This window comes from Streptomyces sp. NPDC056128 (genome assembly GCF_042263835.1).
GTDB lineage: Bacteria > Actinomycetota > Actinomycetes > Streptomycetales > Streptomycetaceae > Streptomyces.
Window position 1 is genome coordinate 62,877 of record NZ_JBHJVQ010000012.1, and the last position, 114,084, is coordinate 176,960.

Annotated in this window: 103 protein-coding genes, 1 tRNA gene and 1 riboswitch (1 of these 105 cut by a window edge); of the genes, 36 read left to right on the forward strand and 68 right to left on the reverse strand. The window is 72.3% G+C overall.

Annotation, left to right across the window (positions count from 1 at the left end):
- Positions 1–184 precede the first annotated feature (184 nt).
- The 4 genes from ACFC1X_RS22860 to ACFC1X_RS22875 are packed head-to-tail and all read left to right on the forward strand — an operon-like array spanning position 185 to position 4,581.
- Entirely contained in the window at positions 185–1,117 is a 933-nt protein-coding gene (locus ACFC1X_RS22860; RefSeq protein ID WP_376356394.1) for a branched-chain amino acid ABC transporter permease, read from the forward strand.
- 5 nt (positions 1,118–1,122) lie between these two features.
- Positions 1,123–2,949 (forward strand): branched-chain amino acid ABC transporter permease, encoded by a 1,827-nt coding sequence (locus tag ACFC1X_RS22865; protein WP_376356396.1) that lies wholly within the window; start codon positions 1,123–1,125, stop codon positions 2,947–2,949.
- Between the two features lie 4 nt (positions 2,950–2,953).
- Positions 2,954–3,868: an ABC transporter ATP-binding protein gene (locus ACFC1X_RS22870; protein ID WP_376356397.1), complete on the forward strand. Its 915-nt coding sequence runs from the start codon at positions 2,954–2,956 to the stop codon at positions 3,866–3,868.
- Positions 3,865–4,581 (forward strand): ABC transporter ATP-binding protein, encoded by a 717-nt coding sequence (locus ACFC1X_RS22875; RefSeq protein ID WP_376356399.1) that lies wholly within the window; start codon positions 3,865–3,867, stop codon positions 4,579–4,581. Before ACFC1X_RS22870 ends, ACFC1X_RS22875 begins: the two co-directional genes overlap by 4 nt.
- Positions 4,582–4,653: 72 nt before the next feature.
- Here ACFC1X_RS22875 and ACFC1X_RS22880 read toward each other — a convergent pair whose 3' ends face one another.
- Positions 4,654–5,310, reverse strand: a complete 657-nt coding sequence (locus ACFC1X_RS22880; RefSeq protein WP_122615019.1) for an ANTAR domain-containing response regulator — start codon at positions 5,308–5,310, stop codon at positions 4,654–4,656.
- 101 nt (positions 5,311–5,411) lie between these two features.
- Between ACFC1X_RS22880 and ACFC1X_RS22885 the strand changes: the two genes are divergently transcribed.
- A tRNA-Leu gene (locus tag ACFC1X_RS22885) sits at positions 5,412–5,485 on the forward strand.
- Between the two features lie 48 nt (positions 5,486–5,533).
- On the opposite strand, the gene pyk is transcribed toward ACFC1X_RS22885, so the two are convergent.
- Positions 5,534–6,964, reverse strand: coding sequence for a pyruvate kinase (pyk, locus tag ACFC1X_RS22890; protein ID WP_376356402.1), 1,431 nt, complete (start codon positions 6,962–6,964; stop codon positions 5,534–5,536).
- Between the two features lie 237 nt (positions 6,965–7,201).
- On the opposite strand from pyk, the gene ACFC1X_RS22895 reads away from it, so the two are divergent.
- Complete coding sequence (locus tag ACFC1X_RS22895; protein WP_376356404.1) at positions 7,202–9,010, forward strand: bifunctional metallophosphatase/5'-nucleotidase; 1,809 nt, start codon at positions 7,202–7,204, stop codon at positions 9,008–9,010.
- 21 nt (positions 9,011–9,031) lie between these two features.
- Here the strand turns inward: ACFC1X_RS22895 and ACFC1X_RS22900 are convergent, their stop codons facing one another.
- The 4 genes from ACFC1X_RS22900 to ACFC1X_RS22915 all read right to left on the reverse strand — a co-directional run bounded on the left by ACFC1X_RS22900 (position 9,032) and on the right by ACFC1X_RS22915 (position 14,112).
- Positions 9,032–10,435 (reverse strand): lysine N(6)-hydroxylase/L-ornithine N(5)-oxygenase family protein, encoded by a 1,404-nt coding sequence (locus ACFC1X_RS22900; RefSeq protein ID WP_376356406.1) that lies wholly within the window; start codon positions 10,433–10,435, stop codon positions 9,032–9,034.
- Positions 10,432–11,043: a hypothetical protein gene (locus ACFC1X_RS22905; protein WP_376356408.1), complete on the reverse strand. Its 612-nt coding sequence runs from the start codon at positions 11,041–11,043 to the stop codon at positions 10,432–10,434. Before ACFC1X_RS22905 ends, ACFC1X_RS22900 begins: the two co-directional genes overlap by 4 nt.
- 142 nt (positions 11,044–11,185) lie before the next feature.
- Positions 11,186–13,684, reverse strand: a complete 2,499-nt coding sequence (gene pepN, locus ACFC1X_RS22910) for an aminopeptidase N (RefSeq protein ID WP_376356410.1) — start codon at positions 13,682–13,684, stop codon at positions 11,186–11,188.
- A 101-nt stretch (positions 13,685–13,785) separates the two neighbouring features.
- A complete protein-coding gene (locus ACFC1X_RS22915; protein ID WP_376356412.1) occupies positions 13,786–14,112 on the reverse strand; it encodes a chorismate mutase in 327 nt (108 codons plus the stop codon).
- Positions 14,113–14,234: 122 nt separating this feature from the next.
- Between ACFC1X_RS22915 and ACFC1X_RS22920 the strand changes: the two genes are divergently transcribed.
- Both ACFC1X_RS22920 and ACFC1X_RS22925 read left to right on the forward strand, forming a co-directional pair.
- A complete protein-coding gene (locus tag ACFC1X_RS22920) occupies positions 14,235–15,131 on the forward strand; it encodes a hypothetical protein (protein WP_376356414.1) in 897 nt (298 codons plus the stop codon).
- 27 nt (positions 15,132–15,158) lie between these two features.
- Positions 15,159–15,788, forward strand: a complete 630-nt coding sequence (locus ACFC1X_RS22925) for an SIMPL domain-containing protein (protein ID WP_376356416.1) — start codon at positions 15,159–15,161, stop codon at positions 15,786–15,788.
- A gap of 21 nt (positions 15,789–15,809) precedes the next feature.
- On the opposite strand, the gene ACFC1X_RS22930 is transcribed toward ACFC1X_RS22925, so the two are convergent.
- Positions 15,810–16,532 carry a VWA domain-containing protein gene (locus ACFC1X_RS22930; RefSeq protein WP_376356418.1) on the reverse strand — a complete coding sequence of 241 codons (723 nt, stop codon included), beginning with the start codon at positions 16,530–16,532 and terminating at the stop codon, positions 15,810–15,812.
- A 180-nt stretch (positions 16,533–16,712) separates the two neighbouring features.
- On the opposite strand from ACFC1X_RS22930, the gene ACFC1X_RS22935 reads away from it, so the two are divergent.
- Positions 16,713–17,624 (forward strand): chitosanase, encoded by a 912-nt coding sequence (locus ACFC1X_RS22935; RefSeq protein WP_376356420.1) that lies wholly within the window; start codon positions 16,713–16,715, stop codon positions 17,622–17,624.
- Between the two features lie 101 nt (positions 17,625–17,725).
- Here ACFC1X_RS22935 and ACFC1X_RS22940 read toward each other — a convergent pair whose 3' ends face one another.
- From ACFC1X_RS22940 to ACFC1X_RS22950, 3 genes are all read right to left on the reverse strand, one after another.
- Positions 17,726–19,189: a glutamate synthase subunit beta gene (locus ACFC1X_RS22940; RefSeq protein ID WP_376356422.1), complete on the reverse strand. Its 1,464-nt coding sequence runs from the start codon at positions 19,187–19,189 to the stop codon at positions 17,726–17,728.
- On the reverse strand, positions 19,182–23,726 hold the full coding sequence (gltB, locus tag ACFC1X_RS22945) for a glutamate synthase large subunit (protein ID WP_376356626.1): 4,545 nt from the start codon (positions 23,724–23,726) through the stop codon (positions 19,182–19,184). Before gltB ends, ACFC1X_RS22940 begins: the two co-directional genes overlap by 8 nt.
- Before the next feature lie 431 nt (positions 23,727–24,157).
- Positions 24,158–24,889 carry a VIT1/CCC1 transporter family protein gene (locus ACFC1X_RS22950; RefSeq protein ID WP_376356424.1) on the reverse strand — a complete coding sequence of 244 codons (732 nt, stop codon included), beginning with the start codon at positions 24,887–24,889 and terminating at the stop codon, positions 24,158–24,160.
- A 234-nt stretch (positions 24,890–25,123) separates the two neighbouring features.
- Between ACFC1X_RS22950 and ACFC1X_RS22955 the strand changes: the two genes are divergently transcribed.
- From ACFC1X_RS22955 to ACFC1X_RS22980, 6 genes are all read left to right on the forward strand, one after another.
- The gene (locus ACFC1X_RS22955; RefSeq protein ID WP_376356426.1) at positions 25,124–26,521 is read left to right on the forward strand and encodes an ADP-ribosylglycohydrolase family protein; all 1,398 of its coding nucleotides are present in this window, start codon (positions 25,124–25,126) and stop codon (positions 26,519–26,521) included.
- 77 nt (positions 26,522–26,598) lie between these two features.
- The gene (locus tag ACFC1X_RS22960; protein WP_376356628.1) at positions 26,599–27,777 is read left to right on the forward strand and encodes an ADP-ribosylglycohydrolase family protein; all 1,179 of its coding nucleotides are present in this window, start codon (positions 26,599–26,601) and stop codon (positions 27,775–27,777) included.
- On the forward strand, positions 27,774–28,937 hold the full coding sequence (locus ACFC1X_RS22965; protein ID WP_376356428.1) for an ADP-ribosylglycohydrolase family protein: 1,164 nt from the start codon (positions 27,774–27,776) through the stop codon (positions 28,935–28,937). Before ACFC1X_RS22960 ends, ACFC1X_RS22965 begins: the two co-directional genes overlap by 4 nt.
- Positions 28,937–30,319: an ADP-ribosylglycohydrolase family protein gene (locus ACFC1X_RS22970; protein ID WP_376356430.1), complete on the forward strand. Its 1,383-nt coding sequence runs from the start codon at positions 28,937–28,939 to the stop codon at positions 30,317–30,319. The genes ACFC1X_RS22965 and ACFC1X_RS22970 overlap by 1 nt, the downstream gene beginning before the upstream one ends.
- Positions 30,301–31,533 carry a CaiB/BaiF CoA transferase family protein gene (locus ACFC1X_RS22975; RefSeq protein ID WP_376356432.1) on the forward strand — a complete coding sequence of 411 codons (1,233 nt, stop codon included), beginning with the start codon at positions 30,301–30,303 and terminating at the stop codon, positions 31,531–31,533. Before ACFC1X_RS22970 ends, ACFC1X_RS22975 begins: the two co-directional genes overlap by 19 nt.
- Complete coding sequence (locus ACFC1X_RS22980) at positions 31,530–32,354, forward strand: HpcH/HpaI aldolase/citrate lyase family protein (protein WP_376356434.1); 825 nt, start codon at positions 31,530–31,532, stop codon at positions 32,352–32,354. The genes ACFC1X_RS22975 and ACFC1X_RS22980 overlap by 4 nt, the downstream gene beginning before the upstream one ends.
- Before the next feature lie 61 nt (positions 32,355–32,415).
- Here ACFC1X_RS22980 and lgt read toward each other — a convergent pair whose 3' ends face one another.
- The 11 genes from lgt to hisI form a co-directional block, all read right to left on the reverse strand.
- Entirely contained in the window at positions 32,416–33,420 is a 1,005-nt protein-coding gene (gene lgt, locus ACFC1X_RS22985; RefSeq protein WP_376356436.1) for a prolipoprotein diacylglyceryl transferase, read from the reverse strand.
- A gap of 110 nt (positions 33,421–33,530) precedes the next feature.
- The gene (locus ACFC1X_RS22990; RefSeq protein ID WP_376356438.1) at positions 33,531–34,304 is read right to left on the reverse strand and encodes a DsbA family protein; all 774 of its coding nucleotides are present in this window, start codon (positions 34,302–34,304) and stop codon (positions 33,531–33,533) included.
- 86 nt (positions 34,305–34,390) lie between these two features.
- Positions 34,391–35,206 (reverse strand): tryptophan synthase subunit alpha, encoded by an 816-nt coding sequence (gene trpA, locus ACFC1X_RS22995; protein WP_376356440.1) that lies wholly within the window; start codon positions 35,204–35,206, stop codon positions 34,391–34,393.
- Positions 35,203–36,489 carry a tryptophan synthase subunit beta gene (trpB, locus tag ACFC1X_RS23000; protein WP_376356442.1) on the reverse strand — a complete coding sequence of 429 codons (1,287 nt, stop codon included), beginning with the start codon at positions 36,487–36,489 and terminating at the stop codon, positions 35,203–35,205. Before trpB ends, trpA begins: the two co-directional genes overlap by 4 nt.
- Before the next feature lie 105 nt (positions 36,490–36,594).
- Entirely contained in the window at positions 36,595–36,768 is a 174-nt protein-coding gene (gene trpM, locus ACFC1X_RS23005) for a tryptophan biosynthesis modulator TrpM (RefSeq protein WP_376356444.1), read from the reverse strand.
- Between the two features lie 21 nt (positions 36,769–36,789).
- Positions 36,790–37,599 carry an indole-3-glycerol phosphate synthase TrpC gene (gene trpC, locus ACFC1X_RS23010; RefSeq protein ID WP_052841514.1) on the reverse strand — a complete coding sequence of 270 codons (810 nt, stop codon included), beginning with the start codon at positions 37,597–37,599 and terminating at the stop codon, positions 36,790–36,792.
- Positions 37,600–37,716: 117 nt separating this feature from the next.
- Positions 37,717–38,169 carry a DUF2752 domain-containing protein gene (locus tag ACFC1X_RS23015; RefSeq protein ID WP_376356446.1) on the reverse strand — a complete coding sequence of 151 codons (453 nt, stop codon included), beginning with the start codon at positions 38,167–38,169 and terminating at the stop codon, positions 37,717–37,719.
- 94 nt (positions 38,170–38,263) lie between these two features.
- Positions 38,264–38,515, reverse strand: a complete 252-nt coding sequence (locus ACFC1X_RS23020; protein WP_376356448.1) for an HGxxPAAW family protein — start codon at positions 38,513–38,515, stop codon at positions 38,264–38,266.
- A 108-nt stretch (positions 38,516–38,623) separates the two neighbouring features.
- On the reverse strand, positions 38,624–39,265 hold the full coding sequence (locus ACFC1X_RS23025; RefSeq protein ID WP_376356450.1) for a TIGR02234 family membrane protein: 642 nt from the start codon (positions 39,263–39,265) through the stop codon (positions 38,624–38,626).
- Positions 39,266–39,349: 84 nt separating this feature from the next.
- Positions 39,350–40,840, reverse strand: a complete 1,491-nt coding sequence (locus tag ACFC1X_RS23030) for an anthranilate synthase component I (RefSeq protein WP_376356630.1) — start codon at positions 40,838–40,840, stop codon at positions 39,350–39,352.
- Between the two features lie 20 nt (positions 40,841–40,860).
- On the reverse strand, positions 40,861–41,307 hold the full coding sequence (gene hisI / locus ACFC1X_RS23035; protein ID WP_376356452.1) for a phosphoribosyl-AMP cyclohydrolase: 447 nt from the start codon (positions 41,305–41,307) through the stop codon (positions 40,861–40,863).
- A gap of 81 nt (positions 41,308–41,388) precedes the next feature.
- Between hisI and ACFC1X_RS23040 the strand changes: the two genes are divergently transcribed.
- Complete coding sequence (locus tag ACFC1X_RS23040; RefSeq protein ID WP_376356454.1) at positions 41,389–42,024, forward strand: TIGR03085 family metal-binding protein; 636 nt, start codon at positions 41,389–41,391, stop codon at positions 42,022–42,024.
- Positions 42,025–42,034: 10 nt separating this feature from the next.
- Here the strand turns inward: ACFC1X_RS23040 and ACFC1X_RS23045 are convergent, their stop codons facing one another.
- The 11 genes from ACFC1X_RS23045 to hisD all read right to left on the reverse strand — a co-directional run bounded on the left by ACFC1X_RS23045 (position 42,035) and on the right by hisD (position 49,918).
- Positions 42,035–43,306, reverse strand: a complete 1,272-nt coding sequence (locus ACFC1X_RS23045) for an MFS transporter (protein WP_376356456.1) — start codon at positions 43,304–43,306, stop codon at positions 42,035–42,037.
- Positions 43,299–43,886, reverse strand: coding sequence for an ArsR/SmtB family transcription factor (locus ACFC1X_RS23050; RefSeq protein WP_376356458.1), 588 nt, complete (start codon positions 43,884–43,886; stop codon positions 43,299–43,301). Before ACFC1X_RS23050 ends, ACFC1X_RS23045 begins: the two co-directional genes overlap by 8 nt.
- Before the next feature lie 59 nt (positions 43,887–43,945).
- Entirely contained in the window at positions 43,946–44,098 is a 153-nt protein-coding gene (locus ACFC1X_RS23055) for a hypothetical protein (protein WP_376356460.1), read from the reverse strand.
- 67 nt (positions 44,099–44,165) lie between these two features.
- On the reverse strand, positions 44,166–44,921 hold the full coding sequence (gene hisF, locus ACFC1X_RS23060) for an imidazole glycerol phosphate synthase subunit HisF (protein WP_376356462.1): 756 nt from the start codon (positions 44,919–44,921) through the stop codon (positions 44,166–44,168).
- Between the two features lie 16 nt (positions 44,922–44,937).
- Entirely contained in the window at positions 44,938–45,333 is a 396-nt protein-coding gene (locus tag ACFC1X_RS23065; RefSeq protein ID WP_376356464.1) for a RidA family protein, read from the reverse strand.
- Complete coding sequence (gene priA, locus ACFC1X_RS23070) at positions 45,330–46,055, reverse strand: bifunctional 1-(5-phosphoribosyl)-5-((5-phosphoribosylamino)methylideneamino)imidazole-4-carboxamide isomerase/phosphoribosylanthranilate isomerase PriA (protein ID WP_376356632.1); 726 nt, start codon at positions 46,053–46,055, stop codon at positions 45,330–45,332. Before priA ends, ACFC1X_RS23065 begins: the two co-directional genes overlap by 4 nt.
- Before the next feature lie 35 nt (positions 46,056–46,090).
- Positions 46,091–46,741, reverse strand: a complete 651-nt coding sequence (gene hisH / locus ACFC1X_RS23075) for an imidazole glycerol phosphate synthase subunit HisH (RefSeq protein WP_125491027.1) — start codon at positions 46,739–46,741, stop codon at positions 46,091–46,093.
- A complete protein-coding gene (locus tag ACFC1X_RS23080) occupies positions 46,732–46,896 on the reverse strand; it encodes a hypothetical protein (protein WP_163015643.1) in 165 nt (54 codons plus the stop codon). The genes hisH and ACFC1X_RS23080 overlap by 10 nt, the downstream gene beginning before the upstream one ends.
- Positions 46,897–46,899: 3 nt before the next feature.
- Positions 46,900–47,493, reverse strand: a complete 594-nt coding sequence (gene hisB, locus ACFC1X_RS23085) for an imidazoleglycerol-phosphate dehydratase HisB (protein ID WP_055416452.1) — start codon at positions 47,491–47,493, stop codon at positions 46,900–46,902.
- Positions 47,490–48,596: a histidinol-phosphate transaminase gene (locus ACFC1X_RS23090; protein ID WP_376356466.1), complete on the reverse strand. Its 1,107-nt coding sequence runs from the start codon at positions 48,594–48,596 to the stop codon at positions 47,490–47,492. The genes hisB and ACFC1X_RS23090 overlap by 4 nt, the downstream gene beginning before the upstream one ends.
- The gene (gene hisD, locus ACFC1X_RS23095; RefSeq protein WP_376356468.1) at positions 48,593–49,918 is read right to left on the reverse strand and encodes a histidinol dehydrogenase; all 1,326 of its coding nucleotides are present in this window, start codon (positions 49,916–49,918) and stop codon (positions 48,593–48,595) included. The genes ACFC1X_RS23090 and hisD overlap by 4 nt, the downstream gene beginning before the upstream one ends.
- A 201-nt stretch (positions 49,919–50,119) precedes the next feature.
- On the opposite strand from hisD, the gene ACFC1X_RS23100 reads away from it, so the two are divergent.
- From ACFC1X_RS23100 to ybaK, 4 genes are all read left to right on the forward strand, one after another.
- Complete coding sequence (locus ACFC1X_RS23100; protein WP_376356470.1) at positions 50,120–51,697, forward strand: oxidoreductase; 1,578 nt, start codon at positions 50,120–50,122, stop codon at positions 51,695–51,697.
- Positions 51,698–51,998: 301 nt separating this feature from the next.
- Complete coding sequence (locus ACFC1X_RS23105) at positions 51,999–53,042, forward strand: hypothetical protein (RefSeq protein WP_376356471.1); 1,044 nt, start codon at positions 51,999–52,001, stop codon at positions 53,040–53,042.
- An 11-nt stretch (positions 53,043–53,053) separates the two neighbouring features.
- Positions 53,054–53,794 (forward strand): LON peptidase substrate-binding domain-containing protein, encoded by a 741-nt coding sequence (locus ACFC1X_RS23110; protein ID WP_376356473.1) that lies wholly within the window; start codon positions 53,054–53,056, stop codon positions 53,792–53,794.
- A 13-nt stretch (positions 53,795–53,807) separates the two neighbouring features.
- The gene (ybaK, locus tag ACFC1X_RS23115; RefSeq protein ID WP_376356475.1) at positions 53,808–54,308 is read left to right on the forward strand and encodes a Cys-tRNA(Pro) deacylase; all 501 of its coding nucleotides are present in this window, start codon (positions 53,808–53,810) and stop codon (positions 54,306–54,308) included.
- A 176-nt stretch (positions 54,309–54,484) separates the two neighbouring features.
- Here the strand turns inward: ybaK and ACFC1X_RS23120 are convergent, their stop codons facing one another.
- The 4 genes from ACFC1X_RS23120 to ACFC1X_RS23135 form a co-directional block, all read right to left on the reverse strand.
- A complete protein-coding gene (locus ACFC1X_RS23120; protein WP_376356477.1) occupies positions 54,485–55,171 on the reverse strand; it encodes an AAA family ATPase in 687 nt (228 codons plus the stop codon).
- A gap of 34 nt (positions 55,172–55,205) precedes the next feature.
- A complete protein-coding gene (locus ACFC1X_RS23125; protein WP_376356479.1) occupies positions 55,206–56,021 on the reverse strand; it encodes an ABC transporter permease in 816 nt (271 codons plus the stop codon).
- Positions 56,022–56,110: 89 nt separating this feature from the next.
- Positions 56,111–57,085: an ABC transporter ATP-binding protein gene (locus tag ACFC1X_RS23130; RefSeq protein WP_376356634.1), complete on the reverse strand. Its 975-nt coding sequence runs from the start codon at positions 57,083–57,085 to the stop codon at positions 56,111–56,113.
- 133 nt (positions 57,086–57,218) lie between these two features.
- A complete protein-coding gene (locus ACFC1X_RS23135; protein ID WP_376356481.1) occupies positions 57,219–58,430 on the reverse strand; it encodes an NYN domain-containing protein in 1,212 nt (403 codons plus the stop codon).
- A 224-nt stretch (positions 58,431–58,654) separates the two neighbouring features.
- On the opposite strand from ACFC1X_RS23135, the gene ACFC1X_RS23140 reads away from it, so the two are divergent.
- Positions 58,655–58,822: a hypothetical protein gene (locus tag ACFC1X_RS23140; protein ID WP_376356483.1), complete on the forward strand. Its 168-nt coding sequence runs from the start codon at positions 58,655–58,657 to the stop codon at positions 58,820–58,822.
- Between the two features lie 79 nt (positions 58,823–58,901).
- Here ACFC1X_RS23140 and dnaE read toward each other — a convergent pair whose 3' ends face one another.
- Positions 58,902–62,441: a DNA polymerase III subunit alpha gene (dnaE, locus tag ACFC1X_RS23145; RefSeq protein WP_376356485.1), complete on the reverse strand. Its 3,540-nt coding sequence runs from the start codon at positions 62,439–62,441 to the stop codon at positions 58,902–58,904.
- Positions 62,442–62,643: 202 nt separating this feature from the next.
- On the opposite strand from dnaE, the gene ACFC1X_RS23150 reads away from it, so the two are divergent.
- The 4 genes from ACFC1X_RS23150 to ACFC1X_RS23165 all read left to right on the forward strand — a co-directional run bounded on the left by ACFC1X_RS23150 (position 62,644) and on the right by ACFC1X_RS23165 (position 67,449).
- A complete protein-coding gene (locus ACFC1X_RS23150; protein ID WP_376356487.1) occupies positions 62,644–63,984 on the forward strand; it encodes a DUF2252 domain-containing protein in 1,341 nt (446 codons plus the stop codon).
- A 69-nt stretch (positions 63,985–64,053) separates the two neighbouring features.
- Positions 64,054–64,761: a hypothetical protein gene (locus ACFC1X_RS23155; RefSeq protein WP_376356489.1), complete on the forward strand. Its 708-nt coding sequence runs from the start codon at positions 64,054–64,056 to the stop codon at positions 64,759–64,761.
- A gap of 87 nt (positions 64,762–64,848) precedes the next feature.
- Entirely contained in the window at positions 64,849–65,649 is an 801-nt protein-coding gene (locus ACFC1X_RS23160) for a DsbA family protein (protein ID WP_376356491.1), read from the forward strand.
- 114 nt (positions 65,650–65,763) lie between these two features.
- Entirely contained in the window at positions 65,764–67,449 is a 1,686-nt protein-coding gene (locus ACFC1X_RS23165; RefSeq protein WP_376356493.1) for an alkaline phosphatase D family protein, read from the forward strand.
- Here the strand turns inward: ACFC1X_RS23165 and ACFC1X_RS23170 are convergent.
- On the reverse strand, positions 67,434–68,030 hold the full coding sequence (locus tag ACFC1X_RS23170) for a dienelactone hydrolase family protein (RefSeq protein ID WP_376356495.1): 597 nt from the start codon (positions 68,028–68,030) through the stop codon (positions 67,434–67,436). The two genes, ACFC1X_RS23165 and ACFC1X_RS23170, sit on opposite strands and share 16 nt — an antisense overlap.
- Before the next feature lie 106 nt (positions 68,031–68,136).
- Between ACFC1X_RS23170 and ACFC1X_RS23175 the strand changes: the two genes are divergently transcribed.
- Positions 68,137–69,261, forward strand: a complete 1,125-nt coding sequence (locus ACFC1X_RS23175) for a mechanosensitive ion channel family protein (protein WP_376356497.1) — start codon at positions 68,137–68,139, stop codon at positions 69,259–69,261.
- Between the two features lie 22 nt (positions 69,262–69,283).
- Here ACFC1X_RS23175 and ACFC1X_RS23180 read toward each other — a convergent pair whose 3' ends face one another.
- The 5 genes from ACFC1X_RS23180 to ACFC1X_RS23200 all read right to left on the reverse strand — a co-directional run bounded on the left by ACFC1X_RS23180 (position 69,284) and on the right by ACFC1X_RS23200 (position 73,897).
- Complete coding sequence (locus ACFC1X_RS23180; protein WP_376356499.1) at positions 69,284–70,870, reverse strand: Na+/H+ antiporter; 1,587 nt, start codon at positions 70,868–70,870, stop codon at positions 69,284–69,286.
- 90 nt (positions 70,871–70,960) lie between these two features.
- Entirely contained in the window at positions 70,961–71,446 is a 486-nt protein-coding gene (locus tag ACFC1X_RS23185; RefSeq protein ID WP_376356501.1) for a GNAT family N-acetyltransferase, read from the reverse strand.
- Positions 71,443–72,387 (reverse strand): RluA family pseudouridine synthase, encoded by a 945-nt coding sequence (locus ACFC1X_RS23190; RefSeq protein WP_376356503.1) that lies wholly within the window; start codon positions 72,385–72,387, stop codon positions 71,443–71,445. Before ACFC1X_RS23190 ends, ACFC1X_RS23185 begins: the two co-directional genes overlap by 4 nt.
- 60 nt (positions 72,388–72,447) lie before the next feature.
- Positions 72,448–73,041, reverse strand: a complete 594-nt coding sequence (gene lspA, locus ACFC1X_RS23195; RefSeq protein ID WP_376356504.1) for a signal peptidase II — start codon at positions 73,039–73,041, stop codon at positions 72,448–72,450.
- A 100-nt stretch (positions 73,042–73,141) separates the two neighbouring features.
- Entirely contained in the window at positions 73,142–73,897 is a 756-nt protein-coding gene (locus ACFC1X_RS23200) for a TraR/DksA family transcriptional regulator (RefSeq protein WP_376356506.1), read from the reverse strand.
- Positions 73,898–74,490: 593 nt separating this feature from the next.
- Between ACFC1X_RS23200 and ileS the strand changes: the two genes are divergently transcribed.
- The gene (gene ileS, locus ACFC1X_RS23205) at positions 74,491–77,637 is read left to right on the forward strand and encodes an isoleucine--tRNA ligase (RefSeq protein WP_376356507.1); all 3,147 of its coding nucleotides are present in this window, start codon (positions 74,491–74,493) and stop codon (positions 77,635–77,637) included.
- A 174-nt stretch (positions 77,638–77,811) separates the two neighbouring features.
- Here ileS and divIVA read toward each other — a convergent pair whose 3' ends face one another.
- The 16 genes from divIVA to rsmH all read right to left on the reverse strand — a co-directional run bounded on the left by divIVA (position 77,812) and on the right by rsmH (position 95,737).
- Positions 77,812–79,014, reverse strand: a complete 1,203-nt coding sequence (divIVA, locus tag ACFC1X_RS23210; protein WP_376356509.1) for an apical growth/hyphal branching protein DivIVA — start codon at positions 79,012–79,014, stop codon at positions 77,812–77,814.
- Between the two features lie 55 nt (positions 79,015–79,069).
- Complete coding sequence (locus ACFC1X_RS23215; protein ID WP_122614930.1) at positions 79,070–79,354, reverse strand: YggT family protein; 285 nt, start codon at positions 79,352–79,354, stop codon at positions 79,070–79,072.
- A gap of 81 nt (positions 79,355–79,435) precedes the next feature.
- Positions 79,436–80,077 carry a cell division protein SepF gene (gene sepF, locus ACFC1X_RS23220; RefSeq protein WP_376356512.1) on the reverse strand — a complete coding sequence of 214 codons (642 nt, stop codon included), beginning with the start codon at positions 80,075–80,077 and terminating at the stop codon, positions 79,436–79,438.
- Between the two features lie 129 nt (positions 80,078–80,206).
- Positions 80,207–80,926: a YggS family pyridoxal phosphate-dependent enzyme gene (locus ACFC1X_RS23225; RefSeq protein ID WP_376356513.1), complete on the reverse strand. Its 720-nt coding sequence runs from the start codon at positions 80,924–80,926 to the stop codon at positions 80,207–80,209.
- 6 nt (positions 80,927–80,932) lie between these two features.
- Entirely contained in the window at positions 80,933–81,661 is a 729-nt protein-coding gene (gene pgeF, locus ACFC1X_RS23230) for a peptidoglycan editing factor PgeF (protein ID WP_376356515.1), read from the reverse strand.
- Positions 81,658–82,860, reverse strand: a complete 1,203-nt coding sequence (gene ftsZ / locus ACFC1X_RS23235; protein ID WP_125491053.1) for a cell division protein FtsZ — start codon at positions 82,858–82,860, stop codon at positions 81,658–81,660. The genes pgeF and ftsZ overlap by 4 nt, the downstream gene beginning before the upstream one ends.
- 288 nt (positions 82,861–83,148) lie before the next feature.
- Positions 83,149–83,943: a cell division protein FtsQ gene (gene ftsQ / locus ACFC1X_RS23240; protein ID WP_376356517.1), complete on the reverse strand. Its 795-nt coding sequence runs from the start codon at positions 83,941–83,943 to the stop codon at positions 83,149–83,151.
- A gap of 22 nt (positions 83,944–83,965) precedes the next feature.
- Positions 83,966–85,060: an undecaprenyldiphospho-muramoylpentapeptide beta-N-acetylglucosaminyltransferase gene (gene murG, locus ACFC1X_RS23245; RefSeq protein ID WP_059299072.1), complete on the reverse strand. Its 1,095-nt coding sequence runs from the start codon at positions 85,058–85,060 to the stop codon at positions 83,966–83,968.
- Positions 85,061–85,066: 6 nt separating this feature from the next.
- Complete coding sequence (gene ftsW / locus ACFC1X_RS23250; protein WP_376356519.1) at positions 85,067–86,437, reverse strand: putative lipid II flippase FtsW; 1,371 nt, start codon at positions 86,435–86,437, stop codon at positions 85,067–85,069.
- Between the two features lie 76 nt (positions 86,438–86,513).
- The gene (gene murD / locus ACFC1X_RS23255) at positions 86,514–87,920 is read right to left on the reverse strand and encodes a UDP-N-acetylmuramoyl-L-alanine--D-glutamate ligase (protein WP_376356636.1); all 1,407 of its coding nucleotides are present in this window, start codon (positions 87,918–87,920) and stop codon (positions 86,514–86,516) included.
- Positions 87,921–87,931: 11 nt separating this feature from the next.
- A complete protein-coding gene (mraY, locus tag ACFC1X_RS23260; RefSeq protein WP_055417690.1) occupies positions 87,932–89,023 on the reverse strand; it encodes a phospho-N-acetylmuramoyl-pentapeptide-transferase in 1,092 nt (363 codons plus the stop codon).
- Complete coding sequence (murF, locus tag ACFC1X_RS23265; protein WP_376356521.1) at positions 89,023–90,438, reverse strand: UDP-N-acetylmuramoyl-tripeptide--D-alanyl-D-alanine ligase; 1,416 nt, start codon at positions 90,436–90,438, stop codon at positions 89,023–89,025. The genes mraY and murF overlap by 1 nt, the downstream gene beginning before the upstream one ends.
- Before the next feature lie 37 nt (positions 90,439–90,475).
- Entirely contained in the window at positions 90,476–91,996 is a 1,521-nt protein-coding gene (locus ACFC1X_RS23270; protein ID WP_376356523.1) for a UDP-N-acetylmuramoyl-L-alanyl-D-glutamate--2,6-diaminopimelate ligase, read from the reverse strand.
- A 195-nt stretch (positions 91,997–92,191) separates the two neighbouring features.
- Positions 92,192–94,159, reverse strand: a complete 1,968-nt coding sequence (locus ACFC1X_RS23275; RefSeq protein WP_376356525.1) for a peptidoglycan D,D-transpeptidase FtsI family protein — start codon at positions 94,157–94,159, stop codon at positions 92,192–92,194.
- Complete coding sequence (locus ACFC1X_RS23280; RefSeq protein WP_376356527.1) at positions 94,156–94,719, reverse strand: septum formation initiator family protein; 564 nt, start codon at positions 94,717–94,719, stop codon at positions 94,156–94,158. The genes ACFC1X_RS23275 and ACFC1X_RS23280 overlap by 4 nt, the downstream gene beginning before the upstream one ends.
- A 61-nt stretch (positions 94,720–94,780) precedes the next feature.
- The gene (rsmH, locus tag ACFC1X_RS23285; protein WP_376356529.1) at positions 94,781–95,737 is read right to left on the reverse strand and encodes a 16S rRNA (cytosine(1402)-N(4))-methyltransferase RsmH; all 957 of its coding nucleotides are present in this window, start codon (positions 95,735–95,737) and stop codon (positions 94,781–94,783) included.
- 431 nt (positions 95,738–96,168) lie between these two features.
- Between rsmH and ACFC1X_RS23290 the strand changes: the two genes are divergently transcribed.
- From ACFC1X_RS23290 to ACFC1X_RS23305, 4 genes are all read left to right on the forward strand, one after another.
- A complete protein-coding gene (locus ACFC1X_RS23290) occupies positions 96,169–96,690 on the forward strand; it encodes a carbonic anhydrase (RefSeq protein WP_125495246.1) in 522 nt (173 codons plus the stop codon).
- A gap of 230 nt (positions 96,691–96,920) precedes the next feature.
- A complete protein-coding gene (locus tag ACFC1X_RS23295; RefSeq protein ID WP_376356531.1) occupies positions 96,921–97,994 on the forward strand; it encodes an AAA family ATPase in 1,074 nt (357 codons plus the stop codon).
- The gene (locus tag ACFC1X_RS23300; RefSeq protein WP_376356533.1) at positions 97,994–99,358 is read left to right on the forward strand and encodes a DUF58 domain-containing protein; all 1,365 of its coding nucleotides are present in this window, start codon (positions 97,994–97,996) and stop codon (positions 99,356–99,358) included. The genes ACFC1X_RS23295 and ACFC1X_RS23300 overlap by 1 nt, the downstream gene beginning before the upstream one ends.
- Complete coding sequence (locus ACFC1X_RS23305; RefSeq protein WP_376356534.1) at positions 99,355–101,745, forward strand: DUF3488 and DUF4129 domain-containing transglutaminase family protein; 2,391 nt, start codon at positions 99,355–99,357, stop codon at positions 101,743–101,745. Before ACFC1X_RS23300 ends, ACFC1X_RS23305 begins: the two co-directional genes overlap by 4 nt.
- A gap of 161 nt (positions 101,746–101,906) precedes the next feature.
- Here ACFC1X_RS23305 and ACFC1X_RS23310 read toward each other — a convergent pair whose 3' ends face one another.
- The 3 genes from ACFC1X_RS23310 to ACFC1X_RS23320 form a co-directional block, all read right to left on the reverse strand.
- On the reverse strand, positions 101,907–102,311 hold the full coding sequence (locus ACFC1X_RS23310; RefSeq protein WP_064727439.1) for a spore wall synthesis complex protein: 405 nt from the start codon (positions 102,309–102,311) through the stop codon (positions 101,907–101,909).
- A 278-nt stretch (positions 102,312–102,589) separates the two neighbouring features.
- The gene (locus tag ACFC1X_RS23315; protein ID WP_376356536.1) at positions 102,590–103,393 is read right to left on the reverse strand and encodes a methyltransferase; all 804 of its coding nucleotides are present in this window, start codon (positions 103,391–103,393) and stop codon (positions 102,590–102,592) included.
- 152 nt (positions 103,394–103,545) lie between these two features.
- Entirely contained in the window at positions 103,546–104,094 is a 549-nt protein-coding gene (locus tag ACFC1X_RS23320) for an SAV_6107 family HEPN domain-containing protein (RefSeq protein ID WP_376356538.1), read from the reverse strand.
- Between the two features lie 184 nt (positions 104,095–104,278).
- Between ACFC1X_RS23320 and ACFC1X_RS23325 the strand changes: the two genes are divergently transcribed.
- A complete protein-coding gene (locus tag ACFC1X_RS23325) occupies positions 104,279–104,908 on the forward strand; it encodes a TetR/AcrR family transcriptional regulator (protein WP_376356540.1) in 630 nt (209 codons plus the stop codon).
- Between the two features lie 447 nt (positions 104,909–105,355).
- A complete protein-coding gene (locus ACFC1X_RS23330) occupies positions 105,356–106,855 on the forward strand; it encodes a phytoene desaturase family protein (protein ID WP_376356542.1) in 1,500 nt (499 codons plus the stop codon).
- A gap of 36 nt (positions 106,856–106,891) precedes the next feature.
- On the opposite strand, the gene ACFC1X_RS23335 is transcribed toward ACFC1X_RS23330, so the two are convergent.
- From ACFC1X_RS23335 to ACFC1X_RS23360, 6 genes are all read right to left on the reverse strand, one after another.
- Positions 106,892–107,887 (reverse strand): hypothetical protein, encoded by a 996-nt coding sequence (locus tag ACFC1X_RS23335; protein ID WP_376356544.1) that lies wholly within the window; start codon positions 107,885–107,887, stop codon positions 106,892–106,894.
- Positions 107,888–107,943: 56 nt separating this feature from the next.
- Positions 107,944–108,867, reverse strand: coding sequence for a methylenetetrahydrofolate reductase [NAD(P)H] (gene metF, locus ACFC1X_RS23340; protein WP_376356545.1), 924 nt, complete (start codon positions 108,865–108,867; stop codon positions 107,944–107,946).
- Between the two features lie 106 nt (positions 108,868–108,973).
- The gene (thiE, locus tag ACFC1X_RS23345) at positions 108,974–109,633 is read right to left on the reverse strand and encodes a thiamine phosphate synthase (protein WP_376356547.1); all 660 of its coding nucleotides are present in this window, start codon (positions 109,631–109,633) and stop codon (positions 108,974–108,976) included.
- A 119-nt stretch (positions 109,634–109,752) separates the two neighbouring features.
- Positions 109,753–110,118 (reverse strand): Rv2175c family DNA-binding protein, encoded by a 366-nt coding sequence (locus ACFC1X_RS23350; RefSeq protein ID WP_122614951.1) that lies wholly within the window; start codon positions 110,116–110,118, stop codon positions 109,753–109,755.
- Between the two features lie 57 nt (positions 110,119–110,175).
- Positions 110,176–111,399: an NAD(P)/FAD-dependent oxidoreductase gene (locus ACFC1X_RS23355; protein ID WP_376356638.1), complete on the reverse strand. Its 1,224-nt coding sequence runs from the start codon at positions 111,397–111,399 to the stop codon at positions 110,176–110,178.
- An 89-nt stretch (positions 111,400–111,488) separates the two neighbouring features.
- Positions 111,489–111,839, reverse strand: a complete 351-nt coding sequence (locus ACFC1X_RS23360) for a hypothetical protein (RefSeq protein ID WP_376356549.1) — start codon at positions 111,837–111,839, stop codon at positions 111,489–111,491.
- Positions 111,840–111,891: 52 nt separating this feature from the next.
- Positions 111,892–112,003: riboswitch (TPP riboswitch) on the forward strand.
- Between ACFC1X_RS23360 and thiO the strand changes: the two genes are divergently transcribed.
- The 3 genes from thiO to ACFC1X_RS23375 all read left to right on the forward strand — a co-directional run.
- Positions 112,001–113,215 (forward strand): glycine oxidase ThiO, encoded by a 1,215-nt coding sequence (thiO, locus tag ACFC1X_RS23365; RefSeq protein ID WP_376356551.1) that lies wholly within the window; start codon positions 112,001–112,003, stop codon positions 113,213–113,215. It overlaps the preceding riboswitch by 3 nt.
- On the forward strand, positions 113,212–113,412 hold the full coding sequence (gene thiS, locus ACFC1X_RS23370) for a sulfur carrier protein ThiS (RefSeq protein WP_122614953.1): 201 nt from the start codon (positions 113,212–113,214) through the stop codon (positions 113,410–113,412). Before thiO ends, thiS begins: the two co-directional genes overlap by 4 nt.
- Positions 113,413–113,415: 3 nt before the next feature.
- Positions 113,416–114,084: the 5' portion of a thiazole synthase gene (locus tag ACFC1X_RS23375; protein ID WP_376356554.1), read on the forward strand. The gene runs 129 nt beyond the window's last position; the window shows 669 of its 798 coding nt (coding positions 1–669); the start codon lies at positions 113,416–113,418; the stop codon falls past the right edge of the window.

A 114,084-nucleotide genomic window follows, 5' to 3' on the forward strand; every position in this document is an offset into this window, starting at 1 on the left:
TTCGCCGCCGTCGCCACGGGCGCCTGTAAGAGTCTGTACTCCGGCACATACCCGCGCTTAACACCCCCACCCACCAAAGAACCCCTGAACCCGCCCCGCGCGGGGCGGTCAACCCCCGCCCCCCCGCCCGGACTCGCATCCGGCCACATCCGTCGATAGTTCCGAAAGTCTCGGAGGACATGCGGTGAACGAACTGCCGCAGCAGCTGGTCAACGGCCTGCTACTGGGATCCATGTACGGGTTGATCGCCATCGGCTACACAATGGTCTACGGCATCGTCCAGCTCATCAACTTCGCCCACGGCGAGATCTTCATGACCGGCGCCTTCGGCGCGCTCACGGTCTACATATACATTTTGCCCGACGGCACCTCCATGCTGCTCGCCCTGCCCCTGATGCTGCTAGGCGCCATGGTCGTCTCCGTCGGCGTCGCGGTCGGGGCGGAACGGTTCGCCTACCGCCCGCTGCGCGGCGCCCCCCGCCTCGCGCCCCTGATCACCGCCATCGGCCTCTCCCTCGCCCTCCAGCAGGCGATCTGGGCCTGGTACCCCGAGGCCAAGTCGGCGCGCAAATTCCCGCAGATCGACGGCGGCCCGTTCCACATCGGCAACGTCACCCTGCAGACCGGCGACATCTTCCTGCTCATCGCCGCCCCGGTCAGCATGGCCATCCTCGCCTACTTCGTGATGCGGACCCGTACCGGGCGCGGCATGCAGGCCACCGCCCAGGACCCGGACACGGCCAAGCTGATGGGCGTCAACACGGACCGCATCATCGTGGTCGCGTTCGCGCTCGGCGCCGTCTTCGCCGCCGTCGGAGCCGTGGCCAACGGCCTCAAGTACGGCCAGATCGACTTCAAGATGGGCTTCATCCTCGGTCTGAAGGCGTTCACCGCGGCCGTCCTCGGCGGCATCGGCAACATCTACGGCGCCATGATCGGCGGCGTCGTCCTCGGCATCGCCGAGACCCTGGCGACCGCCTACATCGCCGACATCCCCGGCCTGGACAAGTTCGGCAGCCAGTCCTGGGCCGACGTATGGGCCTTCATTCTCCTCATCCTCGTGCTGCTGTTCAGGCCACAGGGCCTGCTCGGCGAACGCGTTGCGGACAGGGCGTGACACCGATGACCACACAGACCACAGCTCCGAAGACCTCCGGCGGCTCCGCCGGGGGCGACTCCGCCGGCCTCATCGGGATCCCCCCGCACCTCGGTCGCGCCCTCGCCACCGGCGGCGGCCTCCTCACCGTCGTCTCCACGTTCCTCGCCTGGACCTGGACCGCCGCGTTCCCCGGTGACCTCACGGTCTACGGCTACCCGGGCGGCCTCCAGGTGCTGGTGCTGGTCGCCGGCGCCCTCACCGCCCTCTTCGGCGTCGCCTCGTACGGCGTCCGGGGACTGCGCTGGCTGGTGCCCGCGGGGGCCGACGCGGCCCTGAAGTTCGCCGCGCTCGCCGCCTTCGCCACCACCTGGTACACGGTCATCGCGATCAGCTCCCAGCTCGGCGGACTGGTCAACCTGGAGCCCGGCGCCTACGTCGCGGCCGCGGCCACCCTGATCGCCTTCCTCGGCTCGCTCGCCCTGCCCTTCGTACGGCCGGAGCCCGACCCGTTCGACCCGGACGACACCGGCTGGGAGCAGTTCAAGCACACCAGCGGCAACAACTGGCAGACCGTCAAGGCGGCCTTCGCCGCCGGCACCCCGCGCCCGCTGCGGGCACTGCCCTCCTACGTCGAGATCCTGATCATCGTCGCCGTCCTCGCGGTCGGGCTGCTCGTCTTCACCTACGGCATCGGCACCGAGTACGACGAACTGTTCGTGGGCTTCCTGATCACCGCGGGTCTCGGTTTCGCCGCCCTGAACAAGGCCGGGCTGATCGCCCAGGCCACGCAGATCACCGCCCGGCACACGAACATCACCGTCTGCGGCGCGTTCATCGCGGCGGCCTGCTTCCCCTTCACCCAGACCGACGACCAGTACGCCACCCTCGGCGTCTACATCCTCATCTTCGCCACGGTCGCCCTCGGTCTGAACATCGTCGTCGGCCTCGCCGGCCTGCTCGACCTCGGTTACGTCGCCTTCCTCGGTGTCGGCGCCTACGCCGCGTCGATGGTCTCCGGCTCGCCCAGCTCGCCGTTCGACCTGCACCTGCCCTTCTGGGCCGCGGTCCTCGTGGGCGCCGCGGCCTCGCTGGTCTTCGGTGTCCTCATCGGCGCCCCGACGCTGCGGCTGCGCGGCGACTACCTCGCCATCGTGACCCTCGGCTTCGGTGAGATCTTCCGGATCACCGCCAACAACCTGGACGGCACCTCCGGACCGGACGTCACCAACGGCTCCAACGGCATCTCGTCCATCCCGGACCTCAACGTCCTCGGTTTCGACCTCGGCGTCCAGCACGACATCGGCGGCTTCACCATCGGCCGGTTCGCCAACTACTTCTTCCTGATGCTCGTCATCACGGCCGTGGTCGTGCTGGTCTTCCGGCGCAGCGGCGACTCCCGGATCGGCCGTGCCTGGGTCGCCATCCGCGAGGACGAGACCGCCGCGCTCGCCATGGGCATCAACGGCTTCCGCGTCAAGCTCATCGCCTTCGCCGTGGGCGCCACCCTCGCCGGTCTCGCGGGCACCGTGCAGGCGCACGTCACCTACACGGTGACGCCGGAGCAGTACCTCTTCGCCGGCACCACCCCGCCCAACTCGGCCTTCCTGCTCGCCGCGGTCGTCCTCGGCGGCATGGGCACCATCGCGGGCCCGCTGATCGGCGCCTCGCTGCTCTTCCTGATCCCCAACAAGCTCCAGTTCCTCGGCGACTACCAGCTCTTCGCCTTCGGACTCGCGCTCGTCCTGCTCATGCGGTTCCGTCCGGAAGGTCTCATCGCCAACAGGCGCCGCAAGCTGGAATTCCACGAAGAGGCCGAAGCGCCCACCACCCTGAGCAAGACAGGGGCCTGACCACATGACCACCGACACCACCACCAGGGACACCACCCCGGGCGCACCCGCCCCCGGCACCACCGTCCTCGACGCGCGCGGCGTCACGATGCGCTTCGGCGGACTGACGGCCGTCAACGGCGTCGACCTCACCGTCAACAGCGGGGAGATCGTCGGCCTGATCGGCCCCAACGGCGCCGGCAAGACCACCTTCTTCAACTGCCTGACCGGCCTCTACATCCCGACCGAGGGCGAGGTCCGCTACAAGGACAAGGTCCTGCCGGCCAAGTCCTTCAAGGTCACCGCAGCCGGCATCGCCCGCACATTCCAGAACATCCGGCTCTTCGCCAACATGACCGTCCTGGAGAACGTCCTCGTCGGCCGCCACACCCGCACCAAGGAAGGCTTCTGGTCGGCCGTCCTGCGCGGCCCCGGCTTCCACAAGGCGGAGGCGGCCTCCCGGGAACGCGCCACGGAGCTGCTGGAGTTCGTGGGCCTGGCGAGCAAGGCGGACCACCTCGCGCGGAACCTGCCCTACGGCGAGCAGCGCAAGCTGGAGATCGCCCGCGCCCTCGCCAGCGAGCCGGGGCTGCTGCTCCTGGACGAGCCGACGGCGGGCATGAACCCGCAGGAGACGCGGGCCACCGAGGAACTGGTCTTCGCCATCCGCGACAAGGGCATCGCCGTCCTCGTCATCGAGCACGACATGCGGTTCATCTTCAACCTCTGCGACCGCGTCGCCGTCCTCGTGCAGGGCCAGAAGCTCGTCGAGGGCGACAGCGCGACCGTGCAGGGCGACGAGCGTGTCATCGCCGCCTATCTCGGCGAACCCCTGGAGAACGACCCCGGTGCCGCGGAGGCCGCCGAGGTGGAGGCCGCCGAGGCCGCCCAGGCCGACGCCTCCTCGGACACCTCGGCCGGCAAGGAGAACGACCGATGACCGCACTGCTCGAGGTCGAGGACCTCCGCGTCGCCTACGGCAAGATCGAGGCCGTGAAGGGCATCTCCTTCAAGGTCGACGCCGGTGAGGTGGTCACCCTCATCGGCACCAACGGCGCCGGCAAGACCACCACCCTGCGCACCCTGTCGGGGCTGCTGAAGCCGGTGGGCGGCCAGATCAAGTTCGGGGGCAAGTCCCTCAAGAAGGTCCCCGCGCACCAGATCGTCTCCCTGGGGCTCGCCCACTCGCCCGAGGGGCGGCACATCTTCCCCCGCATGACGATCGAGGACAACCTCCGCCTCGGCGCCTTCCTGCGCAGCGACCGGGCGGGCATCGAGAAGGACATCCAGCGCGCCTACGACCTGTTCCCGATCCTCGGGGAGCGCCGGAAGCAGGCCGCGGGCACCCTCTCCGGCGGTGAGCAGCAGATGCTCGCCATGGGCCGCGCCCTGATGTCCCAGCCCAAGCTGCTCATGCTCGACGAGCCCTCCATGGGTCTCTCCCCGATCATGATGCAGAAGATCATGCAGACGATCGCCGAGCTGAAGTCCCAGGGCACCACCATCCTGCTCGTCGAGCAGAACGCCCAGGCGGCCCTGTCCCTGGCCGACCACGGCCATGTGATGGAGGTCGGCAGCATCGTCCTGTCCGGCAGCGGACAGGATCTGCTGCACGACGAGTCGGTCCGCAAGGCCTACCTCGGCGAGGACTGAGCCCGCGTCCACGGGAACCAGAGAGGCCCGCGTCCCCCTCGGGGGCGCGGGCCTCTCTCGTGGTCCTGGGTGTCAGCCCTTGGCCGCCTTCTTCTCGTCGGCGTCCTGGATGACCGCCTCGGCCACCTGCTGCATCGACATCCGCCGGTCCATGGAGGTCTTCTGGATCCAGCGGAAGGCGGCCGGCTCGGTCAGGCCGTACTCCGTCTGGAGCACCGACTTGGCCCGGTCCACCAGCTTCCGCGTCTCCAGGCGCTGGCTGAGGTCGGCGACCTCCTTCTCCAGCTCCTTCAGCTCCGTGAACCGCGAGACGGCCATCTCGATCGCCGGAACGACGTCGCTCTTGCTGAACGGCTTCACGAGATACGCCATGGCGCCCGCGTCCCGGGCCCGCTCCACCAGGTCGCGCTGGGAGAAGGCGGTGAGCATCAGCACCGGCGCGATGCTCTCCTCGGCGATCTTCTCGGCCGCGGAGATGCCGTCCAGCTTGGGCATCTTCACGTCGAGGATCACCAGGTCCGGCCGGTGCTCGCGGGCCAGCTCCACGGCCTGCTCCCCGTCCCCGGCCTCGCCGACGACGGAGTAACCCTCCTCCTCCAGCATCTCTTTGAGGTCCAGCCGGATGAGCGCCTCGTCCTCGGCGATGACGACACGGGTCGTCAGCGGAGGCACGTGCGACTTGTCGTCGTCGGGCACGTCTACGGGCTGGGGCGACTCGGGGGAGGTCACGTGAGCTCCTAGTTCGGGGCAGGGGTACCGCTGACAAGAGCCTACCTAGCTCCTGTATCTTTGAGTCACCGAGGGGCTACACTGACCTTCGGTTCGAAGAGGCTCCGGTAGTCCAATCGGCAGAGACGATGCCCTCAAAAGGCATTCAGTGTGGGTTCGAGTCCCACCCGGGGCACTTTACCTTCATTTCGAAGGCATCCCTCAGCTCCGTCGGGGCACCCGTTCAGCGGTCGTCCTCCCCGATGTGATGCACCCGCACCAGGTTCGTCGTGCCCGAGACCCCGGGCGGTGAGCCCGCCGTGATGACCACGACGTCGCCCTTCTGACAGCGGCCGTACCTGGTGAGCAGCTCGTCCACCTGGTCGACCATCGCGTCCGTGGAGTCCACGTGCGGGCCCAGGAAGGTCTCCACCCCCCAGGTCAGGCTCAGCTGCGAACGCGTCGCCGGCTCCGGGGTGAAGGCGAGCAGCGGGATGGGCGAGCGGTAGCGGGACAGGCGGCGGACGGTGTCGCCGGACTGGGTGAAGGCCACCAGGAACTTCGCGCCGAGGAAGTCGCCCATCTCCGCCGCGGCCCGGGCCACCGCGCCGCCCTGGGTGCGGGGCTTGTTGCGTTCGGTCAGCGGGGGCAGGCCCTTGGCCAGGATGTCCTCCTCCGCCGCCTCGACGATCCGGGCCATGGTGCGCACCGTGTCGGTCGCGTGCTTGCCGACGCTCGTCTCGCCGGACAGCATCACCGCGTCCGTGCCGTCGATGACCGCGTTGGCGACGTCGGAGGCCTCCGCGCGGGTGGGGCGGGCGTTGTCGATCATCGAGTCGAGCATCTGGGTGGCGACGATGACGGGCTTGGCGTTGCGCTTCGCCAGCTTGATCGCGCGCTTCTGGACGATCGGCACCTGCTCGAGCGGCATCTCGACGCCGAGGTCGCCGCGGGCGACCATGATGCCGTCGAAGGCCGCGACGATGCCCTCGATGTCCTCCACGGCCTGCGGCTTCTCGACCTTGGCGATGACGGGCAGGCGGCGGCCCTCCTCGTCCATGATGCGGTGCACGTCGAGGATGTCCCGCCCGCTGCGCACGAAGGAGAGCGCGATCACGTCGAAGCCGCCGCGCAGGGCCCAGCGCAGGTCGTCCTCGTCCTTCTTCGACAGCGCGGGGACGGACACCGCGACGCCCGGGAGGTTGAGGCCCTTGTGGTCGGAGACCATGCCGCCCTCGATCACCGTCGTGCGGACGCGGGGCCCGTCGACGCCGGTGACCTCCAGGCAGACCTTGCCGTCGTCGACGAGGACGCGCTCACCGGGGGTGACGTCGGCGGCGAGGCCGGCGTAGGTGGTGCCGCAGGTGTGGCGGTCGCCCTCGACGCCCTCCTCGACGGTGATGGTGAAGGTGTCGCCGCGTTCAAGGAGTACGGGTCCCTCACCGAAGTGGCCGAGGCGGATCTTCGGACCCTGAAGGTCGGCGAGGGTGCCGACGCTGCGGCCGGTCTCGTCGGACGCCTTCCGGACACGGTGGTAGCGCTCTTCGTGTTCGGCGTGGGTGCCGTGGCTGAAATTGAAGCGGGCGATGTCCATTCCGGCGTCGACCAGGTCCTTGATCTGGTCGTACGAGTCGGTGGCGGGCCCAAGAGTGCAGACGATCTTTGCTCGGCGCATGGGTCGAGCCTATGACTTACCGGCCGGTAGCGAATTGGCCACGTATGACCACTCAACAACCTTTGAGTAAAGGGTTATTGACAAGTGTTGAATTGTGCGCCGTGGCGCTCCGATGAGCATTCCGGGCGGTTCTTATTGCGCCTTTCGGGCAATTGAGCGACCCACTGTTGACAGACGAGGTGATCACGCAGGAATCTACGCGCGTTGTTGATGCCGTGCCGTCAAGGAGATCCCGTCATGCCGTTCAACCGCCGGAAGTTCCTGAGCAGGTCCGCCGTGACGGGGGCGGGGGTGGCACTGGCCGGTGCGACGGCGGCTCCGGCGGCCGGGGCGGCGCCCGCCGCGCACCGGGGCCGCAGGCGGCCCAAGCGGTACGCGCTGACCGTGCTGGGCACCACCGACCTGCACGGACACGTCTTCAACTGGGACTACTTCAAGGACGCCGAGTACACGGACGCGGCGGGCAACGCGCAGGGACTGGCGCGCATCTCGGCCCTGGTCGACCAGGTCCGCGAGGAGAAGGGCCGCCGCAACACGCTGCTCCTCGACGCGGGCGACACCATCCAGGGCACCCCGCTGACGTACTACTACGCGAAGGTGGACCCGATCACCGCCAAGGGCGGCCCGGTGCACCCGATGGCCCAGGCGATGAACGCCATCGGGTATGACGCGGTGGCGCTCGGCAACCACGAGTTCAATTACGGCATCGAGACGCTGCGGAAGTTCGAGGAGCAGTGCGACTTCCCGCTGCTCGGCGCGAACGCGGTCGACGCGAAGACGCTGCGGCCCGCCTTCCCGCCGTACTTCATGAAGACCTTCCGGGTGAAGGGCGCGCCGCCGGTGAAGGTGGCGGTGCTGGGTCTGACCAACCCCGGCATCGCGATCTGGGACAAGGCGTACGTGCAGGGGAAGCTCGCCTTCCCGGGGCTGGAGGAGCAGGCGGCGAAGTGGGTGCCGAAGCTGCGCTCGATGGGCGCCGACGTGGTGGTCGTCTCGGCGCACTCCGGCTCCTCGGGCACGTCCTCCTACGGCGACCAGCTCCCGTACGTGGAGAACGCGGCGGCCAACGTGGCGAAGCAGGTGCCGGGCATCGACGCGATCCTCGTCGGGCACGCGCACCAGGAGATCGCGGAGCTGAAGGTCGTCAACGACAGGACCGGGAAGACCGTCGTCCTGTCGGAGCCGCTGTGCTACGCCGAGCGGCTCACCCTCTTCGACTTCGAGCTGGTATTCGAACGGGGCCGGTGGCACGTGGAGTCGGTGAAGGCGTCGCTGCGCAACACCAACACGGTCGCCGACGACCCGAGGATCACCAGACTGCTCACCGACGAGCACGCGAAGGTCGTGGCCTACGTCAACCAGGTCGTCGGCACCGCCACCGAGGCGCTGACGACGGTGGAGGCACGGTACAAGGACGCCCCGATCATCGACCTGATCACCAAGGTGCAGGAGGACGTGGTCAAGGCGGCGCTGGCGGGCACCGAGTACGCGTCGCTGCCGGTGCTGGCACAGGCGTCGCCGTTCTCCCGGACCTCCGAGATCCCGGCCGGCGACGTGACCATCCGGGACCTGTCGAGCCTGTACGTGTACGACAACACGCTGGTGGCGAAGGTGCTGACGGGCGCGCAGGTGCGGGCCTACCTGGAGTACTCGGCGGAGTACTACGTCCGGACGGCCGCCGGTGCTCCCGTGGACGTGGACAAGCTGACCAACGCGGGCGGCCGCCCGGACTACAACTACGACTACGTGTCGGGGCTGACGTACGAGATCGACATCGCGCAGGCGGCCGGGGCGCGGATCAAGAATCTCGCGCACGGTGGTGCGCCGCTCGCCGACGACCAGCAGTTCGTGCTGGCCGTGAACAACTACCGGGCCAACGGCGGCGGTGCCTTCCCGCACGTGGCGTCGGCCAAGGAGGTGTGGGCCGAGTCGACGGAGATCCGCACGCGCATCGCCGAGTGGGTGACGGCGAAGGGCGTGCTGGACCCGAAGGACTTCGCGTCCGTGGACTGGTCGCTGACGCGGGACGGCACGCCGGTGTTCTGATCCGGCCCCGCCGGGCGGGCCTCAGACGCCGTCCACCAGGGGGGTGAGCGCCCGGGGGCGGCGCGCGGACGGGATCTGCGGCTGTCCGCTCTCCAGGCCGAAGGTGGTGAAGGCGGTACGGCCGGGCAGGGGGTACGGCTCCTGCCCGGTCAGGTCGTTGAGGATGGTCGCGCTGCGCCAGGCGGCGAGGCCGAGGTCGGGGGCGCCCACGCCGTGGGTGTGCGTCTCGGCGTTCTGGACGTAGACGGAGCCGCCGACGCAGGGGTCGAGGAGGAGGCGGAACCGGTCGTCGACGCGGGGGCGTTCGCGGCTGTCGCGCCGCATGTAGGGGTCGAGGCCGGCGAGGACGCGGCCGAGGGGGCGCTCGCGGTAGCCGGTGGCGAGGACGACGGCGTCGGTGGTGAGGCGGGAGCGGGTCTTCTGCTGGGCGTGCTCCAGGTGGAGTTCGATCCGGGTGGTGGCGACGCGGCCGGCGGTGCGGACGTGCACACCGGGGGTGAGGACGGTGTCGGGCCAGCCGCCGTCGACGGTGCGGCGGTACAGCTCGTCGTGGATGTCGGCGGTCGTGTCCGCGTCGATGCCCTTGTGCAGCTGCCACTGGGAGGCGACGAGGCGGTCGCGGACCTGTTCGGCCAGGCCGTGGAAGTAGCGGGTGTAGTCGGGGGTGAAGTGCTCCAGGCCGAGCTTGGAGTACTCCATGGGGGCGAACGCCTCGCTGCGGCCCAGCCAGTGCAGCCGCTCGCGGCCGGGGGGCCGGTGGCGGAGCAGGTCCAGGAAGATCTCCGCGCCGGACTGGCCGGTGCCGATGACGGTGACGTGCCCGGCGGCGAGGAGCGCGTCGCGGTGGGCGAGGTAGTCGGCGGCGTGCAGGACGGGCACGCCGGGCGCGTCGACGAGGGGGCGCAGCGGGTCCGGGACGTCGGGCTCGGTGCCGACGCCGAGGACGACGTTGCGGGTGTGGGTGCGGCCGAGGGCCTCGGCCTCGCCCTCCGCGTCGAGCTGGGTGTAGTCGACCTCGAACAGCTCGCGTTCGGGGTTCCAGCGGACGGCGTCGACCTGGTGGTGGAAGCGGAGCGAGGGCAGGCTCTCGGCGACCCAGCGGCAGTAGGCGTCGTACTCGGCGCGCCGGATGTGGAAGCGTTCGGCGAAGTAGAAGGGGAACAGGCGGTCTCTGGCCTTGAGGTGGTTGAGGAAGGTCCAGGGACTCGCCGGGTCGGCGAGGGTGACCAGATCGGCGAGGAAGGGCACCTGGACGCGCGCGCCGTCGATGAGCAGTCCGGGGTGCCAGTGGAAGGCCGGGCGCTGGTCGTAGAAGACGGCGTCGAGCCCGGCGAGGGGGTCGGCGAGCGCCGCGAGAGAGAGGTTGAAGGGGCCGATACCGATGCCCACGAGGTCGCGGGGGACTTCGGACGCGGTGGCGTTCATCGCGGGGCGGGTCCTTTCGGGGAGGATTCCACGGGGGTGCGGAGCGCGGGCGGCTCGGCGGGCCGGGCGTGGGGGTTGGGCGGGGCAGCCGTGAGCCGGAGCCGGCGGGCGGGAGCGCGGGTGGCCAGGGCGAGGGCCCTGGCGGGGACACGAGTGGCGCGGGCGGGGTCGGTGGCGCCCTCGGCGGGCACCGTGACCAGGGCGCGGAGCGCCACCGGGCCGCCCCGGGCGGGCAGGATCTCGCCGACCGCGTCCGCGGCCCGTGAGGCGACGGCGTCGAGACCGCCCCAAGGCGGCCGACCACCGCGGGCGGCGGCGCGCTGAACACGCGACACGGCACCGAGCGGGGACCGCAGGGCGCGGGCCCTGGCGAGGGCGGGCGGTGGGCTGTGCGGGTGGGCGCGCGAGGGCCGCGCCGGGGCGGCGGTGCTCTCGGCGAGCGCCGTGGCCAGGGCACGGAGCGCCGCTGGGCCGCGCCGGGCGGGCACGGCGTCGGGGCAGCCGTCGGCGGCGGGCTCGGCGGGCGGTGGCGCGTGGGGCGGGGTGTCGCGTGGGGGCCGCGAGGCGTGGGTGCCGTGCTGGCCCCGGGCGGGGGGCGGGAGGCCCATGGGCTGTCCTCCGGGCGCGGGGACGGGGAGCTCCAGCTTGGACGCGAATGCGTGACTACGCCCGGACAGCCCAACGATCACACCCGAAAGGGTGTACGCCCGCGGCCGGTTCCCCGGCGGAGGGAACCGGCCGCGACACGGTTCAGCGCGCGTCCGCCTCCCGTACCCGCAGCGCCCGGGCCAGGTCGTCGAGCTGGTCGGCGAGCTTGCGGCGCAGGGCGGGGATCGGGCCGTCGCCGGCGAGGCATTCCCGGCCGAGGCGCAGGTTGGCGTCGTCGACGGCGTGGCCGGGGAAGGCCCAGCGGCCGGCGGCGTCGGCGATGGCGGGGCCGCGGCGGGCGGCGACCGCGACCGCCTCGGCGTAGTAGCGCGGCACGTAGTCCCGCACCAGGTCGGCCTGTTCGGGCTGCCAGAAGCCCTGGGCGGTGGCGGTGAACAGGTAGTTGGAGAGGTCGTCGGTGGCGAACATGGCCTCCCAGGCCCGGCTCTTCGCCTCGGCGTCGGGCAGCGCGGCACGGCAGCGGGCGGCGCCCTCCTGGCCGGTGGCGCTGGGGTCCCGGGCGAGTTCGGCGGCGATGGCCTCCTCGCCGGTGGCGCCGAGCACGGCGAGGCGGGTGAGGATGCGCCAGCGCAGCTCGGGGTCCAGCTCCGGGCCGCCGGGCACCGTGCCGTCGGCGAGCCAGGCCGCGATGGTGTCGGGGTGGGCGGCGGTGGCGATGCGGTGGCGTACGGCGATCAGGCGCAGCCCGGGGTGGTCGCCGTCCTCGGTGCGGCGGATGAGGTCGCGGCACAGCTCGGCGAGGGTGGACAGGGCGGCGGGCCGCCGCTCGGGCGTGACGTACCGGTCGGCGACCTGGCCGGCGGCGAAGGCGAGGACGCCGTCGACGAGGGCGAGGTCGGTCTCGTACGGGAGGTGGGCGCGGGCGATGTCCAGGTAGGTGCCGGCGGGGAGTTCGCCGTCGCGCACGGCGTCCCGCAGGGCGTTCCAGACGACGGCCCGGGTGAGCGGGTCGGGCAGTCCGGACAGGCCCTCGCGGACGGTCCGGAAGGACTCGGCGTCGAAGCGGACCTTGGCGTAGCCGAGGTCGCCGTCGTTGAGGACGACCAGGGCCGGGAGCTTGCCGATGGGCCGGGGCTCGGCCTGGGGCAGGTCGACGTCGAGGCGTTCGCGCAGGGTGAGGCGCCCCTCGTCGTTGAGGTCGCGGTCGTAGAGGCCGACGGCGACGCGGTGCGGGCGGCTGCCGGCGCGGTCGACGGCGAGCAGGCGGCCGCCGTTGTCGCCGGTGACGCGCGGGGTGAGGGTGTCGACGCCGGTGGTGCGCAGCCAGGCGTCGGCCCAGGCGTGGACGTCGCGGTCGGTGGCGGCGGCGAGGGAGTCGATGAAGTCGGCGAGCGCGGCGTTGCCGAACTTGTGCCGCTCGAAGTGGATGTTGATGCCGGCCAGGAAGTCCTTCTCGCCGAGCCAGGTGACGAGCTGGCGCAGGGCGGAGGCGCCCTTGGCGTAGGAGATGCCGTCGAAGTTGAGCAGGGCCGAGGCGGTGTCCTCGACGTTCTCCGGGGCGACGGGGTGGGTGGAGGGGCGCTGGTCGGCGTCGTAGCCCCAGGCCTTGCGGGTGACGCCGAAGTCGGTCCACGTGTCGGTGAAGCGGGTGGCCTCGGCGGTGGTCTGGTAGCCCATGTACTCGGCGAACGACTCGTTCAGCCAGATGTCGTCCCACCAGCGGAGGGTGACGAGGTCGCCGAACCACATGTGGGCCATCTCGTGGGCGATGACCATGGCGCGGGTCTGCCGCTGCGTCTCGGTGACCGCGGACCGGAAGACGAACTCGTCGCGGAAGGTGACCAGTCCGGGGTTCTCCATGGCGCCGGCGTTGAACTCGGGGACGAACGCCTGGTCGTAGGAGTCGAAGGGGTAGGGCTCGGCGAACTTCTCGTGGTAGCGGTCGAAGCAGCCGCGAGTGACCTCGAACAGTTCGTCGGCGTCCGCGTCGAGGTGGCGGGCGAGCGAGCGGCGGCAGTGGATGCCGAAGGGCAGGCCCCGGTGCTCGGTGCGCACGGAGTGCCACGGGCCGGCGGCGACGGCGACGAGGTAGGTGGAGATCAGCGGGGTGGCGGCGGCCTGCCAGCGGCCGTCGCCCAGGTGCTCGGTGACGCCGTTGGCGAGCACGGTCCAGCCCTCGGGGGCGGTGACGGCGAGGTCGAAGACGGCCTTGAGGTCGGGCTGGTCGAAGGCGGCGAAGACGCGCTGGACGTCGTCCAGGAACAGCTGGGTGTAGACGTACGTCTCGCCGTCGGCGGGGTCGGTGAAGCGGTGCATGCCCTCGCCGGTGCTGGAGTAGCGCATGGCGGCCTCGACGCGCAGCTCGTGCTCGCCCGGGGTGAGGGACTTCAGCGCGAGCCTGTTGTCGTCCAGGGCGGCCGGGTCGAGGGGTTGTCCGTCCAGGGTGACGCTGCGCAGCTCGGCAGGCCTGACCTCGACGAAGGTGTCCGTGCTGTCCGTGTCGTCGCGGACGGTGAAGCGGATGACGGTGCGGGAGTCGAAGGTCTCGTCCCCACGGGTCAGATCGAGGTCGATCGCGTAGTGGTGGACGTCGAGGAGCCGGGAACGGGTCTGCGCTTCGTCGCGCGTCAGTACGGACATGCACGACATGCTGCCTGATGCCGTCGGCAGGGCACAGGGGCGGTTCGGTACGCGGAGAATGTCCGGCGCGCGCCCCCGCGGGCGGCGGCGCGGTCGCCGGGTCAGCCGGAGGCCGAACTCTCCGCGATGCGCTCGTGGTGGTGGATCACCTCGGCGATGATGAAGTTCAGGAACTTCTCGGCGAACGCCGGGTCCAGCTTGGCGCTCTCGGCGAGGGCGCGCAGCCGGGCGATCTGCTTCGCCTCACGGGCCGGATCTCCGGGCGGCAGCTGGTGGCGGGCCTTGAGGTGGCCGACCTGCTGGGTGCACTTGAAGCGCTCGGCGAGCATGTGGACGACGGCCGCGTCGATGTTGTCGATGCTGGCCCGCAGCCGGGCCAGCTCCTCGCGGACGGCGGGGTCGACGGCATCGGTGTTGCTGGTGGTCATGGACGCCCACCCTACGGGCGTGGCGGCCGTCGCCGCAGACCGTCTCAGGCGCTGAACGCCGTACAGTCGTCGTGAGGGTCCTCTTGGAGTGGACACGGGTTCAGGCGTCTTGGGGGTCGGGCGTGGCGAACGGCGGACCGGTCGAGCACGGCTTCCCGCACCTGGCGACGGTGCGCGAGGCGGTCACCGCGCTGTACCGGCGGCTGTCGTACGACACCGTGCAGACGTTCTCCGCCAGTGTGGCCCCGGCCGACGTGGCGTTCAGCGACACCGACGACCTGTATCTGGGCACGCAGCGGGTGGCCCACGAGCTGGTGCGGCACTACCGGCTGCCCGACGCCCGGATGATCGTCTCCTTCCGGGAGATGACGCACGCGGCGAACGTGGAACTCACGGCGGGCCCCGAGTACTTCATCGAGCTGAACGACCGCTTCCGCACCCACCGCCGGGACATCGGCGCGGCCCTCGCGCACGAGGTGATGCACGTCTACCTGCACCGTCTCGACCTGTCCTTCCCCGGCACCCGGGACAACGAGATCCTCACCGACACGGCGACGACGTACCTGGGCGCCGGCTGGCTGCTGCTCGACGCCTACCGGGAGGACTCGGCGTCCTCGCAGAAGCTGGGCTATCTGACCCCGGAGGAGTTCGGGTACGTGCTGGCCAAGCGGGCGCTGGTGTTCGGCGAGGACCCGTCGGTGTGGTTCACCAGCCCGCAGGCGTACACGGCGTACGGCAAGGGCCTGCAGCGGGCCCGCCAGGACGAGCAGCAGCCGCCGCTCACCGCGGCCGGCTGGGCGGGCCGCCGCCGCTACGCACGGGACCGCCGCCACGCCCAGGACGCGCACGCCGCGGGCCCCGCCGCGGAGGGCCCGTACCGGTTCACGCCGCAGGAGCACGGACCGCTGCGCGTGTCCTTCCCCTGCCCGACCTGTCACCAGCGGATCAGGGTGCCGGTGCGCGGACGGGTGCGGGCGCGGTGCGGGCTGTGCCGGACGGTGCTGGAGTGCGACACCTAGAGGGTGGCGCGGTGCTTCAATGCCGGTATGACAAAGGCCATCGAAGAGCCCTGGGGGATCAGCGTGTCCGGCACCGGCACGGTGCGGACCGAACCCGGACTCGCGCGGGTACAGCCGGCGGTGGACGTGCTGGAGCCGTCACCGGAGCGCGCGTTCCAGCAGGCGGGGGCGGCCGTGTCGCGGCTGCGGGAGGTCCTGCGCCGGCACGGCGTACCGGACGCCGCGGTCTCGGGCTCCCGGCTCGGGCTCAGCTCGGAGTACGACGGTCACGGCGGTGAGCGGACGCTCCTCGGCTACCGGTGCCAGGCCTCGTACTCGGTGGAGACGCGGGCGCTGGACGATCTCGAACAGCTGATCGTGGACATGGTGGACGCGGGCGCCCACCGGATCGACGGCGTCGAGTTCGACGTGCTCGACAAGCAGGCGCTGCGGGACGAGGCACGGCGCCGGGCGGTGGCGTCCGCCCGGCGCAAGGCCCAGGTGTACGCGGAGGCGGCGGACGTGCGGCTGGGCCCGGTGCTGCACATCCAGGACGTGGAGGCGGAGCCCTTCACGCACTTCCGCGCGGCCAAGGCCGGCGGCGGGTCCGGCGACCTGGCGCCGGGCACGGTGGAGGTGTCGGCGGAGGTCCTGCTGGGCTTCTCGCTGCGGCACTGACCGCGCGCCGCCGCCCGTCCGCTACGGCCGTACGATGCCCTGCGCGCGTGCGGCCACCAGCCACTTGGGGAACTCGCCCACCAGCCGGTCGTACAGCTCGGCGTCGGTCACCTTGCGCGGGTCGCGGCCCGCGTGGAAGAACCCGGCGTTGTCCACGACCCGCTTCTGCGGCACCGCCAGTTCGTCCAGCTTGCGCAGGTACTCGAACTGCCGGCTGCCCGGGTCGCCGAAGCCGACGAACTGCCAGAACAGCGGCAGCGGCGCCGCCTTGCACAGGTACCGTTCCGCCGCGAGCCGGTTGATCGGGCCGCCGTCGGTCTGGAAGACGACCAGGGCGGGGTGGCGGGCCCCGCTGTCCAGGTAGTGGTCGATGACGGCGTCCATGGCCAGGTGGTAGCTGGTCTTGCCCATGTGCCCGAGCCCGGCCACGATCCGCTCGATCCGTCCTTGGTGGTCGGCGAGCGCGATCTCGGTGACCGCGTCGACGTCCGTGGAGAAGAACACCACGGGCACGGTGCCGTCGTCGTCGAGGTGCGCGGAGAGCCCGAGCACCCGGTCGGCGAGCTCCTGCACGCTGCCGTCCTTGTAGTACGGCTTCATCGACCCGGAGTAGTCGACGACCAGGTACACCGCCGCCCGCGTCCCCTCCAGCCCGTGCTTGGTGAGCGACACCCCGGCGCTCTTGTACAGGTCGACCAGCGCGGGCGCTGTCTCCCGCACCTTGGTGAGACTGATCGCGGCCATCCGGACTCCCCCGTCACCTCTGGCGTACGGCTACTGGCTGCCGAGGTTACGGCACCGCGCACCCCGCCTCCGGGAGCGGCCACCGGCATTCGCTATTTTGTTCGCCGCCGTCCCCACCGGCGGTGACGGCCATGATCACGGCGCGCGGAGCGCCGTACCTACAGGCGGAGGTTTCCCGCGATGAGACGTGCCGGTGTGCTGCTTCTGGCGGCCGTTCCCGTGATCGCCGCGGGGGTGTACCTGGCGGTGCCGGCGGGCTCCAACGGCACCGCGGACACCGCGACCGCCGCGGCCACGGCCACCGCCCCGTCGTCCCGCGAGGACGCCAAGGGCCGGGCCGAACAGGAGCGGGCGGCGGACGACGCGCTGATCGCCGGCCTGCCACCGGGACTCGCCGCGCCGGACAAGAAGGAGCTGGCCCAGCAGCTGGTGTCCAGCGCCGAGAACTCGACCACCGAGTGGCGCACCGCGTACGGCACCATCGAGGACCTCGGGGACGGCGACGGGTACACCGCGGGCATCATCGGTTTCTGCACCGGCACCCACGACCTGCTCGCCCTGGTCGAGCGCTACACCGAGGCCCACCCGGACAACGGCCTGGCCACGTACCTGCCCGCCCTGCGCGAGGTCGACGGCACGGACTCCCACGAGGGCCTGGACCCGGGCTTCACCGCGGCCTGGCGGGCGGAGGCGGAGGTCCCCGCGTTCCGCGAGGCCCAGGAGGCGGAGCGCGACCGCGTCTACTTCGAACCGGCGGTCCGCCTCGCCAAGCTGGACGGCCTCGGCACGCTCGGGCAGTTCGTCTACTACGACGCGATGGTCTTCCACGGCCCGGACACGGACGCCGAGGGCTTCTACGGGCTGCGCGAGCGGGCCATGGCCGAGGCGAGGACGCCCGCCAGGGGCGGCTCCGAGAAGGACTACCTGGGGGCCTTCCTGGACGTCCGCCGCCGGGCCATGGAGGCCAAGCGCCCGGGCATCGACACCTCCCGCGTCGACACCGCCCAGCGCCGGTTCCTGGCGGCCGGGAACCTGAAGCTGGAGACGCCGCTGGAGTGGGAGGTGTACGGGGACGCCTACCGGGTGCCCTGACACATGCGACGGCGCCTGCCCATGGTCCGGTCGGGGACGGGGCAGGCGCCATCAGTGTTCCGCACGCCTTTGTGCGGGACGTTCTTCGGTTGTTCCGTCCGTCAGACCACGAGTGCGCGGTCCGTCGGGCGGATCGGGGCCGGCAGGTCGCTGACCCCGGTCAGGAAGCGGTCGGCGCCGCGCGCGGCCGAGCGGCCCTCGGCGATCGCCCAGACGATGAGCGACTGCCCGCGGCCGGCGTCACCGGCGACGAACACACCCGGCACGTTGGTCTGGAAGTCCGCGTCCCGGGCGATGTTACCGCGCTCGTCCAGGTCCAGGCCGAACTGGTCGACCAGACCGTTCTCCCGGTCCGTGCCGGTGAAGCCCATGGCGAGGGTGACCAGCTGGGCGGGGATCTTGCGCTCGGTGCCCGGCTTCGGGGTGAGCTTGCCGTCGATGAACTCGACCTCGCTCATGTGCAGCCACTGGACGTTGCCGTCCTCGTCGCCCTCGAAGTGGGTGGTGGAGACGGCGTAGACCCGCTCGCCGCCCTCCTCGTGGGCGCTGGTGACCTTGTACAGCATCGGGAACGTCGGCCACGGCTGGCGCGCCGCGTCCCGCTCCTCGCCCGGCCGGGGCATGATCTCCAGCTGGGTGACGGAGGCCGCGCCCTGGCGGTGGGCGGTGCCCACGCAGTCGGCGCCGGTGTCGCCGCCGCCGATGACGACGACGTGCTTGCCCTCGGCCGAGAGCGGCGGGGCGACGTAGTCACCCTCCTGGACCTTGTTGGCCAGCGGCAGGTACTCCATGGCCTGGTGGATGCCCTGGAGCTCGCGGCCGGGGACCGGCAGGTCGCGGGCGGTGGTGGAGCCGGCGGCGATGACGACGGCGTCGTAGCGCTTCTTCAGGTCGGTGGCCTTCAGGTCGCGGCCGATCTCGACGCCGGTGCGGAAGCGGGTGCCCTCCGCGCGCATCTGCTCTATGCGGCGGTTGATGTGCCGCTTCTCCATCTTGAACTCGGGGATGCCGTACCGGAGGAGGCCTCCGACGCGGTCCGCGCGCTCGTAGACGGCGACCGTGTGGCCGGCCCGGGTGAGCTGCTGGGCCGCGGCCAGGCCGGCCGGGCCCGAGCCGATGACGGCGACGGTCTTGCCGGACAGGCGCTCCGGGATCTGCGGGGCGACGTCCCCGGTCTCCCACGCCTTGTCGATGATGGAGACCTCGACGTTCTTGATGGTGACCGCCGGCTGGTTGATGCCGAGCACGCACGCCGACTCGCACGGCGCCGGGCACAGGCGGCCGGTGAACTCCGGGAAGTTGTTGGTGGCGTGCAGGCGCTCCTGCGCGGCCGACCAGTCCTCGCGGTAGGCGTAGTCGTTCCACTCGGGGATCAGGTTCCCGAGCGGGCAGCCGTTGTGGCAGAACGGGATGCCGCAGTCCATGCAGCGGCTGGCCTGCTTGCTGATGATCGGCAGCAGGGAGCCGGGGACGTAGACCTCGTTCCAGTCCTTGACACGCTCCTCGACCGGCCGGGACTTGGCGACTTCGCGGCCGTGGTTGAGAAAGCCCTTGGGGTCAGCCATTGGTCGCCGCCTCCATCATCTTCTCGGTGATCTCGGTCTCGGAGAGACCGGCTCGCTCGGCGGCGTCCTTGGCGGCGAGCACTGCCTGGTACGTGCTGGGGATGATCTTGCTGAAGCGCTCCACGGCGGCGGACCAGTCCGCGAGCAGCTTCTCGGCGACCGTGGACCCGGTCTCCTCGGCGTGCCGGCGCACCACGTCGTGCAGCCAGTCCCGGTCGGCGTCGTCCAGGGCCTGTACGGCGCCGACGTTGCCGGCGTTGACGTTGTCGGGGTCGAGGTCGATGACGTAGGCGATGCCGCCGGACATGCCGGCCGCGAAGTTGCGCCCGGTCTCGCCGAGGACGACCGCGTGGCCGCCGGTCATGTACTCGCAGCCGTGGTCGCCGACGCCCTCGGAGACGACCAGCGCGCCGGAGTTGCGGACGCAGAAGCGCTCGCCGACCTTGCCGCGCAGGAACATCTCGCCGCCGGTGGCGCCGTAGCCGATGGTGTTTCCGGCGATGGTGGAGTACTCGGCGAGGTGGTCGGCGCCCCGGTCGGGACGGACGACGACCCGGCCGCCGGAGAGGCCCTTGCCGACGTAGTCGTTGGCGTCGCCCTCCAGGCGCAGCGTGATGCCGCGCGGGACGAAGGCGCCGAAGGACTGGCCGGCGGAGCCGGTGAAGGTGATGTCGACGGTGTCGTCGGGCAGGCCCGCGCCGCCGAACTTCTTCGTCACCTCGTGGCCGAGCATGGTGCCGACCGTGCGGTTGATGTTGCGGATCGCGACCTGGGCGCGCACCGGGGCGGCCTGGGTGGCGTCCGAGGCGGACAGCGCGTCCGAGGCGAGCTTGATCAGCTGGTTGTCGAGCGCCTTCTCCAGGCCGTGGTCCTGTCCGGTGGCCTGGTGGCGCACGGCGCCCTCGGCCAGCGCGGGCACGTGGAACAGCGGCTCCAGGTCGAGACCCTGCGCCTTCCAGTGGTTGACGGCGCGGGTCACGTCGAGGGTCTCGGCGTGGCCGACGGCCTCCTCGATGGAGCGGAAGCCCAGTTCGGCGAGGATCTCGCGGACCTCTTCGGCGATGAACTTGAAGAAGTTGACGACGTACTCGGCCTGGCCGGAGAAGCGCTCGCGCAGCACCGGGTTCTGGGTGGCGATGCCGACCGGGCAGGTGTCCAGGTGGCAGACGCGCATCATGACGCAGCCGGAGACGACGAGCGGCGCGGTCGCGAAACCGAACTCCTCGGCGCCGAGCAGCGCGGCGATGACGACGTCCCGGCCGGTCTTCAGCTGGCCGTCGGTCTGCACGACGATGCGGTCGCGCAGGCCGTTGAGCAGCAGCGTCTGCTGGGTCTCGGCGAGGCCCAGCTCCCAGGGGCCGCCCGCGTGCTTCAGGGAGGTCAGCGGGGAGGCACCGGTGCCTCCGTCGTGGCCGGAGATGAGGACGACGTCCGCGTGCGCCTTCGAGACACCCGCCGCGACCGTGCCGACGCCGACCTCGGAGACCAGCTTGACGTGAATCCGCGCCTGCGGGTTCGCGTTCTTGAGGTCGTGGATCAGCTGGGCCAGGTCCTCGATGGAGTAGATGTCGTGGTGCGGCGGCGGCGAGATCAGGCCGACGCCGGGGGTGCTGTGCCGGGTCTTGGCGACCCAGGGGTACACCTTGTGGCCGGGCAGCTGGCCGCCCTCGCCGGGCTTGGCGCCCTGGGCCATTTTGATCTGGATGTCGTCCGCGTTGACCAGGTACTCCGACGTGACGCCAAAGCGGCCGGAGGCGACCTGCTTGATCGAGGAGCGGCGCGCGGGGTCGTACAGGCGCTCCGGGTCCTCGCCGCCCTCACCGGTGTTGGACTTGCCGCCCAGCTGGTTCATGGCGATGGCGAGGGTCTCGTGCGCCTCCTGGGAGATGGAGCCGTACGACATGGCGCCGGTGGAGAAGCGCTTGACGATCTCGGAGACGGGCTCGACCTCGTCGACGGAGATCGCCGCCCGGTCGGACGTGAACCCGAACATGCCGCGCAGCGTCATCAGACGCTCGGACTGCTCGTTCACACGCTCGGTGTACTGCTTGAAGATGTCGAACTTGCCGGAGCGCGTGGCGTGCTGGAGGCGGAAGACCGTCTCCGGGTCGAACAGGTGCGGCTCGCCCTCGCGGCGCCACTGGTACTCGCCGCCGATCTCCAGGGCGCGGTGCGCGGGCGCGATGCCGCTGGCCGGGTACGCCTTGGCGTGGCGGGCGGCGACCTCCTTGGCGATGACGTCGATGCCGACGCCGCCGATCTTGGTGGCGGTGCCGTTGAAGTACTTGGCGACGAACTCCTCGTCGAGCCCGACGGCCTCGAAGACCTGGGCGCCGCGGTAGGAGGCGACGGTGGAGATGCCCATCTTGGACATGACCTTGAGGACGCCCTTGCCGAGGGCGTAGATCAGGTTCCGGATGGCCTGGTCGGGCTCGCCGTCGTCGGTCTGCAGGAAGGTGCCCGCGCGGACCAGGTCCTCGACGGACTCCATCGCCAGGTACGGGTTGACGGCGGCGGCGCCGAAGCCGATGAGCAGGGCGACGTGGTGGACCTCGCGGACGTCGCCGGCCTCGACCAGCAGACCCACCTCGGTGCGCTGCTTGGTGCGGATGAGGTGGTGGTGGACGGCCGCGGTGAGCAGCAGCGAGGGGATCGGGGCGTGCTCGGCGTCCGAGTGGCGGTCGGAGAGGACGATCAGCCGGGCGCCGTTCTCGATCGCGGCGTCGGTCTCGGCGCAGATCTCCTCTATGCGGGCGGCGAGCGAGTCGCCGCCGCCGTGCACCCGGTAGAGACCGGAAAGGGTGGCGGCCTTGAAGCCGGGCATGTCGCCGTCGGCGTTGATGTGGATGAGCTTGGCCAGCTCGTCGTTGTCGATCACCGGGAAGGGCAGCAGGACGCTGCGACACGAGGCCGCCGTCGGGTCGAGGAGGTTGCCCTGCGGGCCCAGCGAGGAGCGCAGCGAGGTGACCAGTTCCTCGCGGATGGCGTCCAGCGGCGGGTTGGTGACCTGCGCGAACAGCTGGGTGAAGTAGTCGAAGAGCAGCCGGGGGCGCTCGGACAGCGCGGCGATGGGCGAGTCGGTGCCCATGGAGCCGATCGGCTCGGCGCCGGTCTTGGCCATCGGCGCGACGAGGACGCGCAGCTCCTCCTCGGTGTATCCGAAGGTCTGCTGGCGGCGGGTGACCGAGGCGTGGGTGTGCACGATGTGCTCGCGCTCGGGCAGGTCGGACAGCTCGATCTCGCCGGCCTCGATCCACTCCGCGTACGGCTTCTCCGCCGCGAGCTGGGCCTTGATCTCGTCGTCCTCGATGATGCGGTGCTCGGCGGTGTCCACGAGGAACATGCGGCCGGGCTGGAGGCGGCCCTTGCGGACGACCTTCGCGGGGTCGATGTCGAGGACGCCGACCTCGGAGCCGAGGACGACGAGGCCGTCGTCGGTGACCCAGTAGCGGCCGGGACGCAGGCCGTTGCGGTCGAGCACGGCGCCGACCTGGGTGCCGTCGGTGAAGGTGACGCAGGCGGGGCCGTCCCAGGGCTCCATCATCGTGGAGTGGAACTGGTAGAAGGCGCGCCGGTCCGGGTTCATGGAGTCGTGGTTCTCCCACGCCTCCGGGATCATCATCAGCACGGAGTGCGGCAGCGAGCGGCCGCCGAGGTGCAGCAGCTCCAGGACCTCGTCGAAGGAGGCGGAGTCCGAGGCGTCCGGCGTGCAGACCGGGAAGATCCGCTCCAGGTCCGAGGACGAGCCGAACAGGTCGGAGACGAGCTGGGACTCGCGGGCCTGCATCCAGTTGCGGTTGCCCTTGACCGTGTTGATCTCGCCGTTGTGCGCGACGAAGCGGTACGGGTGGGCGAGCGGCCAGCTCGGGAAGGTGTTGGTGGAGAACCGGGAGTGCACGAGCGCGATCGCGGAGGCGAAGCGGCGGTCGGACAGGTCCGGGAAGAACGGCTCCAGCTGGCCGGTGGTCAGCATGCCCTTGTAGACGATGGTCCGCGCGGACAGCGAGGGGAAGTAGACGCCGGCCTCGCGCTCGGCGCGCTTGCGCAGCGCGAAGGCGTGGCGGTCGAGGGCGATGCCCCGCGACTCCCCGTCGCTCACGAAGATCTGGCGGAAGACCGGCATGGTCGAGCGGGCGGTGGCGCCGAGCATCTGCGGGGCGACCGGCACCTCGCGCCAGCCGAGGACCTTGAGGCCCTCCTCGCCCGCGATCGTCTCGATCCGCGAGACGGCGTCCTCGGTGCCGTCCACCGGCAGGAAGGCGATGCCGACGGCGTACGACCCGGCCTCGGGCAGCTCGAATCCGGCCACCTCGCGGAAGAACGCGTCCGGCACCTGGGAGAGGATGCCCGCGCCGTCGCCCGAGTCCGGCTCGGAACCGGTGGCGCCGCGGTGCTCCAGGTTGCGCAGCACGGTGAGTGCCTGGTCGACCAGGGTGTGCGATGCCTCGCCGGTGAGAGTGGCGACGAAACCGACGCCGCAGGCGTCGTGCTCGTTGCGGGGGTCGTACATACCCTGGGCAGCAGGGCGAGCATCCATGAAGGACCAGTTCTGGCCACTCGCGGAATGCTGGGACGGCTGGCGCGGCGTACGCATCGGCTCTCCCGTCGTCGTCATCTGGCATGTGCAAGTGCCGAGGGACGACGTTGGCCCTCTGCGGTGTCGGTGCAAAATTTGGTGCAGGTTACATGATGGAGTGGTTCTCGGTAAACGGGACAATCCATTCCAACATGCGGACACCGGGGGCTGCGGCGGGGGTACCGCGCCCGGCGGTGGAAGCTATGGAGGACCGAAGCGCACAGATCGATGTCCGTCGGCCCGAAGGCGTGGAATGAGCGTCGTCGCTCGCCCCACGGGTGCGCGGCCGGCCTCATTGCCCACAGCGCTTACGGCTCATGCCCGGAGATTACGTACTCGAAACCAGCGAGTAACGGCTACTTATGCGGCCCCTCGCATAAGTTCGAGCCGGGCTATCCTACGGCCGTTCCGAACAGGCTGCCCAGGACGTACGTCACACCGGCCGCCGCACCGCCGAGCGCGAGCTGCCGCAGTCCGCTGTACCACCAGCTGCGCGCCGTCACCTTGGCCACCACCGCGCCGCACAGGAACAGTCCGGCCAGCGCGAGCAGCACCGCGGGCCACAGCGCGTCGGCGCCGAGCAGGAACGGCAGCACGGGCAGCAGGGCGCCCAGCGCGAAGGAACCGAAGGACGACACGGCGGCGACGGTGGGCGAGGGCAGGTCGGAGGGGTCGATGCCCAGCTCTTCGCGGGCGTGTATCTCCAGCGCCTGCTCGGGGTCGCGGGACAGCTGCCGGGCCACCTCGCGCGCGAGCCGCGGTTCGACGCCGCGGGCCTCGTAGAGCGCGGCCAGCTCGGCCTCCTCGTCCTTCGGGTGCTTTCTCAGCTCCCGGCGCTCCACGTCCAGCTCGGCCTCGACCAGCTCGCGCTGCGAGGCGACGGAGGTGTACTCGCCGGCGGCCATGGAGAAGGCGCCGGCGGCCAGACCGGCCATGCCCGTCAGCACGACGGTCTGCTGGCTCACCGCGCCGCCGGCGACGCCGGTCATCAGGGCGAGGTTGGAGACCAGGCCGTCCATCGCGCCGAAGACGGCGGGGCGCAGCCAGCCGCCGTTCACGTCGCGGTGGGTGTGGTTGTCGCGGTGCGCCTCGTGCAGTGGCGCCTCGGTCTCGATGATGGCCATGAGGGGTCCCCCGGAGAGCTAGTTTGGATCGGTTCTACTTTTTAACAACGCCCAATCTACGCCGATCATTTCCGCGTCGCCAGCAAGGAAAGGCTGCGCTTACCTGCGGTTTAACCTTTCCGCGCTCATTCGTGATCTTGCCCGCACAGATGTCGACCGGGTGACGCTGAGCCCGGTGAGGCTGCGGTGCGCACCGCACCGGGGACAGATGCGCAAAGGGAGAGGAGAGGCCGCATGGCATCCACCGCCTGCATTCCCCCGGTCCCCGCGCCCCAAGGCGCCGTCGGACTCCGCGAACGGGCCCGGGGCGCGCTGCTCGGACTGGCCGTCGGGGACGCCCTCGGGGCGCCGGCCGAGAACATGAAGCCCTCGGAGATCCGCGCCCGATGGGGCCGCATCACGGGATACGTGGCCGACCGGCCGGCCGGGACCGACGACACCGAGTACGCGATCTTCTCGGGCCTGCTGCTCGCCCGGTACGGCGCCGCGCTCACCCCGGTCCACGTGGAGACCGCCTGGCACGAGTGGATCGCGGACCGGGAGGAGGGCCCGTTCCGGGGCGCGGGCTTCAGCGAACGCGGCACCCTGGAGAACCTGCGCCGGGGGCTGGCCGCCCCAATCTCCGCCCAGCACCGCCACGCCTGGAGCGACGGCCTCGCCATGCGGGCCGCCCCGCACGGCGTGTTCGCGGCCGGCCGCCCCGCCGAGGCGGCCCGGCTGGTCGCGATCGACGGCTCGGTCAGCCACGACGGCGAGGGCATCTACGGCGGCCAGGCGGTGGCGGCGGGTGTCGCGGCGGCGATGGCGGGGGCGGCGCCGGTCGCGGTCGTGGCCTCCGCGCTGGCCGTCGTACCGGACGACTCCTGGACCGCCCGCTGTCTGCGCCGCGCGATGACGGCGGCGCATCGCGGCGAACGCGCGGTCCGCTCCGCGGTGGTCATCGGCGGCTACCCGTGGACCGACCTGGCACCCGAGGCGGTCGCCCTCGCCTTCGGCGCGTACGCGGCGGCCGACGGCGACTTCACGGACGCGGTGCTGACGGCCGTCAACATGGGGCGCGACGCCGACACCACGGCCGCGGTGGCGGGCGCGCTGGCCGGTGCCACCCACGGTGTCGCCGCCATCCCGCCCGCCTGGGCCGCGGCCATCGGCCCCGCCCGCGGCACCTGCCTGCCGGCGATCGCCGGCCACCACGTCCTGGAGGTGGCGGACCTGCTGACGGGCGGGGCGGAGGGGGTGGCGCGGGACGCGCGGCGGACGGTGCGAGATCCGGAACGGGTCCCCCAGGGCCGCGAGGAGCCGACGCACCCCGAGGGCCCCCGCACCTCTCTCCCACCCGGCGACACCACGCTCCCCGGCGACCGGCACCCACCGGCCCCCGGCCCGCACGCCCCCTTGCCGACCGCGGAGACACCGAAGGCCCCCCGGCCCGCGGTTGCCGCACGGCGCACGATGCCCCACAGCTCACCCCTCCCGGGCGACACCGCGCCCCCCGGCAACCGGCCCTCGCCGGAGCCCACGAACCCGCTCCCGCCGGGCGGCCGAGCCGCAGACGTACCCCGGACCCCGCAAGCCGCACCGCTCACGAACCCGCCCGACCAGGGCACCCTCGTGCCCGAGGTGTGGCCGTGAGCGGGGGCCGGCCCGGCGTGGGGACGACGGTCACCACCGCGTACGTCGCGGCGCCCGGGGAGTCGGCGCCCCCCGGGATGGGACAGCGCCCCGGGCCCGAGACCGGGGTCTCCCGTGCGGTGCCGGGCCGCGACCGGGTCGAGGGGCTGCTCCTCGGTCTGGCCGCGGGGGACGCGGCCGGCTGGCCCGCCGCCCGGCACCGGGCCGCCCGGATGCCGGAGTGGACGCGCCGCCTCACCCGCGAGCTGGACACCTTCGCCGAGCAGAACGCGACCACCACCCTCCCCGTTCCCATCGCCCTGAACCAGCCCCCCGAGCCGCTGCGCCTCGGCCCCTCGGACGACGCCGAGTGGGCGGCGTTCGCGGCGGAGGCGCTGCTGCGGGCCGGCGACGACAGCGTGCTCGGGGACCTGAGCCGGGACCGCCGGATGCGGGCGGCGATCGACCTGACCTGGAACGCCGTCGCCAGCGAGGTGGCCGCAGCGACGGAACGCGCCCCGGAGGCCGAGTCGGCCGTACTGCCGCTGCGCGCCCGCATCTCGGTACGGGCCGGGCTCGGCAACCTCGCCGCGGGCCTGCGCCCGCCCGCCACCGGCCACGACAACCCGCACTACTTCGACGACGCCGCCTGCGTCCGGGCCTGCGTCCTCGCCGTCGCCCACCCGGGCGACCCGCGCCTCGCGGCGGACCTCGCCGAGTTCGACGCCCGCTACACCCAGGACGGCGACGGCGTGCACGGCGCGCGGGCGATGGCGGCGGCGCTGGCCCGTGCCCTCACCGGCGCCGACGTGGACACCTGCGTGGCGGCCGCCCTCGCCGAACTCCCCGAGGGGACGGAGATCGGCCGCAACGCGCGCCAGGCACTGGCCCTGGCGGCGGACGCCGAGAGCACCTTCGCCCTCGTCCCGCTCCTGGAGCACCAGATCGTCGACCACGTCTACAGCTACGGCATCGCCGCCGCCGAGACCGTCCCGGTCGCCCTCGCCCTGGCCACCGCCGCCCGGGGCGTCCTCGCGGAGGCGGTCCCGGCGGCGGCCTGTCTGTCCAGGGTCGCGGACTCCGCCCCCGCGCTGGCGGGCGCCCTCACCGGCGCGCTGGGCGGCGGCGCCTCGGTGCCCGCGTCCTGGCGGGACACCTGCCGCACCCTCCCCGGCTGCGTACTGCCCAGGCTCACCGGCACCGACCTCGTCGAACTCGCCGGGCTCCTGTACGCCACGCGGCCGACCCGACCCGAAGACGGAGGACGTACGACATGACAGACCGCACCTCGCGGACCGGCACCGCGACCCTGGAGGAGCGCGTCACCGGCGCCCTCGTTGGCGCGGCCGTCGGCGACGCGCTCGGCGGCCCGGTCGAGGGCTACTCCCCCGAACAGATCCTCGAACGCCACGGCGGCCGCATCCACGGCGTCGTCGGCCCCTGGAACGGCGACGACTGGCGCACCGCCCGCCCCCTCGCCCCGTACCACAAGGGCGACGGCCACGTCACCGACGACACCCTGATGACCCACGCGCTGGTCCGGGTCTACGGCACGGTCCGCGACCACCTCGACGCGTACGCGGTCGCCGAGCACCTGGTCCCGGACCTGATGACGCACCCCCGTTGGATCCCGGAGCTGGAGGCCGAGGCACTCCCGCTCCAGCGGATCTTCCTCGCGGAGAAGTGGCTGGTGACGCGGATCCACTACGGCCACGTGGACCCGCGCGAGGCGGGCACCGGCAACATCGTCAACTGCGGTGCCGCGATGTACATGGCCCCGGTCGGCCTGGTCAACGCCGCCCACCCGGCGGGCGCGTACGCCGAGGCGCTGGACGTCGCGGGCGCGCACCAGTCGTCGTACGGCAGGGAGGCGGCCGGTGTCTTCGCGGCGGCGGTGGCCGCGGCCTGCGCGCCGGGGGCGACGCCGGACTCGGTGGTGGCGGCCTGTCTGTCCCTGGCCAAGGACGGCACGCGGGCCGCGATCGAGGCGGTCTGCGAGGTGGCCGCGCGGTACTCGGACTTCGAGTCGGCGCTGGCCCCGCTGCGGGAGGCGGTCACTCCGTACGACACGGTGGGCCCCGACTACCGCGCGCCCTCGCTGGGCGCCCGCCGCCCGTCCCGGCTGCACGCGATCGAGGAACTGCCCGTCGCCCTCGGCATGCTCCTCGTCTCCGGCGGCGACTGCCGGCACGCGGTGCTCGGCGCGGTCAACTACGGCCGCGACTGCGACTCCATCGCCACGATGGCGGGCGCGCTGGCCGGGGCGCTGGGCTCACCGGTCCCGGAGGAGTGGTCCAAGCGGGTCGCCGAGGCCAGCCGCCTTGACCTGTGGGAACCGGCCGCGACGCTGTCCGCGGTGGCCAGGGAGGTCTTCGAGCGGGACCTGGTGCGGCGCCGCGAGCACGAGCGGGCGTTCGGCGCGATCGGGGGCCCGTGATGCTCCGGCTGACCTGGGTGCAGCCCGAGGACCTGATCGGCCACGAGCTGCGCCAGGCGGCCCTGGAGGGCCGCGACGCGTCGGCGGTCGCCGCGCGCTGGGAGGCGGCGGGCGGCGAACCGGCCCCCGACCGCGCGGGCGCGTCCCCCCGGCCCGCCTCCCGCCGCCTCCGGCTCCTGGCGGAGGAGCTGCTGGACGACCTGGCCGGGCTGGCGAACCCGACCGCCGCCGCGGAACCGACGGACCTCGACTGGATCAGGGCCCTGTGCCCCGACTGGCCGGCACCGGCCGCCCCGCCGCCCTCGTCCGTTTCCCCGGCCCGGCTGGAGGCCGCCTGGCTGGGCCGGGCCGCCGGCTGCCTGCTCGGCAAGCCCGTCGAGAAGCTCCCGCTGACCGGCATCCGCCGCATCGGCCGCGCCACCGGCAACTGGCCCCCGACCGGCTACTTCACCGCCCGGGGCCTCCCCCCGGACCTCGCGGCCGCCCACCCGTGGAACCGCCGCTCCGCCGCCACCTCCCTCGCCGAGAACATCGACGGGATGCCCGAGGACGACGACCTCAACTACCCGCTCCTCAACCTGCTGCTCCTCCAGCGTCACGGCAGGCACTTCAGCACCGCCGACGTGGCCCGCGTGTGGCTCGACGAGCTCCCCGCCGGCCGCACCTTCACCGCCGAGCGCGTCGCCTACCGCAACCTGCTCTCCGGCCTGGAACCGCCCGACACCGCCCGACACCGCAACCCCTTCCGGGAGTGGATCGGCGCCCTGATCCGCGCCGACGTGCACGGCTGGACCAACCCCGGCGACCCGGCCGCCGCGGCCGGGCAGGCACACCGCGACGCCGCCCTGACCCACACCGCGAGCGGCGTCCACGCGGCCATGTTCGCCGCGGCCGTCATCGCCACCGCCGCCACCGGCACCCACGACGTCCACACCTGTCTGCGCACCGGCCTCGCGGTCGTGCCGCCCGGCTCCCGCCTGTCCGCGGCCGTACGCCACGCCGTCCACCTCGCCGGGACGCACGCCGACTTCGACACCGTCGTGGACGAGCTGCACGCCCGCCACTCCCCCACCCACCACTGGGTGCACGCCGTGCCCAACACCGCCCTGATCGCCGCCGCCCTCACCCACGCGGACGGCGACTTCACCGGCTCGGTCTCCCGCGCGGTCTCCGGGGGCTGGGACACCGACTCCAACGGCGCCACCGTCGGCGGCGTCGCCGGACTCCTCGCCGGCTCCCCCGCCGCCCTGCCCGAGCACTGGACGGGCCCGCTGAAGAACCGCCTGGCCACGTCGGTCGGCGACTTCGACGGCACCGGCTTCGACACCCTCGCCCACCTCACCCACCGGGAGGCCACCCGCCCATGTCCCAGCCCGCCGTGAACGCCGCCCCCGGCTCCGTCTCCGCCGCCTCCGCCCCGCTCACCGGCCTGCGGGTGCTCGACCTCGCCACCCTCTTCGCGGGCCCGCTCGCCGCCACCATGCTCGGCGACTTCGGCGCCGAGGTCGTCAAGGTCGAACACCCCTCCCGGCCCGACCCGTCCCGGGGCCACGGCCCGTCCAAGGACGGCATCGGCCTGTGGTGGAAGATCCTGGGCCGCAACAAGCGCACGATCACCCTGGACCTGTCGAAGCCCGCCGGGCGCACCACCCTGCTGCGCCTCGTCTCGACCGCGGACGTCGTCATCGAGAACTTCCGTCCCGGCACGCTGGAGAAGTGGGACCTGGGCTGGGACGAGCTGTCCGCCGTCAACCCGCGCCTGGTCCTCACCCGGGTCACCGGCTTCGGCCAGTTCGGCCCGTACGCGCGCCGCCCCGGCTTCGGCACCCTCGCCGAGGCCATGAGCGGCTTCGCCGCGATGACCGGCGAACCGGACGCGCCCCCGACGCTGCCGCCGTTCGGGCTCGCCGACTCGATCGCCGCGCTGGCGACGTCGTACGCCGTGATGACGGCGCTGGCCGCGCGGGAGCGCACCGGCGAGGGGCAGGTCGTCGACATGGCGATCATCGAGCCGATCCTGACCGTCCTGGGCCCGCAGCCCACCTGGTACGACCAGCTCGGCCACGTCCAGCCGCGCACCGGCAACCGCTCGCAGAACAACGCCCCGCGCAACACCTACCGCACCGCCGACGGCACCTGGGTCGCCGTCTCCACCTCGGCCCAGTCGGTCGCCGAGCGGGTGATGCGCCTGGTGGGCCGGCCGGAGCTGATCGACGAGCCCTGGTTCGCGTCCGGCGCCGACCGGGCCCGCCACGCCGACGTGCTGGACACGGCGGTCGGCGACTGGATCGCCCGGCACAGCCGCGCCGACGTGCTCGCCGCCTTCGAGAAGGCCGAGGCGGCCGTGGCGCCGATCCAGGACGTGCGGGACGTGATGACCGACCCCCAGTACCAGGCGCTCGACACCATCACGACCGTCGACGATCCCGAGCTGGGCCCGCTGCGTATGCAGAACGTCCTCTTCCGGCTCTCCGCGACCCCGGGCGCCATCCGCTGGGCGGGCCGTCCGCACGGCGCGGACACGGAGGAGGTGCTGACCGAGCTGGGGCTGACCCCGGCGGACGTGAAAGAGCTGCGTGAGGAGGGCGTCGTATGACCGCACCCCCGCTGACCTGGCTGTACGCGCCCGGGGACCGGCCCCGGGTGGTCGCCAAGGCGCTGGCCGCCGGGGCCGACGTCGTGGTGGTCGACCTGGAGGACGCGGTCGCCCCGGACCGCAAGGAGTACGCCCGCGAGGCCACGGCGGAACTGCTCACCGAGCCGCAGCCGGTGCCGGTGCACGTCCGCGTCAACGCCCTGGACGGCCCGCTCGCCGCCGCGGACCTGAGGGCGCTGGCCGCGCTGCCGGGGCTGTCCGGCCTGCGGCTGCCCAAGGTGACGTCCCCCGAGCAGATCACCGGCGTCGCGGCGGCCACCGGCGGGCCGCCCCTGTACGCGCTGCTGGAGACCGCCCTCGGTGTGGAGCGGGCCTACCCGATCGCCGCGGCCCATCCGGCGCTGCGCGGCATCGCCCTCGGCGAGGCGGACCTCCGGGCCGACCTGGGCGTGCACGGGGACACCGGCCTCGACTGGTCGCGCTCGCGGGTGGTCGTGGCCGCGCGGGCGGCCGGCCTGGCGCCTCCCTCGCAGACGGTGCATCCGGACACCCGGGACCTGGAGGGCCTGGCGGCGTCCTGCGCGCACGGCCGCGCCCTGGGGTTCCTCGGCCGCGCCGCGATCCACCCCCGCCAGCTGCCGATCATCGAGCGGGCGTATCTGCCGACCGAGCGGGAGCTGGAGGAGGCGGAGACGATCGTCAAGGCGGCCAGCGTGCAGCCGGGCGCGCAGGCGCTGCCGGACGGCCGGTTCGTCGACGCCGCGGTGGTGGCGACGGCCCGGCGCACCCTGTCGCTGGCCAGGCGACCCGTCCTGTCCTGACACGCGCCGAGGGCGCCCGGTGGAGATCCGGGCGCCCTCGGGGATGTCGTACGGCGGGCCGTCAGCCCTTCTTGGCGGAGTCGGCGCCGTCCTTCTTCACGTCCCGCGTGTCCTGCGCGTCCTTCACGGTGCCGCCATCGGCCTCATCGGCGTCATCGCCGTCCCCGGCACCACCGGTCTCCTCGACGCCCTCGGCGTCCTCCGCGTCCTGGGAGTCGGCGTCGTCCTCGACGGCACCGGCCGCGGGCTCCGTGCCCGGCTCGACCACGGCCTCCCGGCCCGGACGCGACCGCGCCGAGAGCACCATGTAGACCACGGCGAGCACGAAGACGAGCAGCGCCGTCCAGTTGTTGAGCCGCAGGCCGAGGATGTGGTGGGCGTCGTCGACGCGCATGTACTCGATCCAGAACCGGCCCGCGCAGTAGGCGGCGACGTACAGGGCGAACGCCCGGCCGTGGCCCAGCTTGAAGCGGCGGTCGGCCCAGATGACGAGCGCGGCGACACCGATGCACCACAGCGACTCGTACAGGAACGTCGGGTGGTAGGTGCCCGGCACCCGCCCGTCGGCCGTCGAGGTGATCTCCACGGCCCACGGCAGGTCGGTCGCCTTGCCGTACAGCTCCTGGTTGAACCAGTTGCCCCAGCGGCCGATGGCCTGCGCGAGGGCGATGCCGGGGGCGACGGCGTCCGCGTACGCGGGCATCGGGATGCCCCGGCGGCGCGCGCCGATCCAGGCGCCCAGCGCGCCGAACGCGATCGCACCCCAGATGCCGAGGCCGCCCTCCCAGATCTTGAAGGCGTCGACCCAGTCACGGCCCTCGCTGAAGTACAGCTGGTAGTCCGTGATCACGTGGTAGAGCCGGCCGCCGATCAGGCCGAAGGGCACGGCCCAGACCGCGATGTCGGCCACCGTGCCCGGCCGCCCGCCCCGGGCGATCCAGCGGCGGTTGCCGAGCCAGACGGCAACGAAGACACCGATGATGATGCAGAACGCGTAGCCGCGCAGCGGGATGGGACCGAGGTACAGCACCCCGCGCGACGGGCTGGGAATGAAGGCAAGTTCCATGGCAGGGTCGACGCTACCGTGTCGGACGGGAGGCGCGGCGGGCAGCCCGGCTACGGGTCCGTAACGAGCGCGCGGATCACGCCGCCCGCGCTGCCCCGCCGCCGCCCGCCCTACTTGTTGGCGTCCTCCACCATCTGCTTCAGCTTGGCCGGGGTCATCGACTGGTCCTGGTAGATGTTCGTGCCGTCAAGCAGCACGGTCGGGGTGCCGCTGAAGCCGCCGTTCTGGAAGGCCTGGTTGGACTTCTCCACCCAGCTGTTGTGCCTGCCGTTCCGCACGCACTCCTGGAACGGGGTGGTGTCGAGGCCGTCGACCTTGCCGGCCAGGTCGATCAGCCGGTCCTCGTCGGCGAAGGCGTCGTCGCTCTCGGGCGGCTGGTTGGTGAACAGCACGTCGTGGTACGGGGTGAACTTCCCGGCGTCCTGGGCGCAGGCGGCGGCATTCGCGGCCTTGCGGGAGCCGGTGCCGCCCATGTTGCCGTCGATGATGGTCGCCAGGTGGTACTCGACCTTGAGCTGTCCGGACTCGGTCAGCTCGTGGATCGTGTCGCGGTATGCCAGCTCGAAGCCCTTGCAGGCCGGGCAGCGGAAGTCCTCCCAGATGGTGAGCGTCGACTTGGCGCCGTCCTCACCGACGGGGATCGCGAGGCCGTCCTTGCCCTGCGCGCCCGAGGGCGCCACGACCGGCCCGGCCGAGTCACTGCCGTCGTCCTTGCCCGCGTTCGCCGCGACCACGCCGATCACCGCCGCGAGCCCCAGGACGCAGACCACGCTCGCGCCGACGATCAGCGCGCGGCGGCGCTTGTCCCTGGACCTGTGCTTCTCGCGCTCGGCCGCCAGCTTCTCCCGGGCGGTGCGCTTTCCCTGTCGATTCTTCTCGCTCACACCCCGCAGAACGAACCGGGGAGGCGCAGCGCGCCTCCCCGGTCCGAGGTCCACCCGTACGAGGGACCCTGGTCACGTGCCCGTCGTCACGCCTTTCCGCGTACGCCCTTCGCGAGGTCGGCGGCGAGGGCGCGGACGCCCTCCAGGCCGGCCGCGTCGTCGGGGGCGTCCAGCATGCGCTTGACGAACGCCGAGCCGACGATCACGCCGTCGGCGAAGCCGGCCACCTCGGCGGCCTGCGCGGCGTTGGAGACGCCGAGTCCGACGCAGACCGGGATGTCGGTGGTGGCGCGGGTGCGCCGCACCAGGTCCTCGGCCTGCGCGCCGACCGACTCACGGGTGCCGGTGACGCCCATGAGGGAGGCGGCGTAGACGAAGCCGCTGCCGGCCGCGGTGATCTCGACGAGCCGCGCGTCCTTGCTGCTGGGGGCGACCACGAAGACGGTGGCGAGCCCGTGCTTCTCCGCGTGCTCCCTCCACAGCGCCGACTCCTGGACCGGCAGGTCGGGCAGGATGCACCCGGCGCCCCCGGCCTCGGCCAGCTCGGCGGTGAACCGCTCGACGCCGTAGCGGTCGATGGGGTTCCAGTACGTCATGACGAGGATCGGCTTGCCGGTGGCGGCGTGGGCCTCCCGGACCGTGCGCATCACGTCGGCGATGCGGACGCCGCCCTTGAGGGCGATGTCGTCGGCGGTCTGGATGACCGGGCCGTCGAGCACCGGGTCGCTGTGCGGCAGACCCACCTCGACGACGTCGGCGCCGCCGTCGAGCGCGGCCTTGATCGCCTCGATGCCGCCGTCGACGGTCGGGAACCCGGCCGGGAGGTAGGCGATGAGTGCGGCGCGGCCCTCGGACCTGGCCCCGGCGAGGGTGTCGTTCAGCAGCTGTACGTTCCCGCTCACTTGGCGTCCCCCTCGATCTCCGCGGTGGTGCCGGCCTCGTCGGCGGCGACCTCGGCGTCGGTGTCGTACAGCCCGAAGTAGCGGGCGGCGGTGTCCATGTCCTTGTCGCCGCGGCCGGACAGGTTGACGACGATCAGCCCGTCCTTGCCCAGCTCCTTGCCGACCTCCAGGGCGCCGGCCAGCGCGTGGGCGCTCTCGATGGCCGGGATGATGCCCTCGGTGCGCGACAGCAGGCGCAGCGCCTGCATGGCGGCGTCGTCGGTGACCGCGCGGTACTCGCCGCGGCCGGAGTCCTTGAGGTAGGAGTGCTCGGGGCCGATGCCCGGGTAGTCCAGACCGGCCGAGATCGAGTACGGCTCGGTGATCTGGCCCTCGTCGTCCTGGAGGACGTAGGAGCGCGAGCCGTGCAGGATGCCGGGCTCGCCCGCGGTCAGGGTGGCCGCGTGCTCGCCGCTCTCGATGCCGTGCCCGGCGGGCTCGCAGCCGATGAGGCGGACGTCCGCGTCGGGGATGAAGGCGTGGAAGAGGCCGATGGCGTTGGAGCCGCCGCCGACGCAGGCGATCGCGGCGTCGGGGAGGCGTCCGGCCTGCTCCAGGAGCTGGCGGCGGGCCTCGACGCCGATGACGCGGTGGAAGTCGCGCACCATCGCCGGGAAGGGGTGCGGTCCGGCGACGGTGCCGAAGAGGTAGTGCGTGTGGTCGACGTTGGCGACCCAGTCGCGGAACGCCTCGTTGATGGCGTCCTTGAGGGTGCGGCTGCCGGACTTCACGGCGATGACCTCGGCGCCGAGCATGCGCATGCGGGCCACGTTCAGGGCCTGGCGCTGGGTGTCGATCTCGCCCATGTAGATGGTGCAGTCGAGGCCGAAGAGGGCGCAGGCCGTCGCCGTCGCCACGCCGTGCTGGCCGGCGCCGGTCTCCGCGATCACGCGGGTCTTGCCCATGCGCTTGGTGAGCAGGGCCTGGCCCAGCACGTTGTTGATCTTGTGAGAGCCGGTGTGGTTCAGGTCCTCGCGCTTGAGGAAGACACGGGCGCCGCCGGCGTGCTCGGCGAAGCGGGGTACTTCGGTGAGGGAGCTGGGGCGGCCGGTGTAGTGGACGAGCAGGTCGTCGAGTTCACGGGCGAACTCGGGGTCGTGCTTGGCCTTGTCGTACTCGACGGCCACCTCGTCGACGGCGGCGACGAGGGCCTCGGGGATGAACTTGCCGCCGAACGCGCCGAAGTAGCCTTCGGTGGTGGGGACTTGACCCTCCGGGTCGGGGATGAAGAAGTTGCTGGGCATGCGTGTACCTCACGGTGAGTGTCTGACGTGACTAATCGCCGTGGGGGCGGGTGTCGTGTGTCGGCTACAGGCCCGTCGTGGCCGGTCGCGCAGTTCCCCGCGCCCCTAGGTTGGCTGGTGCCATCGCATGCCGTTGACCTGCCCAGGTTCGTCTCCGATGACGTACCGCACCCGGCGGCCGTGGATCCGGCGCGCGGGGGCGCGGCAGCCGCGGGGGCGGCAGCCTCGCGCCAGGCGCGCATACGGATCCCTGGCGGCCAAGGTGAGCGGGAGAGTCATCGTCGGTCAGCCTACCGGGGGTCAGCCGCGGCCGTGGCGCAGTGCCGGGTGTTCGCCGGCGGCGACCAGGTCGGAGACCGCCGTCTTCGGGTCGCGGCCGGTGACCAGGGACTCGCCGACCAGGACGGCGTCGGCGCCCTCGTTGGCGTAGGCGATGAGGTCGTGCGGGCCGCGGACGCCGGACTCGGCGACCTTGACGATGTGCGCGGGGATCTCCGGAGCGACCCGTTCGAAGGTGCCGCGGTCGACCTCCAGGGTCTTCAGGTTGCGCGCGTTGACGCCGATGACCTTGGCGCCCGCGTCCACCGCGCGCTCGACCTCGTCCTCGTCGTGGACCTCGACGAGCGGGGTGAGGCCGATGGACTCGGCGCGCTCGATCAGGGACTCCAGCGCGGGCTGGTCGAGCGCCGCGACGATCAGCAGCACGAGGTCGGCGCCGTGCGCGCGGGCCTCCCACAGCTGGTACGAGGTGACGACGAAGTCCTTGCGCAGCACGGGGATGTCCACCCGGGCGCGGACCGAGTCCAGGTCGGCCAGTGAGCCGCCGAAGCGGCGCTCCTCGGTGAGGACGGAGATGACGGCGGCGCCGCCCGCCTCGTAGTCCGCGGCGAGTCCGGCCGGGTCGGCGATGGCCGCCAGCGCGCCCTTGGACGGGCTGGAGCGCTTGACCTCGCAGATGACCTTGACGCCGTCGCCGCGCAGGGCGGCCACACCGTCCTTCGCGGGACGGGCCTTGGCCGCGCGCTCCTTGAGCTCGTCGAGGCTGACGCGCGCCTGCCGCTCCGCGAGGTCGGCACGGACTCCGTCGATGATCTCGTCGAGCACACTCACGCGAGCGGCCCCCTTTCAGACGGCGAAACCTGTGGTCACTGTGATGGTATCCGGAGCGGGGCACGGGGCTCGCATCCGGCCGCCGCCGGTCCCATTACCTGGACATTCATCGGATGATCAAGGGCGGAGCCAGCCACCGAACGGCAGGTTCCGGACAACCGTGAAGACCAGCAGCAACGTCCCCAGCGCCCACAGGTGGACCGGTCCCAGTTCGACCCGCAGCGGCCGCCCGCGGGCCGCGCGGATCACCCAGACGGTCCACAGGACGGCGAACCCCAGATAGCCCAGGACCGCCGTCGCGTTGGCCTGCAGCGCGGCGAGCAGGTCCCCGTGGACGAAGGCGTGGGCGCTGCGCAGGCCGCCGCAGCCGGGGCAGAGGACCCCCGTGAAGCGCAGCAGGGGGCAGACGGGGTAGTGCCCGGGTTCGTTGGGGTCCACGGCACCCACATAGGCGAAGGCCCCGGCGACGGCCGCGAGCACCGCGGCCGGAACGGCGAGGCGGGCGGCCCGGCCCCTCGGTACGGCGCTGGTCGGGGTCGGCTGTGCGGTCTCGGCGTCCACGCCCCGCATTCTGCCCCCGGCGGTCCCCACCCGCACGTGAGGGGCGGTCCCGGCACCCGTGTGCCGCTCCGCCCCTCCGGTGGGTCCGTGACGCCGTGCGGGGTCAGCCCTTGGCGTCGGCCGTGACGCGCTCGCCGGCGACCTGGTGCACGGGATGGCTGTGCTTCGGCTGGCCGAGGCCCATCATCCGCATGATGTAGCCCACCACACCACCGAGGACCACGACTCCGAGACCGGCCCAGAAGCCCATGGGCTGGGCCGCCACCATGAACAGGCCCGCGATGCAGAAACCGATGAAGGCGATGATGACACCGGTCCAGGCGGCCGGGGTGTGACCGTGGCTGCTGCCCGCCATTGCTTGCTCCTCGTTGCTGTGTGCCGTGTCTGAGCAGGACGCTCGTACCCATTGTCCCGCACGGTCGCACGCGCCGTGAGCGGGGGTGCTCCGCCGGGGGAAGGCGCGTCAGGCGCTGGTGGGGTCCTCGCCGCGGTCGATGGCCTTCCAGAGGTCCTCGGGACGGTCCGGGTCCACGGTCTGCGGCTTGCGGCGCGGGCGCGGGGTGCCGTCGCGCTCGTAGCGGCCGGACATCGCGGGCCACTGGCGGCCGTAGCGCAGCGCGAGCAGCCCCGCGAGCAGCAGCAGGGCGCCGCCCACGGCCGCGACGTACGGCCAGGCGGTGTGCGAGAGGACGTCCACGGTGGCCGAGGTGTCGCCGGCGGCCTTCGCGGCCTGGTCGTCCAGCGCGGAGCTGTCGGAGGCGCCGGCCAGGGCGGCGGCGATGGTGCCCGCGCCGCTCAGCGCGAGCAGGCCGGCCACCGCGAAGCGGCCCGCGCGGCGGACGGCGAACACGGCGACGAGCGCGGCGAGGCCCACTATGGCCAGCGCCGCGGGCACGCCCGTGACGTCGCTGCCCTTGGCGGTCAGGGGGAACACGCCGCCGGCCACCGTCGCGGTGCCCTCCGCCCACTCCTGCCGGGTGGCGAGCAGGGCGACGGCGGCGCCGAGGGCACCGCACAGCAGGGCGACGGCGAGGCTCCGCCGGCCGGCCCGGGCGGGTCCTGCGGCTGGGGTACGGGGGTGAGGAACGGCTGTCACGTACTCCACTATCACCCGAACCCCGGGCGAACCGTCACCCGGGGTTCGGATTGGCCGGCGTGAGAATCGCCCCACCACTCCGGCGGGTTGGCCCTATTGCGCCAGTCGGTTGGCCGTGTGTACGGCGCGCAGCACCGCCGCCGCCTTGTTGCGGCACTCGGTGTCCTCGGCGACGGGGTCGGAGTCGGCGACGACGCCGGCGCCCGCCTGGACGTAGGCGGTGCCGTCGCGCAGCAGCGCGGTGCGGATGGCGATGGCGGTGTCGGAGTCGCCCGCGAAGTCGAGGTAGCCGACGCAGCCGCCGTACAGGCCGCGCCGGGAGGGTTCGAGTTCGTCGATGATCTGGAGAGCGCGGGGCTTGGGGGCGCCGGAGAGGGTGCCGGCCGGGAAGCAGGCGGTGAGGACGTCGAAGGCGGTGCGGCCGGGGGCGACCCGTCCGGTGACCGTCGAGACGATGTGCATGACGTGCGAGTACCGCTCGACGGACATGAAGTCGACGACCTCGACGGAGCCGGGCTCGCAGACCCGGCCGAGGTCGTTGCGGCCGAGGTCGACGAGCATCAGGTGCTCGGCGCGCTCCTTGGGGTCGGCGAGCAGTTCGTCGGCGAGGGCCTGGTCCTCCTGCGGGGTGGCGCCGCGGGGCCGGGTGCCGGCGATGGGGTGCACCATGGCGCGGCCGTCCTCGACCTTGACCAGGGCCTCGGGCGACGATCCGACGACGTCGAAGCCGTCGAGGCGGAGCAGGTACATGTACGGGGAGGGGTTGGTGGCCCGCAGCACCCGGTACACGTCCAGCGCGCTCGCGGTGCACGGCGTCTCGAACCGCTGGGAGGGGACGACCTGGAAGGCCTCGCCCGCGCGGATGCGCTCCTTGATGTCCTCGACGGCCTCCTGGAAGTCGGGGCCGCCCCACAGCGCGGTGTACTCGGGCAGCTCGGACGGCGGCAGCGCGGCCGGGGGCTGGGCGACCGCGCGGGTGAGGTCGGCCTCCATGACGTCCAGGCGGGCGATCGCGTCGGCGTAGGCCTCGTCGACGCCGGTCTCCAGGTCGTTGTGGTTGATCGCGTTGGCGATCAGCAGGACCGAGCCCTCCCAGTGGTCCATGACGGCGAGGTCGCTGGTGAGCAGCATGGTCAGCTCGGGGAGCCTCAGATCGTCGCGCTCCCCCGGGCCGACCTTCTCCAGGCGGCGCACGATGTCGTAGCCGAGGTAGCCGACCATGCCGCCGGTGAAGGGCGGCAGACCCAGGTCGTGGGCGAGGTCGCGGGGGGTGTGCAGGGCCTCGACGGTGGCGCGCAGGGCGGCCAGCGGGTCGCCGTCGGTGGGGACGCCGACGGGCGGGGTGCCCTGCCAGTGGGCCTCGCCGTCCCGCTCGGTGAGGGTGGCGGCGCTGCGGACGCCGACGAAGGAGTAGCGGGACCAGGACCGGCCGTTCTCCGCGGACTCCAGGAGGAAGGTGCCGGGGCGCTCGGCGGCCAGCTTGCGGTAGAGCGCCACGGGGGTGTCGCCGTCGGCGAGGAGCTTGCGGCTCACCGGGATCACGCGGCGGTCGGCGGCCAGCTTGCGGAAGGTCAGGAGGTCCATGTCGTCCATGGCGGCAGACCCTACTGACCTGCCGCGGGCGCGTCGGCACCCGCGCCGTCGGCGCCCTCGGTGCCCCCGGTGCCCCCGGTGCCCTCGGTCGCTTCGGCGAGGAGCACGTCGGCGTCGAAGCAGGTGCGGGCGCCGGTGTGGCAGGCGGCGCCGACCTGGTCGACCTTGACCAGGACGGTGTCGGCGTCGCAGTCCAGGGCGACGGACTTCACCCACTGGAAGTGCCCGGAGGTGTCGCCCTTGATCCAGTACTCCTGCCTGCTGCGCGACCAGTAGGTGCAGCGTCCCGTGGTCAGCGTGCGGTGCAGCGCCTCGTCGTCCATCCAGCCGAGCATCAGCACCTCTCCGGTGTCGTACTGCTGGGCGATGGCGGGCAGGAGGCCGTCGGCGCTGCGCTTGAGGCGGGCCGCGATCTCCGGGGCGAGCGGGCTGGGCGGCCGGGGGGAGCTGCTGGTCATGCGCCCATTGTGCCGCGCGGGCCGGACACTCCCCGGCGCTGTCCATTGGGCGGACCCGGCCGGGCGCCGTAGGCTGGCCGCATGTCGACTTTCGCCAAGCGTGAACGACTTCTGCTCGCGGACCTGTTGGAGACGGCGGGCCCGGACGCACCGACCCTGTGCGAGGGCTGGCGGACCCGCGACCTCGCCGCGCACGTGGTGGTGCGCGAGCGCCGGCCGGACGCCGCCGGGGGCACCCTGATCAAGCAGCTGGCGTCCCGGCTCGACCGGGTGATGGAGGAGTACGGCGCGAAGCCGTACGAGGAGCTGCTCCAGCTGATCCGCACCGGCCCGCCCCGGTTCTCGCCGTTCCAGCTCAAGCAGGTGGACGAGGCGGCGAACACGGTGGAGTTCTACGTCCACACCGAGGACGTCCGCCGGGCCCGGCCCGACTGGTCGCCGCGCGAGCTGGACCCGGTCTTCCAGGACGCCCTGTGGTCCCGCCTGGAGCGCGCCGCCCGGCTGATGGGCCGGGGCATCCCGACCGGCCTCGTCCTGCGCCGCCCGAACGGCCAGACGACCGTCGCCCACCGGGGCACGCCGGTGGTGACGGCCACCGGCGAGCCGTCCGAGCTGCTGCTGTTCGCGTACGGCCGCCAGGACGCGGCGAACGTGGAACTGGAGGGCGAGAAGGCCGCGATCGCCAGGCTGCAGGAGACGAAGCAGCTCGGGCTCTGAGCGCGCCGCTTCACTTCGGCAGTTCGGCCCGCCGCAGGCCCGGCGCGCACAGGGCGACGACCCCGCCGAGGGCGCAGACCACCGCGCTGACGACGAAGACCGGCCCGGTGCCCCAGACGCCGATCGCGGCGGCGGACAGCGGCATGCTCAGGGGCGCGATCCCCAGGCTGACGATCCCGGCCACCGCCGTGACGCGCCCCAGGTAGGCGGTGTCGGTCTGGGTCTGCAGCAGGGCTCCGCACATGGCGCCGCTGAGGCCCGTGAGCAGCCCCACGAGCACCGCGGTGCCGACGGCCACGGGGAGGCCGGGCGCGTACGCCAGGGCGGCGATGGCGGCGGCGCCGGGGATGATGGCTCCGGCGGCGACCAGACCGGCGTGCGGGACGCGTCCGCGCACGGTCAGCAGCAGCGCCGCCACGCCGGCCCCCGTTCCGAAGCCGCCGAGCACCCAGCCCATGCCGGAGGCGCCCCAGCCGCGTTCGTCCGCGAGCAGGGTGAGGCCGACGTTGAGCGGGCCGACGAAGCCGAGGTCGCCGAGGGCGATGGTGATCATCAGCGGGCCGAGGACGCGGTGCCGGCGGATGTGGCGCAGGCCGGCCCGCAGGTCGCGCCAGGCGGTGCTGTCCCGGGCGGTGTCGGCGGTGGCCTCGTCGGGCGGCAGCTCGCGCACCCGTACGGAGACCAGCAGCGGCACGGACACGGCGATCAGCAGCCCCGCGCACGCGAAGGCGGCGGCCGAACCGCCCACCGCCACGCCGAGCCCGCCGAGCGGGGCGCCCACCACGGCGGCGAAGCGGATGCCGAGGCCGCGCATCCCCTGGACGCGGGCGAGCTGGTCCTTGGTGGTGATCCGCGCGGGGAGCGCGCCGACGGCGGGCAGGAACACGGCGTCGACGGTGCCGAAGACGACGGCGAGCAGCGCGAGCAGCCACAGTCCGGGGTCGGTCACGAAGAGCACGGCGGCCACCGCGAGGACCGTGCCGCACCGTACGGCGTCGCTGCCGATGACGACCTTGCGCGGCCCGAACCGGTCGGCGACCACGCCGCCGCCCAGCATCAGCAGCGCCCGCGGCACCGCGCTCACGGCGGTGACGATCCCGGCCTGCGCGGCGGTGCCGTTCTGCACGGCGGCCCACGACAACGCGAGGTAGAAGACCATGTCACCGACCATGGAGACGGTGTAGGCGACGACCCAGCGCAGGACGTTGGGGTCGCGGTGGGCGGCGACCGCTGCGGCCGGGAGTACGAGGGTGTCCGGCACGGACGTGGTCCGCTCAGACACGGAACGGGAACCCGTACACGTGCAGCGCGACGTTCTCGCGCCCGTCGGTGTCACCGGCGGCTTCGGCGGCCTTGCCCTTCTCGTCGTACTTCTTCGCCAAGGCGAGCAGCTCAGCGGCCAGCTCGGCCAGCTCGGCCGAGGTCAGCCGGAGCAGGGACTCGTTGTCGGGGGCGGCGGAGTTCCACTCGGGCCCCCAGGTCTGGCGTTCGTCGAGGTAGCGGCGGTACATGCCGGCGCGCTGCTCGTGGAAGAGCCGGGTGGCCGCGAGGTGGGCGGCCGCTCGCTCGGGGGCGTCGCGGAAGTTCTCGTCGCGGATGCTGACCCCGTCCGAGGCGGGCTGCCACCACCGTTCCCTGCCGTCCGCGCTCTGCGCTTCGGCCTGCTCGACCAGCCCGTGCTCGGCGAGCTTGCGCAGGTGATAGCTGACCAGGGAGACCGCCTCGTCCACCTGCTCGGCAAGCTGCGAGGCGGTCGCCGTACGCGCCACGCACAGCCCTCGGTAGAGCTGCATGCGCAGGGGGTGCGCCAGGGCTTTGAGGGTGCCCAGGTCGGTGATGGGACGGTTCTCCTCGCGGGTCATGACCTCACGCTAATCAGAAAAGAAAAGTTGCGCAATTAATTTTGCGCAACTTCCCTTTCCTAAGGTGTCGCACCGCGCTCTTGGCGCCTGGCGGCCACACCTTCCATCAGTGCGTCATGCGCGAGGCACTCGACGGAGACTCCACGCCGCCGCGCCTCAGCCCGCAGCTCTGCCAGCTCTTCCTCGGTGAACTCGATGGTGAATGCAGTCATACGGGCATGTTAGGAGCCGGGGTCGCACAAGGTCGCACAGCTGCCACCAACGCGCGACGCCCTCGAACTAGCGAACGGGATGCCCCGCCTCGCGGAGCGTGTCCTTCACCTGGCCGATCCGCAGGTCGCCGAAGTGGAAGACGGAGGCCGCCAGGACCGCGTCCGCGCCCGCCGCCACGGCGGGCGGGAAGTCGGTGAGGCGGCCCGCGCCGCCGGAGGCGATCACCGGGACGGTCACGTGGCGCCGGACCGCCTCGATCATCTCCAGGTCGTAGCCGTCCTTCGTGCCGTCCGCGTCCATCGAGTTGAGCAGGATCTCCCCCGCGCCCAGCTCCGCGGCCCGGTGCGCCCACTCCACCGCGTCGATGCCGGTGCCGCGCCGGCCGCCGTGGGTGGTCACCTCGAAGGTGCCCGCCTCGGTGCGCCGCGCGTCCACGGACAGCACGAGGACCTGGCGGCCGAACCGCTCCGCGATCTCGCGGATCAGCTCGGGCCGGGCGATGGCGGCCGTGTTCACGCCCACCTTGTCCGCGCCGGCCCGCAACAGCTTGTCGACGTCGTCGGCGGTACGCACGCCGCCGCCGACGGTCAGCGGGATGAACACCTGCTCGGCGGTGCGCCGCACCACGTCGTAGGTCGTCTCGCGGTTGCCCGACGAGGCGGTGATGTCCAGGAACGTCAGCTCGTCGGCGCCCTCGGCGTCGTACACCTTGGCCATCTCGACGGGGTCGCCCGCGTCGCGCAGGTTCTGGAAGTTCACGCCCTTGACGACCCGGCCGTCGTCCACGTCCAGGCAGGGGATGACTCGGACCGCCAGGGTCATGAATCCACGGCTCCTCTTACTGTCCTCTGAATGCTTCCACTTCCACCGACACCAGCACCCGCGAGTCGATGAAGCCCTCGACGACCAGCAGGGTCGTCACCGGGCGTACGGCGTCGAACAGCTCCTTGTGGGCGCGGCCCACCGCGTCGACGTCGCGCGAATGTGCCAGGCACACACGCGTCCGGATCACGGACTCGATGCCGAGCCCGAACTCACCGATCGCCTCGACCGCGGTGGCGAAGGCCACCTTGGTCTGTTCGTACGGGTCGCCGTCGCCGTACAGCACGTCGCCCTTGAAGGCGGTCGTGCCGGCCACGATGACATGATCACCCGCTGCCACGGCCCGTGCGAAACCGAAGGACTCTTCCCAGGGACTTCCGCTCTGCACACGCCGTACGGCTTCGGATGTCATGGCGACACAGCCTCCAAGGCTTCTTCCAGGGTGAACGCCTTCGCGTACAGGGCCTTCCCGACGATGGCCCCCTCGACACCGGCCGGGACGAGACCGGCGATGGCGCGCAGGTCGTCCAGGGAGGAGACGCCGCCGGAGGCGACGACCGGGCGGTCGGTCGCCGCGCAGACGTTCTTCAGGAGTTCCAGGTTGGGGCCCTGGAGGGTGCCGTCCTTGGCGATGTCGGTGACGACGTACCGGGCGCAGCCCTCCTTGTCGAGGCGGGCCAGCGTCTCGTAGAGGTCGCCGCCGTCGCGGGTCCAGCCGCGGCCGCGCAGCGTGGTGCCGCGTACGTCGAGACCGACGGCGATCTTGTCGCCGTGCTCGGCGATGATCCCGGCGACCCACTCGGGGGTCTCCAGCGCGGCCGTGCCCAGGTTCACCCGCGTGCAGCCGGTGGCGAGCGCGGCGGCGAGGGTGTCGTCGTCGCGGATGCCGCCGGACAGCTCGACCTTGATGTCCATGGCCCGCGCGACCTCGGCGATCAGCGCGCGGTTGTCGCCGGTGCCGAACGCGGCGTCCAGGTCGACGAGGTGCAGCCACTCGGCGCCGGAGCGCTGCCAGGCGAGGGCGGCCTCCAGCGGGGAGCCGTAGGAGGTCTCGGTGCCGGACTCGCCGTGCACGAGGCGGACGGCCTGCCCGTCGCGGACGTCGACGGCGGGGAGGAGTTCGAGCTTGCTCATCTCTACCGGGCTCATCTCTTCTACCGGGCTCATCTCTACAGGGTCTCGATCCAGTTGGTGAGGAGCTGGGCTCCCGCGTCACCGGACTTCTCGGGGTGGAACTGCGTGGCCCACAGGGCGCCGTTCTCCACGGCGGCCACGAAGGGCTTGCCGTGCGTGGACCAGGTGACCTTGGGCGGGGCGATCAGCGGGTTGAGCGACTCCTGGGTCCAGTCGTGGACGGCGTAGGAGTGCACGAAGTAGAAGCGGGCGTCCGCGTCCAGGCCGGCGAAGAGCTGGGAGTCGGCCGGCGCGTCGACGGTGTTCCAGCCCATGTGGGGCACGATGTCGGCCTGGAGCGGGCCGACCGTGCCGGGCCACTCGTCCAGGCCCTCGGCTTCCACGCCGTGCTCGATGCCGCGTGCGAACAGGATCTGCATGCCCACGCAGATGCCCATCACCGGGCGGCCGCCCGACAGCCTGCGGTCGACGACCCAGTCGCCGCGGGCCGCCTTGAGGCCGTCCATGCAGGCGGCGAAGGCGCCGACGCCGGGGACCAGCAGGCCGTCGGCGTTCATGGCCTTGTCGTAGTCACGGGTGATCTCGACGTCGGCTCCCGCGCGCGCGAGGGCGCGCTCGGCGGAACGGATGTTGCCGAAGCCGTAGTCGAAGACGACGACCCGCTTGGCGGGGGAGGTCAATTCCACACCTCCAGGCGCAGCACGCCCGCGAACAGACACATCGCGGCACCGATGGAGAGCAGCACGATCAGGCCCTTGGGCATCTGCTGCTTGGCGAAGGAGATGATGCCGCCGATGAAGAACAGGCCGACGACGATCAGCGCGGTGGACGTACCGTTCATGGGTTAGAGCGCGCCCTTCGTGGAAGGCAGGATGCCGGCCGCGCGCGGGTCGCGCTCGCTGGCGTAGCGCAGGGCCCGGGCCAGCGCCTTGAACTGGCACTCCACGATGTGGTGCGCGTTGCGCCCGTACGGCACGTGCACGTGCAGGGCGACCTGGGCCTGGGCGACGAAGGACTCCAGGATGTGCCGGGTCATCGTGGTGTCGTACTCGCCGATCATCGGCGCCATCTTCTCGGGCTCGGTGTGCACGAGGTAGGGGCGGCCGGAGAGGTCGACGGTGACCTGGGCGAGGGACTCGTCCAGCGGGACCGTGCAGTTGCCGAAGCGGTAGATGCCCACCTTGTCGCCGAGGGCCTGCTTGAAGGCGGCGCCCAGCGCGAGGGCGGTGTCCTCGATGGTGTGGTGGGAGTCGATGTGCAGGTCGCCGTCGGTCTTCACGGTGAGGTCGAACAGACCGTGCCGGCCGAGCTGGTCGAGCATGTGGTCGTAGAAGCCGACGCCGGTGGCGATGTCGGTCTTCCCGGTGCCGTCGAGGTCGATCTCGACGAGGACCGAGGTCTCCTTGGTCGTACGCTCCACGCGTCCCACGCGGCTCATGTGTTCTGCTCCTTCTTGACTTCACGTACCGCGTCGAGGAACGCGTCGTTCTCCTCCGGGGTTCCGGCGGTGACCCGCAGCCACCCCGGTACGCCGTTGTCCCGGACCAGCACGCCCCGGTCGAGGATCTTCCGCCAGGCCTCGTGGGAGTCCGCGAACCGCCCGAACTGGACGAAGTTGGCGTCGGACTCGGTCACCTCGTAGCCGATGGCGCGCAGTTCGGCGACCAGCCGGTCCCGCTCGGTCTTCAGCTGCTCGACGTACTTCAGCAGCGTGTCCGTGTGCTCCAGGGCGGCCAGCGCGGTCGCCTGGGTCACGGCCGAGAGGTGGTACGGCAGCCGTACGAGCTGGACGGCGTCGACGACGGCCGGGTGCGCGGCGAGGTAGCCCAGGCGCAGGCCCGCCGCGCCGAACGCCTTCGACATGGTGCGGGAGATCACGAGGTGCGGCCGGCCGTCCAGCAGCGGCAGCAGCGAGGCGCCGTGGCTGAACTCGATGTAGGCCTCGTCCACGACGACCATCGAGGGCTTCGCCGCCTGGGCGGCCTCGTACAGGGCGAGGACGGTCTCGGCCGGGACGGCGTTGCCGGTGGGGTTGTTGGGGGTGGTGATGAAGACGACGTCCGGGCGGTGCTCGGCGAGGGCGCGCTCGGCGGCGGGCACGTCGATGGTGAAGTCGTCGTGGCGCGGGCCGGAGATCCAGCCCGTGCCGGTGCCGCGCGCGATGAGGCCGTGCATCGAGTACGAGGGCTCGAAGCCGATCGCGGTGCGGCCCGGGCCGCCGAAGGTCTGGAGCAGCTGCTGGATGACCTCGTTGGAGCCGTTGGCCGCCCAGACGTTGCCCGTGTCCAGCGGGTGGCCGGAGGTCTTCGTCAGGTACTCGGCGAGCCTGGTGCGCAGCTCGACCGCGTCCCGGTCCGGGTAGCGGTTGAGGTCGCGGGCGGCCTCGCGGACCCGCTCGGTGATCCGTTCGACCAGCGCCTCGGGCAGCGGGTAGGGGTTCTCGTTGGTGTTCAGCCGTACGGGCACGTCCAGTTGGGGCGCGCCGTAGGGGGACTTGCCGCGCAGCTCGTCCCGTACGGGGAGATCGTCGATGCCGGTCACTTGCCGTCCGGAACCTTCCACTCGAACCTCGCCTTGATCGCCGCCCCGTGCGCGGGCAGGTCCTCGGCCTCCGCCAGCGTCACCACGTGGTGCGCGACCTCGGCCAGCGCGTCGCGCGTGTAGTCGACGATGTGGATGCCGCGCAGGAAGGACTGCACGGACAGGCCCGAGGAGTGGCAGGCGCAGCCGCCGGTGGGCAGGACGTGGTTGGACCCGGCCGCGTAGTCACCGAGGGAGACGGGCGCCCAGGGGCCGACGAAGACCGCGCCGGCGTTCTTCACCCGGTCGGCGAGGGCGGCGGCGTCGGCGGTCTGGATCTCCAGGTGCTCGGCGCCGTAGGCGTCGACCACGCGGAGGCCCTCGTCCAGGCCGTCGACCAGGACGATCGCGGACTGGCGGCCCTTCAGGGCCGGGACGATCCGGTCGTCGATGTGCTTGGTGGCCTCGACCTGCGGCTGGAGTTCCTTCTCGACCGCGTCCGCGAGCTCCACGGAGTCGGTGACCAGGACGGCGGCGGCCAGCGGGTCGTGCTCGGCCTGGCTGATCAGGTCGGAGGCGACGTGCACCGGGTCGGCGGTGGCGTCGGCGAGGACCGCGATCTCGGTCGGGCCGGCCTCGGCGTCGATGCCGATCTTCCCGGTGAAGTAGCGCTTGGCGGCGGCGACCCAGATGTTGCCGGGGCCCGTGACCATGTTGGCGGGCGGGCAGGACTCGGTGCCGTACGCGAACATCGCGACGGCGGTGGCGCCGCCCGCCGCGTACACCTCGTCGACGCCGAGCAGGGCGCAGGCGGCGAGGATGGTCGGGTGCGGGAGGCCGTTGAACTCGGCCTGGGCGGGCGAGGCGAGGGCGACCGACTCGACGCCGGCCTCCTGCGCGGGCACCACGTTCATGATCACGGACGACGGGTAGACCGACCGGCCGCCGGGCGCGTACAGCCCGACCCGTTCGACCGGCACCCACTTCTCGGTGACCGAGCCGCCGGGCACGACCTGCGTGGTGTGGGTGGTGCGGCGCTGCTCGCGGTGGACGAGCCGGGCGCGGCGGATGGACTCCTCCAGGGCCGCGCGCACGGCCGGGTCCAGCTCCTCCAGCGCGCGCGTGAGCGCGGCCGCCGGGACCCTGACCTGGTCCAGCCTGACCCCGTCGAACTGCTCGGCGAAGTCGATCAGCGCCGCGTCGCCCCGATGATGCACGGCCTCGCAGATCGGACGCACCTTCTCCAGGGCGGCCGAGACGTCGAAGTCGGCTCGGGGCAGCAGGTCGCGCAGGGCGGGGCCCTCGGGGAGGGCGTCGCCGCGCAGATCGATTCGGGAGATCACGGAACCAATTCTCTCAGACCCGCGTCGGACACGGTTCGCGCGTATCAATGGCTGATACAGAACGCGACGGCCCCGCGCGGCCCACGGGCAACTCACCCGAATCGGTGCTCACTTTGAGTGTTCGGAGTGTCACCCAGTGGGCATGAACGGTTGTACGAAGAGTGAGCGACCGACGAGTAGCTGGGGAGGGAGTGAAGTGCTGTGACCGTAGTGGTGGGCCCCCGTGACGGAGAGCTGCCGGACGACCTGACCGCCGCCGAGGCCGGCATGTGGCAGGCCTTCCGCAACGGCAGCGTGTACGACCTCAGCAGCGGCGACGCGCTCGTCGACGACCCGCACGGCGGGCACCCGTGGGGACCGGAGCGGAGCGTGCGGGCCCGCATCGTCTGCTGGCTGCTGCTCGACGGTCCCCCGGCCCTCGCGGGCCGGGTGGCCTCGCTCCAGCTGACGGGCGTGCGGATCAGCGGCACGATGGACCTCGCCGGCGGCACCGTGGAGCCGTACGTCGAGCTGCGCGGCTGCCGGTTCGAGCGGGAGGTGCTGCTGCCGGAGACCCGGTTCACGACCGTGCGCCTGGTGGACTGCTGGGTGCCGCGGCTGGAGGCGGCCCGGCTGCACACCGAGGGCGACCTGCACCTGCCCCGCTCCCGCTTCCCCGGCGGCATCCGCCTGACGGACGCGCAGATAGGCACCGACCTGCTGCTCAACCAGGCGATCGTGCACCGGGACCGCCACGGCCGTTCCATCGCGGCGGACGGCATGACGGTCGGGCAGGACCTCCAGGCCGAGATGCTGGAGTCGCACGGCGAGATGAGTCTGCGCAGCGCCCAGGTCGGCGTGTCGCTGAGCCTGCGCGGCGCCCGGCTCCTCAACCCGTACACGCGGCACGCGCTCAACGCACCGCAGCTGACGGTGGAGCGCACCCTGTACCTGACACCGGCCGGGCTCGGCAGCCCGCTGCTGCGGGGCACCACGCCCGCGCAGGGGACGCGGATCCAGCGCTTCGAGTGCGAGGGCGGGGTGCGGCTGGACGACGGGCGGTTCGGCGACGCGCTCGACTTCGAGCATGCCCGGTTCGCCTTCGCCGACGACCAGGAGCTGTCGCTGCGCCGGGTGCAGACGCCCGAGCTGCGGTTCCTGGGCGAGCGGCCGGCGCGCGGCCGGGTGGTGCTGTCGGGGGCGCGGGTCGTCAATCTGATGGACCGGGCGGACAGCTGGCCAGGACCGGGCCGGCTGCACATGGGCGGCTTCACCTACGAGAACCTGGTGCCGCGGGGGCCGTTCCCGCTGGAGAAGCGGCTGCGCTGGGTGGGCGCCGCGACCGCCGAGTACAACCCGGAGCCGTACGAGCGCCTCGCCGCCGTGCTGCGGGCCGGCGGCGAGGACGAGGACGCCCGCGAGGTGCTGCTCGCCAAGCACCGCCGGCGCCGCGAGAGCCTGCCGATCGCCGCGAAGCTCGTGGGGTACGCCCAGGACTGGACGGTCGCGTACGGCTACCGGCCGGGGCGGGCCGCGGTGTGGATGGCGGTGCTGTGGGCGGCGGGCTCGCTCGCCTTCGCCCGCGCGGAACCGCCGCCGTTGAAGACCGGCGAGCACCCGGACTGGAACCCGGCCCTCTTCGCCCTCGACCTGCTCCTGCCGGTCATCGACCTGGGCCAGGCCGGCTTCTGGCAACTCCACGACGCCTGGCAGTGGCTGGCGACGGCCCTGATCCTGCTGGGCTGGATCCTGGCAACGACGGTCGCGGCGGGCGCGACCCGCCTGCTGCGCAGAGGCTGATCCCTCCGGGGGTGAGGCGCCTCCACGTCCGACGCCCACAGCCCGCGACCGCCGGGGCCACCCGCACCCGACCACGAAAGCCGCACGGATGGCGCGACCTCCGGGGGTGGGGCGCTTCAGGTCCGACGCCCCACAACCCGCGGCCGCCGACGGCGAGAAGCCCCGCCGGGGCCACCCGCACCCGACGACGAAAGCCGCACGGGTGGTGCGGGTGGGAACACAATCGGCCGAAGGCGAAGCCGAGGCCGAATCCGGACCCGGCCCGCACAACCATCCCGCCCGGTCGACCGTCGTAGACACCATGCTGCGCGCGTTCCTAAGGACCGCGGCCGCCCGGGCCCGCGCCCGGACCTCACGGCCCGCCCAAGACGACGACGTGCTCCTCGACGCCCCCGACGACCGCCTCGCCCCCGCCCTCCTCGCCGCGGCCCGCGGCGAGCACACCCCCGCGGCCGGCCTCCTCGCCGGCACCCGCGAGGACGCGGAGTGGGAGCACCGCGACCGGTACACCACACGGCTCGCCGCCTTCTCCCGCTCCCGTTCCGAATGGCTCGACACCTGGCGGGCCACCGCCCCGGACGACCCCGGCGCCCCGCTGGTCGCGGCGCGCCTGGCGGTCGCCCGCCACTGGGACTCACCGGACCGTGCCGAGCTGCTGCGCCAGATCGTGCCCACGGTCACCGCGGCGGCCGAGGGCGCCGGACCCGACCCGGTGCCCTGGCGCACGGCGCTGGACGCGGCGCGGGGCGCCGGCGCCGGACACGCCGAGTTCGAGCGGCTGTGGGGACAGGCGGTCCGCCGCTCCCCGCACCACTACGGCTGCCACGTCGCCGCCCTGGAGTACCTGGCCGCCGCCTCCCCCGGCGCCCACCGCGAATGCCTGGACTTCGCCGAGACGGCCGCGCAGGACGCCCCCGAGGACGCACTGGTCCGGGCGCTGCCGCTGCGGGCGGCCTTCACCTGTCTGCGGGCCACCGGCGCCGACGGCGGCTCCGCGAGCGGCGTACCCCCGCGTGACCTCCGTGTCCGCCTGGACGCGGCCGCCGACCGCGCGATCGCCCTGTCGGCGGCCCACCCGGCGGCCGACCCCTGGGCGGCGGAGCTGCGGAACCTGCTGGCGTACGTCCTCGTGTGCCTGGACCGGCCCGCGGACGCGGCGGAACAGCTGCGGCTGACCGGCCCGTACGTCACGTCCTTCCCCTGGGACCGGGAGACGGACGACCCGCTCGGCCGCTTCCTCCAGGTGCGCGCGGACGTCCGCGCGGCCGTGACCGCCGCGCCGACGACGGGTTCGGGCCATCCACGAAGTGGGCGGGGCGGACGCGTCGGTCCCGGCGACCATTAGGCTTCTGCGTCGTGACCACCGTCCGGCTCCCCCTCTTCCCCCTGAACTCCGTCCTGTTCCCGGGGCTGGTGCTCCCCCTCAACATCTTCGAGGAGCGCTATCGCGCCATGATGCGCGAACTGCTGAAGACCTCCGAGGACGAACCCCGCCGGTTCGCCGTCGTGGCGATCCGTGACGGCTACGAGGTGGCCCAGAGCGCTCCCGGCCTGCCCGACCCGACGGCCACGCTGGAACGCGGGCCGACGGCCGGGTTCGGCCCCGACCCGATCAAGGCGTTCCACAAGGTGGGCTGCATCGCGGACGCCGCGACGATCCGCGAGCGGGCCGACGGCACCTTCGAGGTGCTGGCGACCGGCACGAACCGGGTGCGCCTCGTCTCGGTGGACGCTTCGGGCCCCTTCCTGACGGCGGAGCTGGAACCGCTGTCGGAGGAACTGGGCGACGAGGCCGGCGCGCTGGCCGAGGGCGTCCTGCGGTCCTTCCGGCAGTACCAGAAGCGGCTGGCGGGGGCGCGCGAGCGGTCGCTGGCGACCGGCGCCGAGCTGCCGGACGAACCGGGTGTGGTCTCGTACCTGGTCGCCGCCGCGATGATGCTCGACACGCCGACGAAGCAGCGTCTGCTCCAGGCTCCGGACACCGCGTCCCGCCTGCGGGACGAGCTGAAACTCCTTCGCTCCGAGACCGCCGTCATCCGTACGCTGCCGTCCCTGCCCGCGTCGGAACTGACGCGCGGCCCGACGAGTCTCAACTGAGGTACCGGCCCGCATGGCGAAGAAGTCGAAGAAGCAGCAGTCCGGCGGCACGCCCGCGACGGTGGCCCTCACGGCGGCCGGGGTGACGTACACCGTGCACGCCTACGAGCACGACCCCGCGCACCCGTCGTACGGCGAGGAGGCGGCCGAGGCGATGGGCGTCTCGCCGGAGCGGGTCTTCAAGACGCTGGTGGCGGACGTCGACGGCGCCCTGACGGTCGCGGTGGTGCCGGTGGCGGGCCAGCTGGACCTGAAGGCCCTGGCGGCCGCGGTGGGCGGCAAGCGCGCGGCGATGGCCGACCCGGCGCTGGCCGAGCGCACCACGGGCTACGTGCGGGGCGGCATCTCGCCCCTGGGCCAGCGCAAGCGGCTCGCGACGGTGCTGGACGCGTCGGCCTCGGGCCACGCCACGATCTGCGTCTCGGCGGGCCGCCGCGGCCTGGAGGTCGAGCTGGCCCCCGACGACCTCACCAAGCTGACGGACGCGGTCCTCGCGCCGATCGGACGCGCGTAACCCCTCGACGAGGGCGCCGTTCTCGGCTAATCAGACAGAACATGTCGAAGAGAACCCGCAAACGCAGGTGGCGCACCAGAAAGGGCCGGGCGAACCACGGCCGCCGCCCCGCCTAGACCGGGCGACGGCACGCGAGCCGCGTCGGCTCGGCGGGAGCTACGCCGGCTCGGCGGGAGTTACGCCGGCTTGTCCCCGTACGGTGCGGGCCAGGGGTCCGGCTCCGGGTCCCTGGGGCCGAACAGGCCCGTCAGCCCCAGGTGGACGACGAGCGCCGCCAGCGACCAGGCCAGCAGCGCGCCCTTCGCGCCCAGCTTCAGCGGCGCGTCGAACGTCACGCCCTTGCCCACGTCCTTCGCGTGGGCGATCACGTCCTGTGCGGGGCCGAGCCACACGCCGACCCGCCACGCCAGGAGCGAGCCGAGCAGTCCGCCGACGCCCAGCGCCACCACCAGCGGCACGCCGCCGCGCCGCCGCAGCAGGAAGGCCACGACCGCGCTGAGCGCCCCGAACGCCAGCGCGAGCAGCGTGAACGTTCCGTCGACGCCGATCGCCTGCTCGCCCTCGGACTGCTTCAGGAAGACCACCCAGCGCTCGTCGACCACGTCGCCGACCAGCGGCACGGTCGGGGCCAGCTTCCACCACAGCACGCCCAGCAGCGCCCCGGAGAGCGCGATCGCCAGCACGGCCACGGCGGCCTGCCGCACTTCGGTCAGCATCCCGGGGCCGTCCTGTTCGCCGTGGTGGTCGTACGGTGCGCCGGGCGCGGTCCCCACCGCGTGCGCGCCGACGGGCGGCGGCACCGGCCCGCCCTGGTACGACGGGCGTTCGTTCGGCGGGGGTGGCGGATTCAGAGGAGCGGTCACCGTGCCATCGTGCCAAACCCGCCGGTGCGGCACATCACCGGACGGCCGCCCTGCGGTACGCCCAGGTGGCGACGGCCAGGGAGATCACACCGACCCCGGCGCACACCGCGAGGTCACCGAGGACGAAGGCCCAGTCGGGCCGCTCCCCGAAGGTGCGCGCGAACGCCTCCACGCCGTACGTCGAGGGCAGCAGGTCCCGGACCAGCCGGACCGCCTCCGGCATCCGCTCGGCCGGCAGCACACCCAGCAGCAGCGCCGCCGACATGCCCAGCTGACCCAGCAGGGTGGCGAACTCGGGCCGGGGCGCGAGCAGGCCGAGGGCCGCGCCCAGTCCGGCGAGCGCGGCGCCCGCCAGCGGGATCACCGCCACCAGCACCCACAGATGCGTCATCGGCAGCCCGTACAGCAGACAGCCGAACACCGCCGTCACGACGGTCCCGGGCACCGTGAAGGACGCGTACGCGCCCGCCGCGCCCAGCACCACGGCGGCCGGCGGCACCGGCAGCGTCGCGTAGTGGTCGAGGCCGCCGCTGGCCCGCAGCTGCCCGAAGTACTGGGCGAGCAGGTTCAGCGCCACGAAGGCCACGACGAGCACCGCCGAACCGGCGACAACGGCCCGCGCCTCGCCGCCGCCGTCCACCACGCCGCGCATCAGGATCATGATGCCGACCGACTGGAAGGTGGCCACGAAGAGCAGCGGGATGCGCGCGACCCGCGCCCGGGACAGCTGCGCCCGGTACACGGCCACCAGGGAGGGCCACAGCCGCGCCTTGGGTCCCAGCTCGGCGGCGTCCTGCTCCTCGACGGCCAGGACGCCGCCCGGCAGGACATCGGCGGATACGACACTCACGTCGCGCTGCTCCCCTTCGTTGGGGTCGTTGGAGACGGTCGCCCTGACGGGTACGGATGCGGCGGCCGATGTGCTCACCGTGCGTGCGCTCAAGCCCTCACCAGCCCCTGCCGCGCCGCGCCGCCCAGCGCCAGGTATACGTCCTCCAGGCTGGGCGTGGCCAGGGTGAAGTCGTCGAGCGCGGCGAAGGCGGCACCGCCGGTGACGGTGGCGACGACCGCGCGGGCCTCCTCGGGGGCCAGCCGCAGCGTCCAGCGCCGCCCCGACTCGACGACGCGGTCGCGCAGGGCGGCGACCTCCGGGACGTGCAGAGGGGCCGTCTCGCGCCACACCAGGTCGACGCGGACCTCGCCGGCGACCTTCTCCTTGAGCCCGGAGGGCGTGTCGCAGGCGATGACGCGTCCCCGGTCGAGGACGGCGACCCGGTCGAGGACGGTCTCGGCCTCGATGACGTTGTGGGTGACGAGCAGGACGGTGGTGCCGCGTTCGGCGCGCCGCCGGTCGACGGCCGCCCACACCGCGCGCCGGGCCACCGGGTCCATGCCGGTGGTCGGCTCGTCCAGCACGAGCAGCGGGCGCTCCCCGACCAGCGCGGAGGCGAAGCAGGCGAGGCGGCGCTGGCCGCCGGAGAGCTTCTTGATCGGGCGGGCGGCGAGGGGGGTCAGGCCCAGCTCGTCGAGGACCGCGTCCCGCTCGGCGCGCGCCCGCCGCACCTCCAGGCCGCGCAGCCGCCCGGTGGTCTCGGCGGCGAGCGACACGGTCAGCTCGTCCAGGGCGCTGGACTCCTGTCCGAGGTAGGCGAGGATCCGGGCGGCCCGCTCGGGGTGGCGCACGACGTCGTGCCCGAGGATCTCCACGCTGCCGCGGTCGGGCCGCATCAGGCCGGTGAGCTGGCGTACGAGGGTGGACTTGCCGGCGCCGTTGGGCCCGAGCAGGCCGAAGATCTCACCGCGGCGGATGTCCAGGGTCACGTCGTCGGTGGCCCGCACCTCGGGAGTGGCGGGAACGCCGCGCCTGCCGCGCTGGGCCGGATAGGTCTTGGTCAGTCCGCGCACCGCGCACACGGCGCCGCCACCGGGTCGTAGTGCCTGTGCCGCGCGCGTACTCACAAGGGACGAGACTACGGGGTCCGTCCCCCCGGCCCGCCCCGGGGTCCGCCCATAAGTGTCGATTCAGCCGGGGAGGCGCCGGAGCGCCTCACTCCGCCGCGGGGGTGCGTTCGGTCGCCGTCCGCACGTCGATCTCCCGCCAGAACCCGGCCCGGATCGCGTACCGGTCGTGCTCGTCGATCTGGTCGTCCTTGTGGGCCAGCAGCCCGAAGCGCGCCGCGTAGCGCAGCAGCTCCCCGTCCACGCGGTGCGGGATGCGCGGGTACATCCCGGAGAGTTTCTGCAGGTGGCCGTGGTCGCCGAGGCGCTCCAGCCAGCGGCGGGCGAAGACCTGACCGACCTCGTACGGGTCGCCGCCGACCGTGGTGATGTCCTCCTCGCGGTCGGCCCAGCGCTGCTCGGCCGTGGTGAGCTGGGCCAGCGTCGGCATGGAGGCGGCCTCGGACGGCTCGGCGGCGGGCCGGTCGACCCAGCCCTTGTCGGAGGACCAGCGCAGGGTGGCGGTGGTCGGTTGCGGGGCATGAGGGGCGCCGGGGGCGCGCAGGGCGGCCAGGTCCTTGGGGGTGGGCACGCCCTTGGCGGGCGGTACGCGCTCCTCGGCGCCGTTGCGCCCGGCGGCCGTCGTGGGGTGCTCGGGCTCCTGTGCGGGCCGTTCGGCGGTCGCCGAGAGGGCCGATTCGGGCAGCGGCGCGGAGAGGATCGCGGCGATCTCGGGGCGGGGCACGGGCGGCGGCGCGCAGATCCCGCCGAGTTCCTTGGCGCGTACCGCCTTGGTGATCCACGTACGGTCCAGGACGCGTCGTTCGTCGGCCTCGGCGACCAGGTCCTCGGACTGGTTGTAGTCGCCGTCGGCGGCCTGTACGGCCCACAGGTGGACGGCGACGCCGTGCTCCTTGGCGGCCATCATGCCGGGCAGCAGATCGCCGTCGCCGGTCACCAGGACGACGTCGGAGCAGGCGCGGTTGCGGGCGAGCTCGGTCAGCTCGGCGTGCATGGCGGCGTCGACGCCCTTCTGCGCCCAGCGGCCGTCACTGCGCGTGAGGGCACCAAGCCGGACGGTGACCCGGGGCATCACGCGCAGCCGGCGGTGTTCGGGCTGCGGGACACGGTCGGGGGCGCCGTCGAACCAGTAGATGCGCAGCAGGGGCTGCCCGGTGTCGGATTCGGCGCGGTCGCGCAGCCCCTGGATGAGGGCGGCGTGGTCGACGGTGATGCGCGAGCGTGAGGGCTCCCCGGCGAGCAGACTCGCGGCGGCCCCCAGCAGATACCCGGCGTCCACCAGGACGATGCAGCGGTCCACGCGATCCACCCTCTTTCCGGGAGGTTTGCTTCGGGCTTCCTTCGAGTCTGCCCGACGGCGCGGAGGTTAACGGCCCGAACTCGATCTTCGGCGTGGCGTTTCGGCGGACCGGACCCCGACGAGCCGTGTCACGCACGGTAATTGCCCGATATGCGTTCTTTATCGGCCTATGTGAATCTGGTTCCGTCGTTGGCCCCTAGATCCCCCTCAGGAGGTAGATCACCATGGCCAAGAACAAGAACAACCGTGACCGTAAGCAGCCCCACGCCGAGCGCGCCCCGCAGGGCGCCGAGTCGAACGTGCTGGAGCGCGAGGAGCAGCACTCCCCGCAGCTGACGACGCCCGGCGACGCCGCGTCCCGCAAGCGCCAGAAGCGCTTCGGCCACAACTGAGCAACACCACAGCCACAACTGGCATGGGGCGCGCCCGGCAACCGGGAGCGCCCCTCGCTCGCTTTCGGGCAGAGCCCCGTCAGCCCGCCAGGCAGGACGGCCCGAGCAGCACCTTCAGGTCGCCGAAGAGCGCCGGATCGGGCTTGACCCGGTGCCGGTCCAGCCGGAGCACCGTCGTCTTCGTCGGGCCCTGGAGCTTGATCCGCACCTCGCTGTCGCCCCGGTGGTGGGTGAGGATCTCGCCGAGGCGGCTGACCATCGGCGGCGTGATGCGGGTGGCCGGGATGGTGAGGACCACGGGCGCGTTGGTGCCCGCGTTGGACAGATCGGGGACCTGCAGCTCCATCGCGACCAGCCGCGGCACGTCCTCCCGCTTGTCCAGCCTGCCCTTGACGAAGACCACGGCGTCCTCGACGAGTTGGGTGGACACCAGCTGGTAGGTCGCCGGGAAGAACATGCACTCCAGGGAGCCGGCCAGGTCCTCGACGGTGGCGATGGCCCAGGCGTTGCCCTGCTTGGTCATCTTGCGCTGGAGGCCGGAGATGATGCCGCCGATGGTGACGACCGCGCCGTCCCCAAAGTCACCGCCGGTGAGCTGGGAGATGCTCGCGTCGGCCTTGTCGGACAGCACGTGCTCCAGGCCGAAGAGCGGGTGGTCGGAGACGTAGAGACCGAGCATCTCCCGCTCCTGGGCGAGCAGATAGGTCTTGTCCCACTCGTCCTCGCCGAAGACGACGTCGAGTCCGAACCCCGGCTCCTCGCTCTGCTCGTCGCCCATGCCGCCGAAGAGGTCGAACTGCCCCTCGGCCTCCTTGCGCTTGACCGCGACCACGTTGTCGATCATCGGCTCGTACTGCGCGGTGAGGCCCTTGCGGGTGTGCCCCATCTCGTCGAAGGCGCCGGCCTTGATCAGCGACTCGGTGGTCCGCTTGTTGCAGACGACCGCCTCGACCTTGTCCAGGTAGTCGGGGAACGAGGCGTACTTCCCCTTCGCCTTGCGGCACCTGATGATCGACTCGACGACGTTGGTACCGACGTTGCGGACGGCGGAGAGGCCGAAGAGGATCACGTCGTCGCCCTGCGCGGCGAAGTTCGACATGGACTCGTTGACGTTGGGCGGCAGGACCTTGATGCCCATGCGCCGGCACTCGTTGAGGTAGACGGCCGACTTGTCCTTGTCGTCCTTGACCGAGGTGAGCAGGGCCGCCATGTACTCGGCCGGGTAGTTGGCCTTGAGGTACGCCGTCCAGTACGACACCAGGCCGTAGGCGGCGGAGTGCGCCTTGTTGAAGGCGTAGCCGGCGAACGGGACCAGCACGTCCCACAGGGCCTGGATGGCCTCGTCGCTGTAGTCCTTCTTGCGGGCGCCCTCCTGGAAGAGGACGAAGTTCTTCGCCAGTTCGTCGGGCTTCTTCTTGCCCATCACGCGGCGCAGGATGTCGGCCTCGCCGAGCGAGTAGCCCGCGATGATCTGGGCGGCCTTCTGCACCTGCTCCTGGTAGACGATCAGGCCGTAGGTGACCGCGAGGACCTCCTGGAGGGGCTCCTCCAGCTCCTTGTGGATCGGCGTGATCTCCTGGAGGTTGTTCTTGCGCAGCGCGTAGTTGGTGTGCGAGTCCATGCCCATCGGGCCGGGACGGTAGAGCGCGGAGACGGCGGAGATGTCCTCGAAGTTGTCGGGCTTCATCAGCCGCAGCAGCGAGCGCATCGGTCCGCCGTCGAACTGGAACACGCCGAGCGTGTCGCCGCGCTGGAGCAGGTCGAAGGTGGTCGGGTCGTCCAGCGGCAGCGACAGCAGGTCGAGGTCGATGCCCTTGTTGGACTTCACCATCTTGACGGCGTCGTCCATGATCGTGAGGTTGCGCAGGCCGAGGAAGTCCATCTTCAGCAGGCCGAGCGACTCGCACTGCGGGTAGTCCCACTGCGTGATGGTCACGCCGTCCGTGTGCCGCACCCAGATGGGGGCGTGGTCGACGATGGGCTCGCTGGACATGATCACGCCGGCCGCGTGCACGCCCATCTGCCGGACCAGGCCCTCGACGCCCTTGGCGGTGTCGATGACCTTCTTCACGTCCGGCTCGTTCTCGTACATCGCGCGGATCTCGCCGGCCTCGCTGTAGCGGGGGTGGGTCGAGTCCGTGATGCCGTTGAGGTCGATGCCCTTGCCGAGGACGTCGGCGGGCATCGCCTTGGTGAGCCGGTCGCCCATCGCGTACGGGTAGCCCAGCACACGCGCGGAGTCCTTGATGGCGTTCTTCGCCTTGATCTTGCCGTAGGTGCCGATCATGGCGACCTTGTCGGCGCCGTACTTCTCCGTCACGTACCTGATCACCTCGACGCGCCTGCGCTCGTCGAAGTCGATGTCGACGTCGGGCATGGAGACGCGCTCGGGGTTGAGGAACCGCTCGAAGATCAGGCCGTGCGGGATGGGGTCGAGGTCGGTGATGCCCATCGCGTAGGCCACGATCGAACCGGCCGCGGAGCCTCGGCCGGGGCCGACCGCGATGCCCTGGTTCTTGGCCCACATGATGAAGTCGGCGACCACGAGGAAGTAGCCCGGGAACCCCATCTGGATGATGACGTCCATCTCGTACTCGGCCTGCTTCTGGCGGTCCTCCGGGACGTGGCCCGCGAAGCGGCGCTCCATGCCGCGGCGGACCTCCTCCTGGAACCAGGTGACCTCGGTGAAGCCGTCGGGGATGTCGAACTTCGGCATGAGGTCGCGCTTCTCGAACATGCCGTCGGTGTCGATCATCTCGGCGATCAGGCGCGTGTTGGCGCAGCCCTCCTGCCAGGCGTCGGAGGAGTCGATGGCGTACATCTCGTCCGTCGACTTCAGGTAGTAGCCGGTGCCGTCGAAGCGGAAGCGGTCCGGGTCGGAGAGGTTCTTGCCGGTCTGGATGCACAGCAGCGCGTCGTGGGCGGTCGCCTCGTGCGCGTAGGTGTAGTGCGAGTCGTTGGTGACCAGGGGCGGGATGCCGAGCTTCCGGCCGATCTCCAGCAGGCCGTCGCGGACCCGGTGCTCGATCTCGATGCCGTGGTCCATCAGCTCCAGGAAGTAGCGGTCCTTGCCGAAGATGTCCTGGTAGTCGGCGGCCGCCTTCAGCGCCTCGTCGAAGTGGCCGAGGCGCAGCCGGGTCTGCACCTCGCCGGAGGGGCAGCCGGTGGAGGCGACGATGCCCTCGGACCACTGGGAGATGGTCTCCTTGTCCATCCGGGGCCACTTCTGCAGCCAGCCCTCGGCGTAGGCGTCCGAGGAGAGCCGGAAGAGGTTGTGCAGTCCCGTCCGGTTGGTCGCCCACATCGTCTTGTGGGTGTAACCACCGGAACCGGAGACGTCGTCCCGCTTCTGGTGCGGCTGGCCCCACTGGATCTTGCGCTTGTTCCGCCGCGACTCGGGGGCGACGTACGCCTCGATGCCGATGATCGGGGTGACCCCGGCCTTCTTCGCGGAGTGGAAGAAGTCGTACGCCCCGTGCAGGTTGCCGTGGTCGGACATGGCGATGTGCGACATGCCCATCTCATTGCAGGCGTCGAACATGTCCTTCAGCCGCGCGGCACCGTCCAGCAGCGAGTACTGGGTGTGGACGTGCAGGTGCGTGAACGGCGGCTTGGACACGTGCGGCCTCCAGGGGGAACGGCGGGCGACGGGCTGCGGTCAGTCCGGGGGTCAGCGTCGAAGTCTATGCCTCGGGACTGACACTCCGAGGCCGACCACGCGTACCTTCTGGGGCGGGCACTCCCGCACCCCTTCGGACGTTGGGCCGAGGGGAGATCAGCTCCACCCGTCAGGCACCACCCCGCACCAGGAGGCACCAGGCATGTCGGTCCCGCAGCTCAACGAGGAGCACCGCGGCGAGGAGATCCTCGCCGTCTTCGACACCGCCTTCGGCCAGCTGCTGGCCGCGGACCCGGCGGCGTTCCGCGTGAAGTTCCGGAAGATGGCGGCCTCGGCCTTCGCGTTCTACCGGGGCACGGCCTGCCTCTTTTACCACGATTTGACCGAGGACCGGGAGTTCGGTTCGCAGGACGGCGGCCCCTACCTGGACGAGCGGACCTCCCGGGTGTGGATCCACGGCGACCTGCACGCCGAGAACTTCGGCACGTACATGGACTCCACCGGCCGGCTGATCTTCAACGTCAACGACTTCGACGAGGCCTACGTCGGCCCCTTCACCTGGGACCTCAAGCGCTTCGCCGCCTCCATCGCGCTGATCGGGTACGCGAAGGCGTTCAGCGACGAGCAGATCACCGAGCTGGTGCGGGTGTACGCGGGCGCGTACCGCGAGCGGATCCACGCCCTGGCCACCGGCGCCAAGAGCGACGAGGTGCCGCCCTTCACGCTGGACACCGCGGAGGGGCCGCTGCTGGGCGCGCTGCGGGTGGCCCGCTCCCTGACCCGCTTCGGGCTGCTGGACTCGATGACCGAGATCCGCGACTTCGAGCGCCGCTTCGCCCCCGGCGGCGGCGCCGTCGAGCTGGACGCCGCCACCCGCTACAAGGTGCTCGCGGCCTTCGACGGCTACCTGGAGACGCTCCCCGAGTCCTCCCTGACCCGCCCGGACTCGTACCGCGTGAAGGACGTCGTGGGCCGCCGGGGCATCGGCATCGGCTCGGCCGGCCTGCCCTCGTACAACATCCTCCTGGAGGGCAACAGCGACGCCCTGGAGAACGACGTCGTGATCTACATCAAGCAGGCCCAGACCCCGGCGGTCTCCCGGCACATCACCGACCCCGCGATCCGGGACTACTTCCAGCACGAGGGCCACCGCACGGTGATCTCCCAGCGCGCCCTGCAGGCGCACGCCGACCCGTGGCTGGGCTGGACCGAGCTGGACGGCTCCGGCCAGCTGGTCGCCGAGGTCTCGCCGTACGCCGTCGACCTGGACTGGGGCGACATCGACGACCCGGAGGAGATCGCCGAGGTCGTCTCCGACCTGGGCCGGGCCACGGCCACCATGCACGCGGCGGCCGACGACCAGTCCGGCGAGTCGCTGGTGCCGTTCTCCACCGAGCGGGCCATCGACGCGGCGATCGCGGCCGACGAGGAGAATTTCGCCCCCCTGCTGATCGACTTCGCGCACCGGTACGGCGCACGCGCGCGTGCCGACCACCAGACCTTCGTCGACCTCTTCCGCAACGGCCGCATTCCGGGTCTGTAACCGTCGGCACTCTCACAGGAACCCTTTAGGGGTCCCTTACCGGACCCCGTGACACACTCTTCTACTGCTATGGACATATCCGGAACCCCGCTCAGAGCCGTACGCGCGGCGCTGTTCACGGCACTCGTCGTGACCCTCAGCACCGCGTCGCACGTGCTGCTGTCCGGGGTTCCGCTGCCGCTGCCCACGGTGGCCGCCGTCGCCGCCGCCGTGTTCCTGATCGCGTACGCCCTGGCCGGGCGGCGCGAGCGCGGCTTCGGGCGGATCGCCGCCCTGCTGATCCCGCTCGAACTGGCCGCCGACACGGTGTTCACCACCGGCCAGCACGTCTGCTACGGCCGGGCGGGCGGTCCCGTCGCGGGCCCGCTGCGCTCCGTCGGCTTCGACGTGCTGTGCGGCGACGGGACCGGGCTCCACGCGGGCGTGACCGCGCCGCTGACCCGGGTGACCGGCGCCGAGACCGACCGGGTGGCGGCGCTGCTCGCCGACGCCGATCCCGGCACCGCCTGGCTGCTGCTCGGCGCGCACGTCGGGGTCGGACTGCTCGCCGCGGCCTGGCTGCGGCGGGGCGAGAAGGCGCTGGCCCAGCTGCTCGGCGCGGTGGCCGCGACCACCTTCCGGCCGCTGCTGCTCGCGGTCGCGGCCGTGAGCGTCCGCCGCGCCCCGGCGGTGCGCCGCCCGGTGGTCCCGGCCGGCCGCACCACCGGCGCCCGCGAGCGGATCCTCACGCACTCCCTGGGACGTCGCGGACCGCCGTGCGTGGCCGCCCTCGTGTGACCCGTCACCGGACGTCACCGAGCACCGCAGCCCCCCGTACGAGTTTCCGCACACCCCTGTGTGCGCGTCCCCGGAGAGATCACCATCATGAGCAAGCGGAACAGCCAGGCGGCGAAGACGGCGGCCCGTGAGCGCCTGCGCCAGGAGCGCGAGCGTCAGGCCAAGCGCGACAAGGTCAAGCGGCAGGGCATCGTGGCCGCCGCCATCGTCGGCGTGCTGGCGATAGCCGGCGGCATCAGCTACGCCGTCGTCCAGGGCAACCAGCCCTCGAAGTGGGAGGCGGCCGCCGACGCCAAGGTGGTGGCCCCGGCCAACACCTCGGGCAAGAACGGCACCACGGTCACCATCGGCGAGTCCAAGACCGACAACACCGTCCACCTCTACGAGGACCCGCGCTGCCCGGCCTGCGCCTCCTTCGAGCAGAACATCGGCGAGAGCGTCAACAAGGGCATGGAGGACGGCGACTACAAGCTCTCCTTCACCATCGGCACCTTCCTCGACGGCAACCTGAGCGGCGAGGGTTCGAAGAACGCGCTCAGCGCGCTCGGCGCCGCGCTGAACGTCGGCCCCGAGGCGTTCCTCGACTACAAGACCGCCCTGTTCTCCTCGGAGTACCACCCGGAGGAGTCCAGCGACGAGTTCGCCAAGGACGACTACCTGATCAAGGTGGCGAACTCGGTCGACGCCCTGAAGAACAACAAGAAGTTCCAGGACGCCGTGGAGAAGGGCACCTACGACGCCTGGGCGATGCGGATGAGCAAGTCCTTCGACACCGCCGAGGGCGTCCAGTCGACCCCGACCATCAAGATCAACGACAAGGTGATCGAGAACCCCAGCTCGGTCGCCGACTGGGAGAAGGCGCTCAAGGACGCCAAGGTCACCAAGTGACCCCCGCGTGACCCCCGCACGGGGGTGACGCCGCACCGACGCACGACGAACGAGCGGGCGAACTTTTACGAGTTCGCCCGCTCGCGCGCATACCGATCAGTAACCTGATCGTCCGTGACCAGTCGACACAGATCGTCCGAGAAACCCGTCCCGTCGCCCGCCGAGCACGCGGGCGCCCGAACTCCGAGCCGCCGTACGGTCGTCAAGGCCGCGGCGGCCGGCGCCGTCCTGGCCGCCCCGCTCGCCGCCGCCCTGCCCGCGGGCGCCGCCGACACCGCCCCCGCCTTCCTGCACGGCGTCGCCTCCGGGGACCCGCTGCCCGACGGCGTCCTGCTCTGGACCCGCGTGACGCCGGTGCCCGAGGCCATACCGGGCTCAGGAGCCGGTCCCGACACCGCGGTGAGCTGGGTCGTCGCCACCGACAAGGCCCTCACGAACATCGTCGCCAAGGGCTCCGTCACCGCGACCGCCGGCTCCGACCACACCGTGAAGGCGGACATCCGCGGTCTCGCGCCCGCCACCGACTACTGGTTCCGCTTCTCCGCGGGCCCCACCGACTCCCCCGTCGCCCGCACCCGCACCGCGCCGGCGGCCGACGCGGCCGTCTCCGGGCTGCGGTTCGGCGTGGTCTCCTGCGCCAACTGGGAGGCCGGGTACTTCTCGTCGTACCGCCATCTCGCGGCCCGCGGCGACCTGGACGCCTGGCTGCACCTGGGCGACTACATCTACGAGTACGGCACCGGCGAGTACGGCACCCGGGACACCGTCGTACGGCCGCACGCCCCGGCCCACGAGATCCTCACCCTCGCCGACTACCGCGTACGGCACGGCCGTTACAAGACCGACCCCGACCTCCAGGCGCTGCACACCACGGCGCCCGTCGTGGCCATCTGGGACGACCACGAGATCGCCAACGACACCTGGTCGGGCGGGGCCGAGAACCACACCGAGGGCGCCGAGGGCGCCTGGGCGGCGCGTCAGACCGCCGCCAAGCAGGCCTACTTCGAGTGGATGCCGGTACGCCCGGCGATCGCCGGCACCACCTACCGCCGGCTGCGCTTCGGCAAGCTGGCCGACCTGTCGCTGCTGGACCTGCGCACCTACCGCTCGCAGCAGGTGGGCATCGGCGAGGGCGAGGTCGACGACCCGGACCGCACCGTGACCGGCCGCGCCCAGCTGGACTGGCTCAAGTCCGGCCTCGCCGCCTCGGACACCGCCTGGCGGCTGGTCGGCAACCCGGTGATGATGTCGCCGTTCGCGATCGGCTCGCTCTCCGCCGAGCTGCTCAAGCCGCTCGCCGAGCTGCTCGGCCTGCCCAGGGAGGGCCTCGCCCTCAACACCGACCAGTGGGACGGCTACACCGACGACCGCCGGGAACTGCTGGCCCACCTGCGCGCGAACGCCATCCGCAACACCGTGTTCCTCACCGGCGACATCCACATGGCGTGGGCCAACGACGTGCCGTACAACGCCGGCACGTACCCGCTGTCCGCCTCCGCCGCCACGGAGTTCGTCGTCACCTCGGTGACCTCCGACAACCTCGACGACATCGTGAAGGTCCCCGAGGGCACCGTCTCGGCGATCGCGGCACCGGTCATCCGGGCCGCGAACCGGCACGTCCACTGGGTCGACACCGACCGGCACGGCTACGGCGTGCTGGACATCACGGCGGAGCGCACGCAGATGGACTACTACGCCGTCTCCGACCGCACCGACCCGGACGCCACGTCCCGGTGGGTCCGCTCCTACCGCACCCGCAGCGGCACCCAGCGGGTGGAACGCGTCTACTCGCCCGCCTGAGCCGCGTCCTCCCCGAGCGAGTCGAGGAAGCCGAGCGCCACCCGCCAGGTGGCCTCGGCCGCCTCCTCGTCGTAGTCCGGCAGCTCGGGGTCGGTGTAGAGGTGGCCCGCCCCCGCGTACCGGTGGACCTCCACGTCGGCGCCGATCCGGCCCATCTGGAGATACCAGGCGCTGAGCCAGTCGTCCGTCTCGAAGGCGTCCGGCTCGGCCACGTGCAGCTGGACCGGCAGGTCGTCGACCGCGGCGTTGGCCGCGATGTCCGAGGTGCCGTGCAGCAGGAGCAGTCCGCGCGCCCGGTGGTCGCCGAGGGCGAGGGTCTGGGCGATGGACGCGCCGAGCGAGAACCCGGCGTACACCAGTCCCCGCTCGGAGTAGGGGGCGGCGGCCAGCACGGCCCGCTTGAGCAGCTCCTCCCGGCCGATCCCGTCCTGGTGGGCCATGCCCTCCTCGACCGTGTCGAAGGTCCGGCCCTCGTAGAGGTCCGGGGTCCACACCTGGTGCCCGGCGTCGCGCAGCCGGTCGGCGGCCTGCCGCACCGCGGGCCTCGGGCCGAGGGTCGAGTGAAAGAGCACGATGTTCATGAGGCCATGGTGCCAGCCGGGTGTGACACCGCGATGCGCGGCGATACCCCGGGCGGGACGTAAGTCACAGGTTCACGGCACGCCCTGGGCGGTTACGTTCGAGGGCATGGAGACGATACTCCGCCCGCTGATCGTGGTCGGCGGCTCCGTCCTGCTGACGCTGGTCATCGGCTGGGCCACCGACCTGTTGCTGCGCAAGGCCGACGGACGGCACCCCGAGACACCGCTGTGGGGGCTGCTGCGCCGCGCCCGCATCCCGTACCAGGTGATGCTGTGCGCCGCACTGCTGAGAGGGTCGTACGTCGAGGCACAGGTGTTCCCGGACCACCGTTCGGCGGTCGGCCGGCTGCTGACGCTGCTGCTGATCGGCTCGGTGGCCTGGCTGGTGATCCGGATCGCCGCCGCCGTCGTCGAGACGTCGTACTCCCGCTACGCGCACGCCCACTCCGAGCGGGACCCCGCCCGGGTCCGCCGGGTGCGCACCCAGGTGTCGCTGATCATGCGGGTGGTCTCGGCGGTCGTCGGCGTGGTCGCCGTGTCCTCGATGCTCCTGACCTTCCCGGCGATGCGCGCGGCGGGCGCCTCGCTGCTGGCCTCGGCCGGACTGCTCGGCATCGTGGCCGGCATAGCCGCGCAGTCCACGCTCAGCAACATGTTCGCCGGGTTCCAGATCGCCTTCGGCGACATGGTGCGCATGGGCGACACGGTCGTGGTGGACGGCGAGTGGGGCACCGTCGAGGAGATCACGCTGACGTACCTGACCGTGCGCACCTGGGACGAGCGCCGGATCACCATGCCGGTGTCGTACTTCACCTCCAAGCCGTTCGAGAACTGGTCGCGCGGCACCCCGCAGATGACCGGGACCGTCTTCTGGCACCTCGACCACACGGCACCCCTGGACCGGATGCGCGAGCGGCTGCGCGACCTGCTGCGCGAGTGCCCGGCCTGGGACGGGCGGGACTACAACCTGACGGTCACGGAGACGACCCAGAACACCATGCAGGTGCGGGCCCTGGTGACGGCGAAGGACGCGGACGACATCTGGACGGTGCGGGTCACGGTCCGCGAGGGGATGATCCGCTGGCTGGCCGAGGAGCACCCCTACGCCCTGCCGCGGGTCAACACGGCGGACGCGGCCCTGCGGCCGTCCCGCGACGGCGTCCACCGGCCCCGCCGCTCCTCCGACGGGGGCGTCCGCCGCTTCCCGGAGCACCCCACGAAGAGCCTGTGACCGCGGCGCGGCCGGACGGGGCTCAGCGCAGGCTGCGCACGTCCAGGTGGCGCAGCACCCGGTCCACGATCTCCGGGTCGGAACCGGGTTCGCTGCGCGCCGCGAGGATCTCGTGCCGGGCGGCGCTGAGCATCTCGCCCTGGATGCGCCGGACCCGCTTGATCCGCCGCGCCCGCTGCTCCTGCGCCTCCCGGCGCTCCTCGTCCCCGAGGTCGGGGCTGATCCGCACCCCGATGTCGTAGGCGCGGCGCAGCATCTGCTCGGACAGCTCGTCCGGCAGCTCCTCCACCGCCTCGATCTCCTTGAGCCGCTGCTTGGCCGCCTTGGCCGCCCGCAGGCCCAGCTCCTTCTCGTAGGCCTGCTCCCGCTCGGTGTCCGCCCGTACGCCGAGCCGGCCCACCAGCCAGGGCAGCGTGAGCCCCTGGAGCAGCAGGGTGACCATGATCACCCCGAAGGCGATGAAGATGATCTCGTCCCGGTTGGGGAAGGCGGATCCCTCCTCCGTCTGGAGCGGGATCGCGAGGGCCAGCGCGACCGAGGCCACGCCGCGCATCCCGGCCCACCACATGACCACGGTCTCCCGCCAGCTCGTCGGGATGTCCTCGTCCTGGTCGCGTCTGGCGTGCAGCCGCTGGGTCAGCCAGGTGGCGGGCAGCAGCCACAGCAGCCGGACCAGGATGACGACGGCGCTGACCGCCGCCGCCCAGCCCAGCAGCTCCGCCCACCGGCCGGAGGCGGTGCGGATCGCGTTGTGCAGTTCGAGACCGATCAGCCCGAAGGCCACGCCGGTGACCAGGGTGTCGACGACGTCCCACACCGTGTGCCCGGCGAGCCTGGTCATCACGTCGTCCGCGTCCGAGGCGTATTCGGCGAGGAACATCGCGGTGGTGAGTACGGCGAGCACCCCCGAGCCGTGCAGTTCGTCGGCGGCCACGTAGCTCACGAACGGCACCAGCAGGGTCAGGCCGATCTGCAGCGTCGGGTCTTCCAGGATGCTCATGAGCCTGTTGGAGCCCCAGCCCAGCGCGAGTCCCACGGCGACGGCGACGACGGCGGACAGCACCAGGTCGAGCCCCGCCTCCCAAGCCGAGAAGGTGCCGCTGACGGCCGCGGCGATGGCCACGTGGTAGAGCACGATCGCCGTGACGTCGTTGAACAGCCCCTCGCCCTCCAGGATGGACACCAGGCGGCGCGGCAGCCCCAGCTGCCCGGCGACGGCGGTCGCCGCGACCGGGTCGGGCGGTGCCACCAGGGCGCCCAGCGCGAAGGCGGCGGCGATCGGCAGCCCCGGGACGATCGCGTGGGCCACGGTGGCCACACAGGCCATGGTGAGGAAGACCAGCGCGACCGCGAGCAGGAAGATCGGGCGCTTGTTGGCCGCGAACTGCCGCCAGGACGTGCGCCGCACCGCCGCGTACAGCAGCGGCGGCAGCAGTGCGGGCAGGATGATTTCGGGCGGGATGTCGACGTTGGGCACGAAGTCGAGCAGGGCGAGGACGATCCCGAGGACCGTCATCAGGACCGGTGCCGGCAGCCCGAGCCGGGCACCGAGGGGGACGCTCAGCAGGGCCCCGAGCAACAGCATGAACAACAGGGCCAACTGATCCACGGTCACCGCTCCGGTGGGGTCTCGGTATGCACACGGCCGACCTCAAGCCTGCCACGCCACCCGCCCCACCAGCCTGTTCGGCGCCTCTGGTTACAGGGCGCGCCGCATCGCGCGGTGGGGGATCCCGGCGTCGGGGAACTCGGGTCCGTACGCCACGTACCCCAGCCGCTCGTAGAAACCCAGGGCGTGGGTCTGCGCGTGCAGGTCCACCGCGGTGAGCCCACGCGCGCGTGCCGCGTCCTCCACGGCCCGCACCAGCGCCGCGCCGACGCCCAGCCCGCGGGCGGCCGCGGTCACCGCGAGCCGGCCGAGCGAGCCGACGGCGGGGTCGCCGTCGCCGTTCTTCGCGGCGGCGGCCGGGCCGTGCAGCAGCCGTCCGGTGCCCAGGGCCGCGCCGTCCGCCCGGACCGCGAGGACGTGGACGGCGTCCGCGTCGTGGGCGTCGTACTCGATGTCCTCGGGCACCTGCTGCTCGGCGACGAAGACGTCCTTGCGCACCGCGAAGCAGGCCTCACGGTCGGCCGGGTCCTCGGCGACGCGCACCACGTAGGCCGGGGCCGGGCCCGGGGCGCTCATCCGTAGGTCTCCTCGCGGACCAGGTCGAGGGCGAGCTGGAGGTCCTCGGGGTAGTCGCTGGCGTACTCCACCCAGTCCCCGGTGCCGGGGTGCTCGAAGCCGAGCCGGACCGCGTGCAGCCACTGGCGGGTCAGGCGCAGCCGCTTGCCGAGCGTGGGGTCGGCGCCGTACGTCAGGTCGCCGACGCAGGGGTGGCGGTGGGCGGCCATGTGGACGCGGATCTGGTGGGTGCGGCCGGTCTCCAACTTCACGTCGAGCAGGGAGGCGGCGCGGAAGGCCTCGATGAGGTCGTAGTGCGTGACGGAGGGCTTGCCCTCGGCGGTGACGGCCCACTTGTAGTCGTGCTGCGGGTGGCGGCCGATGGGGGCGTCGATGGTGCCGCTGGTCGGGTCGGGGTGGCCCTGCACGAGCGTGTGGTAGCGCTTGTCGACCGTGCGCTCCTTGAACTGGCGCTTGAGCGAGGTGTACGCGCGCTCCGACTTGGCCACCGCCATCAGGCCGGAGGTGCCGACGTCGAGGCGGTGCACGATGCCCTGGCGCTCGGCGGCGCCGGAGGTGGAGACGCGGTACCCGGCGGCGGCCAGTCCGCCGATGACGGTCGGCCCGCTCCAGCCCGGGGACGGGTGGGCCGCGACGCCGACGGGCTTGACGATCACGACCACGTCCTCGTCGTCGTGCACGATCTCCATGCCCTCGACGGGCTCGGCGACGATCTGCACCGGCGCGGGCGCCTGCGGCATCTCGACCTCCAGCCAGGCGCCGCCGTGCACCCGCTCGGACTTGCCTACCACCGATCCGTCGACCTGCACCTTGCCCGCCGCGGCGAGTTCCGCGGCCTTGGTACGGGAGAAGCCGAACATGCGGGAGATGGCGGCGTCGACGCGCTCGCCCTCCAGGCCGTCGGGCACGGGCAGGGTGCGGATCTCGGGAATCGTGCTCACCCGTCGAGTATGCCGGACGGGTCGGACACTCCCGAACGCGCGCTCAATACCTGTGGACGGTCAGTCCTTGTGGACGGTGCCGTCCGGGTCCAGCCCCCGGAAGGAGAGGATCACGATCAGGATGCCGCCGCAGACGATCGCCGAGTCGGCGAGGTTGAAGACGGCGAAGTGCTTGGGCGCGATGAAGTCCACGACCGCGCCCTTGAAGACGCCGGGCGAGCGGAAGATCCGGTCGGTGAGGTTGCCCAGGGCACCGCCGAGCAGCAGACCGAGCGCGATCGCCCACGGCAGGCTGTAGAGCTTGCGCGCGAGGCGGGCGATCACGACGATCACGGCCGCCGCGATGACCGTGAAGATCACCGTGAAGGCCTCGCCGAAGCCGAAGGCCGCGCCCGCGTTGCGGATGGCCGCGAACCTCAGCCAGTCCCCGATGATCTCGATCGGTTCGTTGTGCTCCAGCTTGGCGACCACGATCATCTTGCTGACCAGGTCGATCAGGTACGCGAACCCGGCGACCGCGAACAGCACGGCGATCCGCCGCCTGCCCCGGGGGCGCTCCGGAGCGCGCTCCTGCTCGGCGTCGGGGCGTTCCTGCCCGTCCCCCGCCGCGTCCGGAGTGTCCGGCGTACCGATGATGCGCTCCGCCTCTGCCACGTGAGTCCCTCAGCCTAGGTACCTGACTGAGGACGAGGGTACGGCACACTTTCCGTCCCGTACGTGCTCAGGACCCATACCGGCGCGCGCTCGCGGCGGATCAGTACCGGCGCTCCTGCTTCTGCTTGCACTCGACGCACAGCGTTGCCCTGGGGAAGGCCTGCATGCGCGCCTTGCCGATGGGGTTGCCGCAGTTCTCGCACAGGCCGTAGGTGCCCGCGTCCAGGCGTTCCAGGGCGTGCTCGGTCTGGGTGAGCACCTCCCGCGCGGTGGCGGCCAGCGCCAGCTCGTGCTCACGCGTGATGTTCTTGCTGCCGGTGTCGGCCTCGTCGTCGCCCGCGCCGTCGCCGGAGTCCCGCATCATGCCCTGGAGCGACCGCTCGGCGGAGTCGATCTCGGTGCGCAGCCGGTCGGCCTCGGACTGCAGCCCTCCGCGCGCCTCCTCCACCTCTTCCGGGGTCCAGGGGTCCTCGCCGGGGCGTACCGCGAGGTCGCCGGGGTCCGCAGCGGCGCCGCGGGCCTTGGGAACGGCGGTCTTGGCCGCCGTGGCCGTGCCAGGAGTCTTCTTCGCAACCACCGTCGTGGCTCCCGTCTGCTCCGCGGCCCGCGCCGCGCCCACCTTCTTGGCCGTGCTCTTCTTCGCCGTGCTCTTCTTGGCGGTGCTCTTCTTGGCCGCGGTCTTCTTCGCGGCGCTCGTCGTCCTGTCCGCCGTGGTCTTCTTCGCAGCCGTCTTCTTCGTAGCCGTCTTCTTCGCGGCTGTCTTCTTGGCCGTCGTCTTCTTGGCCGTCGTCTTCTTGGCGGCGGTCTTCTCCGCAGCAGCCTCCGACTGATCTTCGGCGGTCTTCTTCGCCACCATGGCCGCGGCCCCTTCACATATTGTGATCTTGCGCGCGAATCGTGCTGGGACGATAAATCGACTCGGGTCCCGCGGCAACGGGGCACGCCGCCCGATTCGCCGCCCGCCGTGCGCCACGCGGCGAGCATGCATGCGTTGTGCCCAGCTCCCCGCCCGGTAATCCGCCCGGAGGGTGTCCGGCCGGGCCGCCCGGACGCCGTACCCGCGCCGACGGCATTCGGGTCACACCGTGCCCCACCGGGGCCGCGCGGTGCCCACCGCTCGGGCCCCCGCGAAAACGGGTCGGCCGCTGTCCGCGCGGCGCCGTACACTGGGCGGAGCGAAAAGCGTGGATGGGGACGAGTAGCGGCGTCAGCAGCCCAGAGCGACCCGGGGACGGTGTGAGCCCGGGGGCGAGCGCGACGTGAAGATCACCCCGGAGCCGCCGGAAGAAAGCCGTGAGCGACAGCCGCGGCGAGTAGACCCGGCTCGCGACCCCAATGAGGGGGCTGACCGGCGCACACGACGCACCGGGGAGCCAAGGAGGGTGGTACCGCGGGAGCACGGCTCTCGTCCCTCCGACGGAAGGCAGCACGTCCGCCGGAGGAAGCTCGTTGAATACGCAGCCGCAGTACCGCCAGGTGCCCGCCCAGGTCGACCTGCCCGCGCTCGAACACGCGGTGCTCGACTTCTGGCGCGAGCAGAAGATCTTCGCCAAGAGCCTGGAGCAGTCCGAGGGCCGCCCCGAGTGGGTGTTCTACGAGGGCCCGCCCACCGCCAACGGCATGCCCGGCGCCCACCACATCGAGGCGCGCGTCTTCAAGGACGTCTTCCCCCGCTTCCGCACCATGCGCGGCTACCACGTGGGCCGCAAGGCCGGCTGGGACTGCCACGGCCTCCCGGTGGAGCTGGCGGTGGAGAAGGAGCTGGGCTTCTCCGGCAAGCAGGACATCGAGGCGTACGGCATCGCCGAGTTCAACGCGAAGTGCCGCGAGTCGGTGACCCGCCACACCGACGCCTTCGAGGAGCTCACGACCCGCATGGGGTACTGGGCCGACCTCCAGGACCCGTACCGCACGATGGACCCCGAGTACATCGAGTCCGTCTGGTGGTCGCTGAAGGAGATCTTCAACAAGGGCCTGCTGGTCCAGGACCACCGCGTCGCCCCCTGGTGCCCCCGCTGCGGCACCGGCCTGTCCGACCACGAGCTGGCGCAGGGCTACGAGACGGTCGTCGACCCGTCCGTCTACGTCCGCTTCCCGCTCACCTCCGGCCCGCTGGCCGGCGAGGCCGCGCTCCTGGTGTGGACGACCACGCCCTGGACCCTCGTCTCGAACACCGCCGTGGCCGCGCACCCGGACGTCACCTACGTCGTCGCCACGAACGGCGACGAGAAGGTCGTCGTCGCCGAGCCCCTGGTCGCCAAGGCCCTCGGCGAGGGCTGGGAGACCACCGGGCAGTCCTTCACCGGCGCCGAGATGGAGCGCTGGACGTACCAGCGCCCCTTCGAGCTGGTCGAGTTCCCGGAGCCGGCGCACTTCGTGGTGAACGCCGACTACGTCACCACCGAGGACGGCACCGGTCTCGTCCACCAGTCCCCCGCCTTCGGTGAGGACGACCTCAAGGTCTGCCGCGCCTACGGCCTGCCGGTGGTCAACCCGGTCCGCCCCGACGGCACCTTCGAGGAGGACGTCCCGCTGGTCGGCGGCGTCTTCTTCAAGAAGGCCGACGAGAAGCTGACCGAGGACCTGGACACCCGGGGCCTGCTCTTCCGGCACATCCCGTACGAGCACAGCTACCCGCACTGCTGGCGCTGCCACACCGCGCTGCTGTACTACGCGCAGCCGTCCTGGTACATCCGCACCACGGAGATCAAGGACCGCCTCCTGGAGGAGAACGAGCGGACCAACTGGTTCCCGGACTCCGTCAAGCACGGCCGGTACGGCGACTGGCTGAACAACAACATCGACTGGGCGCTCTCCCGCAACCGCTACTGGGGCACCCCGCTGCCCGTCTGGCGCTGCGAGGACGACCACCTCACCTGCGTGGGCTCGCGCGCCGAGCTGACCGAGCTGACCGGCACCGACCAGTCCGGCCTCGACCCGCACCGCCCGTACATCGACGACGTCACCTTCGCGTGCCCGCAGGAGGGCTGCGGCAAGACCGCCACCCGCGTGCCCGAGGTCATCGACGCCTGGTACGACTCGGGTTCCATGCCGTTCGCGCAGTGGGGCTACCCGTACAAGAACAAGGAACTGTTCGAGTCCCGCTACCCGGCGCAGTTCATCAGCGAGGCCATCGACCAGACGCGCGGCTGGTTCTACACGCTGATGGCGGTCGGCACCCTGGTCTTCGACAAGTCCTCCTACGAGAACGTCGTCTGCCTCGGCCACATCCTCGCCGAGGACGGCCGCAAGATGTCCAAGCACCTGGGCAACATCCTCCAGCCGATCCCGCTGATGGACCAGCACGGCGCCGACGCGGTCCGCTGGTTCATGGCGGCCGGCGGCTCCCCCTGGGCGGCCCGCCGGGTCGGCCACGGCACGATCCAGGAGGTCGTCCGCAAGACGCTCCTCACCTACTGGAACACGGTCGCCTTCCAGGCCCTGTACGCCCGCACCTCGGGCTGGGCGCCGAGCGAGGCCGACCCGGCCCCGGCGGACCGGCCGGTCCTGGACCGCTGGCTGCTCTCCGAGCTGCACGCGCTGACCGACCAGGTCACCCAGGCCCTGGACGCGTACGACACCCAGCGCGCCGGCAAGCTGCTGTCCGCGTTCGTCGACGACCTGTCCAACTGGTACGTGCGCCGCTCCCGCCGCCGCTTCTGGCAGGGTGACAAGGCCGCGCTGCGCACGCTGCACGAGGTCGTCGAGACGGTGACCAAGCTGATGGCACCGCTGACCCCGTTCATCACCGAGCGGGTCTGGCAGGACCTGGTCGTGCCCGTCGACCCGGGCGCCCCGGAGTCGGTCCACCTGTCCTCCTGGCCGGAGGCCGACCTCTCGGCGATCGACCCCGAGCTGTCCAGGCAGATGGTCCTGGTCCGCCGCCTGGTCGAGCTGGGCCGCGCCACCCGCGCGGAGTCGGGCGTCAAGACCCGGCAGCCGCTCAGCCGCGCGCTGATCGCGGGCGCGGGCTTCGAGACGCTCTCCCCCGAGCTGCACACCCAGATCACGGAGGAGCTGAACGTCGAGTCGCTCGCGTCGCTGAGCGAGGTCGGCGGCTCCCTGGTCGACACGACCGCCAAGGCCAACTTCCGGGCGCTGGGCAAGCGGTTCGGCAAGCGGGTCCAGGATGTGGCGAAGGCCGTCTCGGCGGCGGACGCGGCCGTCCTGTCCCTCGCCCTGCGCGAGGGCACGGCCTCGGTCGAGGTCGACGGCGAGACCGTCACCCTCGCCCCCGACGAGGTGATCATCACCGAGACGCCCCGCGAGGGCTGGTCGGTCGCCTCCGACGCGGGTGCGACGGTGGCGCTGGACCTGGAGATCACGGAGGAGCTGCGCCGTGCGGGCCTCGCCCGGGACGCCATCCGCCTGATCCAGGAGGCCCGCAAGAACAGCGGCCTCGACGTCGCCGACCGGATCGCCCTGCGGTGGACGGCCACCGACCCGGCGACGATCGCCGCGCTGACCGGCCACTCGGGGCTGATCGCCGACGAGGTCCTCGCCACGGACTTCGCCCAGGGCGAGGCGGACGACACGTACGGGACGCCGTTCACGGACGAGGGCCTGTCCCTGACGTTCCGCCTGCGCAAGCAGTAGCCAAACAGCGAGAAGGCCCGGCCCCCTGAGGGGGCCGGGCCTTCTCCATGTCTCCACGCCCGGTTGCGGGCGGCCGTGCAACACAAGGGCGGGCCCCGGGTCAGAAACCCGGGGCCCGCCCTGAACGCTGCCGACTGCTACGCCGTACTACCTACCGGACGTCGGTGCGCCGGCTCAGTTGTCGTCCTCGTCGATCAGGAACCCGCGCATCGGCGAGGGCGCCTGCCCCATCGGCGACGGGCCCTGCGGCCGTACCGGGGCCATCGGCTGGGTCATCGCCGGCGACATCTGCTGCTGGCCGCCGTAGGACGGACCGGACTGGCCCGGCCCACCGCCCATCGACTGGTTGCCGCCGTAGGACGGGGCACTCGCGCCGGCCGGTGCCATCGAGGGCGCCGGGGACGGCGGCAGAGAGGCCGTCGCGGGCGTACGCGGCGGGGCGAGCGAGTCGTCCGCCTGGGTCTCCAGCTGACGCAGCTGCGACTCCAGGTACGACTTCAGTCGCGTCCGGTACTCGCGCTCGAAGCCGCGCAGGTCCTCGACCTTGCGCTCCAGCGTGGCGCGGGCGGACTCCAGGGAGCCCATCGCGACGCGGTGCTTCTCCTGCGCGTCCCGCTCCAGGGCGTCCGCCTTGGCACGGGCGTCCCGCTCCAGACCCTCGGCACGCGAACGCGCCTCGCCGACGATCTTGTTGGCCTCGGAACGGGCCTCGGCGATCGCCTGGTCGGCGGTCTGCTGGGCCAGCGACAGAACCCGGGCGGCGCTGTCGCCACCGGGGCCGCCCTGACCGGGCATGCCGGGGCCACCGGGACCCTGCGGACCGCCCATGGGGCCGCCCATCGGACCGGGACCCATCTGGCCCTGCATCGGACCCGGGCCCTGGCCCATCGGCCCGGGACCCTGACCCATCGGGCCGGGACCCTGCGGGCCACCCTGTCCGCCGGGGCCGGCGGGCAGCTGCGGGGCACCGCTCGGCAGCTGGGGCGGGCCACCCATGGGGCCACCCATCTGCTGCTGCGGCGGGCCCGATATGCCGGCGGGCACCGGAGCGCCGGGACCTCGCATGCCCTGCTGGGGCATACCGCCCTGCTGCGGCATCCCACCCTGCTGGGGCATGCCGCCCTGCTGCGGTGGGTGCTGCCCGTGCTGCTGGTCCTGCGGGGGTTCCGGAGGCTTGCGCATGTTCTGCTGGTTCTGCGCGGCCGCACGCGTCGCCGCGGCCAGCTTGGCGCGCAGGTCCTCGTTCTCGCGGAGCAGGCGGGTCAGTTCGGCTTCGACCTCATCGAGGAAGGCATCGACCTCGTCCTCGTCATAGCCTTCTCGGAGGCGGACGGTCGTGAACTGCTTGTTCCGCACGTCCTCGGGGGTCAACGGCATCTCTTCACCTCAACGTTGTCGTCGGCATTCGGCAAGCCCGTATCTCTCTCATCGTTCACAGCCGGCTCACGATGTGGATCAGGATGTAGACGATGATCATCAGTACGAAGAAGGACAGGTCGAGCGCCACGCCCCCGAGACGCAGCGGCGGGATGAACCGCCGCAGAAGCTTCAACGGTGGATCGGTGACAGTGTAGGTGGCCTCCAGAACGACCACCATCGCCTTGCCGGGTTGCCACGAGCGGGCGAACTGGAAGACGTAGTCCATGACCAACCGGAAGATGAGCACGATGAGGAAGCACATCAGCGCGATGTAGACGACATCCAGGACCACGCTCATGACTGGTGCTTCCCTCTCCCCTGAACCATCTCTCGGAACCGTCCTCGGATCCGTGTTCTTGCTCTGTACCGGTGGTGCGTCTCAGCTCTGGTTGAAGAACCCGCCCTCTGCGATGCGGGCCTTGTCCTCCGCCGTGACATCGACGTTAGCAGGAGACAGCAGGAACACCTTCTGCGTCACCCGCTCGATACTGCCGTGAAGACCAAACACCAAACCGGCCGCAAAGTCGACAAGTCGCTTCGCATCTGTGTCATCCATCTCAGTGAGATTCATGATCACCGGAGTGCCCTCACGGAAGTGTTCCCCGATGGTACGGGCCTCGTTGTAGGTCCGGGGGTGAAGCGTGGTGATGCGGTAGGGCTCTCGTTCGGACACGACCTTGGGCATGATGACCGGTGCGCTCTTTTCCAGGCTTGCGCGTTCTTGTGTGATGGACGCCACGGGCGCGATCCGCGCCGGGCGCCCGGATTCCGCCGCGAGCGAAGCGGCACGGGGCACCGGCTCGCGCTGCGCGGGCGGTTGCACGACTCGCACCTCTTCGTCCCTTTGGGGCTGATGTGAACCGTGCGACTGATGTGCCGGTTCGTGTCGCCGGTGGTCCCGCTCGGGCTCCGGGTCCAGTTCCGGTTCGAAGTCGTCGTCGGGGTCGAACCCCCGGCCGTCGTAACCATCGTCCTCCACGAGGCCGAGGTAGACCGCCATCTTGCGCATCGCGCCGGCCATGCTCTGAGTCCTCCGCTCTGTGGTGGATCGGCTGACGACTGCCAAGTGCCTGCGATCCACGAGGTCGTTGCGTCCGCCTTTCGGCGGTAATGACCATATTTTCTGCTGTGGTCCGACTTCTTGGCGACGTTACCCGAGCCTGGGTCGGACTCCGAGTACCGCAGTGCCGACGCGTACATGTGTCGCTCCGGCGGCCACGGCCTGTTCGAGGTCCGCACTCATGCCTGCGGAGACCATGTTCGCAGTCGGATGGGCTCGGCGCACGCAGGTCGACAAATCCATGAGGCGCTCGAACGCCGCCTGTTGGCGTCCCGCGTACTCGCCGGTGAGGGGGGCCACCGTCATCAGTCCGTCGAGCCGCAGCCCCTCGGCCCCCGCGACGAGGCCGGCCAACTCCTCGACCCCGGCGGGCGAGACGCCGCCGCGCTCTCCGCGCTCGCTCTCGCCCGCGTCGAGCGCCACCTGGAGGAGGCAGCCCACCTCGCGGCCGGCCCGCACGGCCTCCTTCGACAGGGCCGTGACGAGCCGGGCCCGGTCGATGGACTGCACCACATCCGCGTACCCGACCACGGAACGCACCTTGTTGGTCTGCAACTGGCCGACGAAGTGCCAGGAAAGCGGCAGGTCCGCGCAGGCGGCGGCCTTCGGCGCGGCGTCCTGGTCGCGGTTCTCGGCGACGTGCCGCACACCGAGTCCGGAGAGAATGCGCACATCGTCCGCCGGATAGGTCTTGGTGACCACGATGAGGGTGACCTCGTCGCGGGGGCGGCCGGCGGCCGCGCAGGCGGCGCTGATGCGCTCCTCCACCTTCGCCAGGTTGGCGGCGATTTCGTGCTTACGGTCCGTCATGCCCCATCAGTCCAGCCAGACATAGCCCGCGAGCCGCCCGGTGGTGCGGTCGCGTCGGTACGAGAAGTGGTCCCGCGACTCCCGGGTGCACACCGGCGACCCCACCAGGTCGCGCACCCCGAGCCGTTCGAGCTGCGCGTGCACGCCCGCGGCCACGTCGACCGCCGGGGTGCCCCAGCTCGTCTCGGCGTGTGCGGCCGGCTCGGCGGCGGCCACCTCGGCCCGCATCTCCTCGGGTACCTCGTAGCACCGGCCGCAGACGGCGGGTCCGGTGCGGGCGACGATCCGGGCGGGGTCCGCGCCGATTCCGGCCATCGCCCGTACGGCCGCCGGGACCACCCCGGCGACCAGGCCGGGCCGGCCCGCGTGGGCCGCGGCGGCGACACCGGCGACCGGGTCGGCGAGCAGGACGGGCAGGCAGTCGGCGGTGAGAACCGCGAGGGCGAGACCGCGTTCGGCGGTGACGACCGCGTCGACCCGCGGAACCGGGCCCTCTCCCCAGGGACCGTCGACGACGGCGACGTCGGCGCCGTGCACCTGGTTCATCCAGACCACCCGGTCCGGGTCGACGCCCAGCGACTTGGCGGCCATTTCCCGGTTGGCCGTGACGGCGCCGGGGTCGTCGCCGACCGCGCCGCCGAGATTGAGCTCCTCGTACGGAACGGCGCTCACTCCGCCCCACCGGTCGGTGAAGCCGAAGTGCGCGCCGTTCACGGTGTCGCGCTGTCCTATCACTTCAGGAAGTCCGGCACGTCCAGTTCCTCGGCCGCGCTGTCCGAGTAGGTCCGCGACGGCGGGACCGGCGGCGGGGAGACCTGCGGCAGGTCGGCGACCGGCTCGGGCGCGGGCGCCTGCTCCGGCTCCTCCTTCGGCTTGACGCTGCCGAGCGAGCCGAAGGACGGACGGCTGTCGGTCTGCCGCGCCGGGGTCGGCTCCTCGCGCTTGGCCGAGGACGAGCCGAGGACGTTGTCCCGCTTGGACGGCGGCTGGCCCCCGTCGAAGCCGGCCGCGATCACGGTGACCCGCACCTCGTCGCCGAGCGCGTCGTCGATGACCGCGCCGAAGATGATGTTGGCCTCGGGGTGCGCGGCCTCGCTGACCAGCTGGGCGGCCTCGTTGATCTCGAACAGGCCGAGGTCGGAGCCGCCGGAGATGGAGAGCAGGACGCCCCGGGCGCCGTCGATGGACGCCTCCAGGAGCGGCGAGGAGATCGCCATCTCGGCGGCGGCCACCGCGCGGTCGTCGCCGCGGGCCGAGCCGATGCCCATGAGGGCGGAGCCGGCCTCGGACATGACCGACTTGACGTCGGCGAAGTCCAGGTTGATCAGGCCGGGCGTGGTGATCAGGTCGGTGATGCCCTGCACACCGGAGAGCAGCACCTGGTCGGCGGACTTGAACGCGTCGAGCACGCTGACCTGGCGGTCCGAGATGGAGAGCAGCCGGTCGTTGGGGATGACGATGAGGGTGTCGACCTCTTCGCGGAGTTCGGCGATGCCGTCCTCGGCCTGGTTGGCCCGGCGCCGTCCCTCGAAGGTGAAGGGGCGGGTGACCACGCCGATGGTGAGGGCGCCCAGCGAGCGGGCGATGTTGGCCACGACGGGCGCGCCGCCGGTGCCGGTGCCGCCGCCTTCTCCGGCTGTCACGAAGACCATGTCGGCCCCCTTGAGGACCTCCTCGATCTCCTCGCGGTGGTCCTCGGCGGCCTTGCGGCCGACGGCCGGGTTGGCTCCGGCGCCGAGTCCGCGGGTGAGTTCGCGGCCGACGTCGAGCTTGACGTCGGCGTCGCTCATCAACAGCGCCTGCGCGTCGGTGTTGATGGCGATGAACTCGACGCCCTTGAGACCGACCTCGATCATCCGGTTGATGGCATTGACACCACCGCCGCCGACACCGATGACTTTGATGACTGCGAGGTAGTTCTGCGGTGCTGCCACGTCGAAGGCCTCTCGCCTCGAGTTACGTGTCGCCCGGTCACCGAAGCACTGATGCCCCCGCGACCCGACGACTGATGCCGATTGGGACGGTCCGTAGTGCCGACCCGAACCCTAACGCTGAAGTTTAGGGTTACCAGTGTGTCTGTTCCTTGGAGTCTTCTGAACAGGACACTAAGTCGACAAGTGGCGCACGTTCAACGAACACGCCGAACCTCCCGTTTTTCTTTTCACCCTATGTGATCAGCCGTAGCGCTGCCCAGTCAGGGTGCTGGCCTGCACGGATACCCGTCAACTCGCCGATGACGCGGGGGCGGTGGGAACACTCACGTCGAAGTGCCGCGCCTTGGGCGTCGCTTTCATCAGCGCGGTGAGCGCACGGGCCTTGTCCGTACCCTGCTCGCCGCTCCCCCACGCCACGGTCCGGTCGCCGCTCAACTCCAGTGAGATGTCGTCGTAGGAACGGACCTTGACGAGCCGTGCGTCCCGGGCGACCGCGTCCGGGAGGCGGCCCGCCACCCGTACCGCCTCCCGCACCAGGCGGTCCTCGTCGAAGCGGCGCAGACTCGCCCCGGCCGAGCCGGAACGGGCGGGCTCCAATTTCAGTGTCGGCACGCCTTTAGGCGCCCGGGAAACCGTGGCGAATCGGACGCCTTCATCGTCCACTTCCACGAAGTTTTTACCCTTTTGGACAATCAGAACCGGGGTGCGCTCCGTCACTTTCAGTCCGATTCCGTGCGGCCAGGAACGCTCGACGTCGACCTCGTCAATGCGCGGCAATTTCCGGCGCAGTCGCGCCTCGACCGCCTCGGTGTCGACGGAGACCAGGGGTTCACCGACGGGCACGTCGGCGGCCTCGCGCACCTGCGCGGGGGTGAGAACCCGGGTTCCGGAGACCGACACGCCGTCCACGCGGGTCCAGTTCGAGCCGTAGAGCACCCAGACGGTGCCGCCCGCGACCAGGGCGAGAGAGACGGCCGTGATGATGATCGTACGAAGACGGGGCGGGCCGAACCGGCGCGCGCGGGGCGGGCCGGACGACTCCTGCTGGCGTTCCCCGCGCTCGGCGGTGGTCGGTCCGGCCACGCTCCCTGCCTTCCGTCAGTGTCTAGCGGTGGGCACGGGCGGCGATCGCCTCGTACACCATGCCGACGAGCAGGTCGTCGGCGTCCCGGCGGCCGAACTCGGCGGCGGCGCGGGACATCTCGTACAGCCGGTGCGGATCGGCGAGCACCGGCAGGACGTTCTGCTGGAGCCACTCGGGCGTGAGTTCCGCGTCGTCGACCAGCAGTCCGCCGCCGGCCTTGACCACCGGCTGGGCGTTGAGCCGCTGTTCGCCGTTGCCGATGGGCAGCGGGACGTAGGCGGCCGGGAGCCCGACGGCGGAGAGTTCGGCGACGGTCATCGCGCCCGCGCGGCAGAGCATCATGTCGGCGGCGGCGTACGCGAGGTCCATCCGGTCCAGATAACTTACCGGGATGTACGGGGGCATCCCCGGCATCTGGTGGACCTGCGGCAGTTCGTTCTTGGGGCCGACCGCGTGCAGGATCTGGATGCCGGCCTGCTGGAGCCAGGGCGCGACCTGCTGGATCACCTCGTTGAGGCGGCGGGCGCCCTGCGAGCCGCCGGTGACCAGCAGCGTGGGCAGGTTGGGGTCGAGCCCGAACATCGCGCGGGCCTCGGGACGCGCGGCGGCCCGGTCGAGGGTGGCGATGGAACGGCGCAGCGGGATGCCGATGTAGCGGGAGTTGCGCAGCTTGCTGTCCGGGGTGGAGACGGCGACCTGCGCGGCGTAGCGCGAGCCGATCTTGTTGGCCAGACCGGGCCGGGCGTTGGCCTCGTGCACGACGATCGGCACGCCGAGCCGCTTGGCCGCGAGGTAGGCGGGCAGCGCCACGTAGCCGCCGAAGCCGGCCACGGCGTCCGCCTTGGTGCGCTCCAGGATCTGCTCGGTCGCCTTGATCGTCCCGCGCAGCCGGCCCGGGACGGTGATCAGCTCGGGGGTGGGCTTGCGCGGCAGCGGTACGGCCGGGATCAGCGCCAGCTCGTAACCCCGCTCGGGCACCAGGCGGGTCTCCAGGCCGCGTTCCGTGCCCAGGGCCGTGATCCCCACGGTCGGATCCTGCCTGCGCAGGGCGTCCGCGAGGGCGAGCGCGGGCTCGATGTGGCCCGCGGTTCCTCCGCCGGCGAGTACGACATGCACCGAAATTCACCGCTCTCCGGACGAACGCGCCGCCGAGGCACGCCGTCGCATCGTGTTCCAACTCCGGGGGCTCCGCTTGGTTCCGGGACCCCTGGCTCCCCGCTTTCTACCAAAGCGAGGTTGCCGCAACGCAAGCGCCGCCCGCGCACCGGGTTCGTCACGCGCGAAGGCGATCAGCAGGCCGATGGCGAACATGGTCGGCAACAGGGCGGAACCGCCGTAGGAGAACAGCGGGAGCGGGACACCGGCGATCGGCAGCAGCCCGAGGACCGCACCGATGTTGATCACGGCCTGGGCCGTGATCCAGGTGGTCACGCCTCCCGCGGCATACCTCACGAACGGGTCCTCCGTGCGTCCGGCCACGCGGATACCCGCATAGCCTAGAGCCGCGAAGAGGGCGAGCACCGACAGCGTCCCCGCCAGGCCCAGTTCCTCACCGGTGACGGCGAAGATGAAGTCGGTGTGCGCTTCGGGGAGTTGGCCCCATTTCTCCACACTGGCACCGAGCCCGGAACCGAACAGTCCGCCCGAGGCGAGGGCGTAGATGCCGTGCACGGCCTGCCAGCAGGAGTCGCCGGGGCCCGGGTCGGTGGCACCGAGGCAGTTGAGCCGGGCCATGCGGTTGGGGCTGGTCTTGATGAGGATGAAGCCGAGCAGCGCGGCGATGGACAGCACCCCGGCGAAGAGCCGGGTGGGCGCGCCCGCCAGCCAGAGCAGTCCGAACAGGATCGCCGTCAGGATGATCGCCGTGCCCATGTCGCCGCCGATCATGATCAGCCCGAGCAGCATGAACGCGGCCGGGACCAGCGGCACCAGCATGTGCTTCCACTGGGTCAGCAGCTTCTTGTCCTGCTTGCGGGCCAGCAGGTCCGCGCCCCACAGCACCAGGGCCAGCTTGCCGAACTCGCTGGGCTGGATCTGGAAGGAGCCGCCGAGGGCGATCCAGTTCTGGTTGCCGTTGACCGCGACTCCTATCCCCGGCACCTGCACCAGGATCATCAGGAAGACGGCACCGGCGAGGATCGGATAGGCCAGCGCCCGGTGCAGCTTCACCGGCATCCGCATGGCGGCCACGAGCAGTCCGGCGCCGATCAGGGCGGCCAGGGCCTGCTTGCGGAAGAAGTAGGAGCCGGGCAGCGACAGCTGGAGCGCGGTGATCTGAGAGGCCGAGTAGACCATCACCAGACCGAGCACGGTGATCAGGGCGCTGCCGCCGAAGATCAGGTAGTACGCGGTCAGCGGCCGGTCCCAGGCGCGGCGCAGGCGCAGGTACAGGCGGAGCACCGGGTTCTCGTGCTGCGGCCCCGGCGCCACGGGTCGCTTGACGGCCCGCTGTACGGGCGGACGTCCGGTACGGCTCTGGGGACTACCGGGCATCGCTGCCCCCGCTGTACGTCGGCATGGACCGTCCCACGCGTCCTCCCGAGGTCACCCGGCGCAGGAGGCGGCCGGGTCAGGCGCCGAGTTCGCGAACGGCCTCCGCGAACGCGTCGCCGCGCTTGTTGTAGTTGGTGAACATGTCCATGGAGGCACAGGCCGGGGCCAGCAGGACCGTATCGCCGGGCCGGGCGAGTCGCTGGGCTTCCTGGACGGCCTGGAGCATCGCCCCAGTGTCGGTCCGGTCGAGGTCGACCACGGGTACTTCGGGGGCGTGTCGCGCCAGGGCTTCGCGGATCAGGGCGCGGTCGGCGCCGATGAGGACCGCCCCGCGCAGCCGCTTGGCCGCGCCCGTGACCAGTTCGTCGAAGGTCGCGCCCTTGGCCAGCCCGCCGGCGATCCAGACGATCGACTCGTACGCCGCCAAGGACGCCTCGGTGGCGTGGGTGTTGGTGGCCTTGGAGTCGTCCACGTACGCGACCCCGTCGACGTCGGCGACGTGCGCGATGCGGTGGGCGTCGGGCGTGAAGGCCCGCAGCCCGTCCCGTACGGCCGCGGCGGAGACGCCGAAGGCGCGGGCGAGGGCGGCGGCGGCAAGGGCGTTGGCGATGTTGTGCGGGGCCGGCGGGTTGACGTCCGAGACCTCGGCCAGCTCCTGGGCGTTCTTCTGCCGGTTCTCGACGAAGGCGCGGTCCACCAGGATGCCGTCGACGACGCCGAGTTGGGAGGGCGCCGGGGAGCCGAGGGTGAAGCCGACGGCCCGGCAGCCCTCCTCGACGTCGGCCTCGCGGACCAGGTCCTCGGTGGCCTTGTCGGCGACGTTGTAGACGCAGGCGATCCGATTGCCCTCGTAGATCCGGCCCTTGTCGGCGGCGTAGGCCTCCATGGAGCCGTGCCAGTCGAGGTGGTCGGGGGCGAGGTTGAGCACGACGGCCGAGTGGGCGCGCAGGGAGGGCGCCCAGTGGAGCTGGTAGCTGGACAGCTCCACGGCCAGGACGTCGTACTCCTCGTCGCCGGTGACCGCGTCCAGCAGGGAGACGCCGATGTTGCCGACGGCGGCGGTGCGCAGACCGGCCGCCTTCAGGATCGACGCCAGCATCTGGACGGTGGTGGTCTTGCCGTTGGTGCCGGTGACCGCGAGCCAGGGAGCGGCGTCGGGACGGCGCAGGCGCCAGGCCAGTTCGACGTCGCCCCAGACCGGGACGCCGGCCTCGTGGGCCGCGGTGAACAGCGGCTTGTCCGGCTTCCAGCCGGGCGCGGTGACGATCAGCTCGGTGCCCTCGGGCAGGGTCGCCCCGTCGCCGAGGCGCACGGTGACGCCGAGCGCCTCCAGGTCCGCCGCCTGCACCCGGGCGCGCTCGTCGTCGCCGTCGTTGACGACGGTGACGCGCGCGCCGAGCCCGTGCAGGACCTTGGCGGCCGGGACGCCGGAGACGCCGAGGCCGGCGACGGTGACGTGCTTGCCCTGGAAGTCGAAAGGCACCGAGGAGTCGGTCACTTGTCCGCTGCCCATCCCGCGTAGAAGAGGCCCAGTCCGACGATCACACAGATGCCCTGGATGATCCAGAAGCGGACCACGACAAGGACCTCGGACCAGCCTTTGAGTTCGAAGTGGTGCTGGAGTGGCGCCATCCGGAAGACCCGCTTGCCGGTCAGGCGGAAGGAGCCGACCTGGATGACCACCGACATGGTGATCAGGACGAACAGGCCGCCGAGGATGGCCATCAGCAGCTCGGTGCGCGAGCAGATCGCCAGACCCGCGAGCACACCGCCGAGCGCGAGCGAACCGGTGTCGCCCATGAAGATCTTGGCCGGCGAGGTGTTCCACCACAGGAAGCCGAGGCAGGCGCCCATCAGCGCGGACGCGACCACGGCGAGGTCGAGGGGGTCTCTCACCTCGTAGCAGGCGCCCGGGTTGGTCAGGGTCAGCGCGTTGGCGCAGGACTCCTGGAACTGCCAGACGCCGATGAAAGTGTAGGCACCGAAGACCAGGACGGAGGCGCCGGTGGCCAGGCCGTCCAGGCCGTCGGTCAGGTTCACGCCGTTCGACATCGCGAGGATCATGAACAGCGCCCAGATGACGAACAGCACCGGGCCGATCGACCAGCCGAAGTCGGTGATGAACGACAGCTTGGTCGAGGCCGGGGTGTTGCCGCGGTTGTCCGCGAACTGCAGCGAGAGCACCGCGAAGCCGATGCCGACGATCAGCTGGCCGGCCATCTTCGCCTTGGCCCGCAGGCCCAGCGACCGCCTCTTGACGATCTTGATGTAGTCGTCGAGGAAGCCGACCAGGCCCATGCCCACCATCAGGCCGAGCACCAGCAGGCCCGAGAAGGTCGGGCCCGCGTCCGTCTTCGGGTCCAGGTAGCTGGTGATCACCTTGGCCAGGAAGTAGGCGGCGACCGTGGCGAAGATGAAGGCGATACCGCCCATCGTCGGCGTACCGCGCTTGCTGGCGTGCTCGCGCGGTCCGTCGTCGCGGATGTACTGGCCGTAGCCCTTGCGGGCCAGGAGCTTGATCAGCAGCGGGGTGCCGACCAGCGTCAGGAAGAGGCCAATGACGCCCGCGAACAGGATCTGCTTCATCATCGGGCGGCAACCTCACCCTCGGCGCCGGTCTCGAGCAGCGCCGCGGCGACACTCTCCAGGCCCACCGAACGGGACGCCTTCACGAGCACGACGTCGCCCGGGCGCAACTCGCTGCGCAACAGGTCGACCGCCGCCTGTGCGTCGGACACGTGCACCGACTCCTCACCCCACGAACCCTCGTTATATGCGCCCAGTTGCAGCCATTGGGCTTCCCTGCCCCCGACCGCGACGAGCTTGCTGACGTTGAGCCGGACGGCGAGCCGTCCGACCGCGTCGTGCTCGGCGAGCGCCTCGTCCCCGAGCTCGGCCATCTTGCCGAGCACCGCCCACGTACGGCGCCCCTTGCCAATGGCCACCAGCGCGCGCAGCGCGGCTTTCATGGACTCGGGGTTCGCGTTGTAGGCGTCGTTGACGACCGTCACGCCGTCCGGGCGCTCGGTGACCTCCATCCGCCAGCGGGAGAGGGAGCCCGCTTCGGAGAGCGCGGTGGCGATCTCGTCTGCGGACATGCCCAACTCGTGGGCGACGGCGGCCGCGGCGAGCGCGTTCGACACGTGGTGCTCACCGTACAGGCGCATGGTCACATCGCTTGCACCGGAGGGTGTGTGAAGCCTGAACGAGGGCTGTCCGGTGTCCGTGAGTCGCACGTTCTCAGCGCGAACGTCCGCTTCGTCGGACTCTCCGAAAAGGGTCACCTTCGCCTTCGTCCGGGAGGCCATGGCCCGTACGAGGGGGTCGTCCGCGTTGAGGATCGCGGTACCGCCCTCCTCGGCCGGCGGCAGCGACTCGACGAGTTCGCCCTTGGCCTGGGCGATCTGCTCCCGGCCGCCGAACTCGCCGATGTGCGCGGATCCGACGTTGAGGACGAGGCCGACCTTCGGCGGGGTCAGCTCGCAGAGGTACCGGATGTGGCCGATGCCGCGGGCGCCCATCTCCAGGACGAGGAACCTGGTCTCCTCGGTGGCGGTGAGCGCGGTGAGCGGCAGCCCGATCTCGTTGTTGAGGGAGCCGGGCGTGAAGACCGTGGGCGCCTTGCGGCGCAGCACCTGGGCGATGAGGTCCTTGGTGCTGGTCTTGCCGGCGGACCCGGTGAGGGCGACGAGCGTGGTGCCGAGGCGCCGCACGACGTGCCGGGCGAGGGCGCCGAGGGCGGCCTGGACGTCGTCCACGACGATCGCGGGCACGCCGACGGGCCGGGAGCCGAGCACGGCCACCGCCCCCGCCTCGACGACCGCGGCGGCGAAGTCGTGGCCGTCCACCCGCTCGCCGACGAAGGCGACGAAGAGGCTGCCAGGACCCGCTTCCCGGGAGTCCCGGACGACGGGGCCGGTGACCTGCGCGGACGCGTCCGGTATGTCATGCATCCGCCCGCCGACGACTTCTGCGATCTCGGCGAGAGAGAGGGTGATCACAAGTTCGTCCCCTGGATCATCTGGGTCATTCGGGATCTCATCCCTGGGTCTTCTTGATGGCTTCGCGCAGCACCTGGCGGTCGTCGAAGGGACGGACCACCCCGGCGATGTCCTGGCCCTGCTCGTGGCCCTTGCCCGCCACCAGCACCGTGTCGCCGGGCTCGGCCCGGGCGACGGCGGCGGCGATCGCGGCGGCCCGGTCCTCGAAGACCTGCACCTCGCCGCGCTCGTGGGCGGGCACGGAGGCCGCGCCCTGGAGCATGGTGGCGAGGATCGCGAGGGGGTCCTCGGAGCGGGGGTTGTCGGAGGTCAGTACGGCCGTGTCGGCGAACCGCGCCACGGCGGCGCCCATCGGCTCGCGCTTGGTGGTGTCCCGGTCGCCGCCGCAGCCGAGCACGGCGTGCAGCTTGCCCTCGGTCACCTTGCGCAGGGCGCGCAGGACCGACTCGACGGCGTCGGTCTTGTGGGCGTAGTCGACCACCGCGAAGTACGGCTGGCCCTCGTCCACGCGCTCCAGGCGGCCCGGCACCCCCGGCACCGCGGCGACGCCGTCGGCGGCGGTCTGCGGGTCCAGGCCCGCGGCGGCGAGGGCGACGATCGCGGCGAGGGTGTTCGCCACGTTGAACGGTCCGGCCAGCGGCGACTTGGCGGTGACGCGCTCGCCCTTGGGCCCGAGCACGGTGAACGTGGAGTCCAGCGGGCCGACCTCGACCTCGTCGGCGCGCCAGTCGGCGTCCGGGTGGCCCTCGGCGGAGTAGGTGACGACCGGGACGGTGGCCTCGTTGGCGAGGCGGCGCCCGTACTCGTCGTCCACGTTGACCACGCCGAGCTTGCTGCGTTCCGGCGTGAAGAGCTGCGCCTTGGCCTGGAAGTAGTCCTCCATGCCGGAGTGGAACTCCATGTGCTCCGGGCTGAGGTTGGTGAAGACCGCGATGTCGAAGACGCAGGCGTCCACGCGGCCGAGCACCAGGGCGTGGCTGGAGACCTCCATGGCGACCGCCTCGGTGCCGCGCTCGCGCATCACCGCGAACAGGGCCTGGAGGTCGGTGGCCTCGGGCGTGGTCCGCTCGGACTTGATGCGCTCGTCGCCGATGCGCATCTCGACCGTGCCGATGAGCCCGGTGGACTTCGCCGTGCGCAGACCGCCCTCGACGAGGTAGGCGGTGGTGGTCTTGCCGGAGGTGCCGGTGATGCCGATCTGGAGCAGGTCGCGGCCGGGGTGGCCGTAGATCGTGGCCGCCAGCTCCCCCATCCGCGCCCGCGGGTCGTCGACGACGAGCGCCGGCAGGCCGGTGGCGGCGACGCGCTCGGCGCCGGACGGGTCGGTCAGCACGGCGACGGCGCCGAGGCCCTCGGCCTGGGTGGCGAAGTCGGCGCCGTGCAGGCGGGCACCGGGCAGGGCGGCGTACAGGTCGCCGGGGCGGACGGCGCGGGAGTCGTGGGTGATGCCCGTGACTCCGGCGGTGCTGTCCGGCGCGGCGACACCCAGCTGATCGGCGAGTTCCGCGAGGGGTGTGGCGGAGATCCGCACCGGCCGGGGCGGTCCCGGGTATGTCACGGGTTGGCCCTTCTGGGTGGTTTGGGACTGATCAGGGTGTGGCACGGCGGTGAGCGTACCGGGCGTACCGGCTTCCGGGCGAAGCGAGGGCTCGGGGCTGCTCTGGTTCCCGGGGTCGGGGGTGATCGTTGTCACGGGTGGTTCCTGGTGGCTCGGTACTGAATCGACGCTGGCTCGGTACTGGCCCGATGGGGGTCAGGGCTTGAAGGAGACCGGGAGTCTCGCGGGGGCGGCCCCGGTCGGGGGGACCTGAAGGGTCTTCAGGGCGAACTCCATGACCTGCTTGTAGATGGGTCCGCAGATCTGGCCGCCGAAGTAGCTGCCCTCGGTGGCGTTCTGGATGGCGCAGTAGACGGTGACGCGAGGTTTGTCGGAGGGGGCGAACCCGGCGAACGACGAGGTGTAGCCCCGGTACTTGCCGGTGTCCGGATCCACTCGGTTGGCCGTGCCGGTCTTGCCCGCCACGCGGTAGCCGGGGATGCGGGCCTTGGTGCCGGTGCCCTCCTCGTCGTCGACGACGGACTCCAGCATCTGCGACAGGGTCTTCGCGGTCTTCTCGCTGATCACGCGGCTCTTCTCGGGCTCCGGGGACGGTGTGAAGCGTCCGTCGGCGTCCTTGGTGCCGCGTACGAGCGTGGGTTCGACGCGGACGCCTCCGTTGGCGATGGTCGAGTACACGGAGGCCGCCTGGAGCGCGTTCACGGAGACGCCCTGGCCGAAAGGGATCGTGTACTGCTGCGAGGTCGACCACTGGTCGGGCGGCGCCAGGATGCCCTTGGTCTCGCCGGGGAAGCCGAGTCCGCTGTAGCCGCCGAGGCCGAACTTGCGCAGGTAGGAGTAGAGCACCTTGTTGGCCTCCGGCTGCGTCCTGCCCAGCTCGCCGGTGGCCATGATGGTGCCGATGTTGCTGGACTTGGCGAGCACGCCGTTGAGCGTGAGGTACCAGGTCGGGTGGTCGATGTCGTCCTTGAAGAGCCGGTCGCCGCGCTTGAGGCGGTTGGGGACGGTGATGTGGGTGCCCGGGGTGGCGGCCTCCTCCTCCAGTACGGCCGCCATCGACATCACCTTGGCGGTGGAGCCGGGTTCGAAGGCGTCCTGGAGGGCGGCGTTGCCCAGCGCGTTCGGGTCGGCGTGGGCGAGGTCGCCCGGGTCGAAGCCCGGCGAGTTGGCCATGGCGAGGATCTCGCCGGTGGCGGTGTCCTGGACGATGACGTAGCCGCCGTCCGCCTTGGACTTCTCCACCTGCTCGCTGATGGCGTCCTGCGCGGCCCACTGGATGTCGCGGTCGATGGTCAGCTCGACGTCGCTGCCGGGCACGGCCGGTGTCTCGGTGGAACCGGCGGTGGGGACCTGGCGGCCGCCGGACTGCGCGTAGCGGATCTTGCCGTCCTCGCCCGCCAGCGTCTTGTCCAGCTGCCGCTCCAGGCCGCCGCCGCCCTTGCCGTCGGCGCCGACCCAGCCCAGGACGCCGGCGGCCAGGTCGCCGCCCGGGTACACGCGCTTGCTGCTGGGGTCGGCGAAGACGCCCGCGAGGGCGTTGACCACGGACTTGTCCGTCTCCGCCTTCGTGGTGAGCGCGGACTTCAGGTCCTTGATCTGGTTCCAGACCTGCGGGGTCTGCCGCCGGGCGAGGCGGACGTAGCGCAGCTCCTTGTTCTCGGGGCGCAGCCGCTCGACCAGGTCCTCCTGCTCCTGGCCGAGGATGGGCGCGAGGAGCGCCGCCGCCTGCTCGGGCCCGTCGCCGACCTCGAGCTGCTCGCGGGTGAACATCGTGGGGTCGGCGGTGATGTCGTAGGAGTCCACGGTGGTCGCGAGGGCGACGCCGTTGCGGTCGGTGATGCCGCCGCGCTCGGCGGGCAGGGTGTGGACCACGTAGCGGTTCTGCTCGGCCTTGGCGGAGTACGTGCCGGCGTCGACGGCCTGCACCTGGAGGAGCCGTACGACGAAGGCGGCCAGCACCAGGGTCAGCGCGAGGCCGATCATCCTGAGGCGCGGGCGGGGGCTGCCCAGCCGGATGGTGCGGGCCGCGGCGGGCCGGGGCGGGCCGGGGCGGCGGGCGGGCCGGGCGCCGGGGCCGGGCTGCCGCCGTCCGCCGGGACGGACGGGCCTCGCGGGTCCGGGCACACGGCGGCGCGGCGGTTCCCTGTCGGACACTTCCGTCACCTGCCGGGAGTCGGGGTCGGAGTCGGGCTCGGGGTGGCCGTCGCCGCCGCGGTGGGGGTGGCGGGCGTGGCGGAGGGAGCGGAGGAGGCCGGGGGCGGCTGGGTGCCGACGGGCGACGGTGTGGCCGTGGGCACGCCCTCGGGCGGCGCGGACAGCACCTCTGGGGCGAGGACCAGCGGGGTGGTCCCGGTGGGCGCGGCGCTGGGCGAGCCCTTGACGGTGCCGTCGGGGCCGAGGAAGGCGGGGTCGCCGCCGGGGACCATGCCCAGTTCGCGGGCGCGGCGCTGGAGGGCCCGGGGGGCGGAGTAGGCGTCGATGTCCCGCTGGAGCGCCTGCTCCTCGTCGGTGAGGCTCTTGGTCTCCTGTTTGAGGTCGTCCAGCTGGAAGGAGCCCTCGCTCAGGGCGGAGTTCAGCACCAGAAGGCCGATGAGACCGCCGCCGAGCAGGACGACGACGAGGAGGACGAAGGGCGCCCGGGCCGCCTGGCCGCGGCCGCCGCCGGGCGGGAGGAGCCGGGCCAGCCGGGCCGCCCTCCCCTTCAGTTCGGGTTTCCTGCTCACTGGCCCTCCCCCTCGGCCCGGGTGGACCGTCCGCCCCCGTGCCTGGCCTGCCTCGCTCGCTTCACCCGATGGACTCCCTGATGCGCTCGGCGCCGCGCAGCCGCGCCGGGGCCGCCCGCCGGTTCTCGGCGATCTCCTCCTCGGTGGGAAGTTCGGCACCGCGCGTGAGCAGCTTGAGCCGGGGCGCGTAGCGTTCGGGGACCACCGGCAGACCGGGCGGCGCGGTGTTGGCCGCACCGGCCGCGAAGACCTGCTTGACCAGCCGGTCCTCCAGGGACTGGTAGGAGAGCACCGCGATCCGCCCGCCGACGCCGATCGCCTCGACCGCGGCCGGGATCGCCCGCTCCAGGACGGACAGCTCGCCGTTGACCTCGATGCGCAGGGCCTGGAAGGTGCGCTTGGCCGGGTTGCCGCCGGTGCGCTTGGCGGCCTGCGGGAGCGCGGCGCGGATCAGCTCCACGAGCCGGGCGCTGTTGGTGAACGGCTCCTTCTCGCGCTCGCGCACGACCGCGGACACGATCCGCTTGGCCTGCTTCTCCTCGCCGTACGCCCGCAGGATGCGGACGAGTTCGCCCGGCGGGTAGGTGTTGAGGACCTCGGCCGCGCTCATGCCGGACGTCTGGTCCATGCGCATGTCGAGCGGGGCGTCCTGGGCGTAGGCGAAGCCGCGGTCCGCCTCGTCGAGTTGCATGGAGGAGACGCCGAGGTCGAACAGCACGCCCTGGACGCGCGGGACGCCGAGCCGGTCGAGTACGTCGGGCAGCTCGTCGTAGACGGCGTGCACGAGGGTGGCGCGGTCGCCGTACGGGGCGAGCCGCTCGCCGGACAGGCGCAGGGCCTCCTTGTCCCGGTCGAGCGCGACGAGCCGGGCCTCGGGGAAGCGTTCGAGCAGCGCCTCGCTGTGCCCGCCGAGTCCCAGTGTGCAGTCGACGACCACGGCCCCCGGCTCGTTCAGGGCGGGCGCCAGCAGGTCCAGACACCGCTGGAGCATCACCGGGACGTGTCGACTCTGGCTCAAGTGGGACGGCCTCTCAGGTCCGGCGCGGCGTCACGCACCGCCGGGTCCCCTCCCGCTCGCTCGTGAAGGGGAGCCCCGCCGGCGCCGGAGGCGTCGGCCGGCCGGGAGCGGGAGGAGGCCGAGCCGTACGTACGCGCCGCGCACGCGGGGAGAACTGGCGGGGCGTCGCCCAGGTCTCCGGGGAATTCAGTCCAGCAGGGAGAGCCTCGCCTCCCGCTTCGCGTCACTTTAGTCCACCCTGTCGCCCGGTCAATCAACCGGCCTGCGCGTCGCGGGCGCCGCCGGACCGCGTGAATCGGCGCGGGCCGGTACTTCACTCGCACGGAGGCACCCGTACGGGTCTGTGGAGTGGCTCACAACAAGCCTCGTTGACGTTCTTTGTCCCTCTTCACAGCGGGCCCGGCCCATCGGTGACCAGTAACGTCATGGTTATGACGACTTCTGCATCGGTTCCCGCAGGCTCCGCCACCGACCGGCTCGTCGAGGCGAACGCGCGCTACGCAGCCGAGTTCTCCGACGCCGAACTGGCGGGCCGCCCCGCACTCCACACCGCCGTCGTGGCCTGCATGGACGCGCGCCTGGACGTGACCGCCGCGCTCGGCCTGCGCAACGGCGACTGCCACGTCATCCGCAACGCCGGCGGCGCCGTCACCGACGACGTGATCCGTTCCCTCGCCATCAGCCAGCGGGCGCTCGGCACCACCGCCGTGGTCCTCGTGCACCACACGGCGTGCGGCATGGAGACCCTCACCGAGGACTTCCGGCACGAGCTGGAACTGGAGGTCGGCCAGCGCCCCGTCTGGGCGGTCGAGTCCTTCCAGGACGTCGACCAGGACGTGCGCCAGTCGATCGAACGGGTGCGCACCTCGCCGTTCCTGCCGCACACCGACGACGTACGTGGTTTCGTCTACGACGTGAAGACGGGACTGCTGCGCGAGGTCACCCCCGCCTGATCCAAGCCCCGCAAAGGCCGCAAGGCATGACATAGCGCGGCCAGTTGTCCACAGGCGAGTGACACGAATCGGTAACGGCAGCAAGAATGCGGGAAGTGGTGTCGCGCGGAACTTTTTCCGCGCGGTGTCCGTGATTCGGGGTGGGCCGGTCCGCGCGGTGCGGGACCGGCCCGGCAAGTTGGGGTACCCCCGCTTCCCGGGAAGCGCGGGGAAAGGCCGAGGAGGGCCGGGTGACGACCTTTGACGATCAGGCGAGCCATGGGGGCAGCCCCGACCGGGCATACGCGCGGGTGGGGGACGATCTGACCGCTGTCGTCGAGCGGGTGCGTGGTTCGATCGAGGACGTGATCGAGGGCAAGCCCGAGGTCGTGCGGCTCTCACTGACCGTGCTGCTCGCCGAGGGGCACCTGCTGATCGAGGACGTCCCGGGAGTCGGCAAGACCATGCTGGCCAAGGCGCTGGCACGGTCCATCGACTGCTCCGTGCGCCGGATCCAGTTCACGCCGGACCTGCTGCCCTCCGACATCACCGGAGTCTCCATCTGGGACCAGCAGCGGCGGGACTTCGAGTTCAAGCCCGGCGCGATCTTCGCGCAGGTGGTGATCGGCGACGAGATCAACCGCGCCTCGCCGAAGACGCAGTCGGCGCTCCTGGAGTCGATGGAGGAGCGGCAGGTCACCATCGACGGCCAGACCTACGAGCTGCCCAGCCCCTTCATGGTGGTGGCCACGCAGAACCCGGTCGAGATGGAGGGCACCTACCCGCTGCCCGAGGCCCAGCGCGACCGTTTCATGGCCCGGGTCTCCATCGGCTATCCCAGCCCGGAGGCCGAGCTGGAGATGCTCGACGTGCACGGCGGGGTGAACCCGCTGGACGACCTCCAGCCGGTGGCGCACGCCGACGAGATCCTCAAGCTGATCGAGGCCGTCCGCGGCGTCCACGTCGCGGAGCCGGTCCGCAGGTACGCCGTGGACCTGGTCGCGGCCACCCGGAACCACCCCGATCTCAGACTCGGCGCCTCGCCGCGCGCCACGCTGCATCTGCTGCGCGCGGCGAAGGCGTCCGCCGCCCTGAGCGGCCGGGAGTACGCGCTGCCGGACGACGTGCAGGCCCTCGCGGTCGCGGTCCTGGCCCACCGCCTGCTGCCGACCGCCCAGGCCCAGCTCAACCGCCGCAGCGCCGAACAGGTCGTCCAGGAGATCCTCCAGCGCACCCCGGTACCCGCGGCGCCCCAGCAGCAGACCGCCTTCGGCGTGAGCCGCGGCGCACCCGCGTATCCCCAGCAGCCGCCGCGGAGGCTCTGATGGACGCCGGGGGGACGGACCGGTCGCACGACGACCGGGGCGAGGGCGGCGGGATCCGCACCGCCCTGACCGGTCTGACCACCCGCGGCCGCTCCTTCCTGGCCGCCGGAATCGCCGCCGCGGTCTGCGCCTACGTCCTCGGGCAGAGCGACCTGCTGCGGGTCGGGCTGCTGCTGAGTGTGCTGCCCCTGGTCTGCGCGACCGTGCTGTACCGCACCCGCTACCGGGTGGCGGGCAGCCGCCGGCTCTCCCCCGAGCGGGTGCCCGCGGGCAGCGAGGCCCGGGTGCACCTGCGCGTCGACAACGTCTCGCGGATGCCCACGGGGCTGCTGATGCTCCAGGACCGGGTGCCCTACGTGCTGGGCCCCCGGCCCCGCTTCGTGCTCGACCGGGTGGAGCCGGGCGGCCGCCGCGAGGTGTCCTACCGGGTCCGCTCCGACCTGCGCGGCCGCTTTCCGCTGGGCCCGCTGCAACTGCGGCTGACCGACCCGTTCGGGCTGTGCGAGCTGACCCGGTCCTTCTCCACGTACGACACCCTGACCGTGATCCCGCGTGTGGAGGCGCTGCCGCCGGTGCGGCTCAGCGGCGAGGCGAAGGGGTACGGCGAGGGACGGCAGCGCACGCTCGCGCTGGCGGGCGACGACGACGTGATCCCGCGCGGGTACCGCTACGGCGACGACCTGCGCCGCGTGCACTGGCGCTCCACCGCGCGCTACGGCGAGCTGATGGTGCGCCGCGAGGAGCAGCCGCAGCGCGCCCGCTGCACGGTGCTCCTTGACACCCGGGGCGTGGCCTACGAGGGCGCGGGCCCCGACTCGCCCTTCGAGTGGGCGGTGTCGGGCGCGGCGTCCGTGCTGGTGCACATGCTGGAGCGGGGCTTCTCCGTCCGGTTGCTCACCGACACCGGCAACTCGGTGCCGGGCGAGGGCGCCGACGGCTTCGCGGGCGCGAGCCAGGGCACGGCCGACGCGGCCGGGCTGATGATGGACACCCTCGCGGTGATCGACCACTCCGACGGTACGAGCCTGTCCCCCGCCTACGACCTGCTGCGCGGCGGGAACGAGGGGCTGCTGGTGGCGTTCTTCGGCGACCTCGACGAGGAGCAGGTCACGGTGGCCGCCAGGATGCGGCAGCGCAGCGGCGGCGCGGTCGCCTTCGTCCTGGACAGCGGGGCCTGGGCGCGGGAACCGGCCGACGTGCCCGGTCCGTTGGACAGGAGCGAGGAGCGGCTGCGGATGCTGCGCGAGGCGGGCTGGACCGCCGTGAGCGTCCCGTACGGCGCCACCCTGGAGGAGCTGTGGCGCCTGGCGGACCGGGAACGCACCGCCGTCGCGGCGGCGACCGGCGGGGAGGGGACGCGATGAGCGGGCGGGCGCGGCTGGCGGTGTGCGCGTGGGCGGCCACCCTGATGGCGGCGTGCGCGCTGCTGCCGCTGGTCGAACCGGCGACCTGGATCCTGCAGGCCGCGGTCCTGCTGGCGGCGCAGGCCGTGGTGGGTGCGGTGGCGCGGCGGGTGCCGCTGGCGCGGCCGCTGACCATCGCCGTGCAGGCCCTGGTCACGCTGCTGCTCCTGACCCTGGTCTTCGCCCGGCAGCAGGCGTTCGCGGGGCTGATCCCCGGCCCGCAGGCCATCCAGCGCTTCGGCGACCTGCTGCAACAGGGCGGCGACGACATCGCCCGGTACGCCATCCCGGCGCCGTTGGAGTCCGACGGCATCCGGCTGATGCTGGTCGGCGGTGTCCTGGTGATCGGGCTGCTGGTGGACACCCTCGCGGTGACCTTCCGCAGCGCCGCGCCGGCCGGCCTGCCGCTGCTCGCGCTGTATTCGGTGGCCGCGGGGCTGTCCGAGGGCGGCGCCGACTGGCTGTGGTTTCTGGTGGCGGCGGTCGGCTATCTGGCCCTGCTGCTGGCGGAGGGGCGGGACCGGCTCTCGCAGTGGGGCCGGGTCTTCGGCGGTGCGGCGCGCGCTCCGGGCGCCGAGCAGGGCGGCGCGGTCGCCCCGGTCCGCACCGGACGGCGGATCGGCGCGTTCGCGCTGGGCATCGCCCTGGTGGTGCCGCTCGCCCTGCCCGCGATGAACGGCGGGCTGCTGGACAGCGCCAGGACGGGCGTCGGCTCCGGGACCGGGGGCGGCGGCACGATCTCCGCGGTGAACCCGCTGGTCTCCCTGCGGGACAGTCTCAACGTCGACGAGAACCGGCAGGTCCTCTCCGTCGAGACGGACTCGAACGACCTGTCGGACCTCTACCTGCGCATCGTGTCCCTGGACGACTTCGACGGCACCACCTGGAAGCCGTCCAAGCGGCAGATCACCGCGGTACCGAAGGGCTCGTTCCCCACCCCCGTCGGCCTGGGCCCCGACGTCCGGCGCAACGAGACCCGGACCTTCATCTCGGCCGCCGACTGGTACGCGCAGGACTGGCTGCCGATGCCGTACCCGCCCACCGGCGTGCGCGTCGCGGGGAACTGGCGGTACGAACCGGTCGGCATGACCCTGGTCGGCGACCACGGCCAGAACACCCGCGGGCTGAAGTACGAGGTGCGGAGCCTGAACGTGCAGCCGACGGCGGAGCAGCTCGCCGCCGCGCCGTTGCCGTCGGCCGCGCTGAAGCGCGAGTACACGCGGTTGCCGGACTCGCTGCCCGACCTGGTCTCCAGGACCGCCCGCGAGGTCACCGCCGGCGCGGCGAACCCCTACGAGCAGGCGGTCAAGCTCCAGGAGTACTTCGCGGTCAACGGCGGTTTCGAGTACGACACCGAGGTCAGCGTCGGCAGTGGCTCGGAGGCGATCGCCCGGTTCCTGAAGGACAAGCAGGGTTTCTGCGTCCACTTCTCCTTCGCCATGGCGGCGATGGCCCGGTCCCTGGGCATTCCGGCCAGGGTCGCGGTGGGCTTCGCGCCGGGCTCCCCGCAGGCGGACGGTTCGGTGTCGGTGGGGCTGCGGGACGCGCACGCCTGGCCCGAGGTGTACTTCGAGGGCGTGGGCTGGACCCGCTTCGAGCCGACGCCGACGCGTGGCTCGACCCCGGCGTACACCGTGCCGGACACGCCGGGCAGTTCGGTGCCGGACCCGGCCCTGCCGTCGCAGGACAGCGAGACGGAGCCGTCGGCGGCGCCGTCGACGAGCGAGAGCTGCTCGGCGCAGGACAAGAAGCTGGACGCCTGTGACACCGAGTCCGCGCTGCCCGTGCCCGTCTCGGACGGCGGCGGACCGAAGTGGTACGAGGCGCCGGCCTGGGCGCTGGCGGGTCTCCTGGTGCTGCTGATCCCGCTGTCGCCGATGCTGTGGCGGCTGCGTACCCGGGCCAGGCGGCTGGGGGCGCACGGCCGCGCCGAGGCGGACGCGGGTCCCCACACCCTGGCGGTCTGGCAGGAGCTGGCCGATACGGCGTGGGACCACGGGATCCCGCCGGAGGAGTCGCAGACGCCCCGCAAGGCGGCGGCCCGGATCGTCCGGCTGGGTCGGCTCGATCCGACGGCCGCGGCGGCGGTGCACCGGGTGGCGGACGCGGTGGAGCAGGTTCTCTACGCGCCGCGACCGCGCCTGACGGCGGGGCTCGCCGAGGACGTCCGGCTCGCGACGGCCGGTCTGCGGGCGGCGGTCGGCCGTCGCACGCGGCTGCGCGCACGGATCGCCCCGCGTTCGACCGTCCGGGTGGTCTGGGCGCTCTCGGACCGGTGGACGGCGCTGAAGCGGCGTGCCGCGGCGGCGCGGCCGGCCCTGCGGAAGACGACGGGTCAGCAGGGCTGAGGGAGCGCGGGGGCCGGCGCCGGGGCGGCGCGGGCCGTGCGGGGAGACCCGCGGACCCGGCTGCTCGTGGGCACAGCTCGTAGGCACACGTGAGGGGGTGACCACCCGGACGGTGGTCACCCCCTCACGCGGATGTCCTGGTGAGCGGTTGCTCGGGCGCGCTACTGGCCGCCCTGCTGCTCATCCCTGCGGCGCTGCCAGCGCTCGTCGATGCGGTCCATCATCGAGCGTTTCTGGCGTTGCTGGCGGCCCGCGGTCTGTGGTCCGGCACCGGCAGCCGGCTGCTCGCCCGGCTTGGGGGCCTTGCGCCAGCCGGTCACGGCGAGCACCGCGCAACCCAGCATGACGAGGAAGCCCACCACGCTGAGCCACACCTGCTGGGCGACCATACCGGCCATGAGGAGCGCAATACCTACGAGGAAGCCCGCGACCGCCTGGTAGACCCGTCGCCGGGTGTACGTACGCAGCCCGCTTCCCTCGAGCGCTGTCGCGAACTTGGGATCTTCGGCGTACAGCGCTCGCTCCATTTGCTCGAGCATGCGCTGCTCGTGCTCCGAGAGCGGCACGGAGTCCTCCTCATCGTGCAGTCGCCGGGGCGACCCGGGGGGGTCCCTTCAGGATAGGCAGGGAATCGCCCCCGTGAAACCCGCCCCTCTGCGCCAATTGGCCAACCGGACTCCGTCATGGCCGTGCCGGCTCGCTGAAGTTCCCATTCCCCAGCGGCCGACCCGTCATGCCGGGCCGTCTCCCTCGATCATACGGCGAGTGGCCCCCGTTCGGGGGGCCTGTGGCGTACTCCATGTGCAGTCGCGCCCCTGATCAGCGGCGTACCCCACCGGGTCGCTCAGGCCTCGTCGGTCCCTGCGGTCTCACCGAGCACATGAAGCTGCGTGGCCACAGAATGGAAGGCGGCGAGTTCGGCCGCCGCGGCCTCCAGCTTCAGCAGGGCGTCCATGGCGCCGGGCTCGGTGTCCACCAGCACGCCGGGAACGAGGTCGGCGAAGACCCGTACGCCGTGCACGGCGCCGATCCGCAGCCCCGCGGCCTCGACCAGTCCGGTGAGCTGTTCGGCGGTGAACCGGCGCGGCACGGGGTCACCCGTGCCCCAGCGGCCGTTCGGGTCGTCGAGGGCCTGCCGGGCCTCCGTGAAGTGCCCGGCGAGGGCGCGCGCGAGCACGGCGCCGCCCAGGCCCGCGGCGAGCAGGCTGAGGACGCCCTCGGCGCGCAGGGCGGCGACCACGTTGCGGACGCCCTCGGCGGGGTCGTCCACGTACTCCAGGACGCCGTGGCACAGCACCACGTCGTAGCCGCCGCGCTCGACCACGTCGAAGAGGCCGTGGGCGTCCCCCTGGACGCCTCGCACGCGGTCGGCGACATCGGCCTCGGCGGCGCGGCGCTCCAGGGCGAACAGGGCGTTGGGGCTCGGGTCGACGACGGTGACGCGGTGGCCGAGGCGGGCCACCGGCACCGCGAAGTTGCCGCTGCCGCCGCCGGTGTCGAGGACGTCCAGCGCCTGGCGGCCCGTGGCCTTCACCCGGCGGTCCAGGGCGTCCTGGAGGACGTCCCAGACCACGGCGGTGCGCAGGGCCGCCCGGGAGCGCGAGGGCTCGGAGCGCGGCGACGCGGGGTTCGGGCTCGGGTCCGGCACGGCAGTTGACTCCTCGGCGCGGCACCGCCTCGGACTCGGGCGGAGCGAACGGGCTGCCGCCCCCGCCGGCGTGGGAAGGGGGAGGCTTCAGGCGCCTCCCACCCTATTGCCTCCGCCGCGCCCACAAGGTGGCGCCCGGTGCCCCGCGCTGCTCATCCCGTGTCCGGCAGGTCGGGATCGGGCTGGTCCGAGTCGGGGCGGGGCTGGGGCAGGACCGGCTGGAGGACCAGCATCCGCTCCACCAGGCGCAGGAACATCGCCACGTCGCGTATCAGGTCGTCGGCATCCCGGCGGCCCGCCGCGCCCTGGATGCCGGCCTCGGCGCGGGCCCGGCGCCGGGCGCCCGCGGCGAACAGGGCGCTCCAGTCGGACAGCTCGGGCGCGATCTCGGGGAGCACTTCCCAGGCGCTGCGGATGCGGGCCCTGCCCCGCTGGGTGGTCTCCGGGCGGCCCCTTGCGGCGAGGACCGCGGCCGCGGTGCGCAGGGCGGCGAGGTGGGCCGTCACGTAGCGCTCGTTCGGCGTCGCGAGGGTGGGGGCCTCCTCCAGGCCGGCGCGGGCCTGGGCGAGCAGGTCGAGGGCGGCGGGCGGGGCGGTCGCCCGGCGGAGCACCGGGTGCACGTCGCTCGCCGGGCCGTTCAGTGAGGGTGCAGGGCCGGCTGCGCGGCGCCGCCGGGAGGCGGCTGCGGACGAGTGGGCCATGACGAACCTCCTGTCGTCTCCTGGACGGCACGTCCTGGCAGGAGGTGCCGTATGTGCCCATCGTGAGGTATGGCACTGACAATCCGTTCTGACCTGGACTTTTGATTCGATCGACAGTTCGGGTCGGCCGGTGGGCGGGCCCTGTGGTGAGAGCGGCGCGAGCGGTGCTGGGAGAATCCGGACCATGGAAAGCAGCAGCACCGCCGCGCCGGGCAGCAGCCGTCGCGAGGCCACCCGGCAGAAGCTGTACGAGGCGGCCGTCACCCTCATCGCCGAGCAGGGTTTCTCCGCCACCACCGTGGACGAGATCGCCGAGCGGGCCGGCGTCGCGAAGGGCACGGTCTACTACAACTTCGCCAGCAAGTCCGTCCTCTTCGAGGAGCTGCTGCGGCACGGTGTCGGGCTGCTCACCGCCTCGCTGCGGGAGGCGGCGGAGCGGACGGCGCGGGAGGGCCGCGGCCGGGTCGACGCCCTGGACGCGATGATCCGCGCGGGGCTCGTGTTCATCGACCGCTACCCGGCCTTCACCCAGCTGTACGTGGCCGAGCTGTGGCGCACCAACCGGGCCTGGCAGTCGACTCTGCTGGTGGTCCGGCAGGAGGCCGTGGCGGTAGTGGAGGGCGTGCTGCGCGAGGGCGTGGCGAGCGGGGAGTTCAGCGACGGCATCGACGTGCCGCTGACCGCCGCCGCGCTGGTGGGCATGGTGCTGGTGGCCGCGCTGGACTGGCAGTCGTTCCAGCCGGAGCGCTCCCTGGACGACGTGCACGCCGCGCTGTCGCGGCTGCTCCAGGGGCGGGTGAGCGGCTGCCGCTGAGCCGCCGCCCGCACATGAAGAACGCCGGTCCGTGGTGGCCGCGTCCCCCGCGGGCCGCCGTCGGACCGGCGCCTTCTCCTGCTCCCCCTACGTCCCCCCGTTCGGAACCCCCGTGGCCGGTCGTTCCCCCGGGTTCCCCCGTGCCTCGCTCCCGCCGACCGCGGCCGGCGGAAGGAGCGGATCGCGGGCCCGGCTCCGTTCCGGCACCCCGTGTCGCCGGTACCGGAGCCGCGCCCCTCTCCGTGCCTCCACTCTCTCGTTCCCGCAGGTCGAGGCCCATCCGCGCGGGTACTCATCTACGCGGCTAGGTACGGATACTCAGTCCTGCGCACCCCGGCTCACAGCGGCACGCCGGCCACTGGTCACCCGAGCGTCCGTCGCGGTACTCGGACGAGGCCCGACCAGGCCGGACCAGGACTGTCGGTGGCGGCGGATAAAGTCCCTGGCATGGCACGGATTGCGGTGATCGGCGCCGGGATGGGCGCGATGGCGGCCGCCGCCCGGCTGGCCGTCGCGGGCCACCGGGTGGTGGTGTACGAGCGGACGGAGACGTACGGCGGAGCCCTCGGCCGCTTCGAGCGGGACGGGTTCTCCTTCGACACCGGCCCCGGTCTGCTGCCGCTGCCCGCGGTCTGGCGCGATCTGTTCGTCAAGACCGGCAAGGAACCGCTGGAGGACTGTGTCGAGCTGGTCAAGGTCGACCCGTCGTCACGGCACGTCTTCGCGGACGGCACGGAGGTCGCGCTGCCGAACGCCTCTCGGGCGGGCGTCGTCGACGCCCTGGACGCGGCTCTCGGTCCGACGGCCGGGCGTCGCTGGAGCGACTTCCTCGTGCGGGCCCGCGAGGCCTGGGACCGGACGCGCCGCCCGCTCCTGGAGGAGCCCCTGTGGCCGAACTGGGAGGTGCTGGCCGAACGCGACCCCTACCCGCCGGTCCCGCACAAGCGGCTGCTGCGCACCCGTCGCGCCGGCACGCTCGCCGAGGTGGGTGCCTGGGAGCTGCGCGACGCCCGGCTCGCCGCCCTCCTGGGCAGCCACGCGCTGGCGTACGGCCTGGATCCCCGGACCGCCCCGGCGAACACCGCCGTGCTGCCGTACATGGAGTACGCGTTCGGGATGTGGTACGTGCGCGGTGGCGGCCTGCGGGAGCTGGCGCGCGCGGTGTACGAGCGGTGTGTGGCCCGCCGGGTCGAGTTCCGCTTCGACACCGAGGTCACCGGAGTGGTCGAGAAGGACGGCCGGGTGGCGGGCGTGGAGCTGGCCGAAGGGGGCCTGGCGGAGGCCGAGTTCGTGGTCGCCGGGGTGGCGCCGGACGTGCTGGACCGGCTGTGCGGTGGGTCGCCGGTGCGGGGTGCGGGCGAGGTCCCGCCGCAGCGCGGTGGGGCGAGCCGGCTGACGGTGCATCTGGCGTTGCGGGGTGGGCGTGCGGAGGGCACGGCGCACCGGACGGTGGTGCACGCGCCGGACGCGGACGCCGAGTTGGCCGCGCTGTTCGGCCCGGAGCCGCGCATGCCCGCGCGTCCGACCGTCACCGTCCTGCGGCCCGACGACCCGGCGCTGGTGCCGGACGCGGACCACGAGGCGGTCACCCTCAGTTCGGTGGTGCCCGCGGGCGAGGGGGTGGACGCCGAGGACGGGGCCGAACGCCTCGTCGATGCCGCCGAGCGGGCGATACCCGGCCTCCGGGACCGTCTCCTGTGGCGCGAGGTGCGCACCCCGGCCGACGTCGCCGCGGCCACCGGCGTGGCGGACGGCGCGATTCCGGTGCCGGCGCTGGCGGCGGCCGGCGGACGGCTGCTGCACGCCGCGAACAGCACGCGCGTGGCGGGCCTGTTCACGGCCGGCGGCTGGTCGCACCCCGGCGGGGGCCTCCCGCACGCGGGCATGTCGGGCGCGCTGGTCGCCGGACTCGTGGTGGAGGGACCGGAGTTCCGCGGCTCCCAGTGAGCGACCGGGGACGGTCACCGGGCGCCGGAGGAGCCGTCAGAAGCGGTACTGCTCGTCGTATCCCTGGCCCTGTCCGTGGCCCTGACCCTGGGCCTGGCCGTTGTCCTGGTAGGGGTACTGCTGCTCCGGCGGGAGTTCGCCGCCGTAGGGGTCGTCGGTGCTGCGCTGCTGCGGCACCCACACCCCGCCGGCCGGGGTCTCGCCGCCGTAGCCGCCCTGCGTGCCGGTGGCGTACTGGTCCTGCCCGTAGCCCTGCTGGCCGTACTGCTGCTGCGCACCGGTGGTGTCGTAGCCGCCGGTGTCGTACGACGCCCCGCCGTAGGCGTGGGTGCCGATGTACGGGTCGGAGTAGGCGGCGTACTGCTGCTGGGCGCCGGTGTCGTAGCCGTACCCCTGCTGCCCGTAGCCCGAGTAGTCGTAGGCGTAGGCCTGGTCGGCGCCCGGCGCGGCGGCGGCCGGCGCCTGCTGGTCGTGGCCGTAGCCGGAGTCGGCGTAGACGCCGTAGGAGCCGGTGTCGTCCGGCATCGGCTGCGGCTCGTAGACGGCGGTGGTCTCGGCGGCCGTGGGGGCGCCGGGCCGTGCCGGGGTGAAGACGTCGTCGCGGTCGTAGTCGTCGTGACCGTAGGACAGGCCGTCCTGGGACGGGGCGTGGCCCGCGTGGTCGTCGTAGCCGTCCCGGTGGCCCTGGCCGGTGTCGGCCGGTTCCAGGCCGGAGACCTCCAGCGTCGGCTCCTGGCGGCCCCGTTCGGGACGGCCGCGCTTGCCGACGAGGCTCGCCGGGGCGTTGACCGCCCAGCCGGCCTCGAACCCGCGGCGGAACGAAAGGGTGACGTAGGTCTGGCCGACCGCGAAGGCGGCGGCGCCCAGCCCGATGACGAGCACGTTGGACATCAGCACGCCGGCGACCACGCCGACGAAGCCGCCGAAGGCGAGCAGCCGCCAGCGCAGCCGCGCCTTGTACTGCAGCAGCACCTCACCGAGCAGCCACAGCGCGACCACGCCGAACGCGATGTAGAGGACCGTCCAGCCCATGTACGCCCCTCTCCCAGTGGCCGTTACGCAGTGTGTCGTAAATATGTGCGGCCGGTCTAGGCCCGCGGTGGGTGGTGCAGGCCCAGGTTCTCGTAGATTTCCAGCGTCGCCGTGGAGTTGTTCAGCGTGATGAAGTGCAGTCCGGGGACTCCCTCGGCCAGCAGCCGCGCGCAGAACTCCGTGGCGAACTCGATGCCAATGGAGCGTACAGCCGCCGGATCGTCCTTGGCTGTGAGGATCCGCTCTTTCAGCTCCGGCGGGAACGAGGCGTTGCTGAGCTTCGGCAACCTCTCCAGCATCTTCACACTGGTCACCGGCATGACCTCGGGGATGACCGGGGTCTCGCAGCCCGCCGCGGCGACCCGGTCGCGCAGCCTCAGGTAGGACTCGGCCTGGAAGAACATCTGCGTGATCGCGTAGTCGGCGCCGGCCCGGCACTTGTCCACGAAGTGCTTCACGTCCGCGTCCCAGTCGGCGGAGCGCGGATGCATCTCCGGGAAGGCCGCGACGCCGACGCAGAAGTCGCCCGACTCCTTGATGAGCCGGACCAGTTCGGCCGCGTAGGTCAGTCCCCGCGGGTGCGCGATCCAGTCGGCCGTCGGATCGCCGGGCGGGTCGCCGCGCACGGCGAGCATGTTGCGGATCCCGGCGTCGGCGTACTGGCCGATGATGTTGCGCAGCTCGGCGACGGAGTGGTCGACGGCGGTGAGGTGGGCCACGGGGGTCAGCGTGGTGTCGGCGACGATCTGCTGGGTCTCCCGGACCGTGCCCGCGCGGGTGGAACCGCCGGCGCCGTAGGTGACGGAGACGAAGTCCGGGGCCACCGCCTCCACGCGGCGCAGCGCGCTCCACAGGTTCTTCTCGCCCTTGGGCGTCTTCGGCGCCGAGAACTCGAACGAGTACGTCGTCTTGCCGGTGGCGAGGATGTCACGCACCGTGCGGGCGCGGTCAGTCCTCGTGCTTGCGGTTCCGAGGGCCATACGGGCAGGTTAGCCAGGGGGCGGCGGTCACCCAACCGGATGCGGGATATTTGTCCGTATTGTCGATTTGTTGTCCACCCCTTGGACACATGCCTCCGGCATCCGCCTACGGCTGCCGCAGCCGCTTCGCGAACTCGGCCGCGGCCGCGCCCGGGTCGTCGGCGGCGGTGATCGCGCGGACGACGACGACCCGCCGGGCGCCCGCCTCCAGCACCTCGTCGAGGTTGCCGAGGTCGATGCCGCCGATGGCGAACCAGGGGCGGTCGGTGCCCAGCGACGCGGTGTGGCGGACCAGGTCGAGGCCGGGGGCGTGGCGGCCGGGCTTGGTGGGGGTGGGCCAGCACGGGCCGGTGCAGAAGTAGTCCACGCCGTCCTGGACGGCCGCGGCGGAGGCTTCGGACTCGGCGTGCGTGGACCGCCCGATGAGGACGTCGTCGCCGAGGACCGCCCGGGCGGCGGGGACCGGGAGGTCGCCCTGGCCGAGGTGCAGCACGTCGGCGCGGGCGGCGTGCGCGACGTCCGCGCGGTCGTTGACCGCGAGGAGCTTGCCGTGCCGGGCGCAGGCGTCGGCGAGGACCGCCAGGTGTTCCAGCTCCTCGGCGGCCTCCATGCCCTTGTCGCGCAGCTGCACGATGTCGACGCCGCCGGCCAGTACGGCGTCCAGGAACTCGGGCAGGTCGCCCTGGCTCCGGCGGGCGTCCGTGCACAGGTAGAGCCGGGCGTCGGCGAGCCGGGCGCGGGCGGTGGTCGGAGCGGTGTCGGGCATGCGGGTGTCCCCCCGGGTCGGTGGATGGCGTGGGCCGGCGCGGGCCGCACGGCCGTGCGGCGTACGGGCCGCGGACCGTGGCGGTCGCGCGGCCCGTACGCCGGGCGGTGTGGGTCGGGTCAGACGGCGAGCGCCTGGGCGCGGCGCTTCACCTCCGTGCCGCGATTCTCACTCAGTGCCTGGGCCGGGGTGCCCGGCAGGGTCGGGTCGGGGGTGAAGAGCCACTCCAGCATCTCCTCCGGCGTGAAGCCGTCGTCCCGCAGCAGCGTCAGGGTCCCGACCAGGCCCTTGACGACCTTGTCCTCGTCGATGAAGGCCGCCGGGATGTGCAGCGCGCGGTTCTCACCCCGCCGTACGGCGATGAGCTGGCCTTCCTTGATCAGCTGGCGTACGCGGGTCACCTCGACACCGAGCATTTCGGCGATGTCGGGAACGGTGAGCCAGGCAGGCACGAGAGCATCGGTCTTTGCGTCAATCTCGGTCACGTCTCCAGCCTGCCATCTGGCACTGACAGGAGGAAGCCGGACCCGTCCGGACCGGTGCTACGCCGTCGCCCCCTTGAGCGGCCTCGCCGGGTCGGCCAGCAGCACCGGGTCCATCGTCGTGCCCGCCTGGATCAGCCGCTTTCCCTGCGCCAGGTCGCGGGGGCGGCCCACCGCCAGGAGGGCGACCAGCCGGTTCTCGCGCAGCCAGCAGACCGTCCAGGCCGGGCCCGTGCGGTCCCCGCGCCACAGGACCGTGTCTGCGGCCGTGTGGTGACCGGCGTACTGGACGAAGCGGCCGAACTGCTCGGACCAGAAGTACGGCACCGGGTCGTACGCCGCCGGGGTCTCGCCCGCGGGGGCGCCGACGATGTCGGCGGCGACGGTGCGCGGGCCCTGGAGGGCGTTGTCCCAGTGGTGCACCAGCAGCCGCTCGCCGTAGCGGGCGGAGGGGAAGGAGGCGCAGTCGCCGACCGCGTGGACGTCCGGCGCCGAGGTGCGCAGGAGGTCGTCGGCCAGGACCTCGCCGTGCGCGCCGAGGGCGATCCCGGAGCCGGCGAGCCACGCGGTGGAGGGGCGGGCGCCGATGCCGACGACGACCGCGTCGGCGGGCAGCCGGGTGCCGTCGTCGAGGACGACCCGGAGGGGCTCCCCCGGGTCACCGGGGTCGCCGGGCTCGACGCGCTCCACGCGCGCGTGCGTGCGCAGGGCGGCGCCCGCGTCGGCGTACCAGGCGGTCATCGGCGCGGCCACCTCGGCGGGCAGCGCGTCGGCGAGCGGCCGGTCGGCGGCCTCCACCACGGTCACCGCGCAGCCGGCCTCACGCGCGGCGGTGGCGAACTCGGCGCCGATCCAGCCCGCGCCGACGACGACGATGTCGTGGCGGCGGGCGAGGACGGGGCGCAGCCGTTCGGCGTCGTCCAGGGTGCGCAGCAGGTGCACGCCCGGCACGCCGTCGGTGCCGGGGAGCCGGACCGGTTCGGCGCCGGTCGCGAGGACCAGGGAGTCGTACGGCACGGGTCCCTCGGAGGTGTCCAGGAGGTGCGCGCCGGGGCGGACGCCCAGGGCCTCGCAGCCGAGCCGCAGGGTGATGCCGAGTGCCTCGAAGTCGACGTCGAAGGCGGAGCCCTCGGCCGTGCCGAGCAGGACGGCCTTGGACAGCGGAGGCCGGTCGTAGGGCTGGTGGGGCTCGGCGCCGATCAGTGTCACGGTGCCGGTGAAGCCCTGTTCCCGCAGGGCGACGGCGGTCTGCACGCCCGCCATGCCGGCGCCCACCACGACCACGCGGCGCGCGTCGTCCGCCGCCGGTTCCGGTCCCCGCTCCCGCGTCTGCTCGCTCACCTGATCACCTTAGCCACCTGACAATTTGTCAGTCAGTGCTCGTGCACCGTGACCTGCTCCACAACGCTCGTGCCGCTGCCGGGGCGCGACTCCCACTCCCAGCTCTCCTCCAGGCGCACCTGGCCGTCCGGCAGCTCCACCACGGTCGACACGCAGTGCCCCGACGCCGTGCTGCCGTCGGTCCTGAGCTGCACGTACCGGAAGTCGAGCCGGTCCCCCGCGCGGGTACCCACCAGGTGGCCGCGGACGACGTCGCCGCCCGCGTAGTCGGCCCAGACGGCGCCGTCCCGCTCGTGGTACGTGAACCGGGTGCGGGTGCCCACCTGGCCGGGCGCCTGGTCGGCGACGGGGGCGAGGACGAGTCCGTGGAGTGAACGGGTCACGGGCGGAGGCTCCCTTACGAGTGCGAGGCGCTGCGGGCTAGGCTGGCCAACGTAAAGCACTCGCGGGAGCCCGGACGCACCGGGCTGAGAGGGAGGCTGGCGGCCTCCGACCGTACGAACCTGATCCGGGTCATGCCGGCGAAGGGAGGGGCTGGACGCCCATGCCGTCCTCAACACACAGCTCGTCACACACCGTGTCGTCACCCACCGTGTCCCGTAGGCCCGACGTCCTCGTGGTGGGCGGTGGCGTCATCGGTCTGGTCACCGCCTGGCGGGCCGCGCAGCGCGGGCTCGTCACCGCCCTCGTGGATCCCGAGCCGGGCGGCGGGGCGGCGCAGGTGGCGGCCGGGATGCTGGCCGCCGTCACGGAGCTGCACTACGGCGAGCAGACGCTGCTCTCGCTGAACCTCGCCTCGGCCCGCCGCTACCCGGAGTTCGCGGCCGAGCTGACCGACGTCACCGGTCATGACCTGGGCTACCGCCGCTGCGGCACCCTCGCCGTCGCGCTGGACGCCGACGACCGCGCCCACCTGCGCGAACTGCACGCCCTCCAGCAGCGCTCCGGCCTGGAGTCCGAGTGGCTGTCGGGACGTGAGTGCCGGCGCCTGGAGCCGATGCTCGCGCCGGGCGTGCGCGGGGGCCTGCGGGTGGACGGCGACCACCAGATCGACCCCCGGCGCCTCACCCACGCGCTCGTGGCCGCCTGTGAGCGGGCGGGCGTGGTCTTCCACCGGGTGTGGGCCGACCGGCTCATCGTCGGGCCCGGGGAGCGGGCCACCGGGGTCGCCACCGCCGACGGAACCGCGCTGGAGGCCGGGCAGGTGGTGCTGGCCGGGGGCAGCCTGAGCGGGCGGCTCGCGGGCGTACCGGACGCCGTGCTGCCGCCGGTACGGCCGGTGAAGGGGCAAGTGCTGCGGCTGACGATGCCGCGGACGCACGGGCCGCTGCTGAACCGCACCGTGCGCGCCGTGGTGCGCGGCAACCACGTCTACCTGGTGCCCCGGGAGAGCGGCGAGCTGGTCGTCGGCGCCACCAGCGAGGAGCTGGGCTGGGACACCACCGTGACCGCGGGGGGCGTCTACGAGCTGCTGCGCGACGCCCACGAGCTGGTCCCCGGCATCACGGAGCTGCCCCTGACGGAGACCCGCGCGGGCCTGCGCCCCACCTCCCCCGACAACGCCCCGCTGCTCGGACCGACCGGCCTCGACGGGCTGCTGCTGGCCACCGGGCACCACCGCAACGGCGTCCTGCTCACCCCCGTCACCGGCGACGCCATGGCGCACGCCCTGACCACCGGGGAGCTGCCGGACGAGGCCCGCCCCTTCACCCCCCGGCGCTTCGACGCCGCCCCCGCACTCTCGGAGCAGTCCGCATGAACATCTCCGTCAACGGCGAGCCGCGCGAGGTGGCTCCCGGTACCGCCCTGGACGCCCTGGTGGGCACGCTCACCACCGCGCCGTCCGGAGTGGCCGCCGCCCTGAACGAAACCGTGGTCCCGCGCGCGCGGTGGTCCGCCACCGCCCTGGCCGACGGCGACCGCGTCGAGGTCCTCACCGCTGTGCAAGGAGGCTGAACCATGGCCGACGATCCCTTTGTCCTCGACGGCACGTCGTACGCGTCCCGTCTGATCATGGGTACCGGCGGGGCGCCCAGCCTGGACGTGCTGGAGCGCGCGCTGGTGGCCTCCGGGACGGAGCTGACCACGGTCGCGATGCGGCGCGTGAACGCGTCGGTGCACGGGTCCGTGCTGTCGGTGCTGGAGAAGCTCGGCATCCGGGTGCTGCCCAACACGGCCGGCTGCTTCACCGCCGGGGAGGCGGTGCTCACCGCCCGGCTCGCACGCGAGGCGCTCGGCACGGACCTGGTCAAGCTGGAGGTCATCGCCGACGAGCGCACGCTGCTGCCGGACCCGATCGAGCTGCTGGAGGCGGCGGAGACGCTGGTCGACGACGGGTTCACGGTGCTGCCGTACACGAACGACGACCCCGTTCTCGCGCGGAAGCTGGAGGACGTGGGGTGTGCGGCGATCATGCCGCTGGGTTCGCCGATCGGGTCGGGGCTCGGGATCCGCAACCCGCACAACTTCGAGCTGATCGTGGAGCGCGCGGGGGTGCCGGTGATTCTGGACGCGGGGGCCGGTACGGCGTCGGACGTGGCGTTGGCGATGGAGCTGGGGTGTGCGGGTGTGATGCTCGCCTCCGCGGTGACGCGGGCGCAGGAGCCGGTGTTGATGGCTGCGGGGATG

Bases quoted from the DNA above. Each gene is read 5' to 3' on its own strand.
- ACFC1X_RS22925 (WP_376356416.1), top strand. From the start codon at position 15,159: ATGACAAAGGCCATCGAAGAGCCCTGGGGGATCAGCGTGTCCGGCACC.
- metF (WP_376356545.1), bottom strand. From the start codon at position 108,867: ATGGCCCTCGGAACCGCAAGCACGAGGACTGACCGCGCCCGCACGGTG.
- ACFC1X_RS22905 (WP_376356408.1), bottom strand. From the start codon at position 11,043: ATGGGCCTCCCGCCCCCCGCCCGGGGCCAGCACGGCACCCACGCCTCG.
- ACFC1X_RS22895 (WP_376356404.1), top strand. From the start codon at position 7,202: ATGCCGTTCAACCGCCGGAAGTTCCTGAGCAGGTCCGCCGTGACGGGG.
- gltB (WP_376356626.1), bottom strand. From the start codon at position 23,726: ATGGATGCTCGCCCTGCTGCCCAGGGTATGTACGACCCCCGCAACGAG.
- thiO (WP_376356551.1), top strand. From the start codon at position 112,001: ATGCCGTCCTCAACACACAGCTCGTCACACACCGTGTCGTCACCCACC.
- ACFC1X_RS22875 (WP_376356399.1), top strand. From the start codon at position 3,865: ATGACCGCACTGCTCGAGGTCGAGGACCTCCGCGTCGCCTACGGCAAG.
- ACFC1X_RS22965 (WP_376356428.1), top strand. From the start codon at position 27,774: ATGACAGACCGCACCTCGCGGACCGGCACCGCGACCCTGGAGGAGCGC.
- ACFC1X_RS23300 (WP_376356533.1), top strand. From the start codon at position 97,994: ATGGACGCCGGGGGGACGGACCGGTCGCACGACGACCGGGGCGAGGGC.
- ACFC1X_RS22870 (WP_376356397.1), top strand. From the start codon at position 2,954: ATGACCACCGACACCACCACCAGGGACACCACCCCGGGCGCACCCGCC.
- priA (WP_376356632.1), bottom strand. From the start codon at position 46,055: ATGAGCAAGCTCGAACTCCTCCCCGCCGTCGACGTCCGCGACGGGCAG.
- ACFC1X_RS23325 (WP_376356540.1), top strand. From the start codon at position 104,279: ATGGAAAGCAGCAGCACCGCCGCGCCGGGCAGCAGCCGTCGCGAGGCC.
- thiE (WP_376356547.1), bottom strand. From the start codon at position 109,633: ATGCCCGACACCGCTCCGACCACCGCCCGCGCCCGGCTCGCCGACGCC.
- ACFC1X_RS23320 (WP_376356538.1), bottom strand. From the start codon at position 104,094: ATGGCCCACTCGTCCGCAGCCGCCTCCCGGCGGCGCCGCGCAGCCGGC.
- trpB (WP_376356442.1), bottom strand. From the start codon at position 36,489: ATGCCCAGCAACTTCTTCATCCCCGACCCGGAGGGTCAAGTCCCCACC.
- sepF (WP_376356512.1), bottom strand. From the start codon at position 80,077: ATGGCCGGCGCGATGCGCAAGATGGCGGTCTACCTCGGCCTCGTGGAG.
- ACFC1X_RS23200 (WP_376356506.1), bottom strand. From the start codon at position 73,897: ATGGTGGCGAAGAAGACCGCCGAAGATCAGTCGGAGGCTGCTGCGGAG.
- ACFC1X_RS23105 (WP_376356471.1), top strand. From the start codon at position 51,999: ATGCTGCGCGCGTTCCTAAGGACCGCGGCCGCCCGGGCCCGCGCCCGG.
- ACFC1X_RS22940 (WP_376356422.1), bottom strand. From the start codon at position 19,189: ATGGCTGACCCCAAGGGCTTTCTCAACCACGGCCGCGAAGTCGCCAAG.
- hisB (WP_055416452.1), bottom strand. From the start codon at position 47,493: ATGAGCCGCGTGGGACGCGTGGAGCGTACGACCAAGGAGACCTCGGTC.
- ACFC1X_RS23335 (WP_376356544.1), bottom strand. From the start codon at position 107,887: ATGGGCTGGACGGTCCTCTACATCGCGTTCGGCGTGGTCGCGCTGTGG.
- lgt (WP_376356436.1), bottom strand. From the start codon at position 33,420: ATGGAACTTGCCTTCATTCCCAGCCCGTCGCGCGGGGTGCTGTACCTC.
- mraY (WP_055417690.1), bottom strand. From the start codon at position 89,023: ATGAAGCAGATCCTGTTCGCGGGCGTCATTGGCCTCTTCCTGACGCTG.
- thiS (WP_122614953.1), top strand. From the start codon at position 113,212: ATGAACATCTCCGTCAACGGCGAGCCGCGCGAGGTGGCTCCCGGTACC.
- ACFC1X_RS22915 (WP_376356412.1), bottom strand. From the start codon at position 14,112: ATGACCACCAGCAACACCGATGCCGTCGACCCCGCCGTCCGCGAGGAG.
- ftsW (WP_376356519.1), bottom strand. From the start codon at position 86,437: ATGCCCGGTAGTCCCCAGAGCCGTACCGGACGTCCGCCCGTACAGCGG.
- divIVA (WP_376356509.1), bottom strand. From the start codon at position 79,014: ATGCCGTTGACCCCCGAGGACGTGCGGAACAAGCAGTTCACGACCGTC.
- ACFC1X_RS23040 (WP_376356454.1), top strand. From the start codon at position 41,389: ATGTCGACTTTCGCCAAGCGTGAACGACTTCTGCTCGCGGACCTGTTG.
- ACFC1X_RS23140 (WP_376356483.1), top strand. From the start codon at position 58,655: ATGGCCAAGAACAAGAACAACCGTGACCGTAAGCAGCCCCACGCCGAG.
- ACFC1X_RS23150 (WP_376356487.1), top strand. From the start codon at position 62,644: ATGTCGGTCCCGCAGCTCAACGAGGAGCACCGCGGCGAGGAGATCCTC.
- ACFC1X_RS23215 (WP_122614930.1), bottom strand. From the start codon at position 79,354: ATGAGCGTGGTCCTGGATGTCGTCTACATCGCGCTGATGTGCTTCCTC.
- ybaK (WP_376356475.1), top strand. From the start codon at position 53,808: ATGGCGAAGAAGTCGAAGAAGCAGCAGTCCGGCGGCACGCCCGCGACG.
- ACFC1X_RS23290 (WP_125495246.1), top strand. From the start codon at position 96,169: ATGACGACTTCTGCATCGGTTCCCGCAGGCTCCGCCACCGACCGGCTC.
- ACFC1X_RS22960 (WP_376356628.1), top strand. From the start codon at position 26,599: ATGGGACAGCGCCCCGGGCCCGAGACCGGGGTCTCCCGTGCGGTGCCG.
- ACFC1X_RS23175 (WP_376356497.1), top strand. From the start codon at position 68,137: ATGGAGACGATACTCCGCCCGCTGATCGTGGTCGGCGGCTCCGTCCTG.
- ACFC1X_RS23305 (WP_376356534.1), top strand. From the start codon at position 99,355: ATGAGCGGGCGGGCGCGGCTGGCGGTGTGCGCGTGGGCGGCCACCCTG.
- hisF (WP_376356462.1), bottom strand. From the start codon at position 44,921: ATGACCCTGGCGGTCCGAGTCATCCCCTGCCTGGACGTGGACGACGGC.
- ACFC1X_RS22980 (WP_376356434.1), top strand. From the start codon at position 31,530: ATGACCGCACCCCCGCTGACCTGGCTGTACGCGCCCGGGGACCGGCCC.
- pyk (WP_376356402.1), bottom strand. From the start codon at position 6,964: ATGCGCCGAGCAAAGATCGTCTGCACTCTTGGGCCCGCCACCGACTCG.
- ACFC1X_RS22955 (WP_376356426.1), top strand. From the start codon at position 25,124: ATGGCATCCACCGCCTGCATTCCCCCGGTCCCCGCGCCCCAAGGCGCC.
- ACFC1X_RS22900 (WP_376356406.1), bottom strand. From the start codon at position 10,435: ATGAACGCCACCGCGTCCGAAGTCCCCCGCGACCTCGTGGGCATCGGT.
- ACFC1X_RS22970 (WP_376356430.1), top strand. From the start codon at position 28,937: ATGCTCCGGCTGACCTGGGTGCAGCCCGAGGACCTGATCGGCCACGAG.
- ACFC1X_RS23170 (WP_376356495.1), bottom strand. From the start codon at position 68,030: ATGAACATCGTGCTCTTTCACTCGACCCTCGGCCCGAGGCCCGCGGTG.
- ACFC1X_RS23185 (WP_376356501.1), bottom strand. From the start codon at position 71,446: ATGAGCGCCCCGGGCCCGGCCCCGGCCTACGTGGTGCGCGTCGCCGAG.
- ACFC1X_RS23030 (WP_376356630.1), bottom strand. From the start codon at position 40,840: ATGGACCTCCTGACCTTCCGCAAGCTGGCCGCCGACCGCCGCGTGATC.
- ACFC1X_RS23020 (WP_376356448.1), bottom strand. From the start codon at position 38,515: ATGGCGGGCAGCAGCCACGGTCACACCCCGGCCGCCTGGACCGGTGTC.
- ACFC1X_RS22975 (WP_376356432.1), top strand. From the start codon at position 30,301: ATGTCCCAGCCCGCCGTGAACGCCGCCCCCGGCTCCGTCTCCGCCGCC.
- ACFC1X_RS23015 (WP_376356446.1), bottom strand. From the start codon at position 38,169: ATGCGGGGCGTGGACGCCGAGACCGCACAGCCGACCCCGACCAGCGCC.
- ACFC1X_RS23065 (WP_376356464.1), bottom strand. From the start codon at position 45,333: ATGACATCCGAAGCCGTACGGCGTGTGCAGAGCGGAAGTCCCTGGGAA.
- pepN (WP_376356410.1), bottom strand. From the start codon at position 13,684: ATGTCCGTACTGACGCGCGACGAAGCGCAGACCCGTTCCCGGCTCCTC.
- trpM (WP_376356444.1), bottom strand. From the start codon at position 36,768: ATGACTCTCCCGCTCACCTTGGCCGCCAGGGATCCGTATGCGCGCCTG.
- ACFC1X_RS22950 (WP_376356424.1), bottom strand. From the start codon at position 24,889: ATGGCCATCATCGAGACCGAGGCGCCACTGCACGAGGCGCACCGCGAC.
- ACFC1X_RS23155 (WP_376356489.1), top strand. From the start codon at position 64,054: ATGGACATATCCGGAACCCCGCTCAGAGCCGTACGCGCGGCGCTGTTC.
- ACFC1X_RS23225 (WP_376356513.1), bottom strand. From the start codon at position 80,926: ATGACGGACCGTAAGCACGAAATCGCCGCCAACCTGGCGAAGGTGGAG.
- ACFC1X_RS23330 (WP_376356542.1), top strand. From the start codon at position 105,356: ATGGCACGGATTGCGGTGATCGGCGCCGGGATGGGCGCGATGGCGGCC.
- ACFC1X_RS23160 (WP_376356491.1), top strand. From the start codon at position 64,849: ATGAGCAAGCGGAACAGCCAGGCGGCGAAGACGGCGGCCCGTGAGCGC.
- ACFC1X_RS23080 (WP_163015643.1), bottom strand. From the start codon at position 46,896: ATGAACGGTACGTCCACCGCGCTGATCGTCGTCGGCCTGTTCTTCATC.
- ACFC1X_RS23050 (WP_376356458.1), bottom strand. From the start codon at position 43,886: ATGACCCGCGAGGAGAACCGTCCCATCACCGACCTGGGCACCCTCAAA.
- ACFC1X_RS23055 (WP_376356460.1), bottom strand. From the start codon at position 44,098: ATGACTGCATTCACCATCGAGTTCACCGAGGAAGAGCTGGCAGAGCTG.
- ACFC1X_RS22930 (WP_376356418.1), bottom strand. From the start codon at position 16,532: ATGGCCGCGATCAGTCTCACCAAGGTGCGGGAGACAGCGCCCGCGCTG.
- ACFC1X_RS22865 (WP_376356396.1), top strand. From the start codon at position 1,123: ATGACCACACAGACCACAGCTCCGAAGACCTCCGGCGGCTCCGCCGGG.
- hisI (WP_376356452.1), bottom strand. From the start codon at position 41,307: ATGACCAGCAGCTCCCCCCGGCCGCCCAGCCCGCTCGCCCCGGAGATC.
- ACFC1X_RS22935 (WP_376356420.1), top strand. From the start codon at position 16,713: ATGAGACGTGCCGGTGTGCTGCTTCTGGCGGCCGTTCCCGTGATCGCC.